We start from the raw sequence: 115,343 nt of genomic DNA on the forward strand, positions 1-115,343 counted from the left end.
GTAACCGCTGTCAAAAAGTGGCTCTCCGAGAACTTCACCGTCAAGGAAAACCCCGGCCTCGCCACCAAGGAGGATCCGAGCCTCGGCCAACAAGGGCTGTTCTACTACTATCACACCATGGCCAAGGGCCTCGCTGCCGCCAATGTCGACAAACTGACCACCAAGGACGGCAAGGAGATCGACTGGCGCAACGAACTCTCCAACGCCCTGCTCTCGACCCAGGCACCCGACGGCTCATGGGTCAATAAAAACTCCCGCTGGTGGGAAAGCGACCCCGTGCTGGTCACCGCCTACGCCGTGCTGACCCTGGAGCAGATCTATCACTCGATCCCTGAATAGCTACTGACCGCTAAATACGCGAACTACGCTAAATTTTCATATCCACTGAATCCACTGGTCAAGCAACTTTCGCGTATTTGGCGTATTTAGCGGTTAGAAAAAATGCACTTTCTCAACGCCAGATGGGAGGACCTGATTCTCGCCAATTACGAGGTAGATCCGCAAGTGCTGGAGCCTTATGTGCCTGGCGGCACCTTACTCGATCTCTTTGAAGGACAGTGTTTTGTTAGCCTGGTCGCCTTCATGTTCAAAAAGACACGGGTGATGGGCATCCCTGTCCCCTTTCATCGCAATTTCGAGGAAGTCAATTTACGTTTCTACATTCACCCGGAGGGTGAGCCCGAAAAACGGTCGGTCGCCTTTATCAAGGAGATTGTCCCCAGGTCCGTCATCCCGCTGATTTCCAACACACTTTTCAAAGAGCACTACGTCGCGACCAGGATGTCGCATAAGATCGCGCCTCCCAACATCGAATATACCTGGGGTGCAAACTTGATGAGTCGGATCGCCATCAACCTAACAAACAAGCCTGCACGACCTGCTTCAGGCTCCATCGAGGAGTTCATCACCGAGCATTATCTAGGGTTTACCAAACACCCCGGCGGCACGATTCAATATGAAGTGTTCCACCCGCAATGGGAAGTCGCTACGGTCACGGACAGTCAAATCGATGTTGATTTCGCAATGAACTACGGCGAGGACTTCGCCTTCCTCAACGACGCCACCCCCGTGAACCTCTGTTACACAAAAGGCTCAGACGTCAGCGTTTCTTTCCCCTCCCGACTGTGAATTTTCCGGGGGCAACTGAAACCCGTGCCCACACTGCGGTTTGGCTTCCCTGCGACTTGCGTAGCCTTGGAGTGCGCAGCCTCCGACGTCAGGAGGGCTCTGCGCTTTGGATACTCGTTCGGTGCCACTGCGCCATCCCCCTCCCAACCGTCAATACGCGCACGGAGGCGAAAGAAAAAGTGCCGTTTTGAGTTTCAGCGTGCCCGGCTCTACGAGACAGCACACCAATGAGGATGAAAAGCGGCGAATATGATCGCCGCAATCCCAAAGCGCGGGCACTCAGTCGCACTTTATCCACAACTTTCAGTGACAACCGCATTCCCCCTTGTGACTCCACTTTTCTCCCCGTAGATTATTGCCATGAAAAGCCAGACACCTTGGGTCGCAGCCCTCTTGATCGCGCTCGGAGTCGGGATCATCATTGGTCGGAAAACCCAATCAGCCACCAGTGGTTCGGACTCGGAGGCTGCTGATCCTAGCGGGGCAACGCCATCCGACTACCGGTCGTCACGCATAAGGAACGACGCAGACGCTCCCCGCCATGGGGGCGGCTCAACAGGGACTTTGGTTGACAATAAAGTCAAATACATGACCCAACTCGCTGAACAGCTCAACTTGGAGCGCGGCATGCCCGACTTCGATGCGCTCTTTGGTATTTGGGAAATGGCTAGGGATATGTCGCCGGAGGAAATCAAACTCGCCCTCGGGGAAATCAAATCACTCCAGTTACCGCATCAATCGGCCATGTTCATGAAAGCCATGTTAGTGATGCAATGGGCAAAAAAAGACGGGGCCTCGGCGATGCAGTATGTGAGTGAATCGAAAGATCGACGTGATTTTTTTCCAATGCATGAAATGGCCCTACAAGCCTGGGGAAGTAGTGATCCAAACGGTGCTTACAGATGGTATGAGGCCAATAAAGAGACTCTCAAACCACGCGAACGCAAACAATTTGAAGCCCGTGCGATTGCGGCGCTGGCTAAAGATCATTTTGACCAGGCTTTCCTAAAAGCTAAAAACGTCGATAGCTCAAGCCGTGACGAAGTATTCCAGAGCCTTGGCTCAACCGTCGCCAACAATCCAGAGCAGCGTCAGATGCTGCTAGACTATCTCCAGACTCTAGACGATAAAGATGCCCTCACCGAAACGGGGAGCACCATCGCTAGACAGATAGCGATGAAGGATGTCCAGGGGGCGATCGAATTTGTCGAAAAATGGCCGGGTGAGGACAAGTCCGAGATCACTGGACAGGTGGCTGAGCAATGGGGGCAAACAGAACCCGAAAAAGCCATGGCGTGGCGAATCGGTCAGCTAGCCGCCGATGCTGATCCCGCTGACGCGGTCGAAGACATCTTCGCTGGCTGGGCGAGAAAAACACCCGATCAAGCTAAAAACTGGCTCAACGGGCAGAGCGACATTGACCAGGACCAGCTCCGCAGCGAAGCCATCAAACAGATGAGATGGGATGACAACTACCAACTTTCCATTAGCTGGGCAGACGAAATCAAAGACGAGAAAAAGCGTCTGCAAAACTACAGGAACATCTATTCATCATGGAAACGAGACGACAAAGAAGGCGCCCAGCGCTGGCTTGATGCCCAAGATCCTGAAATGAGAAAATCGATTGCCCCTGGAGGAAGGTAGGTATTCCCTCAACCAATCACTTAGCTCCCTTGTCCTTCCGGTAACCTACCCGCTGGTCGAGTTCCTGGCGCAGCGCTTCGAGGCCTTCTTCCGTATCGGCTGACAGCGGGATGATGGTTTGTTTCGGGAAGCGTGCCCGGAAAAGGGCGAGGTTTTCCTCGGCACCTTCGAGATCCATTTTATTGGCGATGATGATCCACTCGAACTTGGCGAGATCTTCATCGTACATCTTGATCTCGGTTCGGAGCGTCTGCAGGTCTTCGATTGGGTCACGACCTTCGCTGCCGGCCATATCAATGACAAAGAGCAGCAGCTTGCAACGGGTGATGTGGCGCAGGAACTCGTGGCCAAGCCCCCGGTTCTCATGGGCTCCCTCGATCAGGCCTGGTATGTCCGCCACCGTGCAACGCCGGTAATTGGCAAACTCCACCACACCCACCATCGGGTTCAGCGTGGTGAAGGGGTAACTGCCTATTTTAGGTGTCGCATGCGAGAGTTTGTTGACGAGGGTCGACTTGCCTGCGTTGGGAAATCCGACCATGCCGGCGTCGGCGATGCGGCGCAGCTCAAGGTAGAACACGCCGGATTCGGCCTCGGTGCCGAGGGTATGCTCTTCCGGAGCCTGGTTGGTGGAGGTTTTGTAATGCCAGTTGCCCTTGCCCCCCTTACCCCCTTTGCACAGTACAAACTCCTCACCGTATTCGGTCAGGTCGGCGATCGGTTGGAGGTCGATTCCGGTTTCGCTGCGCTCCAGCTCGACCGCTTCGGAGACGGTGGTTGCGTTACTGCGGTAGACCACGGTGCCCGGCGGGACCCGGCCAATCTTGTCCTTGGACGTTCTTCCATGCTTGCGGTTGCCGGCACCGTGTTCGCCGCCTTTGCAAATGAGCTTGGGATCGTAGGAATAGGCCTTGAGATTATCCACCGAGGGATCGACGCGGAGGATCACCGAACCGCCGTCACCACCGTCACCGCCGTCAGGACCACCTTTCGGACGAAATTTTTCCCTGCGGAAATGGACGACGCCATTGCCTCCATCACCCGCCTGGGCAATAATCCTGATGTGATCGATAAACATGTATTAGGTAAACTCAAGTTTTAAACTCCAAACTCCAAGCCTGCTGGGCAGGTCGGTGCGGGTAGATAGCAGTAATTTCCGGAAAGAAAATGCGAAATAGACTAAATATGACATTTTTCGCTTGGCAAATGGCGGCTCATCGTACAATTTCCCGCCCCGCCGCAGCAGCGGCACCCAATTTCTACCCATCTTATTATGCTTACTCTCAGACTTAACCGCCAAGGCACCAAGGATCGTCCCTTTTACAAGATCGTTGCTGTCGACAGCCGCAAGCGCCGTGACGGTCGTTACATCGAGCAAATCGGTGTCTACAATCCCATGGAGGAAGGTGTGAACTACACCATCGACGTCACCAAGGCTGATGAATGGATCTCCAAAGGAGCCCAGCCATCCGATACCGTGCGCGACATCATCAAAAAGGCCCGTAAAGAGGCTCTCGCGTCCGAAGCTTAACCGCTCCCCGTTTTTTTTCATACGATACGTTTTCATATCGTGTTTGTTTGCGCGCCGGTGACCACACCGGCGCGTTTTTTGTACACAATAAATGCCCCGCCGAAGCGGGGCATCTGATTGTTCTTATCTGATTGTTCTTAATAGCTAGTAACCAATAACAAGTCACTAGTAACCGCTGCCAAAATGGCAGCTTACTTCATTTCCACAGTGACCTTCTCCTTGTCCTCGAACTTGATGCCATCCACGCCTTTCATCGCTTCCTTGGCCTTGTCAAAGTCGCCGCTCTGGAGCGCCTTGAGTTTCTCGGGGTCCGCCATGATCTTGCCCATCTGGATGTCGGACAGCGTGATGACGTTGCCCTCAACATGGCTGGCGTCAGTTTTGGCAATACCTGGCTCGATGGTAACCTTGGTAGTCACACGCATATCCTTCATCATGCCTTGCATCATCGCCATGGCCTGTGGGTCCATCTCTGGAGCCTCGGGCTTTTCGCCGCCCTCGGGTGCCTCACCGCCTTTGTCAACTTTGGGTGCCTTCTGAATAATCGTGAGTGTTCCATCGGCAAATTCAAACTTAACCCCGGCTTCACCGGCCTCTTCCACCTGCTTGGCAGCGCCGGGCACGTCTCCCATATCGATAGCGTCGTTGGCGGAGTACTTCAGCTTGTTGATATCAGCGAACTTGAAGGTGGTTTTCACACCGAGCTTACCGTTGGCATCGATTTTCTCGACGCTGACCAGCTCCACACCCTCGCCCATTTTCTTGGCACGGGCTTCGGCCTTGGCTTTATCAAGCATCTTGGCCATGGGATTCTCCGCCCCCGGCTGACCACCCTGGGCGGCAGCCATTTCGAGCATCATCTTCATCTGCTCACCAAGGATCATTTCCTCGGTGATGGTTCCACTACCATCCTTTTTAACAGTGATATTGGATTCAACTTGAAAGCAGCTTGTCAAGCCGAACAGGACGACCGCTGCGGTGGTAAACATGAGTAATTGTGTTTTCATACATGAGGGATATCGCCATAAACCGAGTGATTTGTCTAATGGAAACGTAAATATGAAGTTTAGGTGAACGAGCTGAGAATTTTTCAAGTGACGGACAAAAGCCATTGCACCACGCGCTGATCGCGTTATCTTCGGGGGCAGTTCAATTATGGAAGAAACGCCCGCTGTTCAAATCAACCATCTGGTCAAGGAGTTCCCCTCGCCTTTCCGGAAGACGAAGGTCAAAGCCGTTGATGATGTCTCCCTGACCATCATGCCCGGTGAGGTCTATGGCCTGATCGGCCCCAATGGCTCGGGAAAATCAACCACGATGAAAGCCCTGCTGGGTCTACTGGCACCCACCGCCGGCAGCTGCCATGTGTTTGGAAAAAACTCGCTCAAAACCGACTCCCGACAGGAAATCGGCTTCCTGCCCGAAAATCCGTATTTTTACAAGCATCTCAATGGCGAGGAAACACTCAGGTTTTACGCAAAACTCTGTGGAATGCGCGGCAAAGAAGTCCAGCAGAAGGTCGATGAAATGCTGGAAATGGTTTCTCTTCAAGACGCGCGCAAGCGTAGGGTCGGTGGCTACTCCAAGGGGATGTTGCAACGGATCGGACTGGCACAAGCACTGATCCACGAGCCACGACTCCTTATCCTGGATGAGCCGACCGCTGGCGTCGACCCCGTAGGTTCACGCCAGATCAGGGACTTGATCGTCGATCTCAAGGAGCGCGGGGTCACTGTATTCCTCTGCTCCCATCTGCTGGAACAGGTCCAGGAAGTCTGCGACCACGTCGGCATCATCTTTAAGGGAAAACTGGTCAAGGAAGGCCGGCTGGACGATCTCATTGCCATCGAGGACCAGACGGAGGTCATCATTAAAAACGCCAGTCCCCGGATGCTGGCCCGGATTCGAGCGGTGATCGCCGACTCCGAGAATGCGGAATTCGTCCACATGGGTAAACCGAGAACCACCTTGGAACGTCTGTTCCTCAGTGAGGCCAGGAAATCGGACGCCAAGGAGACCGGACCTGATCAACAGCGGGGCGATGACGGACCAGGCGATGAACAAACGGAACCAGCCAGCGAGAAAGGAGCACACAATGCGTAGAAACGGATTTTTCTCCCCGGCCCGCATCCTGGTTATAGCGGGCCACACCTTTACCCATCTGGTGAGAATGAAGGTGTTCTATTTCCTGGCCGTCTTCGCCATCCTGATGCTGGCAATGAGCTATTTCGAAGGACCATGGAGCCGTGCCGCCGATGATTCCGCTGAGCAAGTCCTTATCGATATCAAGGGGTGGGCATCGGGCGCGATGTTGATTTTTTCCATCATCATCGCGATTGCGTCGACCGCACTGCTGATCCCGAAAGACCTCGAAGACCGGACCCTTTATACCATCTTGAGCAAACCTGTGCCACGCTTCGACTACCTGCTCGGGAAGCTGTTAGGTGTTTTTTGCCTGATCGGGATTTCCTTGTTACTGATGGATGTCATGCTGTCGGTGATCCTGCATTACCGGACCGAACAGCTCCTGGTTGAGGAGATGGAAATTGCCAAGGCACTCAAATGGCCCAAGGAATACGTCGAGACACGCTATGCGGACATCAGTAGCCAGGGCGTCACGTGGAGTCTACAAGCGGGTATCGGCGCCCTGTTTATGAAGGCCTGCATCATGGCCGCCATCGCGTTGCTGATCTCCACATTCTCGAGTTCAACCCTCTTTACCATCGTTATTTCCGTTGTGATCTTCTGCATCGGCCACTTCACCGCTGACGCCCGCAATTACTGGCTGCACACGTCCGGAAAGGATGCTTCCAAACACGTGAAATTCTTGTCGCAGGCCGCTGCTCTCGTTTTCCCCGACTTCCAGCTCTTCAATATCAATGACGCCACCAACAAGGGCAAGGTCATTAGTCCGGATTTGTTTGTCCACCTTGTGAAGCTGACCTTTTTCTACACAGGCATCTACAGCATCCTCGCCTGGTTCACCTTCAGGAAAAAAGAATTTTAACGGATGAAAACCTTAGCTCAACTGGTCGTCGTCATCTTCGTATTAGCAGGTTTTGGCCTGCTGAAGGTCGACTACGAGGAGCAGATCCACCAGGAATTGTTAGCCGAGGATTTGATCCAGCCGCCGATGAAAAACCTCGATAAACGGGAGCTCGGGCAAGTGAGCGCCGCTGCGGTCCTCGGCGGCATGCGGTCACCGATTGCATCGATTGAAAACCTGCGCGCCTTTGTGCATTTTGAAAACCTTGACTGGGCGAAGGTGGAGACAAGTTACCAGATCATCACCGCACTCCAGCCTCAGACGACCCACTATTGGGACACGGGTGCCTGGCATCTGCACACCAATGCCTCGGTTTACTACAAGGAAAACAAAGACCTCAGCCCGTTTAAACAATCCGCAATGCGGAGGCGCTATATCGACAAAGGCAGCGCCTTTCTCGAAGAGGGCGTTCGCCAGAACCCGGATAACTGGCAACTTCACAACGCACTCGCCCGCCTCTGGAGCGACTACCACAAACTCCCCGATCTCAAACGCGCCCTCAAGCACTACGAAGATACCCTGGCGTGTAAAAGCCTGCCCGACTACAAGCGAACCCAGCTGATGCGTTTCACCTTTTACACCATGACCCGGGTCAAAGGCAGGGAAAAGGATGCTTACACGATGGGGCGGGAGCTGTTTGATGCATCCGACAGGAACCATACCCCCAACCTCGTCTGCTGCCTTTTTGTGTTACAGAATTTACTCGCCGTTCCCGAAACCGAACGCATCCCGGAGACGGCGCTTTTTCCTGACGAGAAGACTCAATATGCGTGGCTACAGAATTACTTCGACCATCGCAGCCAGGATTACCCCATGGACGGCGTCCGGGCAAAAATCCTCGAACTCGGGCTGAAGTTGAATCCCGGGCAAAATTGACCCTATTTCACCATCACGGTGAGGCGGATGACTTTATAATCATTTGCATTGCCGGTGAACGTCCAGTCACGGGTCTTCCCCGCTGAGTTTCCAATTCCAACATCGACAGTGCCATATTTCCCCCAATGATTCAAAGCAAAGGCCGTTTGTTGGGTCTTCCAGTGATGCACCTGCATACATCCGTATCCGGGAATCTGCTGCACCGCTTGATCGCCAAAGTCATAGACCTCGGCTTTGGCTCCCCGGATGTTATTTGCATTGCCTGAGGCATAATTCCCGGGCCAGAACTCGATGTTACCTCCATCTGAATTTGTGCATTCGGTCAGCCCCTTGACATTCGTGCGGACCGTCAGGGCTTCGACATTCTGCATGAACCGGGCACCACTGGATGCTGTCGGCACCCCGATTTTCTTCAACTCGTCGGTGAATTTGTCCATGGCTGCAAACACATACTGTTTGGTGCCATTGTTCTGCTCAAGTTCGAGGTAGTAGGCGATGCGTTGAAAAGCGGCGCGGTCCTTGGTGCTGTTATCGACCTGGTAACGGGGGGCGCTACCGGAGTAGTCGGCATCCCGGGGAATATCCACCTGATAGATCACACGGTATCCCTTTGCCTCAGGAACGTTTGTTGAAGCTGAGTTCATGGGAACAGGCAGTTTTCCGGCACGGAATGCCGCAGTCGGCAGACCCGCACCATTGACGAGATTGGGTGTTGCTAGTTTATGCCACGCAAACCGGACCGCCAGCGGCTCGGCGACTTCAGCCGATTTCACCATCACGGACTCGCCCTGGATGACGGCGGCCGCTTGTTTGAACTCCCCCTCTTTACCGGCGACTTCAAACCAATCGGGTGCCTTGCCATCGTTGGTTTTCAACCCCTTGGCGTGATCAAAATCCAACTTCAGCGAGTCCCCTAGTTGTTCGAGGCTCTTAAACACGGGGCCGGATGATACGACGTCTTTACCATAGTCGTTTGCCAGGGCCAGCAAGGCAAGGCGGGTTCCCGGAACCAGTTTGTTCGGCGGGTGGATGTTGTTGAGGGTCGCGTGGTCGCTGACGACAACCATACCTGTCTTCGGAATGGTTCTAACGATGTCTGCTTGCGCTTCCCAGAATTCAGGCAGCAGCTCAGCAGCATCGTTACCGTATTTAAAGGGCGCGATCTGGACGAAGTAGTAGGGGAAATCATAACCCCACAGTTTGCGCCATCCTTGGAGGAGAGCCTTTGTCTTTTGGGTATAGACCTTGCCCTCGCGGTAGTTCGATTCCCCCTGGTACCAAATGGCACCTTTGATCGCAAACGGTATGTGCGCATGCAGCATGCCGTTGTAGAGTTTGGTAGGCGTCTGTTGATTACCCGTTAGCACCAAGCCATCGGGGAACCTGGGAGGTGCCGTGACGGGCCGCCCCTCAGCAAAGGCTTTTTCACTGGTGGACTGCCATTGTTTCATCGCTTCAAAATAGGCAGACAGTTTTTTTTGATAGACGGGCGCCCCCGGCAAAGTGCTCTGCACCATGGCGTGGATGTCAGCGACCTCCTTGATCCCTTCAAAGCCACACGGTGGCGTCCATGGTTCAATCCGGGTCCCTCCCCACGCACTCAGGAGAAGCCCTACCGGCACATCAAGCTCCTTCTGAAGCTTCCTGCCAAAGTAATAAGCGACGGCGGAAAAATGTTCGACCGCCCGAGGCTGACACACCTGCCAGCTGGCGTTGATTTTATCCAGGGGGACAGCCGATGGAACGCGCGGTGTGTTGTAGAGTCGGATCAAGGGATGATTGGCTGCGGCGATTGCCTCCTTGCCGTTCTCGCTTTGCCGCATGCTCCACTGCATGTTGGACTGCCCCGAGCAGAGCCACACTTCCCCCACAAGCACGTCCTTGATCACCGTTTCGGACGATCCCGACGTCACGGTGAGCTCCCTGGATTCAGTGGATGCCTTGAGTGCTGAAAGATCAACACGCCACTTGCCGTCAGCACCGGCTTTCACCGATTGTGTCTGGCCGGCAAAAGAAACAGTCACCCCGGCACCGGGGTCAGCCGTCCCCCATACGGGAACGTTCTGCCCTCGCTGGAGAACCATGTGGTCGGTAAAAACCGTAGGCAGGGTCAACGACCATGCCTGCGAGCAAAGGGCAAGAATAAGAACTGGAGTCAGTGGAAATCTCATGATGTGGTTGGTTTTTATTGATTGATCAGGGCAATGGCTTTTTCAGCCAGGCGCTGGCCGAATAGTTTATATCCTGCAACACTGTAGTGAAGGTCGTTTTTGATGACCTTGCCCTGGCGGTTTTTACCCTCATTCAAATCGTCAGTATCCACCCAGTCACCGCGGGGGCTGCCCTTGGCCAGCTTCACCTGGATGTCCCTTATTTTGGTCCAGTGTTTGTAACGTTTGTTTGCCATGTCGTAATCACTGATACGGCCAATCACGAAATTGAGGTTCTCAAAGTCCAGATCATCGCTGACTTGCTTGATCAACCGCTTCAGACTGGCTTCATAAAGATCCCCCCACTCCATACGGGCATCCCTCTCTCCCTGCATCCAGAGAAAGGTGACCGACTGGATTTCCTGGCCTTTGATCGCGGCCTTTACCTTGGCCATGGTAGCTTGATAGATATCACCCGATTGCTTGGGTGTTTTCCCTTCGGGATCCTTCCATCGTTTGTCCCACCGATGGATCGGCTGGCCTCCTTGTGCGTGTTTGATGACAATGACATTATCCGCACCAAACTCCTTGTTAACGGTTGGGGTGAAGCTTTCCCCGGGGTCGAGACCCGCCATATTCGACTGTCCGGTGAGAATGAAGAGGTGTTTGCCCGCCCCTTCCGCCAGAGTGCTTCCAACGGACATCATCAGGGCAACTGCCATACAACATGCAATTTTCATGGTGCTATCCTACGTAACGCCTTGCACAAATCTACGAAAAAAATGGCATCCGGCTCTATTTACCGTTTTCACCTTATTTAACGCCGAAACGGAATCCACCCGCCCCTACCAGATGTCGGCCCCAGGTGCCGGACAAAACCAGACCAACGCAAATCAGCGGTCGGCATGGTGTTATGTCAGACTATTCAACCTTGCCCTTCCTGCCCCTCTTACCCTTAACCTGCCCATTCGCCGGCTGGGGTTTCTTTTTGACCGCGTAAGGATCGGCGCCCACTTTTTTAGCCCAGGCTTCCCACTCGGCGACAAGGTTCTGCACGATTTCAGGATGTTGGGCTGCGACGTTGTGCTGTTCAAAGCGATCCGTTTTCAGATGGTAGAGCTCCCATCGGATTTCTTCCGGCTGGCGTTTACCCAGGACGATCTTCCAGTCGCCCTTGCGCAAGGCCCTGGCCTTTTGGTGCTCAAAGGCAAGAGAGCGCACGGGTAATTCCTTGCCCTCGATGGCTGGTAACAGCGAGCCTCCCTCTAAGGGCGTGATTGCGTTTCCTTGACGCTCCCGTGGGTAACCGGCACCAGTAGCATCTAACACGGTAGGCACAACATCCATGATGTGCCCGGGGTAGCCGAGAATCCTGGATTTTTGTCCCGCCGCCCTGGTTGCAAAAAATGCGGGCCAGTGTACGATCATCGGCGAACTGATTCCTCCCTCGTGGCAAAAGTGCTTGTACTTCGTCAGCGGGGTATTGCCCAGATTGGCCCAACCTGAGCCATAGGAATGATGGGTCCCTGCCTGCCCGATATTCCGCAGGGCAGCTCCCGTATGGAGCGTTGTTTTTCCAAGGCGTGACGTTCCGTCAAAACCGAATGGCCCCCACTCGTAGCAAGCGCCGTTGTCACTGGTAAATAAAATGAGCGTATTATCGAGCTCACCATTTTTTTCGAGGTCTGCGATAACCCTTCCTACCCCCAGGTCGACATGCTCCACCATGGCTGCAAAGGTTGCCCCGCGCCGGGCCAGGTCTTCACGACGATCCGCCGGGAGAGTGCTCCATGCCGGATTTTGCTTCCCTGAATAACCGTTGGCAATATCATCCCTATCCACAGGAACCTGTGATCTTGGCGGCAAGACAGCATCGGCGTCCACGAGGCCTAACTTCTTTTGTCTCTCAAAGCGCGCCTCCCTCAGAATATCCCAGCCCTTACGAAAGGTTGGCATGTATTTATCAATGGTCTTGATGGGGGCCTGGACCGGGAAATGCGGTGCCGAGTGTGCCAGATAAAGAAACCAGGGTTTGTCCTTTTTACGGCGTGCCTGTTTTAAAAATTCGAGGGTGTAGTCAGTAAAAACATCCGTGGCAAAAAAACCTCCCTCATCATACTTCAACTCCGGCTCGGTCCCCTTGGGAAGGCGTGTATAGAGACTTGGCTCCCACTGGTTTTCAGAATGGGCCAGCATGTCTTTAAAGCCAAAGTAATTCTGAAAGCCGCGGGCAATCGGTCCGGGGTAACCCATATGCCATTTCCCAACCATCCACGTCGAGTATCCCGCATCACCCAACAGTTCAGCCAGAGTGACTGTACTTGGCAACAAATGCCCGGTGTAGGCGGGACTCATGCCCTTATGGGGCTTCGGGTAGGCGAACGAGCCGATCCCTGCCTGGTGGGGATGCAGACCGGTCATCAGCGACGCCCGCGATGGGCAACATCGCGCCGAATTGTAGAACGAGGCAAACCTGGCCCCCCCGCTCGCCAGACTATCGATGTGCGGCGTTTCTATTTCCCCTCCATAACAACCAAGATCGGAATAACCCAGATCGTCGACCAGGATTACAAGTACGTTAGGACGCTGCCCCGCGAAGGACAGTCCTCCACAGATGCACAGAATCGTTGCCAGTATTGCAATTTTCAAACCAATCCCTTCGTTATTTCAAAGTAGGTTCTCCTTTTAGAAAACCAAGTTCTTTGAGGAACTTGTCGGTTTCGATCACGGTTTCCTGATACTTTTGCTTGTTAAAAAACCCGTGGGGCTGCCCTTCGTAAAGGTGTAAATCAGATCGGATACCCAGGGCTTTCATCCGTTTTTGATATTCCTTGGCCGTAGCCACGGGGATCAGCTCGTCTTTCGTCCCCAGGAAGACAATGGTCGGAGGCGTCGCCTTGCTGAGGTTGTGCATTGGAGAGAACTCTTTCCAATAGTCCTTTACCCGCGAATAACCGTAGCCCTTGGGACCATTGTCGTAGACCGGATTAAACAGAACCAGGGCATTGGGGATGCAGCTCACCGTCGTATCCTCCCCTTTTTCATTGAAACCTGTTACCGTCCCGGTGGTTGCCGCCACATGTCCTCCAGCCGAGCCCCCACCCGCGGCGATCTTGTCAGGGTCAATCCCTAGCTCCACGGCATGCGAGCGCAGCCAGCGGACTGCGGATTTTCCGTCCATCACACACTCCCTGGGTGATGTTTTGTGAGATTTATACGTTCGATACTCCGCACTGACAGCCACCAAACCGCGTGAAGCAAAATAAGCGCACTGGGGGTAAAACTGCTTGGGTGCCCCCCCATTCCAACCACCTCCGAAGAAAAACACGATCGCCGGGGTTTTATCGCTGATCTTGTGGCCCGGAGGGTTAAAGAGATGCAGCTTCAGCTCGCCGTCGCCGACCTTCTTGTAGGTGATTCTTCTATCGGGCATCGGCTCGGCTGCCGCCAACGAGGAGGCCAACGAGGAGGCCGCCAACAGTTGCAGCGCAATCTTCAGTGCAAATTTCATGAGTCCCTTACTGCCACAAACCGCCATTTCTGTCGATGGCTTAGTAAGAAATAGCACGTCAAGTCCGTAAAAACCACATCATCACTCATCCGGAACGGCCTACGGAGGGAAAACATCCTGCTCTACTGATTTTTATGCTTCCACTTAGCCCCTGTGCAAGGCATTGATTGCTCGCCCCTATTCCCATGAGAATCTGTATTTTCAGTGACATTCACGCCAACCTGGAAGCCCTTGAGGCTGTTATGGAGGATGCTGCGGCCGAAGGTTGTAACAGCTATATCTGCCTTGGCGATGTGGTTGGCTACAACGCTGACCCCGCCGCCTGCCTGGAACGGGTCCGGGCGATGGATTGCCCGGTGGTCAAAGGCAACCACGACCAGGACTGCGGCCATGACACCTCCCTGGAAATGATGAACCCGGTAGCGGCCGAAGCCCTGCGCTGGACCCGTGACCAACTCAGCCCGGAACAACGCCTGTGGCTTGCACGCTTGCGCATGGTCAGGCAGACCCACGATTTCACGGTGGTTCACTCGACCCTCGACCAGCCGAATTCATGGAATTACGTCACCAACAAGTTTGATGCCATGGCAAATTTTTCTTACCAGGTGACGCCAGTCTGCTTTTATGGACACACCCACGTCCCGCGTGTGTTTGTGCGCGATACCCGCGTGCAGGAGGTCCCCGCAGAATCCATTGCCATTGAGCCTAACTGCAAGTACTTCATCAACACTGGATCCGTCGGCCAACCACGTGATGGTGATTGGCGGGCATCGTATTGCATCTACGACACTGACCAGAAGATGGTGATCTTTCGCCGGCTTGATTACGACCTCAAAACGGCACAGAAAAAGATTCTCGCCGCCGGCCTCCCGGAGTCCCTCGCCGAGCGCATCGCCCATGGCCGGTAGCAATGCCTAGCGGCACATCGACGACCATACCGGCACGTCGGCCTCAGCCCAGTCGAGCGACGGGCATTGCTCCAGGCCAACCCAGCGTATTTCCCGGTGCTCCAATGCCACCGGCTCCCCTGCCCGGATTTTACAGAGGTAGGGCATTAACCGTATCGAGAAGGCAGGATAGTGCCATATCACTTCATCGAGCCTACGCCCCACCTCCACCTCGCAACCCAGCTCCTCGGCAATCTCTCGTTGAAGAGCTGAGCCTGCGGGTTCGTCAGGCTCGATTTTACCTCCGGGAAACTCCCATTTCCCTGCCAGAGCCTTCCCATCCGGCCGTCGACACACCAGGACCCGCCCCTGTCTATCCTGTATCACCGCACAAACCACATTGATCATGCACCATGTCTAGGCTACAAGTCGGGTCGATAACAACTTGAAATGCAGCCCGATATCATACCCCTCGAAGATGAACCCTGTGATGTGATCGCCAAGGCGATGCATGGACTTGAACTTACAACCCGGCGCCTTGCTGCAATGACAGGCCTGAGCGAGCGGGACATCCAATCGGCATTACGCGGGGATTGCGACGAGGAAATATTATGTAAATTGGCAGCCGCTCTCCACTTGTCGGCACCTGCGTTGATAGGACTGCCGGACTACCGACCGACGGTTTCCTGTCCCGATGGACTGACACACTTTGTCTCACCCTTTGGTCATGCGGGCGTGAATGCCTATGTCATCACCCGGGGCCGCCATGCCATGGTGTTCGACACCGGCACAGACGCAGTGCCGGTCACACGGTTTCTCACCGACCGCGCCATGGAAATCGACGCTCTCCACATCACCCACAGGCATCACGACCACACCGCCTCCATTCCCGATTTCGGCAAAATACGCATAGTCTATCCTGAAGACTGTGCCCATGGGCAAATCCTCCTGCACACATCCCAGCACCGACTCACAGCCCTGGATGTCAGTGGCCACCTGCCCACAGCCAAAGCCTACCTCTATGAAGGCCTGACGCAACCTGTTTGCATCCTCGGCGATAGTATCTTTGCGGGCTCGATGGGAAAGACACCTAACATCACCAGTTATCAACGGGCTCTTCAAACGGCTCGGGAACATATACTCACACTGCCAGACGACACGGTCCTCTGCCCTGGCCATGGTCCACTAACCACGGTCAAAGATGAACGGGAACACAACCCGTTTTTAAACGTTGTTTGAAACATTGTTGAGTGTGCACTTGACGCACCCCAACATTTGGCAAGGCTGGCGTGCAATGGTGTCAACCACACCTGCTTCCTATGACAAACAAAACTAGAAATTACACCCACGTTACGGCTGCCGCCGCCTTGTTAGGCATGAGCAGCACTCCACTCCTCGGCGCCGGTTTCCAACTTGCTGAGCGCTCTGTCTCCGGTCTCGGTCGGGCCTTTTCAGGTGAAGCCGCCATTGCCGACGATGCATCCGTCATCGCCTCCAACGCCGCGGGCATGATCCTGTTAGACGACGGAGCTCTTTCAGTAGGCCTTCAATACATCAAGCCCGATGTGGATGTTCAAGGCGTGCACCCGAACCCTCTGGTTGGTAACATCAGTGATACGGACATCGCCGAGGACGCACTGGTTCCCTATTTCTATTACAGCCGCAAGATTAACGATAATCTGAGTGCGGGTTTTGGCATGTATTCATCCTTTGGTCTCGCCACTGAATACTCGAGAGCATTTTCCTCTGTGGTAGGGTCGGAAACCAGTGAAATCACCACGGTGACGCTCAACCCATCACTCGCCTACCGCCTCAATGACCAATGGACGATTGGTGCCGGTATCGATGTCCTTTATGCCGAGGGCCGGCTGACCAATTATCTTGGCGGCAACAAGTTCTTCGATCTCGAAGGCGACGACTGGTCAATCGGGTGGAACTTCGGTGTTCTTTTCGAAGTCAGCGACCGCACCCGCATCGGTCTGCAGTATCGCTCATCGATCGATCTTCAGATCGAGGGCACTGCGGAAGGTATACTCGTTGGTAGCACAGGCGCATACAAGCGTGATGCCTCACTGAGCATTGAGCTTCCCGACGTCGCCGAGCTGAGTATCTATCATGAGCTAAACGACAAGTGGGCTATCCACTCTGATGTCACCTGGACGGGCTGGAGCAAATTCAAAACACTTGCTCCTAAAGTTCACGCCGGTATCGATCCGCTTCTCGCCGTGCAAGAAAACTGGGAGGATTCCTACCGCTATGCGATTGGTGCCACCTACAAACACAGTGAGAAGGTCACCTTCCGTTGTGGTCTTGCCTATGACGAAACACCTGTTTCCGATGCGAGCCGCACACTCCGCATCCCCGATGGCGACCGCATCTGGGCGAGCATCGGTGCTACCATCAAACTCAACGACTGCTATAACCTCGATCTCGCATACACCCACCTGTTTGCAGATGACACCAGGATCGGGCCTAATGAGCCAGCCTTTACTGGAACGGCAGGCGGTGATGTCGACCTCGTCGGTATCGGTATCAGTGGCACGTTCTAAGCAGAAACCCAACCACATTTCAACGCAGGCGCATCCTTCGTGGGTGCGCCTTTATTTTTTCCACACTAACGTATGCTCATCAAACACGGACAGTCACCCTCACCTCCCAGCAACTCCAGGAAAGTGGGCATCATACTTCGGTAGAGAGTGTTCTTACCGCCGCGGGAGAGTTGGTTCATCACCAGCTCCGCCGCATCATCACTATTGGCAGGCATGCAGCGGTCAATCCGATGTGCCCCGACCTCTAGCTGCTGATGCAAGTAGGGTGCGTCCACCTCCCTTGATACACTCACAAGACAGTCAGACGAGGAAAGCTCAACCAGGCTGATGGGTGCACCTGCGGCATTCACCTCCACGGTCGCGGTCACATCCGTGCCTTCGTTCGTTTCAAAATAATAGGTATCCGCCCCATGCACATCATCCAGGCCAAACTCCATGCTGCGCATCCAGCCGGTGCTCTCGATGATCCATGCGAGCAGTTGTAGCCCTGCCATCTTGTGACCGGGGTGCACCACAATGCGGATTCTGGTCGTGCGCTCCAAGGCATTTGCCGCCATCGGATCATCAAACAATCCTGCCACAGCCAAACGAATCTGAAAACTGCGTGTCCACTCGACATCCATCGGCAACAGGTCTTTCTCGTCCTCCATCACTTTCTCGATACAGCGAAACGATGACATCGGGTCCGCCCAGTCTGAACTGTCGAACACAAAGCGGTCGATCAAACTGTAGAGCCTCTCGGAAAAGATAGGCGACAGCTCACCTTGCCACCAGAACACCAGGGGCAGGTCGCTGTTGAGGTGGGAGAACACGGTATTGCGCAGGCGTCCCGTGGACCTGCCTGTTAGTTGAAAAGCGAGCTGCTCGCAACAAACGCTTTTACGGCCGTGGGAGAGGTGGCAGTGCGCGGTGATCCAGGCCCGGATTGACGCCGTTGGGTTGGATCGGTCGATCCCTATCAAGAGTGCTCGGCAAGCATGCTCGCGGGTGATGGCTTGGACCAATTCGGAATTCCTGATAATGGCACCCTTTTCTTCGGAATACACTGCCAGATTGATCAATGAGGCATTGGTACTGGCCTTGTCTTCCTCCCAGAGCCGTCGCAATTCTTTATCGACCTCGGCAATGGCCACCTCTTTGCCGAGGGCCCTGGCATAATCATCGTCAGTGTAATCAATCACAATCAGCAATAGTTAAAGCCTTCTCCATTTATGCCCGCTCGCACCTAACAACTCATCTGCATCCCTGGGCCCCCAGGTCCCGGCGACATACTCCGACATCTTGGGAGGTAATTTCGACTGGTGCCAGGCGTTTTCAATATGATCAATAAACTTCCACGCCTCTTCCACCTCGTCCCGGCGGGCAAACAGGGTGGCATCGCCGGCCATTGAGTCGAGTAAGAGCCGTTCATACGCTTCGGGGCTTCCCTTGCCAAAACTGGTTGCGTAGTGGAAGTCCATTTTCACCGGCTCAAGCCTGAGACTTGAGCCCGGGATCTTGGAAACCATGCGCAGGGAAATCCCCTCGTCGGGTTGAATCCGGATCACCAGCACATTGCCACCGGGAACACCTCCTGAGAGGGCGTTAAACAGCACGGTCGGTGGTTCTTTGAAGTGCACGGAGATCTCCGTGGCCTTTTTCGGGAGCTGTTTCCCCATCCGCACATAAAAAGGAACGCCACTCCAGCGCCAGGTGTCCACCAGGATTCTCAGGGCGACATAGGATTCCGTCATCGACTCGGGGTCCACCCGCTCCTCGTCTCGATATCCTACAACATTCTCACCATCAACGTGCCCTGCCACATACTGGGCGCGCACGACGTTTTGAGCCACAAGTTCAGGGGTGTCCCACTGACGCATGGAACGCAGCACCTTGACTTTTTCGTCCCTGACCCCATCAGCGGAAAGATCGGTCGGAGGCTCCATCGCAACCAGGCTCAGGAGCTGTAGGAGATGGTTTTGAACCATGTCACGCAGGGCACCCGACTGATCATAATAACCACCGCGCCCTCCCTCCATCCCGAGGTTCTCAGAGCATGTGATCTGGATTTGTTCAATGCAGCGGTTATTCCAGAGTGGTTCGAAAATGGCATTGGCAAACCTGAGAACCATGATGTTCTGGGCTGTTTCCTTACCCAGGTAATGGTCGATCCGGTAGGTGTCTTTTTCCCTGAATGTCCGGCTAACCACCTTATTCAAGTGCTGGGCGGTAGGTAGGTCTGTGCCAAATGGTTTCTCGACAATCACACGTGCCCAGTATCCCTCGGAGTTACGATTCAGCCCTGCTTCCTTGAGGTGTTCCAGAATGTCATCAAAATAGGCGGGAGCACTCGCGATGTAGAACAAGCGGTGTCCGTTGCCGCCGCGTTCACGATCAATTTCCTCCAGGCTTTCGGCAAGCCGCAGATAACCATTCACATCCTGGAACTCGCTCTGATGATAGTGGACATGCTGAGCAAACTCTTTCCAGATCGCATCATCGTGACCACTTCTGGATACTTTTTGATTGATCTCCTCAAGTCCATTTCTGAACGCGTCATCAGATTTCTCCCGACGTGCAAAACCAATGATTTTCACCCCTGCCGGAAGATCGCCTTCGACGTGTAAGTTATACAGGGCTGGAATCAATTTCCGGTGCGTCAGGTCGCCAGTGGCGCCAAAGATCACCACCGTGCACGCCTCCGGGCGTGAACGTGAAACCAGGTCCTTTCGAAACGGATTTTTCATAAGATATTTCCCTGCCCGGCCACTATCCATCATCCAGCCAACTGGCCAAGTGTATAATCGGAACCGGGGGGAGTCCGAAGGGTAATCCAGGAATGCAAAGCATCAAGTCAAACACGTGTCAACCGGCACGCAGACCATCCGGGCCTTGATAACCACCGTGCCGGGTGATGAAAACCAAGTCTCCTATTGAATTTAAATATCCGTACGCTATTCACTTGGATCATGCGGATCACATTTGTTCTAATACTCAGTAGCCTGTTCCTCTTAGCCTCTCCAAACATGGCGGCAGTGAAAGTTGCTGTGATGGGCGACTCCATCACCTTTGGGACCGGTGCCGAGGACCGGGAAAACAACCGCTACACAACGCGGCTAGCCCACTTACTCGGTGCACAATATGAACTTAAGACCTTCGCGGCAGGCGGTCTTTGCATGCTCAGGGAAGCCGACAAGCCATTTGCAAATAACAAACCATGGAAGGATGCTCTGACATTCAAACCCGATATCGCCATCATCGTCTTGGGAACCAATGACACTTGTCAAAACGAGAAACGGAAAAACTGGGATTCCCATAACAACCTAAGGGCCGATTCCCAGTTTCTTGTGGATGAACTCCGCAAGGCAAACCCCGAGGTCATCGTCCACCTCTGCTCGCCGCCTCCGATGTTTCCCAACCAGCCGGGATTATCCCCCGACAGGAAAAATGATCTGATCGAGCGCTCCAAGCGCCTGGCTACTATTCACCATGCCTACTCCTACACCGCACTCCGGGACAAGGGCGTTTTTTTCCACGATCTAAGCCGTGCACTCGCGTCTAACGAAACGATTGATGGCGTGCACCCCAACAACCCGGGCCATAACCGTATCGCGCACCATCTTTATGATCTGGTAATCCAGCCGACAGGACAGCGCGCAAGGTTTGATAAAATCTCCCGGGCACGTAGCGAATGGAATGGCTTCGAACGTCACGATTACCGGCTCCCCAAAACCGGAGCCCAGTGCACCCTCATCATTCCTCACACAGCAGCGAAAGGCCAGCCGTGGATCTGGAGGGCTCGCTTCTTTGGCCATCAACCAGCCCTCGATCTCGCACTGCTGGACCGTGGCTACCATCTTGCCTACGTCGAAGTGGGCGGACTCTATGGTGCAGGAGAGGCCATGGAACGCTGTGATGAATTTTATACCTTCCTGACTTCCAATTTTGACCTCCATAAAAAATCCATGATGGAAGGCATGTCACGTGGCGGGCTGCTGATCTTCAACTACGCCGCCAAGCACCCCGACCGTGTTTCGGCCATCTATGGCGACAACCCGGTCTGCGATTTTAAATCCTGGCCGGGAGGGAAAAACGGCAAGTTTTCCAAAGGCGACTGGGAAGGCTGCCTCAAACGCTATGGCATCACCGAGGAACAAGCTGCCAAGCACCCACAAATCAGCGATGCTTCATTCGCCACCAAGCTGGCCAAACATCAAATCCCGGTCGCCCTCGTGATTGGAACCGCAGACGTCGTTGTTCCTCCCGCTGAAAACGGGGAGCTCTTCGCCAAGCACTACGCCGCAGCGGGTGGGCCCGTCAAAATATGGCATAAACCTGGCAAGGGCCATCATCCCCACGGTCTCTCACCTATTGATCCCCTGCTCCGTTTTCTACTACGAGCCGATGGCCGGACGACCAAACCCGAGTCGGAATAACCTGACCCCATAAACATGATGAAACTCTTGATCACTTCACTTGCGGCACTGTTGATATGCTCATCAGCAAGCGCCAAGAAACCCCACATCATCCTCATCATGGCGGATGATGTGAGCTGGGAATGCTTTGGCAGCTATGGCGCACAGGATTACAAAACACCGGAACTCGACAAACTGGCGAAACAAGGGGTTCAGTTCAACCACTGTTACTCCACCCCCATCTGCACGACATCGCGCGTGATGATTATGACGGGGCAATACAACTTCCGTAACTACACCCACTTTGGCTTGCTCCATCCGAAGGATAAGACGTTTGGAAACCTACTCCACGCTGCCGGCTACAAAACCGCTGTCGCAGGCAAATGGCAGCTCAATGGTCTCTACAACAAACTCCCCGGATCTAACGACGCGCAACGGCCTCTCAAGTCCGGCTTTGATGCGTGGTGTCTCTGGCAACTCACAAAACCCAAAACCGCAGGCAGCGAACGATTCTGGAACCCTGCCATCGAACAAAACGGTAAAGTCCTCCCTAAAAAAAGCGTGGCGGGAAAATACGGCCCCGACATGATGAGCGACTTCCTCTGCGATTTTTTCGAGAAACATCACAAGCAGCAACCCGTCTTTCTCTACTACCCGATGGTGCTGGTCCACAACCCCTTTGTCCCCACACCCGACAGCCTTGGCCCCAATGGGAAAAAGACCAACAAACAACCTAAAGACGCCAAACTGCGGAAGAAAAACTTCGTTGCCATGGTCAACTACATGGACAAAATCGTCGGCAAAATTGTCAAAAAAGTAGATGACCTCGGTGAGCTTGAAAACACACTGATCCTCTTCACCGCCGACAATGGCACCAATGAGGTCATCACATCACTATGGAACAACCAGCCTATCCAAGGAGGCAAAGGAGGGATGAAAGACATGGGAACGCATGTTCCTCTCATCGCCTATTGGAAAGGCACGTCATCAGCGGGCACGGTGCTCAGTGATCTTGTCGACTTCACTGATTTTTACCCCACCTTGGCAGAAGCCGCTGGTATCCAAATGGGTGAAAACGACCCCACCGACGGCCGCAGTTTTCTGTCTCGATTGCGCGGAGAAAAGGGCAACCCGCGCGACTGGGCACTCTGCCACTATCAATGTTACTGGGACAAGACACCGGGGCAATTTGCACGCACCCAACAATACAAACTTTACCGCGACGGCCGCTTTTTCTCTGTGCCCAACGATTTGAAAGAGACCACCGACCTATCAAAAGAACCCATGAGCCCAGAGGCTAAAAAAGCCCACCAAAAGTTGCAGGCGACTCTCGAACAATGCCCTCCGGCCCCCACCGAACGTCTCGGGCGTGACGCCAAGAAACGTCCTCTTTACCCCGATTGGCCCCACATAAAATAGCAGCCATGTCGGGTCCTCATGCGCCTAATCGGCAATCAGCAGCCGCATGAACAAGCGTTCCTCGCTGGTCAAACTTGCATCGGTTTCGATCGTTCTGAGGTGAAATTCACCATGGTCCAAGGTGGGGTGGTCTGCCGTCGATTTCAAAGTCCACGGCAGTGTCCAGTCGGTGAGATCGCGGGAAACCTGGACACCGTAGCCAAGGTCATGTGTCCCGTCATTGCGCTGCGGATAGGTGACTTCCAGTTTCTGTGTGGATGCGTTGTATGTGGGAATGATCTGGCTTTGTGCGTGGTCAGCGACCAGTGGGTTCATACCCAAAGCATACTCGGTGAGTAGATCGACCCCGTCTCCATCACTGTCCGAGGTCCAATCCACGGCGGCGACACTGCCGAAATTCCTGAACAACCACGCCGCTGCGGCTTGGCCGGTGGCATTCGCTTCAGCGGTCACTTCCGCCGGTGTCAGGGCTCTTGGGGCAATGCGGAACTCATCGATCGACAACTGGGCCGAACCGACGCGCGCACCGCCCAGGTAGATTTTCGAGTTGCTTGTTGTGACCGCTTGGGCCGCGGATGCGCTGATTGTCTCGGCGGCACCATCAACGTAGAGCAGTCCTTCGGTGACGTCAGGGGAGCCGTCGTCGGCTAACACCACAGCGATATGGTGCCACAAGCCGTCACGTAAATCAGTTTGCCCGGTGATGGAGCCGGAGGCGACGTCGAGATGGAGTCGACCGTTCGCATCAACACTCATTTCCCATAACCCACCGTTGATGGTTGGGTCCCCCCAGGTGCAGATCACACCACCACCCGTTGTCTTGATCCAGGCGGTCACCGTCCTCGCATTTCCACCCACCGGCGGAGAGAAGTTGGCATTGGGAATCTCCACCTGGTCGTCAACCCCATCGAATTCCAGGGCGCGGTTATGTTTTCCAGCGACCCAATGCGAGCTGTTGTCTGCAAATTGAATGAGGTCTCCCCGTTTTTCACCACTGGCATCAAAGGCCTCAATTCCCTCGGTCCGGTTCATGGGAAGCCACATGTCCAGTTGCCCGTAGTCGGCGCCATTGATACTCCTGACAACAGACTGCTGCCAGGCGTGCAGCTCCGTCTGCATATCGCTCAGGCGTTGCGCATGCTCGGGTGCGCCAGCCAGGTTGTTAGACTCCATCGGATCGCTTTCCAGATTATACAGCTCGTAGGTCGTGTCATTGATCCGGTGCAGTTTCCATGGCCAGCTCAACCACGCGGCGTGTCCGGGTGATGCCGTTTCTGAAAACCGGGGAAACTCATCGATGTCCTTTTTGATGCGATACGCATCATGAGGTGTCGGGTCTCCCGCTTGCTGTTTGTTCATGATCGCGCTCAGCGTCGCGTCGCTATAGGTGGCTTCCCCGTCTTGGAACAGATGCCAGAAACCAATCGGCGGGCGACTGCTGACATCACCTTCGATGACATCCGTCACATTCACACCGTCCAGAGGAAGCTGGTTTTCCACGGTGACACCCGCCATGGCCAAGAGCGTGGGATACATGTCTGAGTGCACCACGGGAACACTGGTCGCCCCTTTCAAGTTGCGCGCGGGCCATTCGACAATCGCCGGCACACGCAGTCCGCCTTCGTAGATGCTGCCCTTTTTATCCCGGCCTCCAGAACTCGCCGTGAGCAGGCCGCCATTGTCACTGCAGAACCAGAGGATGGTGTTTTGATCGATCGAGTTGTCTTTCAGCCATTGCCGCAGGCGGCCCACGTTTTCATCCAACAGAGTGATTTCACGATAGTAACCCGCATTGCTATCGCCGCTGTAAAGTGTCGAGCCATCCGGCACCTCCTCGTGCGGTGAGTGTGGCGAGGGGAACCAAATCGTCGCGAACATGGGCTGAGGCCCGTTTTTGTGTGTATTGAGAAAGCCGATCGCTTCATCCATGGTGATCTCCGTGCCCTTGCCGGTCGGGTGCTCGACCACGCCATTGCGGCTGAGGTATGGGTTGTTGTCAAAATAGTTCAAGCCAATGACCCACTCGTCAAAACCCATCGCGCTTGGGTTGGCCGGACTGTCAGGCTGCCCGGAGCCAAGATGCACTTTGCCGAACATGCCCGTCACGTAACCCGCGCCCTTAAACGCTTCGGCCATCGTCATTTCCTGCTCCCGCATGTAGCGCCCGTGATTGGGAACCTTGCAGCGGATCGGATGCCGGCCTGTTAGTAAGCCCGCACGTGATGGCGAACAAACGGGAGCCGCCGCGTAGAAGCGGTGAAAAACATATCCGTCCGCCGCCATCGCATCCAGTGAGGGCGTCAATACAACACCATGTCCGTTGTAGCCCGTATCACCCCAGCCCTGATCGTCTGCCAGCACAATGATGACGTTGGGTTTGTTTCCATTGGGTGACAGGTCGATGCTAAATGAGCCAACCGCCTGATTACTAACAGCCGATTCACTGCCGTCGGAGTCAAGTGCGGTGACCTGGTAGGTGTAGATCACCCCGCTGGATATGCCGCTGTCGGTGTAGGCGGATGTGGGCGCAGTGACGGTGGCCAATAAAGCAAATCCCCCGGCACCCTCTTTGCGATACACTTTGTAAGCTTCAAGATCTGCCTCGGTATTGTCGTCCCAGTCCAACGTAACCGAACCGGGGCTGGACAGGGCGACCAGCCCTGTGGGTGCGGCGGGTGGTGGAGGCAACGTGACCCCAACCACTGAAAAATCATCAAAATGCAGGTCATCGGCACCAACGACATTTGAATAAAGACCATAGTCCCCCCCGGTCAGCGTGGTGTCCGTGCCGGATAGAGTCACCATCGTGCTCCCCGCCGTGCCGGAGTCCCCGCCAGTGACATCGATGAGCGACCCTGTGTAGGATCCGGAGCCATTGCCATTCAATGTCAGGCGATAAGTATTCCCATCGAACAGAGGCCCCAAATCAGTGCCGGTGTTAGTGAGATCGAGATTGTATTGGGTCGAGTTATTATCAAAACGGGACATGGTCACCCGTCCATTGGACCCTCTGACCCGGAAGACGTAAAAGTCGTTGGCATCATCTCCCAGTCCACTGCCGCCTACCCCCCAGGTCAGCCCGGCCCAGTTCTGTGCACCTGTCTTGGCATCGAATGTAAACTCAACCGACAAGCTAAAGGGAGCCGATGTTAGAATTTCTTTTTTGTGGGTATAAACCGTTGCCGCTGTCGAGCTCGGAGATGTGAGCACTCCGTTAGCCTGGGTGTATGCCGGACCAATGACAGGCGTCCAGTCGGGATCGATGGGGTCAACGTTGAAATCATCGGTAATCGTTGTGGTCAATTTCAACATTTGATACGCCATGGCCCGGCCAAGGTTGATTTGTGCCTCGGCGTTGAGATGAACCTCGTCGGTATCGCGATAACCGTCAATTTCCTGTTCATGGGTCGGGTGATCCGTGCTGTTGGTGGGGATGCTGGCGGTATTGGCGACCGAGAGTGCGGCTCCTGAGTTTTCATCGGCATCGAGAATGGCTTGCCGCACGGTCAGATAACCCGGGTAATCCGTCACCACCTGTCCACCAGCCGGAGCATACGGCAGGACCTGGCCAGCTACAAAACGAATCCCGTCGGGCGATGCATGACTGCTGAATTGCTCCCTGATGCGACCTATGAAATGGGAAAGGTTGGTGCCATAAGCATTGGAATCGGAAACGCTTGTGGCGTCTCTTTCACCTTGTTGCCAGACCATGCCCCTGATGACAGGTGCGTATCCATCCGCCTCGAGCGCAGCGATGGCGTTGTTTACCGTCGAGACAAACGTGCTGAACTGGTTCCCCCAATTGCCTGTATCACTGGCGTCGGCACCCGGTTTCCAATTACTGATGAGACTGGTTCCACCGGCTGCATGTTTGATCAACGCGACCTGGGTGCCTTGGACATAATCCGCACAGATTTCACCAAAGGTGATTTCCGGGCCAAACGATGAGGCGTCGAAGCCAGCGGGTTGCAGGCTGATCCAATGATTGGCTCCGCCTGCGCTGGTGACACTGCTGGAGTGATAGAATTTGATGGAGGGGATCGAGGTCAGTTCGGCGGGTAATTTCGATTGCCGTCCAACCCCTTGCATATTGGATTGGCCACCCAGCAAATAGACATCAATCGGAATCGGCGGCTGTTCCGGCGGACATGGGTCATTGACCAACCTCACGTTATCGAACCAGCCGACGCTCGCGCCGTTGGTGAGTTCAATGCGCAAGGGCTGGCCTTCACCGGCCGGTGCCTCACCAGTGGTGATTTGAGCCGTCCAGGTTACCCAGTTGCCATTCACCTGCGCCGGCTGGCTTGCCTGGTCCAAGGTGAGGAGAATATTCTGCCCCGTGGCCGACCCGTAACCGAGATGCACGATGGGGCTGCCCGGGTCACCACCCGAGTTACTCAGGTCCCGGTCGCCAATATCCACCGTTAGCGTATAAGTTGTGTTAGGCGCGAGAGTGGTTGAAAGAACTTGGTAAATGTCTCTTGCTGCGGTGAAAAACGATTGGTCATTGGCGTCCGTGTCCGGGGTATTCGTCAAGGATGCATGAAAGAAGCTATCGCCGGCATGGGAAACGATGCCCCGGTTCCCCGCCGTGCCACCCCGACCATCATCAAACCCGATCCAGCCTGTGGGAACGATGGAGTTATTGTAGTCATCTCCAGGGGACGCAACCGTTGCGGTGTTCCCGTCTCGGGCAATGATATCCGACTCAAAGCTGTGGTTCTGGATGGTAATCCCGGCATGAAGCGAGGAAGCTGCGGCGGTAATTCCCCCACAGATCAGGGGTAATAACATGGTGTTTCTCATAATGAATCCGGGTGTCTGACAAGTTGGCGAAAAAAATGCCCATGGAAAATGACTCCCATAGGCACTGTTAGTTTCATTTGATCAAATTACTTTCTACGGCGCAGTATCAAGGCCAAGCCACCAAGACCAAGAAGAGCGAAGGAGGAAGGCTCGGGAACCGAAGTAACAACTGAAAAGCTCTCAACTTGTAATTCATTGTCTTCAGGTTGAAGCGCGTAAATGCCAAAGTGGCCTCCGCTGGTATGCGTAGCATCGACAATAGTTCCCGTAGAATAGATGGTTCCATCCGTGCCATCAATATCGATGAGTTCAGCACTGAACGTTCCTGCAACGGGTGAAACGACAGTAAGACGATAGGTGTTATTCGCCGTTAACGCGCCAAAATCGCCAGGTCCCTCAACAGCACTGCTCCACAAGTTAATGTCACCGCCCCATTCAGTAATCGTAGCGCGACCATTCTCAGTGCGGACTCTCCAAATGTAGGTACTGGCAGCACTACCAAAATTCCATGCCACTCCAGCCCAATCTTGTTCACTGGCGGTAACCGAGGTCACATGGAAATCCATAGTCAGCGTAAAGGCGGTGTCGCTGGGCACCGTCGATGTAGTGATATAACTAGCTGCACCTGAAGGCCCTCCGATCCCTGTCACGGATAACTCACCGGCACCTTCCACCCAGTTTACCCCATTTTTATTCCATTCGGAGTCAATGCTCGAGTCACCAAAATCATCGGTGAAGCTGGTTGCTGCTGATGCTGAAGGGATGACTGCGGCGGCCATCGCTGCCATGATTAGTTTCTTTTTCATAGTGGTTGTCATATTGGTAGATATTGGGATTCGTGGCCAACTTACGGCGTTGGACATCTACGGAAGTCCACATCCCGGCATAAGGTTAACGAAAAAATGCCATCGATGATGATTATTTTTCCGAACGTGTTGTTTGTGCCGAGAATTTCTTCATCAGGACATGATTCCCAAAGCGGGTGTAAATACCCAGGTTTCCCCTCTCGGGTGCCTCCAGCTCCTTGCTCAAGGTCATCAGAGCCTTGCCTGGAGCGCTTAAGTCAAAAATCTTCCCGGTGACAACTCCCCCCTTGTCCACAGTCAGCGTGAGCCGGTAATCGTGGTTCATTTTAAGAGCCCCCAGATCACCGCCGGCGTCCTCGCTGCTCATCAGTTGAAGTGGGTTGGCATCGGAATGTTTTTCGACCCTGGAGATGGTTACGCGTCCACTGTCCTGCCTGACGCGGAAGACAAAGTAAGGTAATTCCTGGTCTCCGGCGACGGGAACATTCCAGGCGACACCCGCCCACTGCTCAGTTTTGCCCGACGATCGTTTTTTAAACTGAAAATCCATCGAGACGAAAAACGGATCGTTGGCAGGCAGGGAGCGGTGTGCCATGACCGCGTGGACCCGGGCGGTGGACGTCAGCCCGTCCTTCCCCTGCTTCCAGTTGCCGGCACGCGTGACCCAGCCCCTGTCCAAGAGATTGTTTTTACCGCTGAAGTTCTGGCTGAAACGCATACTGGCAGCGGTTTTCACCTGGGTGGGAAACGGCCCTGCAGCGAGAGGAATCACCGAAGTCTTTCCCTTGGAAACAACACGGATCGCCTCGTTCGCCTTGAGCGATGCCTGCTTTTCATTCGATTGAGGCTCAACCAATTGCACCTCGCCCTCGAAAACGTGGACCTCCAGGCTGTCTCCAGCAAAAACACCAAAACGTGTGCCGATGTCTTTCACCAGATATCCGTTGGTGGTGATGGAGAAGGATTCCTTGCCAACATTGGAATCAACCCAAAGGCGACCTTTTTGCAGTTCCGGCTGATAGAGGGACTCCGGAAAATGCAGTGCCGCCGGACCTTCAAGGATCAATTCCGTGCCGTCCGGCAACGAGATATTGAGTGAGCCGTGGGTGACATGAACCGTTGACCCCGGAGTGATGACACCGGGCGGGGTATCCTTAGCTGCGTCCCCTTGGCTTAGATTCCAAATAATATCCGCTGACGGGGTGACGCTTGCGTAGGGAACGGCTTCCGGAGCCATGATAAATCGGGCCGCGACCGCCATGATGACAAGGATGGCTGCGGCATAGAGGATGGACCGGGTGAAGTTCTTGCGCACCCCTCTCCGGTTTGCCCCCGGGAGGACGGGCAGGAGGTCTTTCTCCGCCTGGGTCCGGGCCTCGCTCTGCAGAGCGGCCACGAATCCCATGTAGTCATGGTAGACCTTTCTGGCCTCGGCAGACGACAACAGCAAGTCATGCAACTGCTCGCGCTCCTTGGCGTCAAGCGTGCCATCATCAAGCCCCTCGATGAGGGTGATGAGTTCCGAGTGTTCAAATAATGGAGGGTTCATCAGAGAAAATTAATGGTGAGCTAACAGGCGCCTGCTGACACAGTCGCGCAGCTGTTTCCGAATCCGGTGCAGAGTCACCTTCAGGCTGTTGACACTACGCGAGCTGTCCTTCGCCAGGTTGGCAAAGGGGATTTTTTGCCAGTAACGTTGCATTACCAATCCACGGTCTTCCTGCCGTAAATTGACCAGGCAATGCCGGAGGGCCCTTACTTGGTCCCTGATGACGTCGAGCTGGATATTTTCACCCGATTCATCAGCCAGAACATGCATCAGCTCTTCCGGCATGGCGGACTCTTTATTCCTTTGCGAATCCCGCCAGTGGGACAGCACCCGAAAACGAGCCAAGGTGAAGATCCACGCCTTGAAGTTGGTGTTTGGTTCAAATTTCGCCCGGTTTTTCCAGATATCCACACTGACGTCCTGAATAATGTCATCCACCTCCTGGCATCCGGGCATGAGGGAGATAATGAATGCACGCAGTACCGTCTGATGCTCGACGAAGAGTCTTACAAACTCATCCTCTTCATCTGTGGGTTCTGTATCGACCAGTTGCATTCAGAAAAATCAATTCACCTTATCTATGTCCATGCCTGGATCCTCCGCCAGACTAACCTATACACTGAATAAGTCCGAAGAGGGAGAAAAGGTTACAGAATAATGTATCCCCCCTGTGTTTATTTCCCGGCGGCTTGTTTTTCCGGGCTATGCCAGCCTCGGATAATCGGTGTAACCCACCGGACCGTCACCGTAGAAGGTTTCTGGTTGTGGTTCGTTAAGATCTGCGCCAGTGGCGAACCTTGCTGGTAAATCCGGGTTCGCGATGATCAGCTGTCCCCAGGAAATGGCGTCGGCCTCCCCGGCTTGGATCAGGTCTTCGCCATCTTGCTGGCTGAGTTGCTGGTTGGCGATAAATGCACCACCGAACTCTTTTTTCATCATCGGGCCCAGACGTGGCTCTTCTTTTCCTTCCCGCGCAAAAATAAATGCGATCCCACGTTCGCCTACTTCCCTGGCGACGTATCCGAACGTTGACGCTGGATCGTCATCGCCCATTCCATGGGCGTCGCATCTTGGAGCCAAGTGAAGCCCTACACGGTCCGCCCCCCAAACATCCACACAGGCATCGACCACCTCTAACATAAGTCGCGCACGGTTTGCGAGTGAGCCTCCATAGTCATCGCTGCGTTGATTCGTGCTGCTTTGTAAAAACTGGTCCAATAAATACCCGTTGGCCCCATGGATTTCGACGCCATCAAAGCCCGCCCGCCTGGCATTCTCTGCCCCTTTGCGGTAAGCCTCAACAATGCTGGGAATCTCATCCCTTTCCAAGGCCCTGGGAGTCACGAACGCTTTCTTGGGACGAAGCAAACTCACAGACCCAGCTGGGGCAATCGCGCTCGGTGCCACGGGAAGCCGCCCATCGAGGTAAATAGGATCGGAAACGCGGCCAACATGCCAGAGCTGGAGAATGATCCTGCCCCCGGCGTCGTGCACGGCCTTGGTTGCCAGCTGCCAGCCTTCGACTTGCGCATCCGACCAGATACCAGGTGTGTTAGGGTAACCCACGCCCAGCGGAGTGACCGAAGTGGCCTCTGAAATGATCAGTCCCACCGATGCTCTTTGAGCGTAGTACTCGGCCATCATGGCATTGGCCACCCGGCCCTCGCTGGCCCGGCAGCGTGTTAGAGGTGCCATGATGATGCGGTTTGGAAGTTCCCATGCCCCCATTTTCATAGGGGAAAGAAGTGGTGATTGTTGTGCGTTCATAAAAAAATTTGAGGGCAGCGGTTTGATCTAGGTAAATGATGTCAGCAACGATATTTGCCCGTCATTGAGCTCGTAGTTGAGGTCCCCGAGAAATTCCGCCTCTTCCTGACGATGGGTAATATGCAAGGTTGTCAGACTTTCCCGCTGAATCACGTCCTTTAGTAAAACCATCATCCCCTCATGCGCCTCGCGATCCAGGCCTGTCAAGGCTTCATCAAGACACAGCAGCTTGGGTCGACCTGCAATCGCCCGCCCAATGGCCACTCGTTTTGCCTCGCCACCAGAGAGCCCCCTGGGACGACGGTCAAGTAGCTCGATGATGGACAAGGATGCCGCCAGCGACTCGACCCGCTTATTGATTTCCTCTTTTTGCCACTTCTGTAATCGTGGCCCGAATTCCAGATGCTCACGCACGGTCATGTGGGGAAAAAGCACGGTATCCTGGGGCACCAGACCGATTTGCCGTTCACCGGGACGGAGGTGGTCGATACGCTGGTCGTCAAGGGTAATACCACCTGTTTCGACTTTCCGCAGGCCACAAAGAGCCTCCATCAAGGTTGTCTTACCCGACCCGCTGCGTCCCATCAGCACGCCGCAATGGCCGGTCGTAATGGCCAGGGAAACGTCTGAGAGACGAAACTCACCTGCACGCACGGATAGCTGGGTAATGGCAAGGGACATCGTGTTAGAGGAAGGGCGTTTTTGAACGTGTGATAAAGCGGATCAGCGAAATCAACCCGAGGGCGAGGATGATCATCAGCAGCGATACGGCTGCGGCACCACCAAGATTGCCGATATTGATTTCCAGGAAAACGGAAGTCGCCAGCACCTCGGTCCGACCGCGGGTAGCGCCGGCAAAAACAAGGATGGGGCCAAACTCTCCTAACGCGCGCGCCCAGGCCAACACGCCTGCGGCGACCAGACCCTGCCCGGCCTGCGGCAGAGCCACATTCCAGAACGCCCCCGAACGGTTACAGCCCAGGGTCATCGCAACCTGCTCGGAGCGATGGTCAATCTGGTCAAAGGTGTTTTTGACCACCCTGATGGCAAAGGCTGTCGCGACAGTAAACTGCGCCAAGATGATAGCCGGGATGGCAAAGGTCACCATCATCCCGTGGTCGTTTAACCACTTTTCCAGGCTGCCGCCGGCAAACGGCACCTTGTTAAACAAAATCAACAAACTCAGACCCACGACCAACGGCGGCAGCACAATGGGGATATCGAGGACGGCATCGATCACTGCACGTCCCGGGAAGCGGAAACGGGAAAGCAGATAACCAATCGGCACAGCGCACAGTATGGAAAGGATGGCACTCACTGAACAGGTGAGAAAGGTTAACCGGATGGATGCGTGAATATCCGGGTTATACCACATACCCAACAGGTCTTGCCACTCAATCGCGGTCATGTTAGCGAGCACAAGAGCCGTGATCAGGCAGGTGTAACAGAGTGCGAGTCCGCCGATTCCGAGGAAAAACGGAATATCGCTCGGAATGCGTCCGGGCCCGCTCACGGACGTATCCTCTTTCCGGCCATCGTCACTACTCATCGGTCCATTCTCTTTTGATAAATTTGAAACCCAATTGCTCAAAGCGGCTCCTGGCATCATCATGAGTGATAAAATCGCGCAGACGAAGCACCATCTGCGGATAAGGTGTATCATGGGCCACGACAAACGGCTGATGGGCGATGGCATCGGGCTGACGTAAGCGGATGATCTTACAGTCCGCCATCATTCCGGGACTTGCCATGGCATTACTGAGGTAGATCAAAGCCGCATCAAGCGCACCGCTCTGCATCTGGTTTGCCAGTTCCTCGCCCTTACTGGCCAGGACGACCACATTGCCGCTGTCGTGCAGTTCATCCCAGCACCCATAACGCATCATCATATCCATGGTAAGCTTGCCCAAAGCACTTTTCCCGGCATCGGCCAGCCCCACCCTGAGACCAATTTTTGAAAGGTCGTCGAGCTTCTTCAAGCCTCTTGGATTCCCCTTCGGGACAAGCATGACTATCTCGTTGGAAGTGATGATCATCCCCGGGCCAAACCTATCCTTCACATCACTGAGAAACGTCGAATCGCATGGAAAATAGGCCGACGGCATCGCTCCAGCATCGTTCTCGTTCATCCTGGCAAGCAGGGTGCCACAACCATCAAAAACGGTTTTGATCCTGCACCCTTCCCGTTGTTCAAACAGTCTGAGCCGGTCTTCGATCGCAGGTCGAAGCATCGAGCCTGCAAACAGGGTCAACACCGGCGCGTCTGTCCAGCTATCGGCAACGGCGGGCACCGTGAAACCCATCTTTTCAAAGACATCCCGGCCTCTCCCCGTCGCTGCCAGATAACGCATGAAGTGCAGGGCGGCAGGAACCTCCGCTCCTCTGAGGATACCCGCTGTCGCGCAACGGGGGATGTCTTCAAAAACAGGTACACGCACAAGCTCGACATCCTTGAACTGCGACGCAACCGCATCCCAGGCCAAACCGGCATCCACCGCGCCGGTCGCGACGTCTTCAACGACGTTGTTCACCGTTGGTTTGGTAACGAGGATCTGGGGGCTGATCCTTTCCCAGTCGCCTGATTCCATGAGCACACGCCTCACAAAGCTACCGATGGCTGCCGTTGGTTCACCCACGCTGATTCTGACGCCGCGCCGCGCCAGATCATCCATCGACCGGATATTCCTCGGGTTCCCTTTTCTCACCACCACCACCGCACGCAGGCGGGCAAGATCCGTCGACTCCAGCACCAGGCCTTCGGCCTTCATGGGCCCGATGTATGACGAATCCGCGGGAATATACAGATCCCCACCCGACACCTTGATCTGCGACGCGAGCACTCCCGAGCCCGCAAAATTCAACCGGATCCGGGTGCCGTATTCCATTTCATACTGACGGGCAATTTCCCGCACCGGCTTCTGCAGGGCTGCCGCACAATGCACGGTCAGCACCTCCGCACTGCTCTCAACCGGCTTGCCATGTCGACTCAAAATGAAGACCAGCACCCCCAGGGTGACCAACAACAAGCCAAGAATATAAAATGGTTTCTTCATCACCAAAGGTCCGGTTGGAAGCTCCTAAAAAGGTGACCAAGCCCAACGACACACGCAGCTACTTGACGGGCACCTTGTCCGCTTTGGGCTGCAACAAATCACTGGCCACAGCATCGGCAAAGGCACCCACCACGCCACGGTATTGAATGACGCCTTCCTGGTCGACCACCATGCAATGAGGCCACGAACCGATCCGGTAGTGCTTGGCAATCTCCTGATTCGGGTCGGAAAAATTCCTCCATGTGACAATCCTGTCGGCTTCCAGCGACCTGAGGTTGGTCAATGAATCACGGTTCACACCGAGTATGAGAAATGCCTGGGACGCCTTGCTGGCAGCGCTTTTCCGGAGTAGCTCCAATGACCTTGAAGCATCCGGATCCCAGCTCGACCAGAAGACGAGCATGACCACCTTGCCCCGGAAATCGCTCAGCTTCAGTGGCCGGTTCCCCGAGTCGACGCCAACAATGTCGGGAGCGGTGCGCCCTTTGGAGAGGTTGTTGATTTTGAAAAGCTCATCACGCGCGATGTCCGCCACGGTAACATTACCCACCTTGACATCGGCACTCTTGATCACAGCCTCCCTGATATTCTTGATCCGTTGCTCCATGATACGCGGATCATCACCCAGGCTTCCCAGCATGATGGAGGCAGCCAAAGCCGCCTGCCCCTGCACCTTGGGGTCCGGGTTGTTTTTTTGGATTTTCTCAAGTAATTTCATCCCCCGTGATTTAAGCGGAATACTGCCAGGTGCAGGCACCTCACCCGAGTCATTGAGATGAACCATGGCGATGCAAAAACGTCCCACCAAGGGACTGTTCACGTGATGTTCCTCCACAGCATTGAGAAGAGCCCTTTGGGACTCGGGTTTCAACGACGGGTTCCCCTCTTCATCGATACCCTGGTCGTTTTCAAGCAACCACGCGCCATACTTCAATGTCCAGTCATGGGCCAGATCCCTCGCTAACAACTTCTTCAACTTTGTGGCATACTCTGTGGGATCAGGTCGTTTTTTGACAATCATATCCAAGGCACGTGCGTCGGGTGCCAGTCGCATCTCGGTGAGCCAAAGTCGGTGCAAACGGTCGTATTCCTGGATAATGGCGGAAGCCTCGGCATCGGTAGCCGCTGGTGCAGTTTGCACAAACGACATCAGACTAACCAGGACTGCCAGACTGGCAAAGCGGATGGTGTTCAATCTCATAGGGGGTTCAAGATATCAGGGTTCGCCATCTGATCAAGGGCAAGAACCGAGAGCTACCGTGGATCCATCATCGCTTGCAATTCCCGCTGGAATGCCAGGATATCAGGCTCCGTGGGACGATACCCCGCGGTATCCGGATCAACCCCAAGCCTGCCGGCCTCATCCACATACCACCCCCCCCCCTGCCCGTCGGAAAAGGTGACCCGACCACTGGCCATCACACCAGGACGTGCAATCTCATCGATCGTGACGGTGACTTTGGCCACGGCTCCGTTTTCAGTAGCCGGGGGTATGATTTCCAGATCGTCTTCTGTCAATGTGTCAACCTCGCTGGCATCGGGTGCGTTTTTTGCCGCTTCCGCAGCCACAGCCGCTTCTGCCTCGGCGGCCTCCTGCGCAAGGTTCCTGATTTCCACCCCAAGATCAAGCACCAGAAAACGCGTGTCCATGTAGGTGAGTCGTATCCCCATCTCATCTTCCATACGCTTCTGGATATCGGCAAGCTGGGCGCCATCGGCGGCCCACTGCGTGATTGAGCTGACCTGGTCATCGGTAAGTTTTTTGGCATCAAACATAGTGTCGCGCTTATTTAAGACGGCTACGCGCGTGATGCAAGACAATGAAGCATTGTTTTGAACGCCCATTGTCCGCAGACAACGCATATACACTTTATGCTCTTTATGCTTCTATACGCAAAGGTCACATCTTCGTCATGCTGTCTTATTCTGGATTTCGTGGTTCACTGAAGTTAATTGGATTGGCATCTTTTTCAACAAACTCTGTAAACAGCACACAATATCGTTTAACAAGGGAGCATACTCATGTGAATGCAATCCTAACAACTTAACACGACCTTTATACACTGCATCATGAAAGCAACAACCCGGGATCTCTAATCCGCCAAGCCGAATTAACATTTTTGCAGCACCGTTAGAATCACGCAGAGAAGCAAAGGCAGGGAAAGGACTAGAAAAACAGCTTGTAAACGCCCATACCATTGCAGGCATCAATAAGGAAAAAATCCTTTCGGATCTTATATCTGGATTCATATACCACCCTGAGACTTCAAAATAAACTCTGCTTTCAGGCTCAATTGCACGAACGAATTCAATAATTTTATCTGTCTCACTTTTTTTGCTAGAACGCTCTAGAATATCCGAACAGAACCATTCAGCCTTTTCATTCTTAAATTGATGCGCGGTACCGCGAATACTTCCAACCAGTAGATTGCCTCTTCTCAGCAGGAAATGAATAGATCGACGATCTACACCTTCGAGGTTTTCCAGTGTGGGATGCTGGAAGCCACATCGATCCACTACTCCTCGGTCAAGGTATGAAGTCAGCCTGCCTTTCGCAGCAGCTCGGATCGCATGCAAGCCCGCAAAAGGCTCATAAACGCACAAGCCAAGTAAATCAGTTGGCATATGTGGGATGTGATACGCTGGACCACAAACCACACTCCATTCATAGCCTCGCTCAGAGAGAGACTCGAGTTGACGAATAAACTTCATTAGTAGGCGACCAATTCCTCCAAATCTGCATATTCACCATTCTCACTTCGTTCAATTGATGAGGTGGCATCGAAATACTTGGAAGTGAGCGGATCACTGGCAATCGCCCACCCTGCCATACGTAAGTACATGATCGCCCCAATGTTGGCGCCCTCAGTCAAGTGCACTAAATCCTCTTCCTTAAGCGGAGCAGATTCAAGCGCTTCGACTATCTCGGCACCATGTGGAAGGATCTCATGAAAATGGATAGTAAGAAACCTTGTGTTTGATTTATTGAGATAAGGTGCATTATCAAGTAAACGATGCCCTAAATCTCCCGCGCCAGCCCCCAAGTTTTCCAATACCATTGCTGCGCCCAAGCGAACAAACGGGCGATGCTCTACGATTTGGTCCATGTATGCCCACCACAGACTGACATCCAGTGTGCAGGGGAGTGGCTTGACATTCATCCGCTCCAAATCCACTTCTGCGACTTTGTAATGGGGCTCCTCTTCAAGGGCAAATTTAAACAAAAAGTTTCTCAACCGGTTCTTACCACTTAACTGCGGGTGGCCTGCGACTTTAAAAAATGATCGCTGCACTCCCTTTGTCAGGTGATATTGAAACGAAAGGTATTTAATATACATTTCCTGCGTAAGCCCCCCATTTTCCTCTACTTTTTTGAGCATACCTGCAAAGGTGGCCTTCGCTTTCTCGACTACGGCTAACGTGTCAGATAAGTCGGTTCGTTCTTTGATGTTCGTTTCGTTGTTCATTGCTTGTTTCTTAGTTGTTTCTGTGGGGTGTTATGATGTCGTTGTTATTGGGTATTTTTGACACACCATCTCAAAACACATGGGTTTTTATACCGATCTGGCGAAAGGCTCAGAAGGATGTCATAACCCTATTCGCAATTAACATCCCCAGGTTACACATCAAAAAGCATATTATGTAGATTGTGCCTTACCCTCCCCATTTCGTTCCTGGTTGAGACAAAAAAGCATTCAAAACAGGAATGCTCTCGACACTTGCAAATTCTGCGGCGTCATGATGAGTTCCATGATCCCGGAGAGCACCTTCTCCAACATACCATCGCAGGACAGTCCCTTTGTTTCTCTATAAAAGGTCTGCCCCTTAATTTATGACCCCTTAATTTATGATTTGTGATGGGGGGTTGCTGTGGCGTGTGGCTTACGCCTCTGGATTCTGTAGCTGCGGGCGGGAAACCCACTCTCCCCTGGAGCGCGGTTTTCCCTAACCGTCACCCCAACCGGTGCTTGCTCAACCCGCCTATTTCATGAAGCGTTCCGGATGGCTGCGGTTATGGGTACTTTGGTATTTTGGTATTGGGCTATTAAAAAAAAGCACTATATTCGCGCCGTGCCAGATCCCCGATCAGCTTACCCCGTTTCCCACCCACGCGCATGGGCGGAGATTAACCTTGGACACCTGAAACATAATTACGCAGCGGTGCGCCGCCACCAGGATGGCGGTATCATGGCCGTTTTGAAGGCCGGCGCCTACGGGCATGGGATTGAAAAAATCGCCCAGGCACTCGAAAGCCTCCCCTGTGACTCGGCGCCGGTATTTTTCGGTGTAGCCAGTGTGATCGAAGCCCGCCGACTCGCCGAGGCGGGTATCAAGACCCGCATCTACCTTCTCGGCCCGACCTGTCCGTTTGAGCGTGAGGAAATCGTCGCCCGCAACTGGACCCCCTGTATTTCCAGCATCGATGAAGCAGAGGATTTCCATCAATTGGCAGCGGGCCAACGGCTGCAGGTGCACATCACTGTCGACACCGGCATGGGCCGGGGCGGATTCCTTCCCCATGAACTCAAGGATTTGATGCCCGGGCTCGACCATTTTTCCAATCTGGAGATCGAGGGCATCGGCTCCCACCTGCCTTCCGCCGATGAAGACGAGGCTTTCACCAGGGCGCAGTATGAGTTGTTTGATGGCTTGATCGAACAACTGGGTGCCGACCGGTTCCGGTATATCCATCTGGCCAATAGCGCGGGGATTCTAGCTTATCGAAGTCGGTATACGAACCTCCACCGGCCAGGACTGATGCTCTACGGCATCTCCCCGCTCGCGTCATTCCAGACCGAACTCAAACCGGCTCTCAGTTTAAAATCGAAAGTCTCTCTCGTGCGTACCCTGCCGGCCGGACATGGGATTTCCTATGGTCGGGATACGGTGTTAGAACAAGAAACCAAGGTTGCGACCATTGGAATCGGTTACGGAGACGGCTATCCACGTGCCGTTTCATCACAGCATGCCAGTGTCATCATCAACGGTATCCGCTGCCCGCTGCTCGGTCGGGTTACCATGGATCAGATCATGGTGGATGTATCCGCCCTGCCAGACTGCCGGAGCGGCGACGAAGTGGAGCTTTTTGGAGAAAACATCCTGGTGAGCGAAGTTGCCCGACTTGCGGGCACCATCCCATGGGCGGTATTGACGGGCATCACGCCCAGGGTCACACGCATCTATCATGCGTAGTGCCGTAGGCGTTGCTGTCGGCATCACACGTTGCATAGCGGCAATTCCCGCATTATAGAATTGTCCGCTCCCCATCGTTAACGTCCGTCCCGAGTATGGACACAACATGAATCGGCGCAAAGACGAGTCCAGAGGCACCGTCCACTTTTTCTATCGACACCTCGTATTAACAGATCGTTAGAGTCAGCCACGGTTAGAGCCGGTCGCAGGCTAGTAAAAAAATTTGCCCGGCACGCAGAACGCACCGGGCAAAGAATCAATAAGTTATCTGTTGTTCCGATTAGAACTTAACGGATGCTTCAAGGCCGAAGACAAACTCGTCGTCCTCTTCGAGGGTGGTACCTGCTGGGTCAAGAGCACCGAATCCCTGGCTGTAAGTGACAAATGGTGTCAGGGTCAGGTTGTCAGTGGCGCTGACGGGCAGGCCGAGTGTGAGGTATGCGTGGTTCCAGTCGCTACCGGTGTTGAGGGCACCTGTGCCGCCAATGTTGTCCCAGTAGTCGAATGAGTAAGCAACTCCGACAGTCACGTCGAGGCCGACTTTTTCACTGAGTTCGAATCCTTTTTTCAGGCTGAGTTCAACGTAGGTGCCGTCAAGCTGGTCTACGTCGTGAGCAACAAAAAGATTCACATCTCCACCTGTCAGCGGGCACTTGGTGCCGACATTCAGGTAGATCTCACTGGTGTCGAGATCGAAACCGCTGACAGAGCTGAGGACGTTGGCCAGATTGTGATACTGGTAACCGAGTTCAACGCTGTAGCAATCGTTTGCGTAACGAACGCCGGCGCGGTAGCGGTTGTGGTCAACACTGGTGTCAGACAGAGTATTGATGTTCACTCCGGCAACGAGGCTCCAGTTGTCATTCAGACCGTAGGCCAGGTTAAGTTCGGCGTCATAGACGTTGTCTGTATCGGCACCAAACAGTCCGGCGGCATCGGAAAGAATTCCATTAACGCCACGGAAGTTATACTGGCTATTGTAGGTAAGACTAAGGTCTCCCTCGAGTTCTGCGTATGCAGGAGCGGCAAGCGCGATGGCGGCGGCTCCGGCGATCATTGTTTTTTTCATAGTTTGTCTGGTTTATTCGGGTTGGTTGTTAGGGGGTGTTTTATTCATAACCGGAAATTACTTTCCGATTAGTGTATGACTGTCTAAATGCTTCATAAGCATCTGACAATAGTAATTGTGACGATTTCGCCATATTTCTCAAGGACAAACTTAATAAATGGTAATAATAAACTGAACTTTCTAAAATAACCGCCATTAAGCCAGTTTCCGAGATTTGGCATGAGGTTATTTTTAGGATTAACCTCAAGATCCGTGAAGAATATCGGTGGCCCGGGGAATGACATTTCCATAGCGGTGGGTTGTCTCACTCACAGATTGCTCCCGCAAGTAGCCGAGCAATTCGAGTCGACCGTTAGCTAACGGAATTGATGTGATCGTCTGCAAGGCGGCATCGTTCGCAGCGCGTTGCAATTCGAGACTGGGGGAAACGACACGGAGAATCCCGTACCGGGAGCCACAAGTGGGAAGTCGTTTAACCAATGACTGCTCTGTTTCCTCCACAACCGGGAACGGCATCGCCTTGGTGAGGGCAGACTGTTTTTCGATCGAGATATCCATCGTGATACCACAGGTGGTCGCAGCAAGACCCACCCGGGCCAAGTCGATTCCACTCATACCGTCTGCACGGACGAGAATACGGGGATGCGGCCGGTAACGGAAATGGTTGCTCTCGCCGTGTAGTCCGGTGGGGTCGTGTTCGATGGAAAACTCATCCTTCCACCAACGTGCGTAGCTGGCGGCCGAGGCTTGCAGCGAATCCACCTCATCCGGTATGACTTTGCAAATGGTTTCCAGGAGCGCGGCGACCGTGTCGCCAAGACCAGCGCTTTGTTTGGGGAGAGCATCCTGAGTCCATGTGGCGAGGGTGGAAACGTAGTTAGGCCCCCCTGCCTTGGCACCGGGACCGAAGCATGAGTTTTTCCAACCACCGAATGGTTGGCGCCGGACAATGGCACCGGTGATACTGCGGTTGATGTAAGCATTACCCACTTCCACCTTGTCGCGCCAGATGGCGATCTCACGCGCATCCAACGAATGGATACCACCGGTGAGGCCGAAGTCGGAGTCGTTCTGAATCCTGATGGCGTGTTCGAGGTCATTGGCGCGAATGAGGCCTAACACAGGGCCAAAACACTCGGTGCGGCGGTACCAGCTATCAGGCTGCACGCCCATTTTTATCCCGGGTGACCAGAGGCAGGGGTTGTTATCAACCATCTGCGGTTCTAACAACCATGTCTCATTGTCATCGAGGGTCGTCTGCGCACGCGAGAGATCGGCATCGGGTTGGTGGATGACCGGAGTCACGATTGACGTGGGATCCCACGACGGCCCCACTTTCAAACTGGCGGCGGCATCACGTAGTTGGCGGATAAACGCCTCGTTGTCGTAAAGATCGGCTTCGATGATAGCGAGAGAGGCTGCGGAGCATTTCTGACCAGCATGGCCAAAGGCGCTTTTCACCAGATCTTTCACCGCCTGGTCGGGGTCGGCAGCCGAGGTGATGATCAGTGAGTTTTTACCACTGGTTTCAGCGAAAAGCCGCATCTCCGGCTTCCAGTCCTGGAACATCCGACCTGTGTCGTAGGCTCCGGTGAGGATGACGCCAGCCGTCCGATCATCGGTGAGCAAGTTGCGACCCACTTTCCTACCGGAGCATGGTACGAACTGGAGCGCCTCCTTGGGAACCCCGGCCTTCCAGAGCAGTTTGCACATCTCCCAGGATGTCAGCACGGCTTCGGACGCTGGTTTCATGATCACGGTGTTACCGGCCATGAGAGCGGCAAGAACACCACCGCAGGGAATGGCGAAGGGGAAGTTCCATGGTGGGGTGATGACGATGGTTCCGAGCGCCTTGGGGACCGTGCCATCAAAAAACGCAGCGTCGTTCAGACTGTCCGCATAGTAGTTGGCAAAATCAATGGCCTCACTAAGCTCACCATCGGCTTCGGGGACGGATTTACCTCCGTCGAGCATCATGGTGGCGATGCAGTGCCCGCGTGCCTTACCTATCTCAACACCACACTGCTTGAGGATTTTACGACGCTCCGCGATACCCTTGGCCTCCCAGGCGGGCTGGGCATCGACAGCGCATTGCAGGGCCCGGTCAATGCCTTCGGCATCGGCGTAGCAAAACTTGTAAGCCTCGACACCCGGGCGAGAAGGATCGGCCCCCGTCAGCACCTCATCTGTTTGCAGAAACTCCCCGGCAATCTGGACCGGGATGGTTTCGATGGGGGTGTTTTTGAAGGACTCAACCACACTGAGAATCCAGCGCATGTTGTGTCGCAATGACCAATCGGTGTCGGCTGCATTGCGGAAAGGCGCCTCAAGATCGAGTTCGATTTTCTCTGTGCTACGATCCTGTTTTCGGCTTGGCACGGTGCTGACTTCGTCGCGGCGTCTGCAAGCGGTGAGGAACATTTGTTTTTGTTTGTTCCAACTGGCATCCCCTACTTGCATGCCGAACAGATCACGCAGGAAATTCTCATCCGCGGTATTTTCGTCAAGCCGCCTGACAAGGTAGGCAATGGCTGAGTGGAAGTCCTCTTTTTTAACCACTGGTGCGTAGAGCAGGAGTCCATCCACCGCATCACGGACAGCACGCGCCTGGTGGTTCGCCATCCCCTCTAACATTTCAAATTCGACATACTCTTCCACTCCGTAACCCGCCCTCAGGAGCATGGCGTAGGTGATTTCAAAAAGGTTGTGACTCGCAATCCCCAGATGCACCACCTTGGCATTCTCCGGGTGGCATCCATAGTGCACCATGCGTTTGTAATTGGCATCGACGTCTGCCTTGGTCGAGTAGGTGGCAAGTTCCCAGTCGTGCAGACTCGCCTCCACTTGTTCCATCGCGAGGTTGGCTCCTTTGACGATACGGATTTTGATGGTTGCCCCGCCCTGCTCCACCCGTTGACGGGCCCAGTCGGTGAGGCATTTCTGCACCTCGTGGGAATCCGGAAGGTAAGCCTGTAATACGATACCGGCTCTCAATGTTAGGAATTCGTCTTCCATCAGCACCTGCCTGAATGCATCACAGGTCAGATGCAGGTCCCGGTATTCCTCCATGTCGAGGTTGACGAATTTGGGCGACTGTGTGCCATCGTTCTGGGTGAAGGTATTTGCCTGTGCCGTGCGATAGAGCCGGCGGAGGCGTTGCTTGATTTGCTCCAGTGTCTGGTCATAGGCGACCAGGTTGATCTGACTGAATATGGCGGATATTTTCACCGATATGTATTCGCAATGCTCGCTCTCGAGGCGTGCGACCACTTGGTCCATACGATTGGCTGCCTCTTCCTCACCAAGGATCGCCTCACCCAGTTGGTTGATATTCATCCGGATACCCTGCGCCTTGCGTTTGCGCATGTGCGGAGTGAGAAGCTCGTCCTCACTGGGAAGAATCACGCTACTGCTCTCACCACGCATTTTCCAGGTGATCGCAGGCATCACCATATCGGGTGCTGCCGCAGAGGCCAGACTACCCAGGCGCATAGCCACTTGCTCGTGTATGGGCAAATAGGTGGGAATTCCATACTCGCTAATCAGGTAACGGAACTGGGATGCCGAACGGGAATCGGTGGGAGAACGGAACACCTGGTCGGCCATGGCGAGGGTCAGCGTTTTACCCATCGGGTCGTCCATCATGCGTGCCATCTTCCACCCCTGGTAACGCTCGGAGAGTTTTTGGCCACGATTCGATATCTTGAGGATTTCGGCCGCCAGGTCAACGGCCAGGTCTCCGACTTGTTCCTCTGAAAGTTCATTGGTTTTCACCTCTTGCAGGCGCTCTTGGATAGAATTTTTCTTCATCTCGAGAATTGTATACAGAAACCACGGTGATCGTCTTGACCGATATCACCACACCCCTCGTCGATCTCGGCAAAAATCATTCTATATTTTCGTCCCGATACATGATTCAATCCCGTCGTGCCTGCCATCCCACATGCCACAGTCAACCGTCTGCGCAATGAGTTCCTCGCGCAACTCGCTACCCCCTTGGTAGCTGAGCGGCTATTTGCCGAGGTTCCGGATATTGTGTTTTGTATGAAAAACCTGGATGGTCTCTATATTTCCGCCAACCCGGCCTTTGCCGAGCGTCTTGGCCTCAGATCCGTCGATGAAATCCTCGGCAAAACAGCCGTCGATCTCTTTCCGCCCCATCTCTGCGCCACCTACCAGGCACAGGATGAAGTCGTCTTCCGGCAAGGGCGCGAAATCCGCGACCAGCTGGAGCTCATCTTCAACCGCGACGGCTCGGTCGGTTGGTATCTGGCTAGCAAGATCCCCTTGGTGGGGAAAAACGGAACCGTCATTGGCTTGGCCTCGATTTCGCGTGACCTGTTAACCCCCGGCGATGAAGACCTGCGATTCGCTGGTCTGGCCAAGGTAATCGAACGCATCCAACATGATTATTCAGACGACCTCAAACCCTCATCCCTTGCCAAAACAGCGGGACTCACCCTCACCCAGTTAGAACGCCGGATGCGCAAGGTGTTTAAACTCACCACCTCCCAGTTCATCCGCAAAACACGCATCGAAGCCGCCGCCCGAATGCTTACTAATACCGACAAAGCCATCATCGACATCGCCCTCGACTGCGGCTACGGCGACCAATCCGCCTTCACCCGACAATTCAAATCCACCGTCGGCATGGCACCCGGCGCGTATCGTGGGGCCTACCGGTAGCGGGTGTCGTGGCGGAGCTCGTGGACCATGACTGTTAGGGCGTGGTTTTTCTGGGTTTTCCACTCGGTGTAGCCCAGGGGGAGGAGGCGGAAGCCGGCGCGGCGGAGGACCTTGCAGCGATGGAGATCGACAGCGGGGAAGGTTTCTCCGGGGTAGCCGATGAGATCAACACCCATGACGTTGTCGTTTTCCATCAGCAGTAGATCCACACTGACTCCGGCGACGCGTTGGCAGGGGCGGACTTCGATACCGCGTTCGTGCAGGGCGGCGGCGACTTCTTCGGCGAATTGGTCAGCGCCGCATCGCTGCCCGTGCGGGCGGTCATCAACATCAAGCTGACGGATGTATTCGCCTAACAAACTATGCGCCGGCAACTGGTTGGCATCCAATGACCGGTAGACAAGCTGCATCGATTTCGCCCGGGTGATGGAGACATTGAACACATCCTCCCGTTCGAGGAACCGGAGCGTCGAGCAGCCCACGTTTTGATCCACACAGAGCGAGATAAACATGACATCGCGCTCCTCACCCTGGAAACTATGTGCGGTGCCGATGAGCAGCCGGTGCGCATGCAGTATCCGGTGAAGTTTCTTCTGGCAGAATTCCTCTTGCAAACGCGCACGGATGGCTTCGACCTGGTTGCGGAAGGGCGAGAGGATACCCACACTTGGGCAATGGGTGTCGGGGAGATGTTGAGACTGGTAATAGAGCGTCAGCAGGTCTTTGAAAACGGCATCCATCTCGGCGGAGTTGACTCCATTTTCATCACGCAGGCCCGGGACACGAGTGTCCTTGAGGGAGGATTCCTGATTCTCCCAGGGTCGCTCGCGCATGACTTGCAGGGAGTTCTGATAGAAGCGTTTGTTGCTAAAGGCAATGATGCGCGGGGTGCTTCTAAAGTGCTCGTTGAGGAAGCCTATCTGGTCGTGGCTCTCAACCATGGCGGCGGCGTGGTCCATCAGACTGATATCGCGGTAGTTGTAGCGTTCCTGCTCATCGGCGCCTACACCTAGCTCAGCTGCCAGCGTGTGTTGTCGGGATTTGGCGAGGAAGGACATATGGCGGAGCTGGCGGGTATCGCCTGCGATGACCAGACGTTTGGCGCGTTGCATGATCGGCAGCACGCTGGCGAGATCGCACTGGCTTGACTCATCGATGATCGCCACGTCGAAGAGTTCCTTATCCATGGGAAGAACCCGGTGGACGTCCTCGAGGTTGACCAGCCACACCGGCAAGGCTGAGAGAACCGAAGTGACATCCATCGAACGGAACACCTCCTCCTGCTCACTGCCCCGGTATTTCCGCAGGGCATGGAGCATGAGTTTGAAGTTTTTGTGGGTTTTCTTTTCCCGGTAAGCATCGAAGAGCAGACGCTTGCGTTGTTTCCGGAGGTAGGTTCCCAACTGCCGTTCACGCTGGATGTAGAGATCGTTGAGATAGCTGGTGAGCTCCATCAGCAGCTTGCGGTTTTGCACGCGGTTTTTTGCCCATGCCTGCTTGATCCGGTCGATCCAGTTCGGGTTGGGGTTGGCCAGCAACTCACCGCGCGACAGAGCTTTCGACCATTCCGCCTCAAGCTCCAACTCATCGGCATGAAGGTCACGCATGGTGTTGTTCAGCTGGGAATACAGAGCCTCCAGTTCTTCTTCGAAGGGCAGGTCGGCGGTCATCTGGCCAGCGAGGAATGCTTCGATGAAACGCTTGAGCTGGACGAGATGGCCTTGTCGACCCGCCCTGACGGTGACCTCTTCGCCGCCTAACATGGTATCGATTTTCTCATGTACGACATCGACCGCGTGGTCTTTACCGGAGGCGACCAGCACAGTCTCGCCACGCGCGACATGATTCAGTGCGATGGCGGCGATGGTAAACGACTTACCGGTCCCCGGAGGCCCGTGGCAGAGCGTCACGGGATTGATCCGGGATGAGGCAAGGATACGTTCCTGTGACTGACTGAGAAGTGCAGGCACGGCGGAAAAAGAGTCGGCATGCGGGTAGGTTTGCATCGGAGCCACACCTAACATAATCCCCAACGGCTTGGACCATGCGCTTTTCCCCAAGGAGGTCAGGATGTCGAGCTCATCCAGCACACCGCGCGAGGAAACTGAGCGTGGGATGATGCCGACGGCGGCGGCAGGCAGCAAGGTCAGCCGGGGGTGTCGGGCCGCCTCGTTGATGGCAGTGCGGTCGGCGAGTGTTGGCCACTGCCAGAGAGCCTCCGCCTGCACCCCAAGCTGCGCGCACCAATCGCGGATGGCGCCGATCACCCCATCGGTGAGTTCGCCACCACGGAGGATGTCCGAAAGCAGGTCGGGATCGGTTTCGAGGATTTCCAGCGCCCGCGGATTGATACGCCAGCGGTTGGTTTGGATGGTCAGGGCGGCCTGGTTTTCCGCTGGAAACTCAGCTTGATAGAAAACAAGCGGCGCACGGACGGCTTTACCCTCGTGCTGGCCGCAGAGGAACAGGCAGGCGTAAACCACTTCCTGTTCGCGCCGGTAAAGGGCTGCGTGCGGGGCGGCTTTTTCACCGTAGGACGGGGGCAGCACAATCTCGGGCAGATCCCCGGAGGCGAGCTGTTCGTTTCCTTTGAGCACGCGTTGGTGCAGCACCTTGCTCCCCATGAAGTCCCCCACCCCGGAGCGCGCACGGTCCTCGCGATAACACTCGCGTAACCATCTCACCACGTTTTCTGCTGCCATCGTCTGGATTCAAAGCCAAGCAGCCTCCCACGTCAATGCATGGCTTGGTATTTGCTATTTGGAGTTTGAAATTTGGAATTTAGAACCTACACACAGCGCGTGCTCTTCAACAGCTATGCCTTCTGGATATTTCTCGCCCTGGTCTGGGCGATCTATCGGCTGTTGCCCCACCGTGGGCAGAATGTGCTGCTGCTGGTGGCGAGTTATTATTTCTACGGCTGCTGGGACTGGCGGTTTCTGCCGCTGATTCTGACCACGACGCTGGTGAATTACTACACGGCGATTGGGATTGAGAAGAGCGACAGCCCGAAGCAGCACCGTTGGCTGATGGTGGCCTCCGCCATTGTTTCGCTCGGGCTGCTTGGCTTTTTCAAATACTACGGGTTTTTCACAGAGAGTGCGGCTGAAGCGCTGGGCTGGCTCGGGTTCCATGTGAACATGCATATCCTCAACATCGTGTTGCCGGTGGGGATCTCGTTCTACACCTTCCAGACGATGTCCTACACGATTGATGTCTACCGGGGACAGGTGAAGGCAACCCACTCGCTGACGGATTTTGCGCTCTACGTCGCCTATTTCCCGCAGTTGGTGGCGGGGCCGATCGAGCGATCGTCCTCGTTGCTGCCGCAGATCACCCATCCGCGCAGGCAGCGGACGGGGGATTTCTCCGAGGGGCTGAATTTGATCCTGATGGGACTGTTGTTAAAAGTGGTGATCGGCGACAACCTGGGATTCATCACCGACGGCATTTTTGGGGCTGGAAAAGGAGACATCACCGGCACGGATGCGCTGGTGGGGATCTATTGTTTCGCCTTCCAGATCTACGGTGACTTTGCCGGTTATTCATCGATCGCACGCGGCGTTTCCAAGTGGTTGGGAATCGACCTGATGACGAATTTCAGGATGCCCTACCTGGCACGCAACCCGTCGGATTTCTGGCAGCGGTGGCATATCTCCCTGTCGTCCTGGCTGCGCGACTACTTATATATCCCGCTCGGTGGCAACCGGGGAAGCTCCGCGAAAGTTTATCGCAACCTGATGCTCACGATGCTGCTCGGCGGCCTCTGGCATGGCGCAGGCTGGACGTTTATCGTCTGGGGGGGGCTGCATGGGATCATCCTGTGTATCTACCGTGCCCTGGGTGACAGGTTCACCCTGCCCAAACTATGGGGCCGGGTGGTTGCGACCCTTTTCTTTTTCCACCTCGTCTGCCTGACCTGGCTGTTTTTCCGGGCTGATTCTTTTGCCCAGGCCTGGGAGATGCTGCGGCTTATTTTTACGCAGCAGGAGATGACCGCGTTGTCGCGCTACGGGCTCGGTATGATTGCTTTCTTCTGTGGCCCGTTGATGGTGTACGAAGTGTGGCTCAACAAATACCACTCGCTGCGCCATCTTGAAACCGTTCGCTGGGGCTGGCGGGCGGCTGCTTACTGTTATATTGTTTTTATGTTGATTGTCTTTCCGCCGCCTGTGTTCGGGCAGTTTATTTATTTCCAGTTTTAAACTCTTCAAACTATGCCTCACGATTACGATGCCCTGCCCAACGATGCCCATGCGCCGTCGTTCAAGCAGGAGTTGCGCGTGGTGGCGGTGCTGGTTGGATTTATTATTCTGTTGGAAATCATCGCGAGAATCATCGCGCCGACGCTTGATTACGACCGGGAACACATCCACGCCTTTCCCTCGGTCATTGAAGACCTCGAAAAACGGGCCGGGGAGTCGGGCAAACCCCGCGTGGTTTTCTTTGGTAACTCACTGATGATGCACGGACTTCAGGAAGAGACGGTTCACCAAGAACTGGCAGCGATTGGAGGGCCGGAAATTGAATCGACCAAGATCACGCCTGTAGGCACGGCGATGCTCGACTGGGTTTACCTTTACCGTCGGTATTTTGAAACCGAAGGCAGCCATCCTGACCTGATTGTGGTCGGATTTGTCGCCCATCACATCCACGATCAGGAGCCGATCAAACTGCGCCGTTTATCCCGCCATTTTGTCACCACCAAAGACCTTCCCAACCTGTGGAAAACAGAGGATATGGGATTCCACCAGACCGCCCAATCGATTCTCTGTAACATCAGCGCGCTCGAAGGCGACCAGCCTGAACACCAGTTAGGCATCCTCTACACGGTGGTATCCGACTACCGCAACGGAGTGAATAAAAACAACCAGCTGATCAGTGCGGCGGCTGAACGTCGGGCCAAGGAAAGCGGCCATGCTTCAGGTCAAGCGAAGGAAACCTACCAGCGCATGGAACGCTTTATCCAACGCTGCAAGGAGTATGGGGTTGAAGTCTGGTTTGTGCCGATGCCCCAGCCCGAAGTCTGGGATTACAACGAGGCCGCGACTGAGCTCGCCGAGAAATACGGTATGAAGGTGCTCGACGCCCGCAGCATCGACGGCATGACCGAGGCGGATTTTTCAGACGGCTACCACCTTGGGGAAACCGGTGGAGAGAAATTCAGTAAATGGATGGCGGGGCAATTGAAACAACACATGCCGTAGCCAAAAAGTAGGGCGACTTTGTAAGTTGCCGACAAACTTGGTGGATGCTTCGTGCTTGGCTTGATTATTCCTTGGGTTGCCGGCAACTTACAAAGTTACCCTACTTTAGCTAATCCCAAAAACTATCGCAGCTCAGACCGCCAACTGCTCACTCCATTGCTTCGCTTTTTGCGTGAATGATTTTTCGGTGTCGGCGTAGCTGATGCCGCGGGAGACGTTAACGACATCCGGAGCGGTTCTGTTTCTACCTTGCAGACTGGCGAGGTCGCCGCCCTGGGCACCGAGGCCGGGAATGAGGAGCGGGCTGTCGACGATGCGGTCGAGCACTTCCTCGCTGGCGTTGGTGAGACCGACGACGTAGCCGACGTCGGTGGCCCGGTTTTCTGCGGCGGCGCGTTTGCCGAGTTCCTGGACGAGTTCAAAAACGTAGCGGCCATCGGCGAGCTTCTGGCGTTGGAAATCGGCACTGCCCGCGTTGGAGGTCACGGCTAACAAATAGATCCCCTTGCCTTCCCAATCGAGGAAGGGTTCGATGGAATCATAACCTAAAAAGGGATTGAGAGTCACCGCATCGACGCTCCAATTTTCGAAATACGACTTCGCGTAATACCTCTGGGTTTCCCCGATGTCAGACCGCTTGGCATCCAGGATCACGGGGACTTCGCCCGGCATCTCTTGCAGCATTTCCTGAAGGATTTCGATGCCGCGCAGCCCCATCGCCTCGAAGTAGGCCATGTTGGGTTTGAAGGCTGCTGCATATTCGGCGGTCTCCCCGACGAGTCGACGCAGGAAGTCCGGCACGGTGTCGATACCTCCCGAAAGCTCGGGCCTTGGGTCGATGCCCACACAAAGTCGCGAGCCAACGGATGCGATGCGGTTTGCAAGTTTTTCAGCGTAATTCATGTTGGAAAATATGCGGGTTCAAGCGCTCGCTTTGTTGCCCTTTTTCTTAGCCAGCCTTTTGCGCAGTTCAGGCCATTGCTCCTGGGTGACGATGTAGCCGACACAGTGATCGCTGCCACATCGGCATGGATGGTCCTCGTAACACTCGATATCAAAACCGTAGTCGAAGGTCAGCTCCTCGCCTTCCTTGATATCACGAAGCGAGTAGATGTAAACGCGCCGACCTATGATCCACGCCTCACAGTTAGGATCGCAGGAGTGATTGATCAGGCGGGCGGTGTTCCAGGGCACATTACCATCGATATCCCATTGCTTATCGAGGGTAAAGATATAGACGGCGGCATCGCCGTGCTCCTCGTGGCGGGCGTATTGATCCCAGGCGCGGTCTTCGCTGATTTCCTTGTTGATGGGTTCACCGACGTATTCGATCACTTCGGTTTCCCCGGGGATATCCTTGGTCGCATAGACGCCCCGACCGTGGATCTCCGACCCCCGCACCTCACACCAGTCACTCTGGGCGCGCTCGTAAAGTTTTTTCATCTTGCGAACCAGCTTGGCCTCGCGCTGTAGTTTTTTCTTTTTGGACATAAATCAGAGGGATGCACAGGAGGCATCGGCTTGTGTTTACTCAATCTCACGGGCGCTCGACTCGGGCAAACCGAGTTCTTTTTCATCGCCGGGCAAGGAGGGAAACAGGCTGCGCAAGTCTTGGAGCGTCGGCTTCATCCCCGTGAGAAAATACCAGTCGTTCGCCCCCTTTTCAGATATGGCGACGGTATAGCTCTGCTCTTCCAGCACCCGTATTTTTCCACCTTGCTGCATATCCGGCACCTTGACCCGCGTTGTCGTCGGCACGATGGCTAGCCAGTGCTCAACAATGATCTCCTGACCCGATGCATCCTTGACCGGAAGGCCTGTCTCGGGGTCGATTTTCTTGGATTTCCAGACATCAAAAAATGCCGTCGGCCGGTCCGCGCGATATGCGGTAACCGTCAGCCTCATGTTGAGGCGCTGCTGGGTGGCGGCAAGCAACTGCGCCTCAAGCTTGTCCATCCCGCCCACACGCTTGGCCAGCCGCCTTTTCCATCGCGGGTACATCCGGTCCTGGCCGTATTTGAAATTCCCCTTCATCATCTCCGTGCCAAGCTTCTGCACAGCTTCCTGGGCTGAGACAGCAATGGCCGGGTCCACGACAACCCGCTCGGCATGGAGAGCATGGACAGGGGCGCATACCATCAATATGGCGAGAAATGGGCAAACAAATGTATTCATAGGATGTGTCTGCCCCTATTCATTCCCCCGGCTGGCTGGAAAGTCAAGCCGTGCATCACATCAACAACCATGCAACCAGCCGGACCCGGGGGGGGCTTTGCCGACCCCCATCCGTGTATAATCAACCCTTCCGGTCTAGTTTTCTAAAAATCTTTCAAAATCGGCTTTGCAATATTGGTACTAATGCGTCTATCCTGCCCCCCTATGGCAAAAAAGGCATTGGGAAAAGGACTGGGGGCTTTGATTAAAAAACAGCCGTCTGCCAACGACACAACTTCGGCAAAGGATGCACCGCGGCCTGATTCACATGTAGCGATCGACGAGGTCTTGCCAAGCCCGTTACAGCCGCGCAAGCAGTTTGTCCAGGGCCAGCTCGATGAGCTGATGGAGTCGATTCGCCAACACGGCATCATCCAGCCACTCATTGTCCGCAAGGTCAACGGCAAGATGGAACTCATCGCAGGAGAGCGCCGCTGGCGCGCATCCAAGGAACTCGGGCTCAAGGAAGTGCCCATCGTTATCCGCGAGGCCACCGACCATGAGGTCCTGGAGATGGCTCTGATCGAAAACATCCAGCGCAAGGACCTCAACCCCATTGAAGAGGCCCAGGGTTATGTGCGGCTCGCCAAGGAGTTTGAGATGAAACAGGAAACCATCGCCAAGAGCGTGGGCAAATCCCGTGCCGCCGTGGCCAATGCCATGCGCTTGATGGAACTCGACCCCAGCATCAGGGACCACGTGGCACATGAACGCCTCAGTGTCGGGCACGCCAAAGCCATCCTTTCGATCAAGGATCACGACTTGCAACGACTGGCGGCAGACCAGATTCTGAAAAAATCCCTCACCGTCCGCGCCGCTGAGAAGCTCGTCAAGGAGCTGACCAACCCGAAGAAGAACAAATCGGGCAAAACCACCAGCCGCGAGGCTGATGCCGTGATCAAACAGATCCAAAGCTCCCTGCGCGAACGTTTTGCCACCGAGGTCAAGGTGAACCACAGCCCGAAAAAAGGGAAAATCGAACTTACCTACTACGGCAATGACGACCTGCAACGCATCCTGGACTTGTTAGGCATCCAACTTTAAGATTGCTCTCGCTGCGGTTCCTTTATTCACTACGCGCCGTGAAAGCCAAACTTGTTGTTGCCCTCGTCATCCTCGCTGCCATGACCGGCGTCTATCTGCTCTGGCAACATGGCGGTCCCGCAGACAAGCACGGCAAAGCCGCCTACGCACACACCGAAGCCATCCTGGCCTGCGGCCCCCGCCCGGCTGATTCACCAGGGTTGGCCAAAGCCCGGGCATACATTTCCAGCGAGCTGGCCAAACACGGCTGGAGTACGATGAGCCAGTCAATCGAGCGCAACACCCCCGTCGGGAAGCGCACCTTTGTCAACCTCATCGCCCGCTACCAACCCGGTGAGCTGGCGTCTCTGGAGGATTTGAAAAAGCTCCCGACCAAAGGTATTCTCGGAGCCCATCTCGATTCCAAACAGATCCCGGGAATCCCCAATTTCCTCGGAGCCGATGACGCGGCATCCGCCTGTGCGCTGATCATCGAACTGGCTGCCAGTCTGGCGAAAAACCACCCCGGACTCGCCAAGCAGCTGGAGGTCGTCTTTTTCGACGGTGAGGAAGCCTTCGGGGAGCATATCACGCCGACAGACGGGCTTTACGGCAGCCGCGCCTACGCCATCACCCTCTACGGCAGAACCCCCAAACCTGACTTTGGCATCGTGCTCGATATGGTTGGCCACAAAAACCTCAAGGTGGCCATCCCGGGTGATACACCAGCCGCATTGAAAACCAGCCTGATGAGTGCCGCTGAAAAACACGGCTACAGCAAACACTTTACCCAGATTAAACCGACAGCCAACAACCCCGAGGGAGCCATCATCGACGACCATCTTTTCCTGAACAAGGCGGGCGTTCCCACCATCGATATCATCGGTGCGGATTTTTCTGACAGCCATTGGTGGCATCAGGAAGGCGATGACATGGAGCTTATCTCAGCCGAGAGTTTAACCATTTCCTACCACGTCACCATGACCATGCTGGAGGAGCTTCTTGCGAAGTAGCGGTCGGGGGTCAGGGGTCAGGGGTCGGGCGTCAGGATTTTCCGCCAGTTGGGATCGAGTTCCACTGGGGTGCCATGGTCGTCCACGCGGACGGTTTTCATATTGCCTCTTGCGACTGGAGTTCCGTTAGAATTCATGGAAAACGACCACTGCACGGAACTTCGGCCGGTTTTCACCGGGGAAATAGTGACGTCCACGGTGTCGCCTACCTTTACCGGGGCGAGGTAGTCGCAATCGACATGCACCCGCGGCCAGCCACCGCCGGAGAGGAGCGGGATACCTGCTTTTTCCAGCAAATCATGTTCCGCCTCCTCGGCATAACAAAGGAGGCGGGAAAAATGCACCACCCCCGCCGCATCGGTATCGGCGAACTGAACGCGGCGTTTGTAGCTGTGCTCCATTAGTCGATCTCGCGCACCAGCACGGAAGCATTGTGGCCACCAAAGCCGAAGGAGTTACTGAGCGCCGCCTTGACTTTCACCTCGCGGGCAACGTTCGGTGTGTAGTCGAGGTCGCATTCGGGATCCTGGTTTTCCAGGTTGATGGTTGGAGGTATCACGTTGTCCTTGATCGCCATGAGGCAAGCGGCAAGTTCCACCCCTCCTGCGGCACCGAGCAAGTGACCGGTCATGGATTTGGTGGAGCTGACGATCAGTCCGTCCTTGGCGTGGTTGCCGAAGCTCTTTTTAATCGCCTTGGATTCACAGATGTCTCCCAGAGGAGTGGATGTTCCGTGGGCGTTTACGTAGGTGACTTCTTCAGGATTCATCTTGGCATGATGTAGCGCCATGTCCATGCAGCGAGCAGCTCCCAAGCCCTCGGGGTGAGGTGACGTCATGTGATAGGCGTCGCCGCTGATACCGTATCCGGCAAGTTCAGCATAGATGGTAGCACCACGCTTTTTCGCATGTTCGTATTCCTCGATCACAACCACACCAGCACCTTCACCCATGACAAACCCGTCACGACCCGTATCAAACGGACGGGATGCACGCTCTGGCTCGTCGTTGCGTGTGCTGAGTGCCTTCATGTTACTGAACCCAGCCAGGCCCATGGGCAGGATACTGGCCTCGGCACCACCACAGACAAAGGCATCGGCATCACCGAACTTGATCATCCTCCAGGCTTCCCCGATGTTGTGGTTGGCGGTGGCACAGGCGGTGACGATCACCATGTTGGGTCCACCAAAACCGTATTCCATCGAAAGAATACCGCTGGCGATGTTGGAAATCATCATCGGTATCACAAAGGGAGAAACGCGGGAGGCTCCGCGTGTAAGAAGTTTTTCATGCTCGGTTTCGAGTGTGCCGAGACCGCCGATACCACTACCGAGCATCACGCCAACGCGATCGCGGTTGATGCCTTCGTCATCGAGCTTGGCGTCATTGACCGCCATCTTGGATGCCGCGATAGCAAACTGGGCATATCGATCGCAGCGGCGGGCGTCTTTGGGGTTGTTAAACCATGGCGCAGGGTCAAAGCCCCTGACTTCACCGGCAATTTTCGATGCATACGGCTCTGGATCAGTCAATGTGATCGGCCCAATACCGCTTTTACCTGCTTTGAGACCATCCCAGGTACTCTGCAAATCATTTCCAAGAGGACTGAGAACCCCGATACCTGTGATGACAACTCTACGATCGTACATATGTTTATAATGTGGATTGAACCCGCATGATCCCGACTGCCACCGATGTGACAGCACCGTCGCGCGATGCGCGCATTATCCAGTAGATCGGCATGAGTGCAAGCCTCGATAACGACTGTACCTCACCCGAGTCGGCGGGAATCTCCACGGTCGTTGGCCCGACCGCACTCAGGGCACTCGGGGGAACGGTCCCTGCTGCGGTCCTGATACACATGGCCACAGGCGCGACAGCGCATGATCTGTAACTGCCTTGCACGGATGGTGGATCTTCGTTTGAGCGCGGCACCCAGCGAATAAAACCCAATGATCAGCATGGCGACACCAACCACCCAGAGGAAAAATTCTTCCAACGTTAGCTCAATCATTCCCTGCTTGCTTCGATTTGGAGTTCAAGTTGTCCACCACCCGGCAGTCTGCCTGCTGACTCGGCCGGTTTGAATGACTGGGTGCGGATCCAGGCGGCGAGGTTTTTGTGTCGGTCCGTGACCTGCGGGGCATCGGCTGTTCCACCGAGTAGAGGAATGCAACTGGTCACAAAGCCCTTGGCATCCAAGCGGATTTGAAAGCGGAACGTCTGCCCGAGCCAGTTGTCGGCGACTAGGTCCAAGGGGAGTGGCACCTCGTCCTGAATAATCCTGTTTTTCAGGGTGCCGATGGCAATCAGCTTGGCGCGAACAAAAAGGTCCCCCCGCAACTCCGCCCCATGGGCCAATCCAGCCTGACGCCACGGGTCCGCCACCCGTCCCAACAGGCCATGATGAGGTTCGATGATAGTTGGCAATCCACGGGCGACCTGCTCCTCGGGCAATGGATTCAGGGCTGCATCGTAGTTCCAGATTTTCCCGAGGAGATGGTTTTTAGCATGGTCGATACGGGTCATTATTTCCGGATCATAAACAGGATCCCAACGCACAGGAAAGGGTGAGCGCTCTTCGACCTGCAGCATCAGTGACTGGCAGTTCGGGTCGTCCTCGGTCAGCATGATCACGAGCCCTTCCCTTTTGGAAAGCAAGGGCGGCTTGATTTCATCAATCTTGATGGCGTAGACAGTGAATGCAAAAAAGCCCACCGCTACCATGAGCGCGATGATTTTTCCAAGGTGGTGTTTTCTAGAGCCACGCCACAGGAAGATCAGGCCCGCCTCGCGATCCCTTTTCTGCCTTTTCTTACGTAAGAAATACATCATACCCTGTGTTGTGATGCTGTGAAAACCTGTACCCGAAGAACCCGTCCATCAAGTCCGGCCAGCAATGTCACCTGTCGTCCTTTCCGATCGGCCTCCCAACCAAACCACAATTCAATCCCAGTTTCAGAATTCTATTCATCACCTCTTTCTCCACGCCGCTGGGAACAGAGACATCCGAGCGGAGTACCGCAGTGGTGATGGTGTCCCCCCCTTCCTCACTGCGTAGTTTGTGTATTTCCGCTTCCAGGTTCTCCATCGGCACGAGGTTTTTATTGATCCACATGGGGGTTCCCGCGTCATCACGGCTGGCCCCCAGGGTCACTACCACGGGATTGTCCATCTGCTCGTAGCGCCATGGAGACTCGTGCACCTGCACGTCGATTCCTGTTTGCTGGACAAACGACGGCCCTAACAAGGGGAACACCAGAATGAGGGCGATGATGTCGAGTCCGGGAATTGTGTGGAGGAAACCCGGGGTCGACGGCAATGTCATCTCGAGTTTCATTTCTTACCCGTTTTCTTGTTGTGCGCGGAAATCTCTTCGGCCTCTTTACGGAACGAAACGATTTCAGCCTGTTCCCGGGCATCGCAGACAATGTTGACCATTTCGATGCCAGCACGTTCAATGCGATGCACCATACGCTTCACCCTTCCGTAAAAGAACAGGTAGAAAAGGTAAACCGGCACGGCGATGGCAAGGCCCAGCCCCGTCGTGATGAGGCTTTCGTACACCCCTCCGGACATTTCCGCCGGCGAGGCAAAGCCTTTTTCCTCACTCACCGCCATAAAGGTTTTTACCAGTCCGCTAACCGTTCCCAACATTCCCACCAAGGGGGCGACGAGAGCCACACCGTAGATGGCCCGGAGGTTGCGTTCCATCCTGGGGACTTCCAACTGACCCGCTTCCTGGGCGACATCCCGCAGGTCACGCCGGGGCAGGTTCTTTCTCATCAGCACCGCATGGGCAACGCGGGCGGTGGGACCGGGCGCGCGCGCGGCCTCGTGAAGGGCTTCGGCAAATGCGCCTTTACGCACATGGTTTGCCAAGCCCAGCAGCAGGTCACCCACATTGATTTTTACTTTCTGGAAGAAGAAAATCCTCTCCAAAATCAACAGCATACTTACAAACGCCAGCAGTGCCAGCACGTAGGCAAATGGTCCTCCTTGTCCAATGAATTGTAACATCGCGCCCCATATTACTACGCTTCAGCAATAATTCCAATTTCCAAATACGTGAAAACGCACTTCGTTTGACAAATGATGGCCAGGCTGCCCCCCCGCTCGAGGCTCCTGCATGCTGTGATTTACTTGGACCCGAACCAGCACAGGTTGAAGCGGGGCATTCCGTCCAGGCTCCCGGCGCAGCTAGAACGGCCAGATGAACGGGATGATGGTGCAGGCGATAACGCCGATCAGGATATTGAGCGGCAAACCGAAATAGACAAAATCACGGTAAGTATACCCCCCGGGGCCATAAACCAGCAGGTTGGTCTGGTAGCCCATCGGTGTTGCCATCGCTGTAGAGGCAGCAAAGGCGACCGCCATGATAAAGGGCTTGCCGTCGACCCCGAGCTGGGTTGCCAGCAAGATCCCCAAAGGCGTGCAGAGTACGGCCGCTGGCTTGTTGAGTATCAACAGACTCAGTGCGGCCGTCATAAAGTAGAAGATCCACAACGTCGGGCCAGCCCCCATTTTACCCACGGTCCCCACCAGGGAGTCAGCGGCGATGTCGAGGGCTCCGGTTTTACCCATGGCATTGCCCAGGGCGATCATTCCGGCAATAAGGATCAACACGGGCCAATCGATCGACCGATAGGCGTCGCGTGGCGTCAGCACTTTGGTTAAAACCAGAATCGCCGCCCCGGTGAGCGCCAGCACACTGATCGGGAACAGACCAAAGGCAGCCAGCCCGACAATGGCGAGTATGACCCCCAGTGCCACGGGAGCCTTGTGCCGCTCGATCACCCGGTCATGTGCTCCTTCGAGCAGGATGAATTCGTGATGTTTACGGAGTTCGGCCAGCGCACTCATCGTTCCTCTCACGAGCAGAATATCCCCCATTCTGAGTTCCAAATCGGTGATATCGCGCTGGTGGTGGCGACCGCGCCGCTGCAAGGCAAATACCGAGACATCGTATTCCTCGCGAAACCTGATCTCCCGGGCCGTCTGACCGATCAGTCGGGAATCAGGCGCGATCATCAATTCAAAGACCGTCATTTCAACGCGTTTCACTTCAGCATCACCCTCCTTCTCATCCGTCGAGATGCTGATCTCGTGCTTGCGCTCCAACTCAAGTATTTTGTTCAGGTCACCGCGGATGAGGAGAATGTCACCGATTTCCAGCACGGTGGTTTTATTCATCCGCTGGATTCGCTCCCCCCGGATCAGCTCGGCCACCCGCACACTGGCGTTGGCCAGGGGGGTATCCTCCAGACGGCAGCCCACCATGTGGGACTCCGCGCCGATTCTCACCTGGGTGATGTATTCCTTGGCGTCCTCGGCGGTAAGAGTCGATGCAATGGTGGTCCTCGTCGGCAGCAATCGTTGGGAAAACAGGATGAGGTAGAGCATTCCGACCACCACAATCACACCGCCCAGCACGGTAAATTCAAACATCCCGATCTCGCCGTAACCAGCATCCGCAGACAGGGAGGACACCAGGATGTTCGATGAAGTTCCAATCAAGGTCGCACTGCCCCCTAACATCGAAGCAAAGGAAATCGGCATCAGGAATTTCGAGGGGCTCTGCCCTAACCGGTTGCAAACCGTCAACACAGCCGGAATAAACACCACCACCACGGGTGTGTTGTTGATAAAAGCCGACATGAAACAGACAGCAAACAACGAGAGCACGAGGAATCGTAGTGGACTGCCTTTGGACCACTCCGTGAGTTTCCCTCCCAACGCCGCCACCAGCCCGCTTCGCATCAGTGCCGCACTAAGCACAAACATCGCGGCTATCGTTACCAGTGCCTGATTGCTAAAACCTATCAGCAACTCCTTTGGCTTCAGGATACCCAGCAACCCCAACACGGAGATGATCAGCATCCCCACGATGTCCGTCCTCACCCGATCCGTCACAAACAGAACTACCGCGGCAACCAGAATGATGTAAACGGCAATAACTTCCCAATCCATAATAATGAGGGCCTGAGTCTCACCCTCCCACCGAATCCGTGTCAATCCTCAATTCCGCCCCCATCCGTCCACACCGACACCCCGTTTCACGCCTCGCATCCGATGAGCAGCTGACTGCGTATTACCCTCGGCCGTCTCAATCATCTTCCCGCCTCGCAATCCCCTTGAGAAGTCGGCCAAAAATATCCGCGCCGGTGACAATGCGCTTTTGCTCATCTGTCCAGTAGATGACCACATCGCGGTCGACTACGTGGTCGTGCTGATCAGTGGCCTCGACCACAAACTCGCCTAACACTTCGTCAAGCGTTGTTTTTTCATCGGTGACAACGACCGGGCGATGGCAGAAATCGTAGATATCCACCTCCGGTGCCAAGGCGCTATCGGAGGCTTGCTCCCTGGCATAAAGGCTCGATAAATACTCCGTGGTATTGACCACGAGTTGGGGTTTGCCACGCTCACCAACAATCACCGCCCACAGGCTGGGATGCTTGGTGAGGGATTTCACCAACGCGCGACCTTCGTCGGTGTCCGGGTTAGGCAGGATCGGAAGATCCAAGTTCACCGGCGAGGTGAAGATCGTTTCAGGGTTGATCTCGCTGCCTTCACTCACGACAAAGCGGTCGTCCAGATCGAGGAAGTTCAGCGCCCCCCTGCCCTCGTTGGCGCTGATTTCCGAACTGTGCTCTGTGATGTGTTTTTCCAGGATGATCTCAATGTCCCGCTCGCGGTAAAACGTCGGCCCCTCGGGACCAATCCACCCGTCAAGGATCAGGGAACATGGTTTGGCGACGGGAAACAGAAGCAGTTCGTAGAACCGCATCAGCGGAGAGAGCCGGGCACCCACTTTCAAGGCGTGTCGTGAGAAATAGGCCTGAGGCATGATTTCCCCAAAAAAGGTAATCCCCACCGTCGAGAAAACAAACCCTCCAATCCAGCCGCCCATCCCGGCAAATACCGATTCACTCAGCAAAGCTAACAGAACGTTCACACTGACGTTACCCCAGAGGATCGTACAGAGCAGTAAGTTCGAGTCCTTGCGCAGGTTGAGAATCCTGAGCGCTGACGCATTCCCTTTCTCCACCTCCGCTTCCAGCCGCATCCGCCCCAGTGAGAAAAAAGCAAGGTTCGAGCCCGAGAACATGGCCGATTGGGACAGGCAGGCGACGATGCCCAACCAAGTTAGTATTTCCATTGTCAAAGTGATTTAAAAAGATAGATAGGCAATCGATACGGCTATTTCGATGCCGCTATTTCAGCGATTTCGCAAGCTGGCGAAGAGTATATTGCGACTCTAATGGATGACGCAATGGAAAGTCCAGATCGATCGTATACGTATTGCGTCTCCCCTCCTTGCTCTTGGAAAGCACCCCTTCCGCCTCCAGCTCGGCGACAATGCGCAATACGGCACGCTCGGTAATCCCGATCTCAACGGCAAGATCCCTGACTCGCATCCCGGGATTGCGGACCAGACAGATAATCACGTGGGAATGATTGGTCAGAAAAGTCCAGTGGGTTTTTTTAGTCAGATCAGGCATATCTATATATGAAAATAAATACATGAATTTGTTTGCATGTAAACATTTACATGATATTTCTTTCCGCGCAATGAACGAGCTATCAACACCACGCATCCAGGCTGCATGGAGAACTGTCGAAAAATGGACAGAATACCTCCATAGCGGTGATATCGACTCCATCCTGCTGCTCTTCTGTGAGAAGGACAACGCTTTCTGGGGAACCTTCGCCAGCCACATGAGAAACACCCGGGCTGAGTTGCGCACTTATTATGACAAGTTTCTCGACTGTGAGGAGATCACATGCCGGATCTCAGAGTTTGTCGCACGGGAAATCACCACGGACATTGTCAGCTTCACCGGAATCTATGAGTTTGACATCATCAAGAAAAAGGGTGAGCCGATGACGACCACCCTGGCACGCTTTACCTTTACCATCCGCCACGACAATATCGACAACCGCTGGATGTTTGTAGAGCACCACTCCTCGCTGATGCCCGAAAACGGGTTTTAGGGTTTATATTGCGTCATGCCCCTCTTCGCCGGCATTTGGAGTTTGAAACTTGGCGCTCCAGACCTACATTGCCGCCCGTGAGCTTTGTAGACACATTCAATGGCGGACAAAAATCCCCCCTGCTAGGCAAATTCGAACAACTCATTACGCCCAAGTCGCGTGAGGAGCTGGAATGGATGGCCCTGCAGAGCCGTGGCATCACCCGCAGGCACTACGGTAAAACGATGCGCTTGTTTGCCCCGCTCTATGTCTCCAACGAATGTGTCAACAACTGCAGCTACTGCGGCTTCTCCCGCGACAACCCGATCCTTCGCACCACCCTGACCGTCGATCAGGTCGTCACCGAAGCACGCCACCTTCATCAACTCGGTTTCCGCAATATCCTGCTCGTCGCCGGCGAACACCCGAGGTTTGTCTCCGAGGGATACCTCCAGGACTGCGTTGATGCCATCAAGGGCTTTATCCCGACCATCGGCATCGAAGTGGGTCCCATGGAAAACGACCAGTATGGTGAACTGGTCAGTCATGGAGCCGAAGGCCTGGTCGTCTATCAGGAAACGTATCACCGCGACACCTATCGACGCCTTCACACCGCGGGACCGAAGAAACATTTCGACTGGCGCCTTGAGTGCCCTGAGCGCGCCTACGCCGGAGGCTTCCGCCGGATCGGCATTGGCGCCTTGTTTGGACTGGCCGACTGGAAAACGGAAGCTCTCGCGCTCGCATCACACCTTGAATACCTCTACAAACACTGTTGGAAGGCGTCGTTTACCGTTTCGTTCCCGCGCATGAGACCCCACGCCGGCAACTACCAGTATGAACCTAATCCCGACCTGTTTCTCAACGACCGACACTTCGTCCAGCTCGTCTGCGCCTTCAGGATCTGCTTTCCCCACGTTGGCATCGTCGTCAGCACCCGGGAGCCGGCTGCTTTGCGCGATGCCCTGGTGCCACTCGGGGTCACCCACATGTCGGCAGAGTCCCAAACCGACCCCGGCGGCTACACGGGAGCCGGCACCGATGACCTCCACCTCACCATCAAAGGAAAACGGGTGGAACTGGATGAAAAAACATCCTGCAATGGCAACAAACGGGCGACCGAACAATTTACCATCGATGACAAACGGGGCATCATCGAGATTTCACGGATGCTGGCAAAAAAAGGCTATGAGTCTGTCTGGAAAGACTGGGACGAGGCTATCCTGAACCCCGCCGACAGCCCCGCCGACAGCCCCCCGGCGCGGTCGGCGGCAAAGTCTGCGGGGCTATCAACATCGTGACGGGTGTGCTCGGCCGCTTTCGCAATGAGTTCGACCACGGTGGATAAGAACAACCAACGGTTAGCAATGAAAATCACAATCAATGGAAAAGACCAGGATCTCGATGCCCCAGCCTCGATAACATCCCTGTTGGCAACGCTCGGACTGGCCGACAAGCCCGTTGTGGTCGAGCTCAACAAAAAAGCCCTGTTTCCCCGGGAATACACATCGAGTCAATTAGAGGATGGTGATCAGGTGGAAATCATCGCCATCGCTGCCGGTGGTTAGAGTCATCGCCAGCCTAATGCCATCGGGAAGGTCAAGCCGCTCAACGGCGTTGTCATTACATTGACCACTCGGCCATATTCTCGTTTTTTTCCTTACCGAATGACCGGGGATATGTTTGAATTTTTGCGCTCTAAAGCCCACCCTCATGGGATTGCTCAAATACATAAAGATTCATCTGGTCCTCGCTTCAGGCTTGGGATCTTTACCGGTATCAGCCCAGTTTACAATCACCCCTGAAGCCGATCCCTTTGTGCTGGTAAACAATCTAACGGGTAGCGGAGTTACCTTGATCGGCTCCCCCCTCACCATTGGCGGCCCCACATCATCCGGAATATTCACTGGCGGGCTCTCCTCCGGTTTGGCATTCGACTCCGGCCTGATCTTTTCGACAGGCAACGTCCAAGACGCCATTGGACCTAACGACAATCCGAGCAAGGGCAGTAATCTTGGTCTCCCCGGAGATCCCGACCTTGCAGCCATCACTGGATTGTCTTCCAGGGATGCCTCCGGACTGGTCTTTTCCTTTACAACATCTTCCGGAGACCTCTACTTCAACTTTCTTTTTGCCTCAGAGGAGTACGAAGAATACATCGATAGTAACTTCAACGATATTTTTGCGTTTTTCCTCACCCCCGATACCGACCCTAACACCCCGGGGAACCAACCTGGCACAACGCGCAACCTGGCGTTGATCAAAGGCACAAACGACCCCATCTCCGTGGATACGGTGAATCCAAAAAGCAACGCATCCGCTTATGTGTCCAATACAACCGGCGTTGAAAACCATCAGTTCGACGGGCGCACCACCAATATCATCGCCAGTGCCAGAGGAATCGGCCCAGGGGAGCATATCATCAAAATTGTGATCGGCGACAGTGGTGACTCGGTATTCGACTCCGCTGTATTCCTTCAAGCAGGCACCTTCGGCGGCTTGTCCGGTTTGATCACCAACGGATTTCCCGTAACCGCCACATTAAGGCAAACCCAGCTATCGATGACGCATGTTGGACTCCGGGATGTGAACTCCCGGCTGTTTCGTCTGCGCACACGCCGTCCCGCCATGATCCCTGAAGCCGTCTCTGCCGACAAGGGTAGCTACTCATCCAAAGGCGGGGGCAAAGAGATTATTCCCATCCCCCTAGTCCCAACGCGTTGGCAGGCGTTTGGTTCGCTGCATGCCTACTCCGAAGACGTCGACGGCTCAGCCGTGCTTCTACCCGGCACACAGTTGAATATCATCACCCTGCCCGACTATGAAATCGATATCCTTGGAGGCACTGCGGGGATTGAATACCGCTATAACCACGAGTGGTCGTTAGGTGCTGCTGTTCTAACCAATGATGCCGAAGTCGACATGGGGACATTGGGTCATATCAACTCGGATGGCTACGCTCTCGCGCTTTACACTTCTTACTACAAGGAGAACGCATTCAACGGAAACGGTGACTGGTATGGCGATATGCTTTACAGCTACGGAACCTACGAAAACGAAATCACCCGGACATCCATTGCCGGCTCGGCCAGCAGTGACACCGAAAGCCGCAACCATACTGTCGCGCTCAATACCGGCTACAGCCTGAGGAGCCAGAACTGGATTCACGGCCCTTACCTGTCTCTCACCTGGACCAATGGCAAACTGGAGGGCTTCACGGAAACGGGAGCGGGTGCCGCAAGTTTCACCGACACCGATCATGAATCGCTGTTAGGAAGAATGGGATACCGTGTATCCAGAATCATCCATACCCACCGGGGAAAGGTCATCCCCCAGCTCCGCGTGGCCTGGGAGCATGAATTTCAGAATGACGCCATCACCATCGGGGGCTTCCCTTTAAGTGCTCCAACCTCTGACAGGCTCGTGACCGGTGCCGGGATTGCCTGGGAATTTTCACCGTCTGGCCAGGCCATTTTGGACTACGAAGGCAGATGGGGTTCTGACATCGAGTCACACCAGATCAATCTGAGGTTAGGCTTCAAGTTCTAACCCCTCACTCGGTTTGTGCCTACTCAGGGACATCCTCCTTGTCGCCCAGATGCCTGGGTTGCTCGTTGGTGATGTTGATATCCAACCACATCTTGACCCGTGCCAGCACCTCCCGGTCCTCCGTTTTGCGGGCAGCGTAGCCCTCGACATCGCGAGCGTTATATCCATATACCTTCATTCCATGTGCCAGGGCAATATAGGCTGCGCGTTCATTTTGAAACTTCTGGCTCACAAAGGTTACTTCTGTTAGCCCGAATATTTTTTTCGCACGCACCACGGAGTCGAGTGTCCGCAGGCCTGCGTAGTCGCATACAATCTGATCAAATGGCACCCCCGCCTTCACCAGGGCATTGCGCATGGCTACGGGCTCATTGTAATTTTTCTCCCGGTTGTCGCCGGAGACGATCAGGAACTCCACCTTGCCGGCATGCCACAGCTCGGCCGCGGCCTGGATGCGGTATTTGAAATAGAGGTTGTCGCGCGAGCCCAGTTTTTCCGAGCATCCGAACACAAGCCCGGCACGTTGTTTGGGTACGTCATTGACATCATCAAACAACACCCCCTTACCCGCCCGGGTGGCTGCGTAGTTTGCATACCAGATAAAACCCAGGAAACCCACGATCAGAAAAAAACCGAGAAAAAGAATCCGGCGTAACCAGCGAAAGAGGCCGGAACGTTTTTTGGAGACGGCCTTTCCTTTTTTCTTCACGTCCACTTTCCCAACCGACTCCCCAGGTTCTGATGCCTGGCCGGCAACATGATTTTTATCCAGCATACTCATCTCTCTTCTCCCTGCTAGGAGGCTTCGCTTCCTCTGCGTGGTATTTTAACCAACGTTTTCACCACAGAGGCAAAGACACCATCCTTCGGGTTTTCCGGGGCAATGACACGTAGTTTTCGTTTGGCGGGTACCAGTGAGACCTCACTGACGCGACCAATAAACTCGCCATCGGCTTCGATCGGCACATCACGATCACACTGCACCCGGTAACTCTTCGCCTGAAGATATTTCACAGAGGAGTTTCCTGAGTCGATTGCACCTGTCGCGATACCTTTGACTGAATCGCGGACGAGTTTATACCCGGCCTCGGTAAACACCAGCATATCCAGCATATCGTCACTATGATCCGCCTTCCGGAAAAGTTTCACCTGCCCGCCATAGAGGGAGCCATTCCCAGCCAGGGCACAGACGCCCTCCTCCACGCGACCGTCATCACAGGTGATACGCATCTTCGGCGGCACGTCACCCAGCACCTTCATCGCCGACATGACATAAGCCATCGGACCGAAGATTTTTTTGGTTTCCCAGGTCGTCTCCTCGATCACCTGGGCATCAAACCCGACACCCGCCATCTGCACAAAGGCATGGCCATTGGCTTCAAAAAGATCAACCTCTTTGACAAAGCCCTCCTCGAGGACGTTGAAGGATTTTTTCAGACTGTTGAAAGGAAGCCCCAGTTCGCGGGCGAATACATTCATCGTCCCCGCAGGCAAAACCCCGAGAGCGGTCGATGTCCCGGCAAGCCCCTGCACCACGGCATTGACCGTTCCGTCTCCACCTGCCGCAACCACGACCGGCTCGCCATCGGCGGCCAGCTTGGCGGCCAGCTCGGTGGCATCGTGCGCACTGCGGCTGGCGTAAAGCGCAAACCACTGTGCGTGCGACATCAGGAACCGCAGCGTCCTGCGACCTCGCTGACTGCGAGCACTGGGGTTGAAAATCAGAGGATAGCGGTGCGACATCGGTGATATATTGCACACTTGATCCTATTTTTGGAACCACGAATCTTACCAATTTTAATCTTCGCTCTGACTTGGTCAAAACCTCGAAGATTTGGCAATACGCCCGCGAATCTCAGTGAGAACGTCCCGAAGGGCATTGATGTCTGTGGCCGACATGTGGCAACTGATCTGTTCCAGCAATGCGGAATCCCCAACGGGAACATGGCGCAGCAGCATCAGTATATCCGTTTCGTAAAGAGCGGCCCGATCAATGTTTCCTTGTCGATAAAGTGAAGGAAGGGCGAAAAGCTTCAAAAGAACAATACCTTCCGGCGTTGCACAGCGGAGTCGGGCATCCAAAAACACCCTCTCCTCCGCATGACATTCTGCAATTTCGGCAAAAAAAGGATTTTCAGTGAACAAAAAATCCACCTGAAGCGGCCCCGCCTCACCACTGCCAAACCACTCATTGCGTTCACGCATAACGACCCCCGGCAATCTCTCAAGATCCTCAACGGCAATGATGAAATGAATATCACGCGTATTGCGCCCCTTCATGTATTGAAGCACCGCAAGCCCGCCCACAAGCACATGAGGGATTTTCTCAGCTTCAAGAGCGTTCACAAAATCACGGGTGGCTTGCAGGAGACTTTCTTCGTTCATAGACTCGTGGGGGGAACAGAGCACAGCATCCCTCACAACCGCAGCAAGGTCATCGCGACGTGTCGGGGAGGCTAATACAGGAGGAACAATGCTCATAAGACAGAGGAAGGATACGCTAATCCACCCGTCTTCTCAAATCTATTAACGAATCATTCAGGGGATCATTTGATTCTTTTAAGTTTTAAGAGTGGCTACTGCTCCTGAAGACTTAGAAAACAACATTGCACTCATCTTGAGGCATTCCAGGGAGAGCCGTTGCCTATCAAAAAACAAACTGGCTGATATGGCTGGGCTAAACCAACGAGCCATCACCTACATCGAGACACGGAGAAGCAGCCCTTCGATACGCACTTTAATAGTGGTTGTGGATGCTCTGGGTATCAAACTCTCGGATTTGTTTGAGGCCGCTGAGAACGGGGACACCAAGGCTCTGTGATTCGCTCTTACCCATTTAGACAAACGCCCAGCCCCTTCTCAAACATCATTTCAGACTTGCGGTGGGCTGCGATGGACGGCAGACATGAGCCATGACCAAGCAGCTTGAAGACCTTTTTGAATTCCTCCGGTTTGCCAGCATTTCGACCGACTCGAATCATGCCAGCGACGTCCGTGCATGCGCCGGTTGGTTGATTGCCAAACTCGACGGCATGGGCCTGGACACGGAGCTTCATGAGACGGCGCGCCATCCGATCGTGATTGCGCGTAACCAACATGTGAAAGGCAAAAAAACCTGCCTGATTTATGGTCACTACGATGTGCAGCCTGTCGATCCGGTCGAGCTCTGGGACTCGCCTCCCTTTGAGCCTGAAATCCGTGATGGAAAAATCTGGGCGCGTGGTGCCACCGATAACAAAGGGCAAATGCTGGCGCACGTCCTAGGCGTGGAAGAACTCCTCGAAGAGGACGGCGAACTTCCGGTGAACCTGATTTTCCTTTTTGAAGGTGAGGAGGAAATCGGCAGTCCTAACCTGGTGCCTTTCCTGAAGGAGCATAAGAACGAACTCAAGTGTGATGTCATTGCTGTTTCCGACACAGGTATGGTGGCCAGAGGGGTTCCGACGATGGGTTACGGCCTGCGCGGCATCGCATGCTGCGAAGTGACTGTTAGAGGGCCGTCAGGCGACCTGCACTCCGGTGTCTACGGGGGCGCTGTGGCCAACCCGGCCACTGCGGTGGCCCGGCTTGTGGCATCGATTCACGATGCCCATGGAAACATCGAGATAGAAGGTTTTTACGATGACGTTCGCCCACTGGAGAACTGGGAGCGTGAGATGTGGGCCAAGGTTCCCGGTATGACCGAGCAAGATATACTGGCCACCACCGGCTCCCCCGCCCTCTTTGGTGAGCCGGACTACAGCTCGGCTGAACGGCTTTGGGCACGCCCAACGGCCGAGGTCAATGGCATCGGCGGAGGCTACCAGGGGGAAGGATCCAAGACGGTGCTGCCAGCCAAGGCGATGGCAAAGTTTTCTTTCCGCCTCGTCCCGGACCAGGACCCGAAGGACATTGCGGCGAAAGTAAAAACCCATCTGGAAGCAAATGCTCCCGCCGGAGTAAGCATCGAAGTAGAGCTCGGCCACGATGGCAAGCCATACATCTGCGACCCTCATTCGGAAAATGGCAAGGCGGGCCAAGCGGCGTTAAAAAAAGCCTTTGGCAAGGAGCCCGTCCTGATCCGGGAGGGTGGCTCGATCCCGATCATCCAGGATATGAAGGAAATCCTCGGCGTCGAATCCCTGATGTTAGGATTGGCCCTTCCCGATTGCCAGATCCATGCGCCTAACGAGAATTTCCATGTGGAAAACTTCGAAGGCGGCATCCGGCTGAACAAGGCACTGCTCAAAGAGCTGGCAAAGTAACGTGGCCGCGACCACCGGTCGCCACTATGCCTTACGCGTGAACACCAGCGTGGTGTCGTCACTGAGTGACTTGTCGAATTTGTATCCTCCGCCCTTGAATTTCCTCAACCCGGCGGGGCTGTCAATCTTGTGCTGAATCGCCCAGGCTGCCATCATGCCACGTGCTTTTTTGGCGAAAAAGGAAATCACCTTGTACTTGCCGTTTTTCCAATCCTTGAAAACAGGGGTGATCACCGGGGATTTGAGATCCTTGGCTTTGATCGCGGAGAAATATTCGTTCGACGCGAGATTGATCACGGCGTCCCCTTCTGCCTTGAGTTCCTTGTTCAGGCTCTCCGTGAGCAGGCTGCCCCAGAAGTGATAGAGATTGGGGCCGCGATCATTGGCGATCTTTTTGCCCATTTCCAACCTGTAGGGCAACATCAGGTCGAGGGGGCGCAGGATGCCGTAGAGACCGGAAAGAATGCGGATGGATTTCTGGGCTTCGGAAAAATCATCCTTACTCCAGTTCTCGACAGCAAGCCCCTGATAGACGTCACCTTTGAAGGCGAGTATTGCCTGACGACCTTCGGGCTTGGAGTAGTCGCTGCGTCAGTCGTCAAACCTCTGCGCATTTAACTCCGCCAGCTTACTGGAAATACCCATCAGCTTCTCCAGATCGGCTGGCTTCATTTTTTTCATGACCCCGGCCAACTCCGACGAGTGATCAAGAAAGCGAGGCATCGTCGCACGGACCGATGGTATCCCGGAATCGTAATCGAGGGTCTTCGCCGGAGAAAGCAGGTAGATCATTTTTTCAGGGGTCAGGGGACGGGAATCAGGAGCAGGCACTGGCGAAGGGCTTGCACCCTCCATTATTGTTAGGGGGTCCAGTCCTTGATGCGGTCGGCTTGGGCTGCGAACAGGGCATCCGTGCTGTCGTGGATCTCGATGGTGTTGATGGTGTCGCCCTGGCCGATGGAGTCGACCACCCCCTGCCCTTCGGTCACTTCACCGAATACGGTGTGTTTGCCATCGAGGTGGGGCGTGGGGCCGTGGGTGATGAAGAACTGGGAGCCGTTGGTGTTGGGTCCGGCGTTGGCCATGGAGAGGATACCCGCCTTGTCGTGCTTGAGGTGTGGTTTGCACTCACACTCGAACTTGTAGCCGGGGCCGCCCATACCGGTGCCGGTGGGGTCGCCGCCCTGGATCATAAAGTTGGGGATCACGCGGTGAAATACGAGGCCGTTGTAGAAACCACGACTCGCGAGGTTCAGAAAGCTGGCGCAGGTAACTTCGGTATCGGCAGCAAACATGCGGATCTTGATGTCGCCCTTGCTGGTGTTCATGGTAATGTTGATGTCTTTGATATCGCTCATGTCGCGGGAAGAAAAACCACGCTGGCGACAAATTGCACGGACTTTTTTTAGTAAGGGGCTGAATATCTCATTCTCATTTCCGTCCAACTTGCATGACTCAGTCATTATTATCCTATTTGATTGTCCTCCTTTCATTGTTTCTAGCCCCCTCCACTTATGCAACCGAACCTGGATCAACCTTAAGTAAAGAAGATGCGATTACGATTATTGCCACATTAGAAAGGTCCCATACCCGTCACTATCAGGTAATCCATATTGCCGATGGATCGCAGTGTGATAAATCTGGTTTTAGGCATGACCATGCCAAAAAAATCAGTTTCTACGGGCCAAAAGACGACCGGGACACATCTCGAACCCTGAGACACCTGACCATGCTCTATTCCAATGAGTATGGCTGGTATCTGCAGCGCGCTGGTGATGACGCGAGAGGCTTCTTCCTTGAAATCAGTTCCCAGAAGCAGGGACGTGTGTTTGTGAGGTAAGGGGTTGGAATTCTTGTCATTTTAGACTAATATTCCACCTCCCACGTGCGTATCAACATCATGCAAGGCAAGGATTTCGACATCAGAATCAACAGCACCCACCGGATTCGCTTCACGCGCGATGCCTTTTCGGTGACGAACCGTATGCTCATTGATCTGCTCGAAACCAATGGTCACGCCAAGGTGATTGTTTTTATCGATAGCGGCGTCGCCGTGGCATTCCCCGGGCTGGAGAATCAAGTAAACGACTACCTCGAACGCATGCCCGGCTTTGTGTCGCGCGGCACGGTCGTGCAGACCGGAGGAGAATGCTGCAAACGGGATTCCCACACCCTGCAGGCTGCGTGGGACAAGATCGAAGACGCTGGCATTGACCGGCATTCGTATGTGATCTGCATCGGCGGTGGGGCTTATCTCGATGTCATCGGACTGGCAGCCGCAACCGCCCACCGCGGGATCCGACTGGTCCGTTTTCCAACCACCACACTGGCCCAGGACGACAGCGGAGTGGGCGTTAAAAACGGCATCAACGCCTACGGCAAAAAGAACTTTCTGGGAACCTTCGCCGTGCCCTACGCCGTGGTGAATGATTTCTCATTCCTGCACGGCCAGCCCGAGGCCGAGCGCCGTGCCGGTATTGTCGAGGCGGTCAAGGTTGCCCTCGTCAAGGACGCCGCCTTTTTCCACTGGATTGAGGATCACTGTGACAAACTTACCGGGCTTCATCCGCACACGCTGGAAGAGACGGTGGAACGCTCCGCCCTGCTGCATGCCGCCCACATCGCCTACGGCGGGGATCCGTTTGAGTCGGGCAGTAGCCGACCACTCGATTTCGGTCACTGGGCGGCGCACAAGATGGAGCAGCTCACCGATTTTGAGCTGAGCCATGCCGAGGCTGTTGGTGTGGGGGTGGCCTTGGACACCATTTACTCGTGGAAAACGGGTCGACTCGGTGAGGCCTCTGCGATGCGGGTCCTGGCAGTGCTGAAAAAGCTCCGGCTGCCCACCTGGCACGAGTCGTTGGAAATGCAGACCGCGGAAGGAATGCGCTCCGTGTTTGTGGGACTCGAGGAATTCCGCGAGCATCTCGGTGGCGAACTCACTGTTCTGCTGCTGCGTGATATCGGCAAGGGTGAGGATGTGCACTCGATGGATACCCAGCTGCTCGATGAATGCATCGATTGGCTGAAGCTGGATGCCGATATTACCACCACGGCCTAAAACCACTTCAGCCGCTTGAACAGGTAGATTTGGAACGCGACGATGCCAAACAGGAAGGCGCAGAAAATCACAAAAGCGTATTCGTTGTCAGCCCCGGGAATGCCCCCGACATTTATCCCCAACAAACCTGTTAGAAACCCGAGAGGCAAAAACACGGCGGCAATCACCGAGAGCATGTACATGTTTTTGTTAAGCCTGTCAGAAAGTATGTTGGCCAGCTCGTCTTTGACAATTTGCGCCCTCTCCCGGATAGCATCCAAATCCTCCAGGTAACGGGTCACACGGTTATAGTTTTCCTGGAGTTGACGGCGATGCCGGTCTTCAAGCCAGCTGACATCCGACATGCGGAGCTGGTCGACCGCGTCACGCTGCGGCACCATGTATCTACGGAACATAATCGCTTGTTTCCGCACATCAATGATGGCTTCCCGCAACGACACATCGACGGATTCCAGCAGTGACTCCTCGATATCATCGGTCGTTTCGTCCAGCTCCGTGAGCACGGGTTCGATACGCTTGAACAAGCGTGATAGCAACATGCAGACAAGATGCCCGGCATCCTTGGGCCCCTTGCCAGCCTTGATACTTTCCTCAATATCGCGCACAGCCTTCAGCCTTCGGCGGCGCACGCTGATAACACGATGCTTTTCCACCCACAATCGGATCGAAACCATATCCTCGGGGTCGGCATTTTCATTCAAATTCACCCCCCTTAAAATCATCATCGCGCCATCCTTGATCTGAATCATACGCGGACGCGTCTCCTCCTCTAACAAAGCATCGATAATATAGGGATCGAGGTGGGCGATCTCCCCTTCCAACCATGTGCGTGTTTCCGGCTGGTTGACATCCATGTGGATCCAGACCAGCCCATCACCGTCGGGCACCTGGTGCGTGCTGTCGCCCGTGAGTGACCGACCACCTCCTTTTCCATCGAACTGATAGGCTAATAAAGCATGTTGGCTCATAAGATGATGGGGGATTGTTTGATGTAAAGATCCCGTTGCGGGACTGGTATTTCGATATGGGAATCTTGGAATTTTCTCCAGATGGAAAAAGGCATCACTGCGGGGACTCTTCCGGCCGTCCATGACATCCACTCCCCCCACACGCGAGGGTCAATAACCAGGGTGAGGTGGTTTATCACTGGGTCATCCTATCCATTTTATCGTATTTCGGCGATGCAAATATGCGAGGAGCTTTCTTATTGCTTCTGATGTTGCTGGGGTTGCTGGGGTTGCCGACAGCTTGCAAAGCTGTCCTACTTTAGACCTCCTTTGCCGTCTTGAAATGCATCTTGGCTACCTTGGGCAGAATCTCATCGCCATGCACAGCGATGAGTTCGCGGGCGGCACCAAGGACGTGGGGGCCGGCACCGAGAGGGATCGTGACCCCGGATTTTTCACTGGCTGAGCTGATCCACTGGACAAAACGCTCCCGGGCTAGGATGGAGGCGGCGGCAACGGCGACATCACTTTCGCCTTTGGTCCGCTGTTGCAGGTCAATTTTGACCCCGTGACGCGCAAGCTCTTTTTCCAATACCTCCTTGCGGGCAAACTGGTCACTGAGTGCCCGGGGGCAAGCGGGCACCTTTTCGGCTAGACTGCGGATCACCCGGGCGTGGCCCCATGCCAGTAGCCGGTTCAAATTCCTAAACGAGCCATACATCTCGTTGTAGCGCTCGGGGCCAATGCTCACCACTTCATACTTCACACCGCGTGTGGCGCGGATCGTTTCCGCCAGCCTGGCAATCCTGGCCGCACTGGTGATGCGTTTGCTGTCCATCACACCGGCGTCCAATAACGCACGGGTCGATGAGGCATCGGTGTAGGCACCTGCAATGACCAGGGGGCCGAAAAAGTCCCCTTTGCCACTCTCATCAACGCCGATATGCGGTTCAAACATTTCAGGCTCGTTGACCTCCTCATACCCGAGCCTCGCCTCACCTAACACAAGGGGTTCTAACGTAAACTTCACAAAGTCCTCCGTCTCCTTCCCCTGGACTAAAACCTTGGGGCCTTTTTCATAAACGGTGACGTTCAGCTTTCCTTTTTTCGCAGAGAAACAGGTATAGGGTTTGGTTTTGAATTCAAAGCCCCCTTCTTCAAGGATGGCCCGGATCGTAGCCACATCCGCCGGCCTGATAGGCATGGTATAACTTGCTAGACTCATATCCCCAATTGTTGTTTCACCAGGGTTTTGTAAGCAGCCGCGAGTTGCGCCGTCACCGGCCCCGCTGCCTCACGGTCGTCATTGAGCATCCTGGCGGGCTGGACTTCGCGCGTCGAGCTGGTGATGAATATCTCATCAGCCTCCCTGACATCGGCCTCACCGAGCACGGATTCGTGACAGGGAATGCCTTCTTTTTCACAGAGTTCGATTACCCATGCCCTCGTCACCCCCGCCAGACAACCACTGGAAAGCGATGGCGTTTTTACCTTTCCTTCCTTCACCACAAACAGATTCGACATCGCCCCTTCAGCAACGATCCCCCGTGAGTTTAGAACCAGTGCTTCGTCGGCACCGGCCTCGATCGCCTGCCTGTATGCCATCACATGGCATGCGTAGGAGGCGGATTTTATCCCGGCCATGGTGGAGCTTTCATCACAGCCATGCTGACCCACTACCAACTTTGCCATCCCGGCGGGCTCGGCCTGATGCACTGCGGTGATGATCACACTTCCCTCCGCGCCGCCCCCATGGAGAGGATTGACTCCGCCTGTGACCGAAACCCTGACCCTGGCACGACCGGAGGCCAGGTCATTTGCAGCGATAACCCAGGTCATGGCTTTTTTAATCACCTCCTGGGAAGGTGTGGCCAGTCCTAGAATCCCGGCTGATTCCATAAGCCGACTGTGATGCCTGTCGTAGGCGAATACCCTGCCCCGGTAGGCACACATGGTTTCGAACACACCCAGGCCCACGGTGAGTCCCAGGTCAAAAGGCGACACCCGCACCTCATCCGCAGACATCAGCTCGCCATTCATCCACACTGTAGGGGTCTCGCTCATCGGCTGCTACTATCGGCTTAGAAAACTAACGGTCAAGAGCTCTCTGAAGTTGTAGCACCACGAAAGTGGCCTCGGCGTCGGTCATCACAAACGGCGGTGTCAACCCCAACACATTACCATGGGGCCCCCCAGCCAAGAGGATAACCCCCCTTTTCAACAGATCGCTGATCACCTGGGCGGCAATATCACCGGCTGGCGAACCGTCGGGATGCCTTAGTTCCACCCCAAGCATGAGCCCCCTGCCGCGCACATCATAAACATAGCGGCTCTTCAAGCCCCGCAGCAGCTCTTTGAGCAAAGTGCCAAGACCTGTCACATTGTTTAACACCCTCGGTTCTGCATGTTTTTTTAATGAGGCCAAAGCCATTGCACAGCCTACTGGATTCCCCAGGAAAGTACTGGTGTGCAATGCCTCGCCCCCGGATTCGGGCCACGCATCCATCACCTGGGATTTTCCGACACAGGCCGAAATGGGATAGCCTCCACTCATCGCCTTTCCGATACAGATGATATCGGGGACAACGCCTTCCCAGTCGCAGGCAAACAACTTACCTGTCCGATTGAGACCAGTAAAAATCTCGTCGAAAATCAACAGGGCTCCATTTTTCGCACACCAATGCTTCAGCATGGTTAGAAACCCGTCCGGCGGCACGACCTCCCCCCCGCGCCCTTGGATTGGCTCCACAAGGATTGCCCCGATGTTGCCAGCATCGAAGGCCTGCAATTGCCCGGCGAGCCGCTTCAAGTCCTCATCCCTGGTAGGAAAATCCAGGGTATTCCTGACAGGTGCCATCTGGTCCTCGAAAGGCTCGCGGAATTTATCAAAGCCTCCCCCGAGCAGGGCACCATATCCCAAACCGTGATATGCATTCTCAAAACTCAGGATACCGCTTTTACCCGTGGCTAACAGCGCGGTTTTCATCGCCGTCTCCACAGCTTCAAAACCCGAGTTACTCAAGGTGGTTTTGCCGACCCCTTCACCCCAACGCTCAAAGGTCATCGCCGACAACTGTTTGCATACCTCCACCTTGAGTGCCGTGGGATGGACATCTCCCATGCCGTGCACCAGTTCCGCCGACTGCTTGCGCATCGCCTCCGCCGACCAGCCGTGGCCTAGCCCCGCGACACCAAAGGCAGAGGTCAGATCAAGGAAACAATTACCATCGACATCCCAGACGTTGGCCCGGTCAGCCCGCTGCCAGAAAACAGGCCAATCGTCAGTGGTGTAGGTGACGTTTCTGCACTCATAACGGTTCAGCTCGGCCGCGAGTGCGAGCGATTGGGGGCCGGGGATCGCCGTGCGTAGCAGGGGAAGCATGGGAGGATTGTACCCTACTATCAAACGGTGTCGAGTCGGGGCTGCACTCTCTTTTAGGAAGGCTTTGGGGTTGCCTCCCCATAATCCAGGGCTTAACAACACCCCGTCATGAATATAGACATCGAAAAAATATCCCAACAAGTCACCGAACTCGGCACCACCCACGGCCTGAAGCTCCTCTCCGCCATCGTCGCCCTATGGATCGGCTGGAAAATCGTCAACCTGCTCTGCAAAGGACTGCGTAAATGGTTTGATAAAACCGATTTCGACGAAGCCCTGGAAACGTTCATCCACAGCCTGGTCTCCATGGGACTCAAGGTGATCCTCATTATCACCTGCGCGGGTATCGCCGGATTCCCCACCACGTCCTTTGTCGCAATCCTCGGCGCCGCCGGTCTTGCGGTCGGCATGGCCCTCTCGGGCACCCTACAGAACTTTGCGGGTGGTGTGCTGATCCTCATCCTCAAGCCATTCAAGGTAGGCGACTTCATTGAGACGCAGGGCCACAGCGGAAAAGTCCGCAGCATCCAGATCTTCAACACCGTGATCAATACCGGTGACAACAAACGGATCATCCTGCCCAACGGCCCTGTGGCAACCGGTTCGCTGATCAACTACTCCGCAGAGGACAAGCGCCGCGTCGACTTTATCTTCGGCATCGGCTACGACGATAACATCGACCAGGCGAAAAGCGTGCTCAGGTCACTGATCGAGGCCGATCCGAGAATTGATCAAGACCCGGAGCCGTTTATTGCAGTCCACGCCCTCGCCGACAGCTCGGTGAACCTGGTCGTGCGCGTCTGGACCAACTCATCCGACTACTGGGGGGTGTTTTTCGACCTTAACGAGAATGTGAAAAAGACCTTCGATCAAGAAGGCATCTCCTTCCCTTATCCACAGACCGACGTGCACCTGCACAGGACCGAAGGGTAAATTGCAGCACCGATACATTTTTTATAATACCACCCGCAACGCCACCGGCAGCCATTGCCGCGTGGCGTTTTTTATAGATATTAACCACACAATGTCAAATAATTAACTTATCTTAACCATTTGACAGGGCAGACCAAACCGGTCAGCCTCAGCAACCACAACCGCTTTAACGTATTCATATTAAACAAGTTGATAATCTACCTCAGACATTTACCAACTCACACTTTTAATAAATCATAGGTTATTTTATGTTTTTTATAATAATAATGTTGCCTGTTTTATAAAAAAATGCATAATACAGCCACCTTCGGGTAAGAACCCTAACTCTCACTGCAATGAAAGCCATCAAGAACCTCATCACCTGCACATTCGCCGCCGCCTTTTTGGCTGGTGACGCCACTGCACAACAAATGTCGTTCTCCGATGCCAACCTTGTCAGCGGGACCGAACTGGAAGCTGGATCATCTTACCGATTCAGTAATGTTACATCAGGCGTGGACGCAGTTGTCACCATCGATGCCCTGACCAACACAACGCTACTCAGTGTGGACACCTCTTCCGCCAACGCTATAGAAAACGAAGCATGGCGGCCGACTTTGGCAGGAACTGGCGGAGAGGGCCTGCACTACGCTGACTTTACTGTGATCTTTTATGCCAACGGCACCAGCAATCCCCTCGCACCGGACAGCTTTACCACCACCGCACTCGGCAATGACCTGGGTGGAACATCAGCTGGCTTCATCATGGAGTTCGCCCAGGTTGCCGGCTATACTTCTATGATCGCTGCTGAAGAAGGGATCGATACCATCACCTATGACGACGGCAGCAGTCTCGCCCTGGCCAGCGCCGGATCCACCTTGCTGGCTTCCTGGAACTTCGAAAACAAACCCGGATACGCGATCCGCTTCGGTTGGCAGGGAGGAAACAGAGACTCCAGCGGAAGCACCTTTGGGGCACTCATGGACAACACCTCACTTTCCAACAACAGCCCTACTGGATCACCCGCCCCCCCCATGACCTCAGTACCGGAACCGTCATCCGTCCTACTCTTCATCCTTTCCATCTTTCCCCTCGCCCTGCGCCGCAAACGGCCGTAATCGCAGGGAAAAAACAAGCAAATGATTGTGTTTGCTGTGTGATAGTGTCCGGCCCCCGTATGTTGCAGCGTGCGGGGGTCGGAATCTTTTCAGGGTATGTCTTGATCTCCACCCCGATTCCCCTGATGCTCCCGCGCGTGATACACGCCGTTATATTCGATCTCGACGGGACGCTGATCCACTCGCTTCCAGGCCTCACGGCCTCGGTCAACCGGGTGTTGGAAAACAATGGCCTCCCCACGCATCCAGAAAGCTCGGTTCGCCGCTTCATCGGCAACGGCATCATCAAGCTGGTTGAGCGTGCCGTGCCGGACAACTTCGACTCGAAAAAGATCCAGCCGCTCGCCAAGGAAATGAGCAACGACTACGCGACCACCTGGAAACTGGGGAGCACTCCCTACCCTGGTGTCACAGAAACCCTGCAGACCCTTCTCGACTGGGATATCCCTATCGCGGTCTTCTCGAACAAACCGCATATTTTCTGCCAGCAAATGACCGACTTTCTCTTTCCCACGATCACCTTCAGCTCCGTCATCGGTCAACGCGAAGGGGTGCCGGTCAAACCCGATCCCTCAGGTGCTCTGGACCTCGCGCACTCACTCGGAGTGGAGCCCGGCGATATTGCCTTCGTGGGCGACTCCACCATCGATCTCGCCACGGCCCGGAACGCGGGGATGCTTTCCATCGCTGCCACCTGGGGCTATCATGACATCCCGGCCCTGGAAGCTGAATCACCCGATCACCGCATTGGCACCATGAGTGAACTTCTCCATCTATTTGAACGCAACTAACCATATGTCATACAAAACGTCCCCGTCAGATACAAAGGGAATGCCAGCTGGCATTCCACACATCGTAGGCAATGAAGCCGCTGAGCGGTTTTCATTTTATGGAATGAAAGCGGTGCTCGCTGTTTTCATGGTCAAGTATCTGCACTTGATGAACGATTCTCCGGGCACTGCGATGAGTGAAGCTCAAGCCACGGAAAACATCCACCTCTGGGTCGGATGGGTTTACCTGACACCATTTCTAGGAGCGCTGCTTGCTGACATCTTCCTTGGCAAATACCGCACCATCATTTCGCTATCAATGGTCTACTGCGGGGGACATGCAGCACTGGCGTTCATGGGGGTCCAGGGTGACGCACGCTGGTGGCTTACCGCAGGGCTTGCGCTGATTGCGCTGGGATCGGGCGGCATCAAACCCTGTGTATCGGCACACGTGGGTGATCAATTCGGTGTGGGCAATGCCCAGCTCTTGCCCAAGGTGTTCAACTGGTTTTACTTTTCTATCAATCTGGGCGCCATGCTCTCAATGATGCTCACCCCCTGGCTGATGGAGTGGTATGGACCGCACCTTGCTTTCGGTGTCCCCGGCATCCTGATGGCGCTCGCCACCCTGGTGTTCTGGATCGGCCGAAAAAAATTCATCCACGTGCCGGCCGGCGGCATGCGCTTCCTCCAGGAGCTGGGGAAAAAATCCACCTGGGGCACACTGCTTCGGCTGCTGCCGCTGTATGTTTTCCTCGCGATGTTCTGGGCGCTGTTCGACCAGACCGGCTCGACCTGGATTTTCCAGGCGCAGGACATGGACCGCAACTTCCTCGGCATGGAGTGGCTGCCCTCCCAGGTGCAGTCGCTGAACTCCCTCTTCGTGCTGACATTCATCCCCGTGTTCGCCTATCTCCTCTACCCGGCCATTTCCAAAATCTGGCCACTCACCCCCTTGAGAAAAATCGGCGTCGGCTTGTTCATCATGGCGGCAGCCTTCACACTGGTCTCCCTCACCCAGTCGCGCATCGACGCCGGCCAGTCCCCCAACATCGGCTGGCAGGTCGTCTCCTACGCACTCCTAACAGCCTCCGAGGTCATGGTGTCCATCGTCGCCCTCGAGTTTGCCTACACCCAGGCACCGCGCACGATGAAATCCCTTGTGATGTGCTTTTATCTTGGGGCGGTGGCTGTCGGTAATTTCTTTACAGCGGGTATCAACAATTGGATTCAGATCCCCACGATTGCCCTGGAAAACCAGGTCGTCCACCCTGGCTACGATGGAAAATCCAATACCGGTGACGATCTCACCATCCACGGGAATGCCGTCATTTCCCCCGTCTATGACAAGCTCAAACAATCCGTCGAAGGTCTGGAAAGCATCTACCTCGCCAAAAAAGAACTGCCCACCTCCGAGAGCGGGGGCAAGGCGATGTCCGCCATTTCCGACCCCTGGGGCAACCCGCTGAGATACACCCGGCTTAACTCGCTGACAGCCCGCATTTCCTCCGATGGCCCGGATAAAAAACCGGCGACCCGGTGGGACCTCAGCGTCACCATCGAAGTGCCCGAGACAAAAAAGGAGCGAACCAGCTCATGGATGGATGCGTTCAGACCGGAGACACCCTGGCTTGAACGGCGCAAAAAGGAGATCGGCTATCAGGACGATGTGAAGAACAACGAGGACGGTGGTGTGTTTCAAACCACCTACGCGGCCGGCGGCGGCACCAAGCTGGAGGGCGCGGCCTATTTCTGGTTTTTCACCAAACTCATGCTCGCCACCGCCGTGCTCTTCATCCCCTACGCCCTGTTCTACCGGGAAAAAACCTACCTCCAGGAGTAATCCATGTTCACCGACTCCCACTGCCACCTGGCGTCCCACAAGTTTTCCAGCAACGAACTGGAGGACATCATCACCCGCGCCCGCGCGCACGGCGTGACCCGCATGGTCACGCTCGCCACCAATCTGGACGACTGCCCGCTGAACCTAAGCATTGCACAGACATACCCCGAGGTATTCGCCTGCACCGGCATCCACCCCTGTGATGTGCATGAGACTCCCGATGACTATTTGCCGGAGCTGGAAACATACGCCCGCCACCCACGTTGCGTCGCCATCGGTGAAACCGGGCTTGATTATTTTCATCCGGCACCGGAAGGCTGGATCGATGCAGATTATCACGCGCGCCAGAGAGCATTCCTCGACCAGCATTTTCAACTGGCAGACAAGCTGGGAAAAAACATCGTCATCCACACCCGCGACCGCACAGGTGATGCATCGCTGCAGGATGCGATCAGCATCTACAAACAACACGCCCATCAAGTCCGCGCCGTGTTTCACTGTTTCCCGTTTTCCATGGAAGCAGCAGAACCGATCCTTGCACTCGGCGGGCTGATCTCGTTTACCGGTATCGCGACATTTAAAAATGCAGCCACCGTCATTGACACGGCAACCCGATGCCCTGCCGGATCATTGATGGTGGAGACGGACTCGCCCTATCTTGCGCCAGTTCCACATCGCGGCCACCGCAATGAACCCGCCTATACCCGCTTCACCGCCCAAGCCATCGCCGAGGCCCGCGGCGAGAGCCTGGAGGAATTCTCTGCACACACCGAGACTACCGTAAATGATTTTTACCGTCTTGGCAGCAATCCTGGCAGCTAAATCCGGTCTTGCTCGGCAACGCGCTGTTGCAGATGTCCTAACATTTCCTCCAATTCCTCCGCACGCTTTCCCGCTGCCCCAGCCCGGGCACAGTAGGCGACAAATCCGATCGCGAAACACACCATCCCTGCCAGGACCAGCAAACCGGAGATCGCCACGACAACCATCATGATGCTCATGGTATCGCTCATACCGCCCGCACTCCCCGAGCTGCCCGATAAGCTGCTGAACATAACCACCATGCCCACGATATAAGCCACAATACCCGCCGCCTGAGTCATTGATCCCGCTAGCATCAGCATGGTTCGCCAACTCTTCTCCCCCCTTCTGGCTAATACGCTGCCAAAAATAAATGCCACCAACAGCACCAGCATCGGTATCAACGTAAGGCCACCTGCAAATCCCATAGTGCTGACAGACTAACGAAGCTGTCCGGTACCGCCAGCCCAATCTTTCAAGGAAACAACGAAAGTATCCCATGAAAATTTTCGTTTTCTTAACAACTTCCATTTTACAAATCACATTTAAGTGCTAAATAATCAGCAGTCACCATCGCCAACCGCCCCCCCCAACCATACGATCCATCATGAAAACAACCACGATCATCCCGCTTACCACCGCCTGCCTTGCATCCATCGTCTTCACTTCATGCTCACTCGACCCCGAATATCGTGAGTGGAAAAAGAACAAAGGTGCCGATGCCTCGGCCAATCCGTATGACCCTTCATCTGCCGCCGCTACCAATCCTTACGGGGTTCCCCAGGCAGGAGGTGAAACCGGTGCTTACACACCCGCAGCGGATGGAACCGCCCCCTATCAACCTCTCCCGGGAGTCACCCAACCCGCTGCCTCCAGTTCACCTGAGCCGCCATCCACCCCCAACCCTGGAGCTGCCGCGATGGGCGGCACAAGCCACACCGTTGTCGCCGGCGACAGCTTATGGGGCCTCGCCCGCAAATACGGCACCACCATTGAAGCCATCCAGGCAGCCAACGGCCTGACCACCACAGACATCCGCACCGGTCAGCAACTTACCATCCCCGGAAGATAATATTCAAATACCAAACTCCAACTACCAATTTCCAAGGGCGGGCATTAGCCCGCCCTTACTTCTTACCCCCTGTTTCCCTGTTGGATACCAAAGGCCTCCGCACGCGGACTATCACTTGGCATTTTGTAACTTGGTATTTGGAATTTAAGGTTTAATACTTCACCCATGAAACCCATCCTACTCCTCCTGACCTGCACGCTCGCCGTTGCACAAGAAACACCCGCTCCCGTTTCACCAGAACTACCCGGGGCGTCCGAACAACCAAGCCTTCCCGCCGATCCCAAGGAAGCAGCAATGGAAAAACTTTTCGCGAGTATGGGCGAAGACGGGTTTGATGCCGCCCTCGAACAAGCAGGCAAAGCGGGCATCCATCCGCAGGTTCTGCTAGAAGCCCGCTTCCTCCACCTCATTGATCGACGTGATACCCCGGGCCTCGCCGCCATGGCTCCCGAGTTCACCGAAAAAAAGGATGCCTTCGATCCGGATAGCTCAGAAGTCTTCTCCGTCAAGGAAGACTGGCAGGCCGTCGTCCATTACACCCAGGCACTCGCCGCCTTGGAAAAGGGAGATAAAGCCGGTTTTAAAAAGCACATCACCGAGGCGTTTTGGCTCAGCCCACGCCAGGCTCAGGCGTTTGCACCCCATATCGATCAACTCAGACTCGAGGAGGCGATGCAGTCCGTGACCCTCGACCCCACTCGGATGATGCAAGCCCAGGATGGCGGCAAGCCCAGCACCCTTGGCGAACTCATGAAGGGACACAAAGCCACCGTCATCCACTTCTGGTCCCCCATGAGCCAGGAAGTACAAGTCAACCTACCGGACTTCGTTCTGACCACCCAATCGTGTAAAGACCAGAACATCGCCGTACTCTCCGTCCTGGTGGGACAGTATCCAAACATCCTCGAGGATGCCGAAAGCATCCGTAAGGAAGACGCTGCCAAAGCACAGTGCGTTTGGCTGTCTGACTCTAACAAGAAATCACTCGCCGGCATCCTGCGCATCACAGACATCCCCACTATGGTGATTGTTTCCGCCGAAGGTAAAATTTTATTCAACGGCCACCCCTCGGATGAAAAATTCTGGCAGACGATCCAAAAAATCGCGCCTGATTTCAAACGGCCCAATACCCCCGACAAGCCTAACAAACGCGCAGGAGATACATCCGGGCCCGGTCATGCTGAAGAATAATCAATTTATCGATTCAAAAAATAGTTTTGAAAAGTTTAATTCCTGACTTGACCAATTATAACCGTTAGGGCATGCTCTACTTTAAGTAGAGGATACGTTTGCGAAAACACCACTTGGCCTGGCCAGGAACACGTCACGCAAACATCTCTAACAAACATAATCCGGGCCGCCTAACAGCAAACAACCGAAGGGCAACCGGATTCCACCACCCCAAACAAACAGACCTAACATAACACTACATTATGGCAGCCAAAAAAAAGACCGCTAAAAAGAAAACCGCTCCACGCAAAGCCAAAAAGGCCACAGTGAAGCGTGTTACTAAGAAGCCAACAGCGAAGAAAAAAGCTGTTCGCAAACCAGCAGCCAAGAAAACGGCTACTAAGAAAGCAGCAACGAAGAAAAAAGTAGCCAAGAAAAAGGCCGCTAAAAAGCCCGCTAAAAAAGCCGCCAAGAAAAAGGTAGCTAAAAAGGCTAAGAAAAAAGTTGCTAAAAAAGCCAAGAAGGTTGCCAAGAAAAAGGTCGCCAAGAAGGCTAAGAAAGCAGCCAAGAAAAAAACCACTAAAAAGCCAGCAACCAAGAAAAAAGTAGCCAAGAAAAAGGCCGCTAAGAAGCCAGCTAAAAAGGCCAAGAAGAAAACCACCAAGCGTAAAACCACTAAAAAGGGCTAGTACTCTGACCTGATCAATATTTATCAACCCCGACTGCGAAAACCGCGGTCGGGGTTTTTTTGTGGCCACCCCGCAGCTACATGATTCATCGATGTTGGCAACAGCGTGAACTTGAGGAGGCGAGGACTCTCCCCTGTGGAGTGCGGAGATGCATTCTCCGCTTTGGATACTCTATGCGGCGCTGCTGTGCGTTGTGGTGATGAACTGCGTGACAACCTCGCCGAAACAAACTCCGGTAATCGGGAAGTGGGCGTTGCAGGGGGCCAGACGGAACAAGGAGAAACCCACACGCCAGGCAAAATCCAAAGCGGAGAATGCATCTCCGCACTCCGAAAGAAAAAGCCCGCTCCCAGTGAAAGGAGCGGGCTTGAAGTTTTACCGCTATCCAGTCCACCTGCCATTACTTCCTGCGACGCAGGAGCAGGGCGAGACCTCCTAGTCCGAAAAGCGCGCTGGAGGTGGGTTCGGGCACAGCTGTAACATTAAATCCTTCAATGGAAAATGACCCGTCGGTACGACTGATCGTAAATGACTCATTGGCTGCTAACGTATTTCCAGAGGAAAAAGCGATGGTATCGCTTGTGTTATTGTCGAAGTCTCCACCGACCAGATTTATCGTCGCATTCCCATTTGAATAGCTGATTGATACAGCATCTTCACCAGCTTGTCCGGATCCGGTGAAACCTCCTACATCAAGAAAATCCAGGGAGACCGCTTTGTTGAAACTAAATGTTAGTGCGTCACCTGCATCAGCAAGAGTCCCCCCAGAAGTAACACCCAGGCCAGTATTCGTATAGCTAATGTCGCTTTGTGAAGGAGTAATGGTTAGGATCAGCCCAGAGACTATATCGTTTAAGCTAAATGCAGTGGCAGTCGTTTGCCCATCAATCGCAGCTTTATGAGCGTCCGCAAGAACTTCGTTACCGTTGATAGAGTTGGCACTAGTATCGAACACAAAGCTCACCACGGTTGCAGCATACGTGCAGGTCGTTGATAAAAAGAAGATTGGGATAATTGTTTTTTTCATGGTTTGTCAATTGTTACTGTTTGTTAGAAGGCACTGCCTGCAGTGCTGGCTGGTTGGAATGTGTGACGTAAGAACCGCCGTCACCATGGTTTCGTGATGACAATTCCGTAATAAACCGAGATGGGTGCTATCATCTGATTTAACCCATCCTCACCCTTTCTCTACTTGTGTGCCAGCAAAAAAGACACTAAGTTATTCACAATCAGTCGTGTGCCGATGGTCCCTCTCAACAAATCACCTTTTAGCACGCATCTGGACTTGTCTCACCCTAAGGCTTCAGGTCGGTCATCTTCTTGCGTAATTCCTCGGGGGAAATTTTATCAAGGGTCGTTCTGAAGGCTCCTACAGTCTTGCCGCCGTTTGTTTGCGGCTCGGCGTTGTAGAATGCCATGACAGTGAGCGTACCGGTTGGAAAGCGGAGCGAGGTGTTCAAAACCGGCACCTTGCCCTGCACCTGAATCGCTGCGACGCGATGGAAGCCGTCTTTTTTAGCAATCACAAAGCTTTTCCTCTGCCCAGAATTCAGTGTAACCGGCTGGTTGTCGTCGATAATAAAAGCGACGGGTTCGTTGGAGAAATTTCTAACCAACACATTTTTATCCAACAATGCCTGGGAACGCAGGTTCAGCACACTGAAGGTCGGTTCAGATTTCCATGGAGTTTTACCCTTTCTCGAAGGCGTGAGAAACACAACCACTTGCGACCATGGTTCCAGGGGCGGCAGTTTGAGGTAGCTGCGGTAAGCGCTGTTTTTTGCCCGATCAATAGAATGAAGATCCAATGGCACACCGGCATGAACCTTGGTTACTGAAGTCGCATTGTTAAAACCGACACGTATACGGCCCCATGGGTTTCCGTTAGGGGGAGCTTTGGGAAGTTTGTAATAAAGCGTCGATGGTGGTACGGCTCCAGCCATGGGGGGTAAGAGGATGGGGATGTCCCCTGCTCCGGGGTCACGGGCGGGGCGAGCGCCCTTGCCTTGATTGCCAGCAGTGGCAGGATCGGAACCGCCACCACTCGAACCAACGGGTGCTCCCCCATCTTCGCCTGACTTGATATCCTCCAGGTCATCATCGTCGGGCATTTTATAACGTCTCTGGGGAATTGGCCCCAAGGCGACCACTGACATGTGGGCGGCAGCACCGTCCGGCACTTCTTTTTTAGGCGTATCCTGGGCAGCCAAGAGATCCGGCAGCAGACATATCACCACGCTGAGCCCCCCTGTCATCAATCGGGTAAGCGGTGTTTTTCGAGGTGTTTTACCAGGCAACATACAAGAGTTCATCAATGGGTTTGGTAACATGGGAAGATCTGGATCTGGATTTGCCCCTGGGATCTATCGTATTCATACAGGATGCATCGATACAGGGTCAAACTTCATCATTGGCCAACCAGCGGAAGGACTTGATCACAAATTTTCGTCCATAGCGTTTATTGGCCTCGGTGAGGTTCCCCTCCGACACACCCCCGTTAACCCGGTCAATGACGTGTACCGGATCAATCGGATTGTTGCCATGGGCACCGGATGAGGTGTCGTCAATACTTGCGGGATTGACGAAATCCGGGGTGCGTTCCACCACGGCCTCGATATAGGCCTTGGCAACGATGTCGCCATTGGCGTTACGTGATTCACCGTAGGCGCGCACCAAGAAACTATCCCCTCTTACCGTCATTGACGAAGCCAATGGCTCGAGTAAATCCCCCTGGGTCAGATACCCGGGGATACCCCATGACTTGGCTTTCGGCTGCTTATCCAGGTCAACTACCCATTCAGGCACATTGTTGTCATTTGAGTTGTTGGTGGTGGTCAGGTAGGGTGCCTGTTCAAAACTGCTGTTCAATCCTGTGTGTAGAATGGCAGCTTCCAGAACACCCCGCATGCTGGCGGGGTTCGATTTCGGGGCAAGTCTTCTGTTCACAAAGTCAGCCAGGGAAATAAATGGCCCCCTTTCCTTGACCTCCTTCACCACCTCCTCGGCGAGCGACCGGACCTCATCCTCTGTGAGTTCACGTCCACCCGACCAGCCCCCTGCATTGTCGGTTCCGGCAGATCCCGTTTTAGCAGCGTCGAATGGTTTCCGGATGCGGGAAAACACGCTATCCGTCCCTCCCCCGGCCGTCCCGGAATGGGTCGGCCTTTCCAGCCCCTGTAATCCTGACAAAAATGCCGTCCAGGCTTCGACCGAGGTTGAGTTCACGTTGAAGGCACCTTTGTTTTTCAGCAGGTAAGCGTTGTGCCAGAAGCCGAAACTTAACGCCGAGTTTCCTGAGCCGTTGTTTAACTTGGACACGACATCCTTGCCGTTCACCTTTGCCATGCTATTGAACTGATGGCGTTCATTCCAGAGTGGGTCGCCATTGCCCGGATCCCAGTTGAAAGACATTCCATCTGAGCTCAGTGGAATACCGGAAAAGAAATACTGGTCCCAAAGGTTCTGGTTCACCTCGTAAGCAATATCGTAGGCCAGGACTTCATCCCTGGAGCTCAGTGAAGTCCCGTCGACATTCTTGGTAATGCCCAGGCTGCCTGTTTGCAACAGCCCGGTTGAGTCGAGGTCCCATGTCCGCGGGCCATAGTCGAGACTGTAGGGATTGGTCCCGCTGATCGCCTCGTCCCATCTTGATTTTTCACTACCTGAGTATGATCCGCTCTGAGAGAGATGGGCGCTGGTTTCAAAGGGCGCGTGGATATCAGCCAGTGAGTGCCCTACCAAATAGCTGGGGTGCCATGAATAGGGGCTTAACTGGGCATGGCGCAATGAGCCCAGTGAGAGCGCCCCATACCTGGCATCAGGAAGATCAAACATAGCCGCCTGGGATGCCGTTGAGAATTGAAGGGCCGCACCGAGTGGAGACTTGACGAAGTAACCTGATCTGTTCGTGGACGGCAAATCATTGGAGTCTTGTGGCGAATACGGGGCAAATTGCAACATCCATGCTCCCGATGTCGTCACATACCATTCTTTGGAAACCGGCGAAGCGGGTGAACGGGTAGCCAATCCCGGCCTGACATTCCAATGGGCAACAGGAACCGGATTGTAGGCGAGCTGGTCGTGGCTCCACCGTTTCACCCGAATGGGTGGATTGTTGGCCTCTGTCGATGACTCATCAAGCCACAGCAACTTCGTGCCAATCTGATGAAGCCCCGGGGCATCTTTACGGGGAGTTTCCTGGAAAGTCGTCAGATCTCCGAACTGTCCATTGGAAGCAGAGACACTTGTCCCCAGCCAATACTGCCAAAAGTCGTATGTGCTGGCACCACCGTTACCATGGTTGATCAGTTGCAAGGTGGGAAATGAAGAAGCGCTGCTAGAAGTCATTGTCTCTGTCGAAACGGCCGCAGAGCCATTGACTGCTTTTAAGACAAACGGAAAACTATCGTGGAACACTGCAGAGGATTCGTATTCATAAATCTCGCCCAACCGCATTTCGCGGAATGTGGCATAAGGAACGGTGAGCCACGAGTTGTTCCCCGATGCGTTTTCAGTTTGTAGTTCGATCCACTGCGTTTCGTAGTCGTGGAAAAAGTGGTCTTCACCCTGTGGCGCACGCGCGCTAAGGACGTTCGCTGCGACGTTGTTCTTATGATACCGTTGGATCGACACCCCCTGTGCAGATTCATCAGCTGCGCGAATACTGGGGGAAAACACCAGACATTCACCGGCGGCAAAGCTTGTCGCCTCCAGCAAAAACCCTAAATAACGACTGTCTGGAAACAAGCCCTCCGCCCCCCCGGACGCTGACCCGCGAGCACGTATTTTATACCGCCCATCAGCACCCCATCGATCAATGGCCTGCCCCGAAGCCGGAAACATCTGTTTCATACGTAGAGCTTCACTGTCATTGAAATAGAAGTGAAATGCATTGGTATATCGCCAGTAAGGGTTGGCCATAAGCACCACCAATGGCTCCGTTTTCATCTCCACATTGTACGGGTTCCACAAACAAACACGTGGGATGATGTGTGTCTTAAAGGACTGTTTCGCGCTGTCATCGGTGTGACTGAAGTAATAATGCCAACGACAATCCGTCATCACCGGATGAATCTTAGGAGCCTTTGATGCCCACTCACCACCATCGAAAGTCACTCCATCGGATACGTTGTGTGGCCAGTTAGTGGTTGGAGGGAATCTGGTGGAGTCACTACCGCTATGTTTCGTCTGGGCAGTGATAGAACCATCTGATAGCCCGCTAAGTTCTTTCATCCGCCCCCAATAACGAAGTCCTCCGAACGATGGCCCGAGCACACCGTGGTAGCGTCCTGGTATGATGGGATAATCACTTGAAAAGGCATGTGACGCGACCGATGCCCCAGGCGATGCCATGGTGATGGATGCTTGCTGGGGATCACCGAATAACAGCGGGGTGAGATCCTTTTTCAAACCACCTAATGCGGTATCCACAAACAAGCCTGCTCCATCGGTTGTCAAGTGGTGAAAATGCGAGCCGAACGCCCTGGCCAATGCCTCGCGTTGGGATGCCGTGGATGCCGTCATGGCCGCCGTCTTGTAGCTTGCCACTTTTCCGAACCGAGCCCTGCCGCTCTCCAAATAATTTGTGTATGGTGTGGCTCCTGATGAGGTTTTCACCCCTGCCGGGTTGTCCGTCTGGCTTGCAAGAAACGGAATATCCGCATCGACCGTTCTGTCCGGGAGCAGTGCGATGGACGCCTTCTGGTTATTATCAGAAACATACCAGCCGTATGCCCCTGTGGCAGCCAGCCCGCTATCGCTTGCGACTTCCACTTTTTCCACCAGGACGCGGTTCCCCAGGTAATCGGACGCAGTAACATCGTCACCGAGTGTTCCCCGGCCAAGGATTTCAAGCACGTTGGGATCGGAGAGGCTCAACGCCGAAGCTGGGTTTGCCGCCTGGGACGAGCTACTGACAAGCCACCCTTGAAGCAACTCATCGCGCCAACCCTTGTTCTGGAGGTGACCCACGCTTTCACGCAGGTCGGAGTAAATTCCTTCGTTAGGGTAAGGTGTCCCGCTGCCACCCGATGGAGCTTTGCCGATCAACGGCCACTCTTTGCCACTCGTTTGATAGGTTGTTTTCCAAATCCCGAGCCAGTTCCTGTTAGCCAAAGGCGTTCCACCTGATGGGTTTTCCAGAATAGCGGCCCGTGCTGTGACCCTTTGGTCTGGCCCGGCGTGTTTTTGCAACTCCCCGATCGCCAGCATCAGTGCCATCCGCGCATTGGCACGTGCCTCTTCTTGGTGGCCGGCATGGTTTGCCTGCCTGATTTCTATCGCAGCCAGAGACATAAAACCCACTGCAATCAATAGAAGCAGCACCATCACCGAAACCGTCGCAACCAAAGCAAAGCCTGGTGAGTTTTTTGGCCGTCGGGGTTTGGATGGGAATGGCTGGTTCATTTTTCATAGTTCGCTCACAATGCTACCAGCTTGGTGACGCTGCTTGGCACATCTTTGCCCAGTAGTTCAAACATTGTTTCATTGGTAATGGGGGGACGGTGCATACTTTATGTAACTTCAGTATTTTGGAACCATATCCATGGCCAAAAAGCGTTGCAAACACAAAGTGCATACTAATTTGGCTTTCCGGCATCATTTTTCATAGTGGCAATTCCGTCAAACTCCTGTAAAACCCAGGCCATGAATCATCTTGAAGTAGCGAAGCAGGCAGCATGCCAGGCGGGGGCGTTCCTAAAGGAGCACTTTGGTAAACCGCTCGACGTGGACGAAGCAAAACACCACGATATCAAGCTCGCGCTCGACCGCGAAAGCCAGGATCTGATCACCCGCGTGCTGCTCGGGGAATTCCCCGACCACGCGATCTACGGCGAAGAGGGGGTGGCCGGCAACCAGGATAGCGAGTACCAGTGGATTGTTGATCCCATCGACGGTACCGTGAACTTTTTCTACGGTATCCCCCACTACTGTGTCTCGATCGCCCTCCGCCACGCCGGCGAACTCATTGTGGGCGTGATCTACGACCCGAGTATGGATGATCTCTGGGAGGTCAAAAAAGGTGGCCCCGCCCTGCTGAACGGGAAGCCTATTTCTGTCAGTGCACGCACCAGGCTGGAGGAATCAGCGTTATTTGTCGGGTGTGGCAAGGACGAGGCCTCATTGGCCACAGGGCTTGAACGTTTCCGGAAAGCCTCACTGCGGGCACGGAAAATGCGGATGATGGGATCGGCGGCCCTTGGCATGGCCTACATTGCCTCGGGCCGACTGGATGCCTATGTTGAGTCGAGGATTTCGCTTTGGGACATCGCCGCCGGCCAACTTCTGCTAGAAGCAGCCGGAGGCAAAACCGACCTTACGGAAATCCCAGGAATCACTGATGCCTGGTCGATCGTGGCGACCAATGGCAAGATCCCGATCGAAGAAATCCTCTAACACACCCACTATAACAGCCCCCTGGCCTTCTCGAAATCATGCTCGCTGATACAGCAGGGATCAGCCGCTACCCAGTGGTTTTTTTCAATCTCTACGAGAGACATGTCCATACCGATGGTCGACTCATATAACGGGTGGTTGATCCGATGGCCGAAGGCGCTCCCTGCAGGCGGATTGATCGGCGAGGGAATCTCACCTTCAAGATGCACACGGTCTTTAGCTGCCGTGGGATCCGGCTCCGGGATGGCGGAGATCAGCGCCTTGGTGTAGGCGTGTCTGGGGTTTTTGTAAATGTCATCGGCATCGGCAAGCTCGACGATCTTCCCAAGATACATCACGGCAACGCGATCTGAGATGTGTTTCACCACCGCCAGGTCATGCGCAATAAAGAGATAGGCAAGGTTGAACTCCTCCTGAAGATCGAGCAGCAGATTAAGCACCTGGCTTTGGACAGAGACATCAAGCGCGGATACCGGTTCATCGAGCACAATCATCTCGGGGTTCAGTGCCAGTGCGCGGGCGATACCGATGCGTTGGCGCTGACCACCTGAAAACTCAAACGAAAACCGCTGCGCTGCGGTTTTGGGCATCCCAACGCGTTCCAGCAGCTGCTCGACCATATCCCGGCGTGTCGCCTTGGTACCAATGCCTTGCACCTCTAACGGCTCGGCTATAATCTGACCTACCGACATCCTCGAGTTCAAGGACTCTGCGGGGTCCTGGAAAACCATCTGCATGTTTTTACGGATGGGACGTAGCTGCGATTGTGAGAGGTGGGTGATCGGCACGCCTTGAAATACAATCGAGCCAGCCGTCGGATTGGTGAGCCGGACAATACATTTCCCCAACGTTGATTTACCGCAGCCTGACTCACCCACCAGCCCGAGGGTCTCCCCCTGGTTGATGGTTAGAGAAACCCCGTCAACGGCTTTGACGGCAGCAACCTGGCGCGAGAGTACACCACCTTTCACAGGAAAATGCATTTTCAAATCGCGAATTTCTAGGATGGGATCGGACATCGTGGGTTAGACTGAAGCTTGGGGTTGCAGGTCGACGCACTTGGGGCATGCTTCGACCCAGTGGTCTTTGGAGATTTCCACAAAGGGAGCCCTGTTTTTCAAGGTATCACCGGTTCTTTCCATGCGTTGGCAGAATCGGCATCCCGGGACAAAATCCTTGATGGAGGCGACCTGGCCTTCGATGGTGTTGAGCTTTGACTTGCGGGCTGTGGCCAGCGTAGGGATCGCATTGAGCAGGCCTTTGGTGTAGGCATGCCGGGGCGAGGCGTAGAGTTCCTTGACCGGAGCGCGTTCGACCACGCGTCCGGCATACATTACAACCACCTCATCACAGTGACCGGCGATCACACCCAGGTCGTGGGTAATCAGGATGGTTGACATCCCCATTTCATTCTGAAGGTCCTCCATCAGTTCAAGAATCTGCGATTGGACCGTGACATCGAGTGCCGTCGTCGGCTCGTCAGCGATAAGCAGATCCGGTTTGCATGCCAGGGCGATGGCAATCACAACACGCTGACGCATACCACCGGACAGCTGGTGCGGATATTCCATCACCCTGCGTTCAGGAGCGGGAATCCCCACCTTGTCGAGTAACTCCACGGATTCCTTCAAGGCTTCACGTTTACTCATACCCCGATGGAGAACCAGCGACTCGGAGATTTGCTTGCCGATTCTGTGGCATGGGTTCAGAGCCGTCATCGGCTCCTGGAAAATCACCCCGATCTCCCCCCCACGCACTTCGTGCATCCGGTCATCACTGGCCTGGCAAAGATCCTCACCTTTAAAAATGATCTGGCCTTCGAGGATATGCCCCATGGGTTTGGGTAACAAGCTTACGATCGACATCGCGGTGACACTCTTGCCGCAACCTGACTCGCCGACAACACCGACGGTCTTACCCTTGGGCACCCGGAAGGAAACACCATCGACGGCACGCAACCACTCGCCGTTTTCCATCCGGAAGGCGGTGATCAGGTCTTTGACTTCAAGAAGATTATCGCTCACTAGGATCTCCTTCCTCTTCAGTTGTGTTAGGGTATCTGGTCGGCACCTCGCTGTTCTCACCCGGATCGGGCTTGGGGATCTCGATACCCGGCTTCTCCGGTTCTGTTGTCCTTGAATCCGGGGGGGCCGGCTTTTCCGGGCTAACAGGCTGGACCGGTTCGACACCGTCCTTGAAGACATCGATCACTTTTTGCACCTCGGGGAATTTGTGGCCACTACGCATCGCCTTGAGGGTTTCCTCTTTCATATCCTCATCGATCCACAACACATGGCTCTCCAGGGGTTCGTAAATGACGGGCACGTTAAAGGGCGTGTCCTTGGTATCCGGCCACCGAAGCCAACGCCACGAGCCGATCCTGACATAATCGGTCATCCAAGCCGGTGAGAAAAGCGCTTCATCGTGCACAATTTGTTGTATCTCCCAACTGTATTCCCTCACCTTCTCTGTGGTGCGGGCATTACGCAATCCGGTAACGAGCTTGTCCATTTTCGGGTCGGCATAGCTATTGATATTGTTGGTTTGCTGCTTGGGCTTACCTTCAGCATCGACTGCATTACTCGAGTGGAAAAACTGATAGTAACGAGGAAACGGAGGCGTTGCCCCCCACCCCCATATGACCATGTCGTGTTCCTTTTTCATCACCGTCTTGTAGAAGACGGTTGATTCCTGTCCATCAGCCCTGAGTTCCATACCGGCTTTCTTGGCCTCCTCTTTGAGAATCGCCACGACCATCGGGTAGTAGGCTGTCCGCGGGTAGCTGATATTGATGGCCAGGGGAGTGCCGGAGGGTTTGCGCAATATCCCATCGGGCCCTTCCTCGGTGTAACCAGCCTTGGCAAAAAACTCACGGGCGGTGGCAGGCGAGAAATCACGCGCTTTCACATGTGGATTGGTGTATTCCCCAAACCCTTGGCTGAGTTGCTGGAGGCGGGAAAAGTCGCCACGGAAAATGACATCGATGACCTTCTGCCAGTTCAGGGCGTGAGCAATTCCACGGCGTGTGTTGACGTCCTCAAGCATGGGGCGCATGACATTGAGATAAGCGCCGCGGGGCACACGTGGATACTGGGTATAGAATTTGTAGCGCTCGATGTAGCCGTTGTACACCGGTTTGATCTCCGTCTTCTCATACCAGAGGTCGGGGCGGGTCAGATAATAAGCATCGAGCTGCCCCGCCCTGAAAAGTTCAAAGGCTTTTGAGTCGTCCCGGATGGTGGTGTAGACTATCTTGTCGGGATTAAAACGGTAACGGTAGTATTTCTTTTTCTGGGCCCACCAGTCCTTGTCTCTTGTGAGGGTAATCGAAACACCTTTTTTAATATCATTGTCCTTCACATAATAGGCCGCGGTTGTCGGCGCAACCTTCCACTGGTAGTAATCGACATAATCCGCCGCATAATCTTTATAGAAATGCGATGCAGCCGGGGTCAATGCGGCGAAATAAGGCATCAATGGCTGTGACTCAGGCAGGGTCACCGAGACATACTTGTTTCCGTAGGTCGCCACTTGCGCAATCTGCGCCCTGAAGTATTGTTTCATGTAGGGGTCGGAAACATTGTCTGAAACCCTGATGTAGACGAAAGTATGAAAATCGCGGGCGGTCACGGCAACGCCGTCATTGTATTTTGCGTCCGGGTCCAACTCATAATACACCGTCTCCCCCCCTTTGCTCACAGCCCATCTGCGCGCCACACCAGGGATGATCTTATTGGTCAGCGGGTGCATGCCTACCAAGCCTATTTCAAGTTCATCGTAAATCCTACCGCGAAAGCTGTTGTTTGCCTCTTTGCCGAACGGGCGCACCGTCGGTGGAAAATCCAGCATGTAGAAATTCAAGATCCCGCCTTTGATAGCTCTGGGATCCCCGATTTCCGGTTCATTCGCACCATCCTCCCAAACCAGGTCCTTTGGAATGTCCGACTCTTCTTTTTTAGCGAAGTAATCGCCCAGGGATTCGCGAAACTCGATCCGCTCGATAGCCCGTTCATTTTCCTCGATGGTGTCCTGTAGAGCTGTCTTTTTTTTCCCGGACGCCGACACCAGCTGCTCCCGGGCTTTTTCGATGATCTTCTTGTGGTTTGCCTTTTCCTCAGCCAGCCAGCCCTTGATATAATTATTGTACTTGGGAATAAACGCATCGAGACCCAGGCTGCGCTCGAACTGCTCTTCCTTTTCCTCACAACCTGAGAGCCCGAAGGCAATCACACCTGCGATCAAACTGCTGGAGATTAATTTGAGATGCCGGTTCATTACTTGTAGAAGGTGAATTTTTTAGGATCAAAGGCTTCCCTGACCGCTTCACCGATGAAGGTGACGAGGATCAGCAGGGAAACCAGGCAGAGGAATGCTGAACTAACCAGCCATGGTGCAGACAGGTTTCCGAGCCCATCCTTCAGCAGGGTTCCCCAGGTGGCGTATTTCGGTGGCAGTCCGAATCCAAGGTAGTCAAGCGAGGTCAATCCCATGATCAGTCCGGACACCGAAAACGGCACGAGGGTCACCAGGATGGCCACCGCATTCGGGAGAATGTGTTTAAAAATGATCCGCGGGGTGCTACAGCCAATCACCCGACTGGCGGCCACGTAGTCGCGCGCCTTTTCCTTCAGTGCTGCCGTTCTCATCAGGTAGGTCATGCCCATCCATCCGAAGACAATCAAAATCAATAGGATGACACCAAGCCCCGACTTCTCCTTGATCGTGATCGGCACCGAAGAACTGACGATGATGATCACAAACAAGAAAGGAATGTTAGAGAAAATTTCAATGAGGCGCTGTACGACGAGATCAAACACTCCACCGAAGAATCCCATCAGCAAACCAATGGAAATACCAATCGAATAGATCGCTGGAATGTAGAACATGGCCGCCTTGAAGTTCACCTGCAAACCTCCAAAGAGATAGGCCAGCACATCGTACCCCTGCGGTGTTGTGCCCAAAATATGTTTCATGCCAAAACTCGGAGGTGATGGCGCGTAGTAGATCACACTGAGCGGGGTGCTGTCTCGAAGGAGGAATTGTTCCTTGCTGCCTTCGCCTTGCCAATTTTCTGAAACCAGCACTCCCTGGCTGTACTGTGCGCCGTAAACCCTCACCCGGCCTTCATCCCAACCGTCGGCGGCACCTTCGCGAAGACCATCACGGTAGCGGTAGCGGAGATGCATCCTGCCGGGGTCGTTGACATCGTAAACTTTCGCAGCGAGACCTGAAAACGGTTCGGTGGAATTCGGATGGTAAAGCAAATCGTCGTCACGCAACTCCAGCTCGGTGGTGGGCACCGTCACCGTATCCTGTGTCGGGGCATACGGCACTAGCGGCATGAGGATCCAGTTGTCGGAATTCTCTTCCTCGAAGGATTTCTTGAGTAACCGGTAATCAGGTTGCGACTCGGCAGCATCGCCTTTCAGCCCAAAGTTCTTGCCTTTGAACATGATGTGGTCTCCCGCGTCCGTTGTTTGGTAGTATCGTTGCAGAGCCGGAGAATAATACTTCCCCTCGTATTTCATCAACAGTGGCTCGTTGCCGACGATCAGGTGGTCGAGTGATGCGATGAACGCGAGTATGCCAACGATGATAAAGGCGCGGTAACCACGCTTGATCGACCTGAAACGATCAATCCGCCTCTGCGTGATCGGTGTGAACTGAAAGTCCTTGGGAAACCTCACCAATAGAAAAACACCGCTGACTATCAAAAGCACCACGCAGAGCCAACCGAACCAAAGAAACGGATGGTCATCGTTTCCAATGTGCAGCCAACCCATCTCCCGACTGACGTCGAACGGCCAGCGCAGTGTCGGCAATTTTAACAACAACACCTCACCCAAGGCGGAAATGATCCCCGCCAACACGTGCAGCCATCCAATTTTACGAAATAACATCCTGTTTTTAAATAACTCTAGTGAAACTTGATACGTGGATCGATCATCGCGACGATGATGTCCGAGAGGATATTGCCAATAAGCATCAGGAAAGCCGCAATGGACAGCGTCCCCATGATCACCGAGTTATCGCGGTCCATAATCGCCTGGAACTGGAGCAAGCCAAATCCCTGGATATCGAACACGGTTTCAACCAGCATACTTCCGCCAACAAACATCGTGATCAACCCCCCGAGACTGGTGGCGATCGGGATGAACGAGTTACGGAATGCATGCCTGAAAACCGCCCATCGGAAACTGACCCCCTTGGAAACCGCGGTCCGGACGTAATCGGCTGCCAAGTTGTCCATCAGGTTGTTTTTCATCATCATCGTTGTATAGGCGAAGCCACCGACGATATAACATAATAGTGGCAGCACGGTGTGGTGGGCCAGGTCCTTGACCTGCCCCCAGAGGCTGAGCTCCTCCGCACCGGGACTGGTCAGCCCGAACAGCGGGAACCACCCCATACGCGCGCCCAGGTAGACGAGCAGCAGGGCGCCCAACGCAAACCCGGGGATGGAGTAGCCGACGAATACCAGCACAGAACTCACGTTATCAATAAAGGTCCGGTGCTTGATCGCCTTCACGATGCCCAGCGGAATGCAGACGGAATAGATAATAATCGTCGAAAGCAAGCCAAAGTAAACCGCGATGGGAATGCGTTCGAGAATCATGTCGGACACCTTGTCCTGATAGGTCGACGACCGTCCAAGGTCACCTTGCAGCAGACCGGAGAAACGCTTTTTGTAAACTACCGCCCGGTAGGGCTTCGGTGGAGCCTCCTCGATTGGTTTGTCATTTCTGCGGACCCAGCGTTCGGCCCGGTCCTCGGGGCTATCGATACGGACACTCCACCCCGACTCGGTTACCTTCTCCCCATTGTTGACGAAGGTCGCCTCTTCGGGGGAGTTTTTATTCACCAGCACCCTGCGCCCACTGCCCTTGATCACCACCAGGGTTTCGTTTTTTGGATCTTTGACCAGCTTCGTACCAATGACATCCTCCTCTTGCTCACGGATTTCAGATTTACTGATGCTGCGCTCACGTGGCCAAAAACCAAGCCATTGCAGGTAGGCCACGGGGATCGGTTTGTCGTACCCGTATTCCTCCTCCAATATTTCCAGGTCCTCGTCGCTAAGGCCACCGCTGCTTTGGTTGTCCGCTGACGACTTGGTGTTCTCGTCACTCTGGGTAGCCCGCTGCATGGCCCGCTCCATCGGACTTCCCGGCATGAAACGCGTCAAGGTGAACACGATAATAGTCACTCCCAGCAAGGTGATGGGAACGAGCAAAAATCTTCGGATAAAATAAGCCTTCATGGAAAGAATATCAGCTACGCAAGTACTCAGGCATCACCCAGCTGGCATGAGTTTTCTATGCCACGGACCAAGCATAGGCAAGCTCCTCCTTAACAAATCGGCACCACTGCGGGATTCGTTTAAAAATCTCCGTTTATTCTCCACGGGCTGTCGCTGCGGCTTCTTCATCGGCCACAAGCTTGGCGGCCTCTTCAGCCCGGACTTCGGCGATATGGTACATTTTCCTAAAGGCCAGCATGCCCAGCGGGGTGAGTGCGGCAGTGCCACCAACCCACCACCATATCATCTGGTGGTCCGGGTAGTAACCGTAGATACCATCCACCCCGAATTCCGGAGCGTAATTGGTCAACAGCATACCGGCCATCGGACCCACAATGAACTTGGATGCAAAGTACGGAAGGTAGGCCAATGATATATATGAGCCTTCGCGACCTGGAGGCGCGATCTCCGCGGTGAACTGCATCAAGCGTGGCGACCAAATGGCCTCTCCTATGGAAAAGACAAATACAAAGATCACCATCGACATGTAATACGGGTCCTTGTTTCCAACCGGCACCTCAAGCCAACGATCATAAACCATGACCCCTAACCAACTATCCGTAAGCCAGGCAAACACGTCCGGCGGAACCATCACGATACCGACTGAGGCCACGGAAATAATCGTTCCTATCAACAGTAACCAGTAGGAACGCACTTTGCGCGTGAGATAGGCAATCACCGGCACCAAAAAGACAATCAGCAGCGGGTTGAGCACCCCAAAGACATTCCCCACCAACGACCCCTGCCCGAAGTATCGGATTCCGTAACTCGGCCAGGTAATATGGAAATGGAAAAAGGTAAGGCGGGCAAAGACCGTGATTCCTATGAGCAAAATAAACACCCAGAAGGCACGCTGCACGAAATTCTCTCCAAATATTTTCACCGACCCCACAGCCCCGGCCTTGATCGATGCCATGCTGCGCGCCATTAACGAGCTGGCACCGCCGGCATCGGCAGCCGCCTTGTCGCGGACTTTTTCTTCGGGAAACCTGATGCCCTTTTCCGTCATTTCCACACCATCACGCATCCACAGGATAGCCAGTAAATCGGGCAGGTTAATAAAGAACCCCAGGCCAAACAGCACCTGCCATGTCGACAAGGTGTCACCGAGGAATTCGACACTTCCTCTCTCACCCATATTGATACGGACGACATCAAAAATCTTCGCGCCAATGGCCCAGCCGACGTTCATCAGGGTGTAGAAAAGACCAAATCCAAGTGCGGCGCCCTCGATGGTGGTAAAACGCTTGATACCCACCGAAAGCACCGGCCCGGTGATGGCGACACCGATCCCCAGGGGAATAAAACCGAGAATGGACACCCACCAGATATCATTGGTGAACGGCATGACGGCCCTGCTGATCAGAAGAAGCACGCTGCCTATCAGCAGGGTTTTCTTCACGCCGATGGTGTCACATATCGCGCCGACGACCATTGTGACGGCGGTGACAACCGTCGACCAGGTACTGTAATACGTGCCTGCACCTATGTCGCCAAGCCCTACGTCCTCACGCAGGTAGAACATAAACGTAAGCTGTGCCGCACCGTAGGCGCTGTATTCAGTGAGTTTGGTGAAAAACAGGATATACAACTCCCGTGGCGATCCCCACAGGCCTTTGACATAGGAAACTATAATGTAAACAAACCCCAGCACCAATGCCAGGGCGATCACGGCCACCACCATGTCCAGGGTGTCGCCACGCCCTCCCAGGACCCGGCCCAGAAACGAATCCGTGGTCTGGAAATCAAGGATCTCAAGCCCTTCTCCGGTTTCTAACAATGCCACATAAAACGGTGTTTCTTCCCCGTCCGCCCCAACAAGCATGCCGTTCTGCTTATAGCCTCCCTCGATGTCGGTTGCCTCGCCCCATTTGATCGACTGCTCTTTAAGAAACCCGGCTTTCTCCATCGCGGCATGTACTTCATCAGCACTGCGCTCAGCCTTCATCAATGCACTCCCGGATTCCCACGCCTGCTCGATCTGCCCCGACTTCATCCGGGCAATAAATGTTTCCACCATCTGTATCCCACCAAGTTCACGCACGGTGGGGCGTGCCAACTCACTGATAAACACCTCGTCGCCTACTTGATTCAAGTGCACTTTTACCGCTCTACTGCGAGGCTGCCAATCGGATACGTCCGGGTTCCGCTTGTCATCCACGGTGATAATCCCCCAGAGCACCGCATCGGGCATGGCATTTTTTGCACTTGCCCCCGCATCGTCGGAAGCGGCTGCCTGGTCGGCCACGGGTTTGATCCAGCGGATCGATTTCACAGGCACAAATCCGCGCATCCGCAAATCGTGGATATACTGTCCGGCCGCCTTGGGGTCCGTCAGTTGATCACGCAAACTCTCTTTGCCCGAACCCTTCTCCTGGTCGGCCAGTCCGAGAACATCCCCTGGAAGCTCCGTATCCATGGCAATCGCGGTACTTGAAATATGACCGCTCAACCCCTTCAGATAGGCCTCAGCCTTGCTTTGTAGAACCGCTTCAGGAATGCTGCTGGCCGACGCATCCCCTGCCGGCACGGCTGCGACCGACGGCGCTTGCCCATCGTTTTCCACCGCTTCACGGGAAGGAGCCGCAGCCTCGTCTCCCGCCGATCCCGTTTCCTGGCTTTTGGTCTGACTAACAGCAAACAATGCTCCAATTATCAGGAGCATGGTCAGCGTGTATCGAAATCGGCGGGTGCGCAGGATGATGTTGACGAGTCGTTTCATGGTAGGTGGGAACTGACATTTTCAGCTCTAGCTTGCGCAGAAACTAGGGATCGCCCTCTACTCCGTCAATTTCAATACTTGCTCATTTCCGCGCTCACCGGCCAGCCATTCCCAGGCCAAGGCCGAGCTGTCACCCGCCTAATTATCCCGGCCCTCCTCCTTCACCCGGATGTAGCGCTTGAAGACAACAAGGCTGATCGGGGCTACCAGGATGAGGATACCGATGATCAGCCACATGGTGGCAGGATCGCGGGGGCCATCCTCGGGACAGTACTTGGCGAGCAGTCCGCCAAAGGCTGCGCCCGTGACGAGTTTTCCGATCAGAAGAGGCACGTACGAAAGCGATGAGTAGGTGGCCTCCTGCCCCTTGGGCGCGATGGATGCGGCATACTCGTAGACGCGGGGCGAGTAAAAGGCCTCGCCGATGGAAAACACCACCTGCCAGAAGAAGATCATGATGTAGTAGGGATGCACCGCGCCGGTGATCTCGAGGTAGCCGTGGCCGATGGCCTCGCCGAGCCAACCGTCGGCCGCGCCCTGGAATGCGGAGGTCGGCATGGCCATGAAGACGAAGGAGAGCGCCGTGATGAAGCCCCCGAGGATCACCATCGAGTAGGATGCGTAATTGCGGGTCATCATACCGACTGCCGGAGCGAGGATGAGGATGAGGATGCCGTTGACGGCGTTGAGCCTGCCGACTTTTGCACCTTCGCCGATCTCGCGGTCGGTGAACGGCGGCAGGACGTAGTCCATGGCATTGAAAACGACCTTCAGCAGGCCAATGATCAGGAGAAAGCAAATCAATCGGTAAAAGCCGTCGGAGGTAACCAGGCTGGTGAGGGTTGCCCAAGTGTCCCTGGCTCCGTCCCGCACGGTGAGCCCTATTTTTTCAACGAATCCGGCGTTGGGATACTCGTGTTTTTCGGGAACCTCCACCAGTCCGTCCGCGGTCATTTCCACGTTGGGGCGCAGTAGCAGGATGAGCGGGAACATCAGCAGATCCACGCCGAGACTAACAAACAGGAGGACGCGGAAGGGGCTGAGCCCGCCATCGATGAATGGCACGACCAGCGGCCCCTGGTCGAGCATGGCACCGCGCACTCCATCGAAGACAAAGTAGCCGAACATGAAGCCGAAGTTCATGATGGCGTAGAATAATGAGAAGGCGACGGAGCGCTGTTGCGGGGTTGCGTATTTGCGTAACGCGGCCACCAGTACGGGGGTGCAGAAGGCCTCGCCGACCGCCAAAGGAAAGAGGCCGAAGCCCAGGGCAAGGAGCTTGTTGGTGGTGAGCACCATGGCAAACCGCGTCACGACACAGAGTGTCACACCGATGATAAGCGTTCTCCGCAGCCCCAGGGCATCGGTGATACTGCCGACCACCAGGGTGGTGATCGTCATAAAGAACCCCCATGCGACAATGACGCTGAGAGCACTTGGCTCGGTGAATCCCAGGTCGTTGACCAACCATAGGACGAGGGTGACATTGAGGATCTTGTATGCCGTGACACTGAGGAATTTCAACCCGAAGGTGAAACCCATTTCGCGGGGTGAGCCGGCGAGTTTCACCATGGCGAAGGATCCGACACCAAAGATGCAGGCACCGATGATGCTGCCGGGCACCCAGCCAATACCTAGTTTCGCCGCGGACGCCCAGCTCACCCCGACGCTGATGAGAAGAAGCAGGAGGAATTTGAAAAATGCGATTCCGGGCTTCGCTGGAGGCGCGGCATTCAGCGGTGCTTGCTCTTTATCTGTTGTCGGGTCGGTCATAGGTTCTGTTTCCAGTCGGGACTGCAGGGAATATAGCGGTCAGTGACCGAGTTCATGGAACGAGCATGCCCCAGCGGTGCCTCGACGGCAAGCCTCAACACTCCACAAAAGCCCCGCCTCAGGCCGTAACCACAGGCTTTGCCTCCTTATTGATCGCCTCCGATTTTTCATGGTAGGCTTGATGCTTCGCGCGATAGGCGGATGCGGGCTGCAAACCCGCGCTACTCATGAAGAGCGATTTCTTGCCGGGGCCGCTTATTGGGGTTGGAATTGGCTGTCATACCTTGCTAAATCATCCTCACGCCATGATCGCAGATTATTTCAAACTCAGGGAAAACGGGACGAGCTTACGGGTCGAGACGGTCGGGGGCATCACCACGTTTCTGACCATGGCTTACATCCTGTTAGTCAACCCGATGATCCTGAGTGAGGCGGGAATGGACCGGGGGGCGGTGATCACGGCGACCTGTCTGGCGGCGTTTTTTGGCACGGTGTTAGTGGGGCTGTGGGCGAATGCACCATTTGCGATGGCACCTGGAATGGGGCTGAATGCGTTTTTCACCTACACCCTGGTGATGGGTCAGGGGGTGAGCTGGCAAACAGCCCTGGGCGTGGTCTTTGTTTCGGGCGTGGCGTTCTTTTTACTCACCATCATCGGCATACGGGAAAAGGTGGTGAATGCGATCCCCCTGAGTCTGCGCATCGCGGCGGCGGCTGGGATCGGACTGTTTATTTCATTTATCGGGATGAAAAACCTTGGGTTGATTGTGGACAATCCCGCCACCCTGGTAGCGATCGGACCACTGACCACGTCGGTTCTCATCGGGCTTGGGGCTCTGGTGCTGATCGCCATCCTGGAAATCCGTAAGATCAAGGGCTCGATTTTGATAGGTATCGCGTTTGCCACGGCCCTCGGTGTGATTTCCGGCGAAACCAGGATGCCGGAAGGTGTGGCATCACTCCCACCCTCACTGGTCCCTGTGGCATTTCAGCTGGATATCATGGGAGCCCTGCAATGGGGCCTTGTCGGTGCCGTGTTCTCCTTTATGTTTGTCGATTTGTTCGACTCGATAGGCACCATCGTCGCCTGTTCGTATGAGGCGGGGCATGTGGAGGAAGACGGCAGCATCCGCAAAATCGATAAAATCCTGGAAGCTGACGCCGTGGCAACCGTGGTGGGATCGATGTTGGGAACCAGCACCACGACAACCTACATCGAGTCGGCATCAGGCATCGCCGATGGCGCCCGCACGGGCCTGGCCTCGATGGTGACGGGTTTCCTGTTTCTGTTAGCCTTGTTTCTTTCTCCCCTGATCGGGGCGGTACCCGCCTTTGCGACTGCACCCGCCCTCATCATGGTGGGGGTGTTTATGTTCCGCAACATCAGGGAAATTGATTTCACCGAACTACAAACAGCGGTTCCGGCCTTTCTCACCATGCTTTTGATGCCGCTGACTTTCAGTATCGCCATGGGGCTAACCGTCGGTTTTATTTCCTACATCGCCATTGCGGTATTCAGTGGGGACCTTAAAAAAATCTCACCCGTCATGTGGGTTGTCGGGATACTCTCAGCGGTCAATCTTGTTGTATCGGTGGGCAGCTAAGCGATGGCACGTGGCCCTGCCGCCCTGTCGCCCAACCCTTATTCAACCACCCGCCTCCCCTGCATGGCGCGCATCAGGGTGAGTTCATCGGCGTGGTCGAGGCTACCGCCGGCGGAGATCCCCTGGGCAATGCGGGAGACCGAGCAATCTCGACGGCTAAGGACTTCAACGAGGTAGTTAGAGGTGGCTTCCCCTTCGACATCGGCACCGAGCGCAAGGATCACCTCCATACCCGGATTGGCATCGACCCGTCGGATCAAAGGTGTGATCCGGAGATCGTCGGGAGTGACGTTATCGAGAGGCGACAGTTTACCGCCAAGGCAGTGGTAGTATCCTTTGAAGGCACCGGAGCGCTCCATGGGCAGAACATCGGTGGCTTGTTCGACCACGCAGAGTTCGTGAGCATCGCGATGGTGGTCGTCACAGACGGGACAGCCGTCTGCGGTGGCGAAAAATCCGCAGACGTCACAGGAGGTTATCTGCTCCTTGGCCTGTTCGATCGATGCCGCCAGTTCGTGGCAATTGGATTTGGGGTGCTGCAACAGCCAGACAGCCACCCGCTCGGCGCTGCGGGGGCCAATGCCTGGCAGCTTTTTTAATTCTGCAATCAGTTCAACAACAGGTTGTGGGTAATCCGCTCTAGCCATCTATTTGTTTTTCCCGTTCCGTTTTTTGTGTTTTGTCCGTTGCGCAGCCTTCGGTTTTTTCGTCACTTTCGGTTTATACTTCGCATCGGGGTCAACATCCTGTTCTTCCTCATCCTGTTTCACCTCAACCTTTTCCTCAACAGGCTGCGAAGCAGCACGAACCTTGGTATTTGGAGTTTGAAACTTAAAACTTGAAACCTCACACGGCATGACATGGTGATTGACATACATCATCGTGCAGAACCAGGTCCAGAACAGGGCCACCGCCGGTAAAAACGGGGAAAAGTAAATCTTCCAGACCGCAAAGGTAGGCACCATCGCCAGGATAATCACGAGAGCCGTCACACCAAGGACGACCCGACGCCATGCCCCCACAGAATCGAGCACGGCAAAGGCAATACCAAAGCAAAACACCGCGGCTATCATCACCAGCACGGGCATCGATAAAACACCGGGGGTCACTCCGTGAAACACAGGTTCTAACAATGCATTTTCGAGCCGGGCATCCCCCTTTTTAAATAGTCCAAGCACTTGCATCGCGACAGCCAGAGCCAAGCCAACCCCCCCGTATAACAAGACGGGACCATCCACCCGCCCTACCGGGTGGGTCATTGTGCGGGCAGAGGAAGCGTGGTTCTGATTGTGGGATGTCATGGGTGCGCTGCAGAACGCTTACCAAAGGAGTCGGACGACAGGAAACGGAGTCAATCGACGTCCAGCTTCAGGTCTGTGCCAGAGTCGGATAGGGTCTCTTCCTTCTTGGGTGTTTTAGCGTTTGCTGCATCAGTATAAGACTGAACCACGGACTCACTCAAGAACTTGTCTGCATCTTTCACAGCCTCTGTCCCGAGTTCAAATTCACCCTGACCGGTGTTTTTCTGGATGAGTTTCAGGCCAAACTGGTAGTCTTTGAAACGCTGCTGGCAGATTTGCAGCACGCTACGGGCATACTCGGCGGCTTCTGCACCTATGGACGCCACCGCCTCATCGGTAAACTTGATACGGATCGCGTGTTTCTCATAGAACTCCCGGCAGTAGAGGTCGGCTTCCTCACGGGCTTTGGCAACGTCAACCCGTTTACCGAGTTCACGGTACTTCGCAAGAACCTCGTTGCGTTTATCGATGAGGTCGGCATCGATGGTCAACTCACTCACTGCGGTGCCCGGAAGCTCGAATTTAAAATCACGCAGTAGGCTCTCACACACCGTCATCAGGGCGCGGGCACCGGTATTCTCGCTTTCGGCACGTTCGGCAATTCTGTGTATCGCGGAATCATGGAATTTCGCCTGTATCCCATAGGCCGCAAACTCGCGCTCGTATTGCCGCAGCAGGCTGCCTTCCGAATTTTTCATGATATTGACAAAATCCTTGGCCTCCAACTTCTCACAGACAACCCTTACCGGAAGCCGACCAATGAATTCGGCTTCAAAACCAAAATCGATGAAATCCTGGGTATTGACCTGGCCGAACAGCTCTTCATCGAGCGGGTGTTCTGCCACATCGGCACCAAAGCCGATCTGGCCTGACCGGAGGCGTTTCCTGACGACCTTTTCGAGTCCGGAAAATGCGCCGCTGACAATAAACAGGATGTGGCGGGTATTGATGGTGTCTTTTCCAGCGTCGCGTCCACTCTGAAAATCCATCATCGCCATCATCTGGCTTTTCATATCGTTCGGGTTTCTAGCGGCCACCTCCGTTTCCTCCATCAGCTTGAGCAAGGTAGTCTGCACCCCCCGGCCACTGACATCGCGCCCCATGGTGTTCCCTCCCCCGCTGGCGAGCTTGTCCACTTCATCGATGTAGATGATGCCAAACTCGGCAAGGTCGATATCGCCATCCGCTTTCTGCACCAATTCCCTGACAAGATCATCAACATCGCCGCCAACGTACCCTGTTTCCGAAAACTTGGTGGCGTCCGCCTTGACAAACGGCACACCTATCATCTCGGCGATATGCTTCACCAGATACGTCTTCCCCACGCCTGTGGGGCCGACCACGATCACGTTCTGTTTTTGATACTCGATGCCGTCAGGGATTTTACCATGCTCCTGCTCCAGGCCGCGCATGTACTTGGCGTGGTTGTAGTGGTCACAAACGGCAATGGAGAGCGCCTTCTTCGCTTCGTCCTGCCGGATGACAAAGCGGTCGAGATGCGCCTTGATGTCGCGTGGTTTGTAGTTGAAATCAAAAATGGCATCGGCCTGATCCATTTCCATCGGCGCATCAAACGCGTCTTCCTCGTCGGGCACCTGGGGCTCGGGAGCAAATCCGGGAAACGGCATCGCGGAACTCATCCCCATCTTGCTGAACATGTCCTTGAGCATCTTCTGCAGCTCGTCCGCATCCGGAATATCGTTGTCTTTTTTGTCACTCATCACGCGACTATCCCCCAGCCCCCACCGGTGCGCAACAGAAACTTCTCCCTGCATGACAGGGGCGGGGAAAATGCGGATGGCGGGAAAACTTCGCGTATTTCACGCTTCTTCCTCTTTTTTGCCCGCCTTTGCCATCGATTGCTGAAATTCATCATTGCACCGAAGGTGATTTTGCCGAAACTAGCACCCGAATTCTTTTGAATTATTTATGAGCGAAGAGCGCTACGAAATAAGAGGCAAAATCGGACAAGGTGGTGTTGGAGCTGTTTACCAGGCTTTCGACACCCAGCTGAACCGCGAAGTTGCCATCAAGCGGGTGCTCGCCGAAGGTGGCTATGAAGACCAGGGCGAGGCCACCAAACACCTTCTCAAGGAAGCCACCGCTCTGTCCTCGGTCCAGCACCCCCATATTGTGACGGTCTACGATGCCGGCATCGACGCCGATGGCCCCTATGTTGTCATGGAGCTGATCCACGGACGGACGCTGGATGAAATGGTTGAACGTGGCACCCTGACCTGGAACGATCTGCGTGAAGTCGCCTTACAGACACAGGAGGCGCTCATTGCCGCCCAGGATCTTAACCTCGTCCACCGCGACCTGAAACCCAGCAACGTGATGGTCTGCTGGCTTCCTTCGGGTAAGTTCCAAGTCAAAATCGTCGACTTTGGACTGGCCAAATTCTCGGCCACGCCATCGCTGCAGACCATCGACCACGGCGACGCCGTTTTTGGTTCCATTTTCTTTATGGCCCCCGAGCAGTTTGAGCGGACACCGCTGGACAAGCGCACGGATATGTATGCCATGGGCTGCCTTTATTACTACGCGCTGACCGGCGAGTACCCGTTCACCGGGGATACCGCCGCCGAGGTGATGGCCAGTCACCTCCAGCACCACGTCAAACCTATCGGTGAACTCCGTCCGGATGTCCCCCAGTGGGGATGCGACTGGATCATGTGGCACATCGAGCGCCGGATGGATGACCGGCCCAAGGATGCCCGTGAATCACTCGAACGATTTCTCATACTTGATAAACAATCAACCCAACCCATAACCATGACCGCACCTGATCCCAAGACCCCTGACCCAACCCCAGCCAAACCCAAGTTCATTTTCCCGGGGGCTGATGGCTCCACAGGAGATGCCCAGCCACCAGTAACACCCGCAACGCCAGCAACACCAGCCCCCCCAGTAACACCCGTTGCCCAGCCCGCGCCACCGGTGCAACCAGCCCAACCCGTCGTGGCACCGGTGCAACCAACGGCACCCACCACACCGCAGCCGATCTCGCTTCAGGCAGCACAGCCCGCCCCCGCACCGGCAAAACCAGCAACAGCCCCGCAGCCGATTTCCCCGCCGGACGCCGATCTCAGCCCGCACACCAAATCACAGAATATCACGGAAAGTGCCCAACCTGCCACCCCGGCACAGCCTGCCGTGGCACAACCCGCAATCACTCCGCAACCCGCGGTGCCCGTCACACCGGTCCAGTTAACACCGGCCCAACCTACCCCGACTGTGGTCCAACCTACCCCGACGCCGGTTCAGCCGTCGGTGTCGGCCGCGGCTCCGGTGCAGCCAGCAGCCCCGGCAACCACCCCACCGGCTTCCCTAACAGGATCAGCACCCCAACCCGTGGTTGCAAGTCCGACCGTTGCGGAGAACCAACCACCCGCAAATGTAGTGCCGGTGACTGCGAGTGCCAAGAAAGGCATGCCTACGGGTGCCAAGTACGCTATCATTGGCATGCTGGCCCTTGTTATCGCTGTCGCCATCATTGTAGGTGTCGCCTTAAGTGGCGAACGCCGCGAAACCGCGCTGATCAACGAGGTCATGGTCAGGGCCAAGGCGCTCGACGATGAAGGCAAGCTCCATGAAGGTATTGAACTCACCGAGGAAGAACTCAAGGGAACACTCAACCGGGCCACCAGCATGGCGGACAACAGACAACGTCCCATCCTATTGAAAACCCTCGCCTACGCCACTGCCAAGGGAGGCTACGATGCCAACACCGTCATCATTGACCATGTCACCAAGGCCAAATGCCCGCAGAGTATTCGTAGCGAGATCTTTAAAACGGTGATGAGCCGCAGAAAAGACGTGGCCAACATTGCACCACTGCTGGAATTCGCCAAAAACACCACCGAGGAAACGGCGGCAGCCGAGGCGATCAACGCCGCGCGATATTCCGCCATCGGCAAGGAGGCTGACGTTTATATTGATGATTTCCTCTCACTGATCAATGACACAGACTCACACAGCATCCGCGGAGCCGCTGAACGTGCAGCCCAGGCCATTATTGCCGAGTCCGATAAAAAAGCCGACTTCGAACCCGCCATCTACGGCTCCTATCAATCGGCGGTCAATGACAACGCCAAGTTCACCATGCTGCGTCTCCTGGGATGCACGGGTGGCGAAAAGGCCCAGGAGGCCGTCTCCGAAGCCCTGAAGTCTGACAAGGCACCCTACCAGAGTGCCGCCATTGCCGCACTCTCCATTTGGGCGGACGACGGTCAGTTTGACAATCTCATTGAGTTTATTGATGAGTGCGAAAACGATAAAATCCGTAAAACGGCATTTGATGCGGCCTACTCATTCCTGCGCATCGAGCGCCAACGCGATTCTGAAGACCTGGGCGAACTCTGGAAGTCGTTAGCCGGAACCGCCAAAACCCAGGGGGAAAAACTTCAAATCATCCGCGGTATGGCCAACCAGAAACACGAGTGGGCCATCCCCGTACTCGAGTATTTTACCGAGGACAAGGACGACATGGTGATCGATAAGGCCGAACGCGCCAAAGAGCTGGTCGAACGCCGTATCCGCGAGAAAGAAGGATCAAGCGATGAGTAGCTAACGCACTCGCAAGACAGCTCCAGGCCATTCTCACAAGCCTCAGCGCAGCGATGTGTTGGGGCTTTGTTGAAGCACCGTTCATTCCTAACCGAAAAGCAGCATACAAGTAATCGTTCATAGAAAGACATCGCACATGGATATAAAGGTCCTGGTTTTGTTGCTCGCCCATAGTTGGCTGGCATCAGTCGTTCCTGCGTTGGCGGAACGGAGCTGTTTCGACAACGCCTGGAAATTCGTCCTGAAGGATCTGCCGGGTGCAGCACAGACGGAATTCAACGATGCCAACTGGCGCGTCCTGGATGTGCCACACGACTGGAGCATCGAGGGGGATTACGCAAAGGACAACCCGATGGATGCCGGCTGCGGCTATCTGCCGGCTGGCATTGGCTGGTATCGTAAAACCGTGCAGGTGCCCCAGGATTGGAAAGGCAAGTATGTCGAAATAGCATTCGACGGCATATACATGAACAGCACGGTCTGGGCCAATGGCAAAAAACTCGGCACGCGGCCCTACGGCTGGAGTTCCTTTGCCTACGACATCAGCGACCTTGTTGCCAACTCGGACACGGTCACCTTCGCGGTACGGGTCGACAACCAAAAACAACCCTCGGCACGCTGGTACACAGGCAGCGGCATCTATGCGCATACCTGGATCGAGGTAAAACCCAAGGTCCACGTTCCTCACCATAGGATATTTGTGCGCACCAAGGGACCGGACATCGATGTGGATGTCCCGGTTCGCAATACCCTGGCCCAGCCACAATCTGTCGCGGTGGAAACCTCCATCGTCTCACCCGACGGCAAGGTCGTTGCCAGCGATAGGAAAACTCTCGCCGTCAATGCCGGCAAACAGCTAGTCTCAAATTTCAAGTTCAGGATCCAGTCGCCCTTACGATGGGACCTGGACACGCCACACCTCTATCAGCTCAGGACAAAAATTGACGTTGCTGGTCATACGGTCGATTGGGAGAGCACGCGATTCGGCATTCGCGATATCGATTGGAAACCCAAATCCGGCATGTGGCTGAACGGAAGAAACGTCAAGCTCCAGGGAGTATGCAACCACCAGGATGCCGGGGCATTGGGAGCTGCCGTGCCGGATAAGATACTGCGCTTTCGTATTGAGCAGTTAAAAAAGATGGGCTGCAATGCCATCCGGACAGCCCACAATCCGCAAACGCCCGTCTTTTACGAGATCTGCGACGAAGTCGGTATGCTGGTGATGGATGAGATTTTTGACGGTTGGGGCAAGAAAGCAACCCACGACTACGGCGCCCACTCCTTTAACGAGTGGTGGCAACGAGACCTAACAGACTGGATCATCCGCGACCGGAACCACCCCAGCATTGTGATCTACAGTGTGGGTAATGAAACCCACGGCAAGATCGGCAAGGACCTGGTGGCACGCTGTCACGAGCTCGATCCAACACGTCCGGTGACATCGGGCCACTCCAGCTCCGAATACATGGATGTTTATGGAGTCAATGGTGCCAGCGAAAAAGCGGGCTGGTTTGACCGGCTCAAAACCGATCGCGTATTCATCGGCACCGAGAATACCCACACGTGGCAGGTCCGCGGCTACTACCGTACCAAGACCTGGTATCGTGATGGCTATCCC

The 115,343-nt window shown here is 54.7% G+C and carries 96 protein-coding genes and 1 pseudogene (2 of these 97 only partly in view); 38 read left to right on the top strand and 59 right to left on the bottom strand.

From position 1 onward, the window contains the following. The 3 genes from H7A51_06890 to H7A51_06900 all read left to right on the top strand — a co-directional run. Positions 1 to 339, top strand: the 3' end of a protein-coding gene (locus H7A51_06890) for a terpene cyclase/mutase family protein (protein MCP5535947.1). Its footprint begins 816 nt before the window's first position; 339 of the gene's 1,155 nt are visible here — the last part of the coding sequence; its start codon lies beyond the left edge, outside the window; its stop codon occupies positions 337 to 339. Between the two features lie 102 nt (positions 340 to 441). Next, positions 442 to 1,128: a DUF2071 domain-containing protein gene (locus tag H7A51_06895; GenBank protein ID MCP5535948.1), complete on the top strand. Its 687-nt coding sequence runs from the start codon at positions 442 to 444 to the stop codon at positions 1,126 to 1,128. A 615-nt stretch (positions 1,129 to 1,743) separates the two neighbouring features. Next, a complete protein-coding gene (locus H7A51_06900) occupies positions 1,744 to 2,772 on the top strand; it encodes a hypothetical protein (GenBank protein MCP5535949.1) in 1,029 nt (342 codons plus the stop codon). Between the two features lie 16 nt (positions 2,773 to 2,788). Here H7A51_06900 and obgE read toward each other — a convergent pair whose 3' ends face one another. After that, a complete protein-coding gene (obgE, locus tag H7A51_06905; protein MCP5535950.1) occupies positions 2,789 to 3,850 on the bottom strand; it encodes a GTPase ObgE in 1,062 nt (353 codons plus the stop codon). A gap of 195 nt (positions 3,851 to 4,045) precedes the next feature. Here obgE and rpsP point away from each other — a divergent pair, with 195 nt between their 5' ends. After that, on the top strand, positions 4,046 to 4,303 hold the full coding sequence (gene rpsP, locus H7A51_06910) for a 30S ribosomal protein S16 (GenBank protein ID MCP5535951.1): 258 nt from the start codon (positions 4,046 to 4,048) through the stop codon (positions 4,301 to 4,303). Between the two features lie 191 nt (positions 4,304 to 4,494). Here the strand turns inward: rpsP and H7A51_06915 are convergent, their stop codons facing one another. Next, entirely contained in the window at positions 4,495 to 5,310 is an 816-nt protein-coding gene (locus tag H7A51_06915) for a hypothetical protein (protein MCP5535952.1), read from the bottom strand. Positions 5,311 to 5,458: 148 nt separating this feature from the next. On the opposite strand from H7A51_06915, the gene H7A51_06920 reads away from it, so the two are divergent. From H7A51_06920 to H7A51_06930, 3 genes are read left to right on the top strand one after another with little or no spacing between them, the layout of a single operon-like run. Then, complete coding sequence (locus H7A51_06920; GenBank protein MCP5535953.1) at positions 5,459 to 6,406, top strand: ABC transporter ATP-binding protein; 948 nt, start codon at positions 5,459 to 5,461, stop codon at positions 6,404 to 6,406. After that, positions 6,399 to 7,310, top strand: coding sequence for an ABC transporter permease subunit (locus tag H7A51_06925; GenBank protein MCP5535954.1), 912 nt, complete (start codon positions 6,399 to 6,401; stop codon positions 7,308 to 7,310). The genes H7A51_06920 and H7A51_06925 overlap by 8 nt, the downstream gene beginning before the upstream one ends. Positions 7,311 to 7,313: 3 nt before the next feature. Then, positions 7,314 to 8,225 (top strand): hypothetical protein, encoded by a 912-nt coding sequence (locus H7A51_06930; protein MCP5535955.1) that lies wholly within the window; start codon positions 7,314 to 7,316, stop codon positions 8,223 to 8,225. Between the two features lie 2 nt (positions 8,226 to 8,227). On the opposite strand, the gene H7A51_06935 is transcribed toward H7A51_06930, so the two are convergent. The 4 genes from H7A51_06935 to H7A51_06950 all read right to left on the bottom strand — a co-directional run bounded on the left by H7A51_06935 (position 8,228) and on the right by H7A51_06950 (position 13,886). Beyond that, complete coding sequence (locus H7A51_06935; protein ID MCP5535956.1) at positions 8,228 to 10,396, bottom strand: 9-O-acetylesterase; 2,169 nt, start codon at positions 10,394 to 10,396, stop codon at positions 8,228 to 8,230. Between the two features lie 14 nt (positions 10,397 to 10,410). Continuing rightward, positions 10,411 to 11,115 carry an acetyl xylan esterase gene (locus tag H7A51_06940; protein MCP5535957.1) on the bottom strand — a complete coding sequence of 235 codons (705 nt, stop codon included), beginning with the start codon at positions 11,113 to 11,115 and terminating at the stop codon, positions 10,411 to 10,413. 181 nt (positions 11,116 to 11,296) lie between these two features. Continuing rightward, positions 11,297 to 13,030: an arylsulfatase gene (locus H7A51_06945; protein ID MCP5535958.1), complete on the bottom strand. Its 1,734-nt coding sequence runs from the start codon at positions 13,028 to 13,030 to the stop codon at positions 11,297 to 11,299. A gap of 7 nt (positions 13,031 to 13,037) precedes the next feature. Next, positions 13,038 to 13,886 carry an alpha/beta hydrolase fold domain-containing protein gene (locus tag H7A51_06950; GenBank protein ID MCP5535959.1) on the bottom strand — a complete coding sequence of 283 codons (849 nt, stop codon included), beginning with the start codon at positions 13,884 to 13,886 and terminating at the stop codon, positions 13,038 to 13,040. A 185-nt stretch (positions 13,887 to 14,071) separates the two neighbouring features. Here H7A51_06950 and H7A51_06955 point away from each other — a divergent pair, with 185 nt between their 5' ends. Beyond that, positions 14,072 to 14,794, top strand: a complete 723-nt coding sequence (locus H7A51_06955; protein ID MCP5535960.1) for a metallophosphoesterase family protein — start codon at positions 14,072 to 14,074, stop codon at positions 14,792 to 14,794. Between the two features lie 6 nt (positions 14,795 to 14,800). Here the strand turns inward: H7A51_06955 and H7A51_06960 are convergent, their stop codons facing one another. After that, positions 14,801 to 15,181: a (deoxy)nucleoside triphosphate pyrophosphohydrolase gene (locus H7A51_06960; GenBank protein MCP5535961.1), complete on the bottom strand. Its 381-nt coding sequence runs from the start codon at positions 15,179 to 15,181 to the stop codon at positions 14,801 to 14,803. Between the two features lie 42 nt (positions 15,182 to 15,223). Between H7A51_06960 and H7A51_06965 the strand changes: the two genes are divergently transcribed. Next, positions 15,224 to 16,012 carry an MBL fold metallo-hydrolase gene (locus H7A51_06965; GenBank protein ID MCP5535962.1) on the top strand — a complete coding sequence of 263 codons (789 nt, stop codon included), beginning with the start codon at positions 15,224 to 15,226 and terminating at the stop codon, positions 16,010 to 16,012. 80 nt (positions 16,013 to 16,092) lie between these two features. Further along, positions 16,093 to 17,322 carry an outer membrane protein transport protein gene (locus H7A51_06970; GenBank protein MCP5535963.1) on the top strand — a complete coding sequence of 410 codons (1,230 nt, stop codon included), beginning with the start codon at positions 16,093 to 16,095 and terminating at the stop codon, positions 17,320 to 17,322. Between the two features lie 65 nt (positions 17,323 to 17,387). Here H7A51_06970 and H7A51_06975 read toward each other — a convergent pair whose 3' ends face one another. Both H7A51_06975 and zwf read right to left on the bottom strand, forming a co-directional pair. Further along, entirely contained in the window at positions 17,388 to 18,509 is a 1,122-nt protein-coding gene (locus H7A51_06975) for a glucose-6-phosphate dehydrogenase assembly protein OpcA (GenBank protein MCP5535964.1), read from the bottom strand. Positions 18,510 to 18,515: 6 nt separating this feature from the next. Beyond that, entirely contained in the window at positions 18,516 to 20,048 is a 1,533-nt protein-coding gene (gene zwf, locus H7A51_06980; protein MCP5535965.1) for a glucose-6-phosphate dehydrogenase, read from the bottom strand. Between the two features lie 279 nt (positions 20,049 to 20,327). On the opposite strand from zwf, the gene H7A51_06985 reads away from it, so the two are divergent. Continuing rightward, positions 20,328 to 21,737 carry a prolyl oligopeptidase family serine peptidase gene (locus tag H7A51_06985; GenBank protein ID MCP5535966.1) on the top strand — a complete coding sequence of 470 codons (1,410 nt, stop codon included), beginning with the start codon at positions 20,328 to 20,330 and terminating at the stop codon, positions 21,735 to 21,737. 15 nt (positions 21,738 to 21,752) lie between these two features. Continuing rightward, entirely contained in the window at positions 21,753 to 23,135 is a 1,383-nt protein-coding gene (locus H7A51_06990) for a sulfatase-like hydrolase/transferase (protein MCP5535967.1), read from the top strand. Positions 23,136 to 23,159: 24 nt separating this feature from the next. Here the strand turns inward: H7A51_06990 and H7A51_06995 are convergent, their stop codons facing one another. The 12 genes from H7A51_06995 to H7A51_07050 form a co-directional block, all read right to left on the bottom strand. Beyond that, entirely contained in the window at positions 23,160 to 27,929 is a 4,770-nt protein-coding gene (locus tag H7A51_06995; GenBank protein MCP5535968.1) for a sulfatase-like hydrolase/transferase, read from the bottom strand. Between the two features lie 98 nt (positions 27,930 to 28,027). Beyond that, a complete protein-coding gene (locus H7A51_07000; protein ID MCP5535969.1) occupies positions 28,028 to 28,747 on the bottom strand; it encodes a PEP-CTERM sorting domain-containing protein in 720 nt (239 codons plus the stop codon). A 112-nt stretch (positions 28,748 to 28,859) separates the two neighbouring features. Beyond that, positions 28,860 to 30,296 (bottom strand): FecR domain-containing protein, encoded by a 1,437-nt coding sequence (locus H7A51_07005; GenBank protein ID MCP5535970.1) that lies wholly within the window; start codon positions 30,294 to 30,296, stop codon positions 28,860 to 28,862. Positions 30,297 to 30,305: 9 nt separating this feature from the next. Continuing rightward, positions 30,306 to 30,851, bottom strand: coding sequence for a sigma-70 family RNA polymerase sigma factor (locus tag H7A51_07010; GenBank protein ID MCP5535971.1), 546 nt, complete (start codon positions 30,849 to 30,851; stop codon positions 30,306 to 30,308). Between the two features lie 147 nt (positions 30,852 to 30,998). Next, positions 30,999 to 32,063, bottom strand: coding sequence for an alkene reductase (locus tag H7A51_07015; protein ID MCP5535972.1), 1,065 nt, complete (start codon positions 32,061 to 32,063; stop codon positions 30,999 to 31,001). 27 nt (positions 32,064 to 32,090) lie between these two features. Then, positions 32,091 to 32,744, bottom strand: coding sequence for an ABC transporter ATP-binding protein (locus tag H7A51_07020; GenBank protein ID MCP5535973.1), 654 nt, complete (start codon positions 32,742 to 32,744; stop codon positions 32,091 to 32,093). A gap of 4 nt (positions 32,745 to 32,748) precedes the next feature. After that, a complete protein-coding gene (locus H7A51_07025; protein ID MCP5535974.1) occupies positions 32,749 to 33,612 on the bottom strand; it encodes an ABC transporter permease in 864 nt (287 codons plus the stop codon). Continuing rightward, complete coding sequence (gene modA / locus H7A51_07030) at positions 33,605 to 35,116, bottom strand: molybdate ABC transporter substrate-binding protein (protein MCP5535975.1); 1,512 nt, start codon at positions 35,114 to 35,116, stop codon at positions 33,605 to 33,607. Before modA ends, H7A51_07025 begins: the two co-directional genes overlap by 8 nt. A gap of 58 nt (positions 35,117 to 35,174) precedes the next feature. Continuing rightward, positions 35,175 to 36,317, bottom strand: a complete 1,143-nt coding sequence (locus tag H7A51_07035; protein MCP5535976.1) for a TlpA family protein disulfide reductase — start codon at positions 36,315 to 36,317, stop codon at positions 35,175 to 35,177. 53 nt (positions 36,318 to 36,370) lie between these two features. Further along, complete coding sequence (locus tag H7A51_07040) at positions 36,371 to 36,892, bottom strand: hypothetical protein (protein ID MCP5535977.1); 522 nt, start codon at positions 36,890 to 36,892, stop codon at positions 36,371 to 36,373. A gap of 135 nt (positions 36,893 to 37,027) precedes the next feature. Continuing rightward, positions 37,028 to 37,741, bottom strand: a complete 714-nt coding sequence (locus tag H7A51_07045) for a hypothetical protein (protein MCP5535978.1) — start codon at positions 37,739 to 37,741, stop codon at positions 37,028 to 37,030. Positions 37,742 to 37,827: 86 nt separating this feature from the next. Beyond that, positions 37,828 to 38,583 (bottom strand): hypothetical protein, encoded by a 756-nt coding sequence (locus H7A51_07050; GenBank protein ID MCP5535979.1) that lies wholly within the window; start codon positions 38,581 to 38,583, stop codon positions 37,828 to 37,830. Between the two features lie 547 nt (positions 38,584 to 39,130). Here H7A51_07050 and alr point away from each other — a divergent pair. Continuing rightward, a complete protein-coding gene (alr, locus tag H7A51_07055) occupies positions 39,131 to 40,309 on the top strand; it encodes an alanine racemase (GenBank protein MCP5535980.1) in 1,179 nt (392 codons plus the stop codon). 280 nt (positions 40,310 to 40,589) lie between these two features. On the opposite strand, the gene H7A51_07060 is transcribed toward alr, so the two are convergent. Together H7A51_07060 and H7A51_07065 are read right to left on the bottom strand one after the other, a co-directional pair. Then, positions 40,590 to 41,378: a hypothetical protein gene (locus tag H7A51_07060; protein ID MCP5535981.1), complete on the bottom strand. Its 789-nt coding sequence runs from the start codon at positions 41,376 to 41,378 to the stop codon at positions 40,590 to 40,592. 243 nt (positions 41,379 to 41,621) lie between these two features. Next, complete coding sequence (locus H7A51_07065; GenBank protein MCP5535982.1) at positions 41,622 to 45,188, bottom strand: bifunctional proline dehydrogenase/L-glutamate gamma-semialdehyde dehydrogenase; 3,567 nt, start codon at positions 45,186 to 45,188, stop codon at positions 41,622 to 41,624. A gap of 117 nt (positions 45,189 to 45,305) precedes the next feature. Here H7A51_07065 and H7A51_07070 point away from each other — a divergent pair, with 117 nt between their 5' ends. Further along, positions 45,306 to 46,064 (top strand): AraC family transcriptional regulator, encoded by a 759-nt coding sequence (locus tag H7A51_07070; protein ID MCP5535983.1) that lies wholly within the window; start codon positions 45,306 to 45,308, stop codon positions 46,062 to 46,064. Here the strand turns inward: H7A51_07070 and H7A51_07075 are convergent. After that, a complete protein-coding gene (locus tag H7A51_07075) occupies positions 46,055 to 48,766 on the bottom strand; it encodes a hypothetical protein (GenBank protein MCP5535984.1) in 2,712 nt (903 codons plus the stop codon). The two genes, H7A51_07070 and H7A51_07075, sit on opposite strands and share 10 nt — an antisense overlap. A gap of 99 nt (positions 48,767 to 48,865) precedes the next feature. On the opposite strand from H7A51_07075, the gene H7A51_07080 reads away from it, so the two are divergent. Both H7A51_07080 and H7A51_07085 read left to right on the top strand, forming a co-directional pair. Then, a complete protein-coding gene (locus tag H7A51_07080; GenBank protein MCP5535985.1) occupies positions 48,866 to 50,269 on the top strand; it encodes an MBOAT family protein in 1,404 nt (467 codons plus the stop codon). A 12-nt stretch (positions 50,270 to 50,281) separates the two neighbouring features. Further along, positions 50,282 to 51,271 (top strand): SGNH/GDSL hydrolase family protein, encoded by a 990-nt coding sequence (locus tag H7A51_07085; protein MCP5535986.1) that lies wholly within the window; start codon positions 50,282 to 50,284, stop codon positions 51,269 to 51,271. 132 nt (positions 51,272 to 51,403) lie between these two features. On the opposite strand, the gene pyrF is transcribed toward H7A51_07085, so the two are convergent. The 3 genes from pyrF to H7A51_07100 are packed head-to-tail and all read right to left on the bottom strand — an operon-like array spanning position 51,404 to position 53,446. After that, positions 51,404 to 52,174, bottom strand: coding sequence for an orotidine-5'-phosphate decarboxylase (gene pyrF / locus H7A51_07090; protein MCP5535987.1), 771 nt, complete (start codon positions 52,172 to 52,174; stop codon positions 51,404 to 51,406). A gap of 18 nt (positions 52,175 to 52,192) precedes the next feature. Further along, on the bottom strand, positions 52,193 to 52,762 hold the full coding sequence (locus H7A51_07095) for an SET domain-containing protein-lysine N-methyltransferase (protein MCP5535988.1): 570 nt from the start codon (positions 52,760 to 52,762) through the stop codon (positions 52,193 to 52,195). Between the two features lie 36 nt (positions 52,763 to 52,798). Then, positions 52,799 to 53,446 (bottom strand): hypothetical protein, encoded by a 648-nt coding sequence (locus tag H7A51_07100; protein MCP5535989.1) that lies wholly within the window; start codon positions 53,444 to 53,446, stop codon positions 52,799 to 52,801. 204 nt (positions 53,447 to 53,650) lie between these two features. Here H7A51_07100 and H7A51_07105 point away from each other — a divergent pair, with 204 nt between their 5' ends. After that, positions 53,651 to 54,529: a ParB/RepB/Spo0J family partition protein gene (locus H7A51_07105; GenBank protein MCP5535990.1), complete on the top strand. Its 879-nt coding sequence runs from the start codon at positions 53,651 to 53,653 to the stop codon at positions 54,527 to 54,529. Positions 54,530 to 54,567: 38 nt separating this feature from the next. Next, positions 54,568 to 55,521 carry a M28 family peptidase gene (locus tag H7A51_07110; GenBank protein ID MCP5535991.1) on the top strand — a complete coding sequence of 318 codons (954 nt, stop codon included), beginning with the start codon at positions 54,568 to 54,570 and terminating at the stop codon, positions 55,519 to 55,521. 17 nt (positions 55,522 to 55,538) lie between these two features. On the opposite strand, the gene H7A51_07115 is transcribed toward H7A51_07110, so the two are convergent. The 9 genes from H7A51_07115 to H7A51_07155 all read right to left on the bottom strand — a co-directional run bounded on the left by H7A51_07115 (position 55,539) and on the right by H7A51_07155 (position 63,028). After that, positions 55,539 to 55,922, bottom strand: coding sequence for an acyl-CoA thioesterase (locus tag H7A51_07115; protein MCP5535992.1), 384 nt, complete (start codon positions 55,920 to 55,922; stop codon positions 55,539 to 55,541). Continuing rightward, on the bottom strand, positions 55,922 to 57,169 hold the full coding sequence (gene fabF, locus H7A51_07120) for a beta-ketoacyl-ACP synthase II (GenBank protein ID MCP5535993.1): 1,248 nt from the start codon (positions 57,167 to 57,169) through the stop codon (positions 55,922 to 55,924). Before fabF ends, H7A51_07115 begins: the two co-directional genes overlap by 1 nt. A 122-nt stretch (positions 57,170 to 57,291) precedes the next feature. Beyond that, positions 57,292 to 57,534, bottom strand: a complete 243-nt coding sequence (locus tag H7A51_07125; protein MCP5535994.1) for a zinc ribbon domain-containing protein — start codon at positions 57,532 to 57,534, stop codon at positions 57,292 to 57,294. Continuing rightward, on the bottom strand, positions 57,531 to 58,355 hold the full coding sequence (locus H7A51_07130; GenBank protein ID MCP5535995.1) for a hypothetical protein: 825 nt from the start codon (positions 58,353 to 58,355) through the stop codon (positions 57,531 to 57,533). Before H7A51_07130 ends, H7A51_07125 begins: the two co-directional genes overlap by 4 nt. Positions 58,356 to 58,422: 67 nt before the next feature. Then, complete coding sequence (locus tag H7A51_07135) at positions 58,423 to 58,860, bottom strand: hypothetical protein (GenBank protein MCP5535996.1); 438 nt, start codon at positions 58,858 to 58,860, stop codon at positions 58,423 to 58,425. Next, positions 58,857 to 59,540, bottom strand: coding sequence for a MotA/TolQ/ExbB proton channel family protein (locus H7A51_07140; GenBank protein MCP5535997.1), 684 nt, complete (start codon positions 59,538 to 59,540; stop codon positions 58,857 to 58,859). Before H7A51_07140 ends, H7A51_07135 begins: the two co-directional genes overlap by 4 nt. Positions 59,541 to 59,720: 180 nt before the next feature. Further along, positions 59,721 to 61,493 carry an SLC13/DASS family transporter gene (locus H7A51_07145; protein MCP5535998.1) on the bottom strand — a complete coding sequence of 591 codons (1,773 nt, stop codon included), beginning with the start codon at positions 61,491 to 61,493 and terminating at the stop codon, positions 59,721 to 59,723. A gap of 136 nt (positions 61,494 to 61,629) precedes the next feature. After that, complete coding sequence (locus H7A51_07150) at positions 61,630 to 62,685, bottom strand: DUF21 domain-containing protein (GenBank protein ID MCP5535999.1); 1,056 nt, start codon at positions 62,683 to 62,685, stop codon at positions 61,630 to 61,632. Between the two features lie 55 nt (positions 62,686 to 62,740). Next, on the bottom strand, positions 62,741 to 63,028 hold the full coding sequence (locus tag H7A51_07155) for a winged helix-turn-helix transcriptional regulator (GenBank protein ID MCP5536000.1): 288 nt from the start codon (positions 63,026 to 63,028) through the stop codon (positions 62,741 to 62,743). A gap of 70 nt (positions 63,029 to 63,098) precedes the next feature. Here H7A51_07155 and H7A51_07160 point away from each other — a divergent pair, with 70 nt between their 5' ends. From H7A51_07160 to H7A51_07175, 4 genes are all read left to right on the top strand, one after another. After that, complete coding sequence (locus H7A51_07160) at positions 63,099 to 63,521, top strand: nuclear transport factor 2 family protein (protein ID MCP5536001.1); 423 nt, start codon at positions 63,099 to 63,101, stop codon at positions 63,519 to 63,521. A 77-nt stretch (positions 63,522 to 63,598) separates the two neighbouring features. After that, positions 63,599 to 64,801 (top strand): 2-iminoacetate synthase ThiH, encoded by a 1,203-nt coding sequence (thiH, locus tag H7A51_07165; GenBank protein ID MCP5536002.1) that lies wholly within the window; start codon positions 63,599 to 63,601, stop codon positions 64,799 to 64,801. Between the two features lie 66 nt (positions 64,802 to 64,867). After that, positions 64,868 to 65,068: a sulfur carrier protein ThiS gene (gene thiS, locus H7A51_07170; protein MCP5536003.1), complete on the top strand. Its 201-nt coding sequence runs from the start codon at positions 64,868 to 64,870 to the stop codon at positions 65,066 to 65,068. Positions 65,069 to 65,213: 145 nt separating this feature from the next. Next, on the top strand, positions 65,214 to 67,049 hold the full coding sequence (locus H7A51_07175; GenBank protein MCP5536004.1) for an autotransporter outer membrane beta-barrel domain-containing protein: 1,836 nt from the start codon (positions 65,214 to 65,216) through the stop codon (positions 67,047 to 67,049). A 19-nt stretch (positions 67,050 to 67,068) separates the two neighbouring features. On the opposite strand, the gene H7A51_07180 is transcribed toward H7A51_07175, so the two are convergent. The 3 genes from H7A51_07180 to H7A51_07190 form a co-directional block, all read right to left on the bottom strand. Next, the gene (locus tag H7A51_07180; GenBank protein ID MCP5536005.1) at positions 67,069 to 67,824 is read right to left on the bottom strand and encodes a YdcF family protein; all 756 of its coding nucleotides are present in this window, start codon (positions 67,822 to 67,824) and stop codon (positions 67,069 to 67,071) included. Positions 67,825 to 67,844: 20 nt separating this feature from the next. Next, on the bottom strand, positions 67,845 to 68,792 hold the full coding sequence (locus H7A51_07185; GenBank protein ID MCP5536006.1) for a diacylglycerol kinase family lipid kinase: 948 nt from the start codon (positions 68,790 to 68,792) through the stop codon (positions 67,845 to 67,847). A gap of 75 nt (positions 68,793 to 68,867) precedes the next feature. Further along, positions 68,868 to 69,434, bottom strand: coding sequence for a hypothetical protein (locus H7A51_07190; protein MCP5536007.1), 567 nt, complete (start codon positions 69,432 to 69,434; stop codon positions 68,868 to 68,870). 232 nt (positions 69,435 to 69,666) lie between these two features. On the opposite strand from H7A51_07190, the gene H7A51_07195 reads away from it, so the two are divergent. Both H7A51_07195 and H7A51_07200 read left to right on the top strand, forming a co-directional pair. Further along, complete coding sequence (locus H7A51_07195; GenBank protein MCP5536008.1) at positions 69,667 to 69,870, top strand: helix-turn-helix domain-containing protein; 204 nt, start codon at positions 69,667 to 69,669, stop codon at positions 69,868 to 69,870. A gap of 91 nt (positions 69,871 to 69,961) precedes the next feature. After that, positions 69,962 to 71,293 (top strand): dipeptidase, encoded by a 1,332-nt coding sequence (locus H7A51_07200; protein MCP5536009.1) that lies wholly within the window; start codon positions 69,962 to 69,964, stop codon positions 71,291 to 71,293. 24 nt (positions 71,294 to 71,317) lie between these two features. Here H7A51_07200 and yaaA read toward each other — a convergent pair. Both yaaA and H7A51_07210 read right to left on the bottom strand, forming a co-directional pair. After that, a pseudogene (gene yaaA / locus H7A51_07205) lies at positions 71,318 to 72,085 on the bottom strand (peroxide stress protein YaaA). A 68-nt stretch (positions 72,086 to 72,153) separates the two neighbouring features. Continuing rightward, positions 72,154 to 72,651, bottom strand: a complete 498-nt coding sequence (locus tag H7A51_07210; GenBank protein MCP5536010.1) for a peptidylprolyl isomerase — start codon at positions 72,649 to 72,651, stop codon at positions 72,154 to 72,156. Positions 72,652 to 72,743: 92 nt separating this feature from the next. Here H7A51_07210 and H7A51_07215 point away from each other — a divergent pair, with 92 nt between their 5' ends. Together H7A51_07215 and H7A51_07220 are read left to right on the top strand one after the other, a co-directional pair. Beyond that, on the top strand, positions 72,744 to 73,133 hold the full coding sequence (locus tag H7A51_07215) for a hypothetical protein (protein MCP5536011.1): 390 nt from the start codon (positions 72,744 to 72,746) through the stop codon (positions 73,131 to 73,133). Positions 73,134 to 73,193: 60 nt separating this feature from the next. Then, positions 73,194 to 74,354 (top strand): 3-dehydroquinate synthase, encoded by a 1,161-nt coding sequence (locus tag H7A51_07220; protein ID MCP5536012.1) that lies wholly within the window; start codon positions 73,194 to 73,196, stop codon positions 74,352 to 74,354. Here H7A51_07220 and H7A51_07225 read toward each other — a convergent pair. The 4 genes from H7A51_07225 to H7A51_07240 form a co-directional block, all read right to left on the bottom strand. Then, positions 74,351 to 75,322, bottom strand: a complete 972-nt coding sequence (locus H7A51_07225; protein MCP5536013.1) for a zinc transporter ZntB — start codon at positions 75,320 to 75,322, stop codon at positions 74,351 to 74,353. The two genes, H7A51_07220 and H7A51_07225, sit on opposite strands and share 4 nt — an antisense overlap. A 298-nt stretch (positions 75,323 to 75,620) precedes the next feature. Next, positions 75,621 to 76,526, bottom strand: coding sequence for a ribonuclease HIII (locus H7A51_07230; GenBank protein MCP5536014.1), 906 nt, complete (start codon positions 76,524 to 76,526; stop codon positions 75,621 to 75,623). Next, entirely contained in the window at positions 76,523 to 77,365 is an 843-nt protein-coding gene (locus tag H7A51_07235) for an aminotransferase class IV (protein MCP5536015.1), read from the bottom strand. Before H7A51_07235 ends, H7A51_07230 begins: the two co-directional genes overlap by 4 nt. A 25-nt stretch (positions 77,366 to 77,390) precedes the next feature. Then, complete coding sequence (locus tag H7A51_07240; protein MCP5536016.1) at positions 77,391 to 78,683, bottom strand: aspartate aminotransferase family protein; 1,293 nt, start codon at positions 78,681 to 78,683, stop codon at positions 77,391 to 77,393. Between the two features lie 108 nt (positions 78,684 to 78,791). Between H7A51_07240 and H7A51_07245 the strand changes: the two genes are divergently transcribed. From H7A51_07245 to H7A51_07265, 5 genes are all read left to right on the top strand, one after another. Continuing rightward, positions 78,792 to 79,616 carry a mechanosensitive ion channel gene (locus tag H7A51_07245; GenBank protein MCP5536017.1) on the top strand — a complete coding sequence of 275 codons (825 nt, stop codon included), beginning with the start codon at positions 78,792 to 78,794 and terminating at the stop codon, positions 79,614 to 79,616. 335 nt (positions 79,617 to 79,951) lie between these two features. Then, complete coding sequence (locus tag H7A51_07250; protein MCP5536018.1) at positions 79,952 to 80,713, top strand: PEP-CTERM sorting domain-containing protein; 762 nt, start codon at positions 79,952 to 79,954, stop codon at positions 80,711 to 80,713. Between the two features lie 137 nt (positions 80,714 to 80,850). Further along, complete coding sequence (locus H7A51_07255) at positions 80,851 to 81,504, top strand: HAD hydrolase-like protein (protein ID MCP5536019.1); 654 nt, start codon at positions 80,851 to 80,853, stop codon at positions 81,502 to 81,504. A 4-nt stretch (positions 81,505 to 81,508) separates the two neighbouring features. Further along, positions 81,509 to 83,326: a POT family MFS transporter gene (locus H7A51_07260; GenBank protein ID MCP5536020.1), complete on the top strand. Its 1,818-nt coding sequence runs from the start codon at positions 81,509 to 81,511 to the stop codon at positions 83,324 to 83,326. A gap of 3 nt (positions 83,327 to 83,329) precedes the next feature. Next, complete coding sequence (locus H7A51_07265) at positions 83,330 to 84,148, top strand: TatD family hydrolase (protein MCP5536021.1); 819 nt, start codon at positions 83,330 to 83,332, stop codon at positions 84,146 to 84,148. On the opposite strand, the gene H7A51_07270 is transcribed toward H7A51_07265, so the two are convergent. Next, positions 84,145 to 84,444 (bottom strand): hypothetical protein, encoded by a 300-nt coding sequence (locus H7A51_07270; protein ID MCP5536022.1) that lies wholly within the window; start codon positions 84,442 to 84,444, stop codon positions 84,145 to 84,147. The two genes, H7A51_07265 and H7A51_07270, sit on opposite strands and share 4 nt — an antisense overlap. A 290-nt stretch (positions 84,445 to 84,734) precedes the next feature. On the opposite strand from H7A51_07270, the gene H7A51_07275 reads away from it, so the two are divergent. The 3 genes from H7A51_07275 (at position 84,735) to H7A51_07285 (ending at position 87,058) form a co-directional block, all read left to right on the top strand. Further along, complete coding sequence (locus H7A51_07275) at positions 84,735 to 85,199, top strand: LysM peptidoglycan-binding domain-containing protein (GenBank protein MCP5536023.1); 465 nt, start codon at positions 84,735 to 84,737, stop codon at positions 85,197 to 85,199. Between the two features lie 165 nt (positions 85,200 to 85,364). Continuing rightward, positions 85,365 to 86,390, top strand: coding sequence for a hypothetical protein (locus H7A51_07280; GenBank protein ID MCP5536024.1), 1,026 nt, complete (start codon positions 85,365 to 85,367; stop codon positions 86,388 to 86,390). 242 nt (positions 86,391 to 86,632) lie between these two features. Then, complete coding sequence (locus H7A51_07285; GenBank protein ID MCP5536025.1) at positions 86,633 to 87,058, top strand: hypothetical protein; 426 nt, start codon at positions 86,633 to 86,635, stop codon at positions 87,056 to 87,058. Positions 87,059 to 87,458: 400 nt separating this feature from the next. Here the strand turns inward: H7A51_07285 and H7A51_07290 are convergent, their stop codons facing one another. The 3 genes from H7A51_07290 to H7A51_07300 form a co-directional block, all read right to left on the bottom strand. Continuing rightward, on the bottom strand, positions 87,459 to 88,085 hold the full coding sequence (locus H7A51_07290; protein ID MCP5536026.1) for a PEP-CTERM sorting domain-containing protein: 627 nt from the start codon (positions 88,083 to 88,085) through the stop codon (positions 87,459 to 87,461). Between the two features lie 268 nt (positions 88,086 to 88,353). Beyond that, a complete protein-coding gene (locus H7A51_07295) occupies positions 88,354 to 89,001 on the bottom strand; it encodes a hypothetical protein (protein ID MCP5536027.1) in 648 nt (215 codons plus the stop codon). 454 nt (positions 89,002 to 89,455) lie between these two features. Next, complete coding sequence (locus H7A51_07300) at positions 89,456 to 93,463, bottom strand: hypothetical protein (GenBank protein ID MCP5536028.1); 4,008 nt, start codon at positions 93,461 to 93,463, stop codon at positions 89,456 to 89,458. Between the two features lie 240 nt (positions 93,464 to 93,703). On the opposite strand from H7A51_07300, the gene H7A51_07305 reads away from it, so the two are divergent. Further along, entirely contained in the window at positions 93,704 to 94,453 is a 750-nt protein-coding gene (locus H7A51_07305; GenBank protein MCP5536029.1) for an inositol monophosphatase, read from the top strand. 8 nt (positions 94,454 to 94,461) lie between these two features. Here H7A51_07305 and H7A51_07310 read toward each other — a convergent pair whose 3' ends face one another. The 7 genes from H7A51_07310 to H7A51_07340 all read right to left on the bottom strand — a co-directional run bounded on the left by H7A51_07310 (position 94,462) and on the right by H7A51_07340 (position 106,248). Next, positions 94,462 to 95,472 carry an ABC transporter ATP-binding protein gene (locus H7A51_07310; protein MCP5536030.1) on the bottom strand — a complete coding sequence of 337 codons (1,011 nt, stop codon included), beginning with the start codon at positions 95,470 to 95,472 and terminating at the stop codon, positions 94,462 to 94,464. 6 nt (positions 95,473 to 95,478) lie between these two features. After that, the gene (locus tag H7A51_07315; GenBank protein ID MCP5536031.1) at positions 95,479 to 96,429 is read right to left on the bottom strand and encodes an ABC transporter ATP-binding protein; all 951 of its coding nucleotides are present in this window, start codon (positions 96,427 to 96,429) and stop codon (positions 95,479 to 95,481) included. 37 nt (positions 96,430 to 96,466) lie between these two features. Then, positions 96,467 to 98,728 carry a hypothetical protein gene (locus H7A51_07320; GenBank protein MCP5536032.1) on the bottom strand — a complete coding sequence of 754 codons (2,262 nt, stop codon included), beginning with the start codon at positions 98,726 to 98,728 and terminating at the stop codon, positions 96,467 to 96,469. Then, positions 98,728 to 100,353 carry an ABC transporter permease subunit gene (locus tag H7A51_07325; GenBank protein MCP5536033.1) on the bottom strand — a complete coding sequence of 542 codons (1,626 nt, stop codon included), beginning with the start codon at positions 100,351 to 100,353 and terminating at the stop codon, positions 98,728 to 98,730. Before H7A51_07325 ends, H7A51_07320 begins: the two co-directional genes overlap by 1 nt. Positions 100,354 to 100,370: 17 nt before the next feature. After that, on the bottom strand, positions 100,371 to 101,714 hold the full coding sequence (locus H7A51_07330; protein MCP5536034.1) for an ABC transporter permease: 1,344 nt from the start codon (positions 101,712 to 101,714) through the stop codon (positions 100,371 to 100,373). Between the two features lie 133 nt (positions 101,715 to 101,847). Then, positions 101,848 to 104,475: an MFS transporter gene (locus H7A51_07335; protein MCP5536035.1), complete on the bottom strand. Its 2,628-nt coding sequence runs from the start codon at positions 104,473 to 104,475 to the stop codon at positions 101,848 to 101,850. 138 nt (positions 104,476 to 104,613) lie between these two features. Next, on the bottom strand, positions 104,614 to 106,248 hold the full coding sequence (locus tag H7A51_07340) for an MFS transporter (GenBank protein ID MCP5536036.1): 1,635 nt from the start codon (positions 106,246 to 106,248) through the stop codon (positions 104,614 to 104,616). 305 nt (positions 106,249 to 106,553) lie between these two features. Here H7A51_07340 and H7A51_07345 point away from each other — a divergent pair, with 305 nt between their 5' ends. Continuing rightward, on the top strand, positions 106,554 to 107,852 hold the full coding sequence (locus H7A51_07345; protein MCP5536037.1) for an NCS2 family permease: 1,299 nt from the start codon (positions 106,554 to 106,556) through the stop codon (positions 107,850 to 107,852). A 38-nt stretch (positions 107,853 to 107,890) separates the two neighbouring features. On the opposite strand, the gene recR is transcribed toward H7A51_07345, so the two are convergent. The 3 genes from recR to H7A51_07360 all read right to left on the bottom strand — a co-directional run bounded on the left by recR (position 107,891) and on the right by H7A51_07360 (position 110,877). Beyond that, the gene (gene recR / locus H7A51_07350; GenBank protein ID MCP5536038.1) at positions 107,891 to 108,499 is read right to left on the bottom strand and encodes a recombination protein RecR; all 609 of its coding nucleotides are present in this window, start codon (positions 108,497 to 108,499) and stop codon (positions 107,891 to 107,893) included. Continuing rightward, positions 108,500 to 109,111 (bottom strand): YIP1 family protein, encoded by a 612-nt coding sequence (locus tag H7A51_07355; protein MCP5536039.1) that lies wholly within the window; start codon positions 109,109 to 109,111, stop codon positions 108,500 to 108,502. It lies immediately after the preceding gene. Between the two features lie 92 nt (positions 109,112 to 109,203). Then, entirely contained in the window at positions 109,204 to 110,877 is a 1,674-nt protein-coding gene (locus H7A51_07360; GenBank protein MCP5536040.1) for an AAA family ATPase, read from the bottom strand. A gap of 205 nt (positions 110,878 to 111,082) precedes the next feature. Between H7A51_07360 and H7A51_07365 the strand changes: the two genes are divergently transcribed. Beyond that, positions 111,083 to 113,722 carry a protein kinase gene (locus tag H7A51_07365; protein MCP5536041.1) on the top strand — a complete coding sequence of 880 codons (2,640 nt, stop codon included), beginning with the start codon at positions 111,083 to 111,085 and terminating at the stop codon, positions 113,720 to 113,722. A gap of 136 nt (positions 113,723 to 113,858) precedes the next feature. Then, a protein-coding gene (locus H7A51_07370) for a DUF4982 domain-containing protein (protein ID MCP5536042.1) crosses the window boundary here: on the top strand, positions 113,859 to 115,343 show its 5' end (the start). Its footprint extends 1,566 nt past the window's final position; only the first 1,485 of its 3,051 coding nucleotides appear in the window; the start codon lies at positions 113,859 to 113,861; its stop codon lies off the right edge, out of view.

This window comes from Akkermansiaceae bacterium, assembly GCA_024233115.1.
Lineage (GTDB): Bacteria > Verrucomicrobiota > Verrucomicrobiia > Verrucomicrobiales > Akkermansiaceae > Oceaniferula.

Excerpts from the sequence above, each read along its gene's own strand:
- H7A51_06895 (MCP5535948.1), top strand. The coding sequence starts at position 442 with ATGCACTTTCTCAACGCCAGATGGGAGGACCTGATTCTCGCCAATTAC.
- obgE (MCP5535950.1), bottom strand. The coding sequence starts at position 3,850 with ATGTTTATCGATCACATCAGGATTATTGCCCAGGCGGGTGATGGAGGC.
- rpsP (MCP5535951.1), top strand. The coding sequence starts at position 4,046 with ATGCTTACTCTCAGACTTAACCGCCAAGGCACCAAGGATCGTCCCTTT.
- H7A51_06915 (MCP5535952.1), bottom strand. The coding sequence starts at position 5,310 with ATGAAAACACAATTACTCATGTTTACCACCGCAGCGGTCGTCCTGTTC.
- H7A51_06920 (MCP5535953.1), top strand. The coding sequence starts at position 5,459 with ATGGAAGAAACGCCCGCTGTTCAAATCAACCATCTGGTCAAGGAGTTC.
- H7A51_06925 (MCP5535954.1), top strand. The coding sequence starts at position 6,399 with ATGCGTAGAAACGGATTTTTCTCCCCGGCCCGCATCCTGGTTATAGCG.
- H7A51_06930 (MCP5535955.1), top strand. The coding sequence starts at position 7,314 with ATGAAAACCTTAGCTCAACTGGTCGTCGTCATCTTCGTATTAGCAGGT.
- H7A51_06935 (MCP5535956.1), bottom strand. The coding sequence starts at position 10,396 with ATGAGATTTCCACTGACTCCAGTTCTTATTCTTGCCCTTTGCTCGCAG.
- H7A51_06940 (MCP5535957.1), bottom strand. The coding sequence starts at position 11,115 with ATGAAAATTGCATGTTGTATGGCAGTTGCCCTGATGATGTCCGTTGGA.
- H7A51_06950 (MCP5535959.1), bottom strand. The coding sequence starts at position 13,886 with ATGAAATTTGCACTGAAGATTGCGCTGCAACTGTTGGCGGCCTCCTCG.
- H7A51_06955 (MCP5535960.1), top strand. The coding sequence starts at position 14,072 with ATGAGAATCTGTATTTTCAGTGACATTCACGCCAACCTGGAAGCCCTT.
- H7A51_06960 (MCP5535961.1), bottom strand. The coding sequence starts at position 15,181 with ATGATCAATGTGGTTTGTGCGGTGATACAGGATAGACAGGGGCGGGTC.
- H7A51_06965 (MCP5535962.1), top strand. The coding sequence starts at position 15,224 with ATGCAGCCCGATATCATACCCCTCGAAGATGAACCCTGTGATGTGATC.
- H7A51_06970 (MCP5535963.1), top strand. The coding sequence starts at position 16,093 with ATGACAAACAAAACTAGAAATTACACCCACGTTACGGCTGCCGCCGCC.
- zwf (MCP5535965.1), bottom strand. The coding sequence starts at position 20,048 with ATGAAAAATCCGTTTCGAAAGGACCTGGTTTCACGTTCACGCCCGGAG.
- H7A51_06985 (MCP5535966.1), top strand. The coding sequence starts at position 20,328 with ATGGCGGCAGTGAAAGTTGCTGTGATGGGCGACTCCATCACCTTTGGG.
- H7A51_06990 (MCP5535967.1), top strand. The coding sequence starts at position 21,753 with ATGATGAAACTCTTGATCACTTCACTTGCGGCACTGTTGATATGCTCA.
- H7A51_06995 (MCP5535968.1), bottom strand. The coding sequence starts at position 27,929 with ATGTTATTACCCCTGATCTGTGGGGGAATTACCGCCGCAGCTTCCTCG.
- H7A51_07000 (MCP5535969.1), bottom strand. The coding sequence starts at position 28,747 with ATGAAAAAGAAACTAATCATGGCAGCGATGGCCGCCGCAGTCATCCCT.
- H7A51_07005 (MCP5535970.1), bottom strand. The coding sequence starts at position 30,296 with ATGAACCCTCCATTATTTGAACACTCGGAACTCATCACCCTCATCGAG.
- H7A51_07010 (MCP5535971.1), bottom strand. The coding sequence starts at position 30,851 with ATGCAACTGGTCGATACAGAACCCACAGATGAAGAGGATGAGTTTGTA.
- H7A51_07015 (MCP5535972.1), bottom strand. The coding sequence starts at position 32,063 with ATGAACGCACAACAATCACCACTTCTTTCCCCTATGAAAATGGGGGCA.
- H7A51_07020 (MCP5535973.1), bottom strand. The coding sequence starts at position 32,744 with ATGTCCCTTGCCATTACCCAGCTATCCGTGCGTGCAGGTGAGTTTCGT.
- H7A51_07025 (MCP5535974.1), bottom strand. The coding sequence starts at position 33,612 with ATGAGTAGTGACGATGGCCGGAAAGAGGATACGTCCGTGAGCGGGCCC.
- modA (MCP5535975.1), bottom strand. The coding sequence starts at position 35,116 with ATGAAGAAACCATTTTATATTCTTGGCTTGTTGTTGGTCACCCTGGGG.
- H7A51_07035 (MCP5535976.1), bottom strand. The coding sequence starts at position 36,317 with ATGAGATTGAACACCATCCGCTTTGCCAGTCTGGCAGTCCTGGTTAGT.
- H7A51_07040 (MCP5535977.1), bottom strand. The coding sequence starts at position 36,892 with ATGTTTGATGCCAAAAAACTTACCGATGACCAGGTCAGCTCAATCACG.
- H7A51_07045 (MCP5535978.1), bottom strand. The coding sequence starts at position 37,741 with ATGCCAACTGATTTACTTGGCTTGTGCGTTTATGAGCCTTTTGCGGGC.
- H7A51_07050 (MCP5535979.1), bottom strand. The coding sequence starts at position 38,583 with ATGAACAACGAAACGAACATCAAAGAACGAACCGACTTATCTGACACG.
- alr (MCP5535980.1), top strand. The coding sequence starts at position 39,131 with ATGGGTACTTTGGTATTTTGGTATTGGGCTATTAAAAAAAAGCACTAT.
- H7A51_07060 (MCP5535981.1), bottom strand. The coding sequence starts at position 41,378 with ATGAAAAAAACAATGATCGCCGGAGCCGCCGCCATCGCGCTTGCCGCT.
- H7A51_07065 (MCP5535982.1), bottom strand. The coding sequence starts at position 45,188 with ATGAAGAAAAATTCTATCCAAGAGCGCCTGCAAGAGGTGAAAACCAAT.
- H7A51_07075 (MCP5535984.1), bottom strand. The coding sequence starts at position 48,766 with ATGGCAGCAGAAAACGTGGTGAGATGGTTACGCGAGTGTTATCGCGAG.
- H7A51_07085 (MCP5535986.1), top strand. The coding sequence starts at position 50,282 with ATGCCTCACGATTACGATGCCCTGCCCAACGATGCCCATGCGCCGTCG.
- pyrF (MCP5535987.1), bottom strand. The coding sequence starts at position 52,174 with ATGAATTACGCTGAAAAACTTGCAAACCGCATCGCATCCGTTGGCTCG.
- H7A51_07095 (MCP5535988.1), bottom strand. The coding sequence starts at position 52,762 with ATGTCCAAAAAGAAAAAACTACAGCGCGAGGCCAAGCTGGTTCGCAAG.
- H7A51_07100 (MCP5535989.1), bottom strand. The coding sequence starts at position 53,446 with ATGAATACATTTGTTTGCCCATTTCTCGCCATATTGATGGTATGCGCC.
- H7A51_07105 (MCP5535990.1), top strand. The coding sequence starts at position 53,651 with ATGGCAAAAAAGGCATTGGGAAAAGGACTGGGGGCTTTGATTAAAAAA.
- H7A51_07115 (MCP5535992.1), bottom strand. The coding sequence starts at position 55,922 with ATGGAGCACAGCTACAAACGCCGCGTTCAGTTCGCCGATACCGATGCG.
- fabF (MCP5535993.1), bottom strand. The coding sequence starts at position 57,169 with ATGTACGATCGTAGAGTTGTCATCACAGGTATCGGGGTTCTCAGTCCT.
- H7A51_07125 (MCP5535994.1), bottom strand. The coding sequence starts at position 57,534 with ATGATTGAGCTAACGTTGGAAGAATTTTTCCTCTGGGTGGTTGGTGTC.
- H7A51_07130 (MCP5535995.1), bottom strand. The coding sequence starts at position 58,355 with ATGATGTATTTCTTACGTAAGAAAAGGCAGAAAAGGGATCGCGAGGCG.
- H7A51_07135 (MCP5535996.1), bottom strand. The coding sequence starts at position 58,860 with ATGAAACTCGAGATGACATTGCCGTCGACCCCGGGTTTCCTCCACACA.
- H7A51_07140 (MCP5535997.1), bottom strand. The coding sequence starts at position 59,540 with ATGTTACAATTCATTGGACAAGGAGGACCATTTGCCTACGTGCTGGCA.
- H7A51_07145 (MCP5535998.1), bottom strand. The coding sequence starts at position 61,493 with ATGGATTGGGAAGTTATTGCCGTTTACATCATTCTGGTTGCCGCGGTA.
- H7A51_07150 (MCP5535999.1), bottom strand. The coding sequence starts at position 62,685 with ATGGAAATACTAACTTGGTTGGGCATCGTCGCCTGCCTGTCCCAATCG.
- H7A51_07155 (MCP5536000.1), bottom strand. The coding sequence starts at position 63,028 with ATGCCTGATCTGACTAAAAAAACCCACTGGACTTTTCTGACCAATCAT.
- H7A51_07160 (MCP5536001.1), top strand. The coding sequence starts at position 63,099 with ATGAACGAGCTATCAACACCACGCATCCAGGCTGCATGGAGAACTGTC.
- thiS (MCP5536003.1), top strand. The coding sequence starts at position 64,868 with ATGAAAATCACAATCAATGGAAAAGACCAGGATCTCGATGCCCCAGCC.
- H7A51_07175 (MCP5536004.1), top strand. The coding sequence starts at position 65,214 with ATGGGATTGCTCAAATACATAAAGATTCATCTGGTCCTCGCTTCAGGC.
- H7A51_07180 (MCP5536005.1), bottom strand. The coding sequence starts at position 67,824 with ATGCTGGATAAAAATCATGTTGCCGGCCAGGCATCAGAACCTGGGGAG.
- H7A51_07185 (MCP5536006.1), bottom strand. The coding sequence starts at position 68,792 with ATGTCGCACCGCTATCCTCTGATTTTCAACCCCAGTGCTCGCAGTCAG.
- H7A51_07190 (MCP5536007.1), bottom strand. The coding sequence starts at position 69,434 with ATGAACGAAGAAAGTCTCCTGCAAGCCACCCGTGATTTTGTGAACGCT.
- H7A51_07200 (MCP5536009.1), top strand. The coding sequence starts at position 69,962 with ATGACCAAGCAGCTTGAAGACCTTTTTGAATTCCTCCGGTTTGCCAGC.
- H7A51_07210 (MCP5536010.1), bottom strand. The coding sequence starts at position 72,651 with ATGAGCGATATCAAAGACATCAACATTACCATGAACACCAGCAAGGGC.
- H7A51_07215 (MCP5536011.1), top strand. The coding sequence starts at position 72,744 with ATGACTCAGTCATTATTATCCTATTTGATTGTCCTCCTTTCATTGTTT.
- H7A51_07220 (MCP5536012.1), top strand. The coding sequence starts at position 73,194 with ATGCAAGGCAAGGATTTCGACATCAGAATCAACAGCACCCACCGGATT.
- H7A51_07225 (MCP5536013.1), bottom strand. The coding sequence starts at position 75,322 with ATGAGCCAACATGCTTTATTAGCCTATCAGTTCGATGGAAAAGGAGGT.
- H7A51_07230 (MCP5536014.1), bottom strand. The coding sequence starts at position 76,526 with ATGAGTCTAGCAAGTTATACCATGCCTATCAGGCCGGCGGATGTGGCT.
- H7A51_07235 (MCP5536015.1), bottom strand. The coding sequence starts at position 77,365 with ATGAGCGAGACCCCTACAGTGTGGATGAATGGCGAGCTGATGTCTGCG.
- H7A51_07240 (MCP5536016.1), bottom strand. The coding sequence starts at position 78,683 with ATGCTTCCCCTGCTACGCACGGCGATCCCCGGCCCCCAATCGCTCGCA.
- H7A51_07245 (MCP5536017.1), top strand. The coding sequence starts at position 78,792 with ATGAATATAGACATCGAAAAAATATCCCAACAAGTCACCGAACTCGGC.
- H7A51_07250 (MCP5536018.1), top strand. The coding sequence starts at position 79,952 with ATGAAAGCCATCAAGAACCTCATCACCTGCACATTCGCCGCCGCCTTT.
- H7A51_07260 (MCP5536020.1), top strand. The coding sequence starts at position 81,509 with ATGTCATACAAAACGTCCCCGTCAGATACAAAGGGAATGCCAGCTGGC.
- H7A51_07265 (MCP5536021.1), top strand. The coding sequence starts at position 83,330 with ATGTTCACCGACTCCCACTGCCACCTGGCGTCCCACAAGTTTTCCAGC.
- H7A51_07270 (MCP5536022.1), bottom strand. The coding sequence starts at position 84,444 with ATGCTAGCGGGATCAATGACTCAGGCGGCGGGTATTGTGGCTTATATC.
- H7A51_07275 (MCP5536023.1), top strand. The coding sequence starts at position 84,735 with ATGAAAACAACCACGATCATCCCGCTTACCACCGCCTGCCTTGCATCC.
- H7A51_07280 (MCP5536024.1), top strand. The coding sequence starts at position 85,365 with ATGAAACCCATCCTACTCCTCCTGACCTGCACGCTCGCCGTTGCACAA.
- H7A51_07285 (MCP5536025.1), top strand. The coding sequence starts at position 86,633 with ATGGCAGCCAAAAAAAAGACCGCTAAAAAGAAAACCGCTCCACGCAAA.
- H7A51_07290 (MCP5536026.1), bottom strand. The coding sequence starts at position 88,085 with ATGAAAAAAACAATTATCCCAATCTTCTTTTTATCAACGACCTGCACG.
- H7A51_07295 (MCP5536027.1), bottom strand. The coding sequence starts at position 89,001 with ATGGCTGGAGCCGTACCACCATCGACGCTTTATTACAAACTTCCCAAA.
- H7A51_07300 (MCP5536028.1), bottom strand. The coding sequence starts at position 93,463 with ATGAACCAGCCATTCCCATCCAAACCCCGACGGCCAAAAAACTCACCA.
- H7A51_07305 (MCP5536029.1), top strand. The coding sequence starts at position 93,704 with ATGAATCATCTTGAAGTAGCGAAGCAGGCAGCATGCCAGGCGGGGGCG.
- H7A51_07310 (MCP5536030.1), bottom strand. The coding sequence starts at position 95,472 with ATGTCCGATCCCATCCTAGAAATTCGCGATTTGAAAATGCATTTTCCT.
- H7A51_07315 (MCP5536031.1), bottom strand. The coding sequence starts at position 96,429 with ATGGAAAACGGCGAGTGGTTGCGTGCCGTCGATGGTGTTTCCTTCCGG.
- H7A51_07320 (MCP5536032.1), bottom strand. The coding sequence starts at position 98,728 with ATGAACCGGCATCTCAAATTAATCTCCAGCAGTTTGATCGCAGGTGTG.
- H7A51_07325 (MCP5536033.1), bottom strand. The coding sequence starts at position 100,353 with ATGTTATTTCGTAAAATTGGATGGCTGCACGTGTTGGCGGGGATCATT.
- H7A51_07330 (MCP5536034.1), bottom strand. The coding sequence starts at position 101,714 with ATGAAGGCTTATTTTATCCGAAGATTTTTGCTCGTTCCCATCACCTTG.
- H7A51_07335 (MCP5536035.1), bottom strand. The coding sequence starts at position 104,475 with ATGAAACGACTCGTCAACATCATCCTGCGCACCCGCCGATTTCGATAC.
- H7A51_07340 (MCP5536036.1), bottom strand. The coding sequence starts at position 106,248 with ATGACCGACCCGACAACAGATAAAGAGCAAGCACCGCTGAATGCCGCG.
- H7A51_07345 (MCP5536037.1), top strand. The coding sequence starts at position 106,554 with ATGATCGCAGATTATTTCAAACTCAGGGAAAACGGGACGAGCTTACGG.
- recR (MCP5536038.1), bottom strand. The coding sequence starts at position 108,499 with ATGGCTAGAGCGGATTACCCACAACCTGTTGTTGAACTGATTGCAGAA.
- H7A51_07355 (MCP5536039.1), bottom strand. The coding sequence starts at position 109,111 with ATGACCCACCCGGTAGGGCGGGTGGATGGTCCCGTCTTGTTATACGGG.
- H7A51_07365 (MCP5536041.1), top strand. The coding sequence starts at position 111,083 with ATGAGCGAAGAGCGCTACGAAATAAGAGGCAAAATCGGACAAGGTGGT.